The sequence below is a fragment of the Aquisalinus luteolus genome, from assembly GCF_009712425.2.
In the GTDB taxonomy this organism is placed as follows: domain Bacteria; phylum Pseudomonadota; class Alphaproteobacteria; order Caulobacterales; family Parvularculaceae; genus Aquisalinus; species Aquisalinus luteolus.
This window is the reverse complement of the sequence record NZ_VCJR02000003.1, coordinates 115,344-229,884: the sequence shown is the minus strand read 5'-3', so window position 1 is coordinate 229,884 and position 114,541 is coordinate 115,344. Positions and strand designations below refer to the sequence as shown.

Here is a 114,541-nt window from a genome sequence, read left to right as displayed (position 1 = left end):
GGGAGTCGCCGATAAACTCGATCTGCGGCCCGCGCGTTTTAAGCGGCGTGTACGATCCCGTCGTGTAGACACTGCCAATGGCCGTCGCGCCGGCCTGGCTTTCGCTGATCACCTGGACTTTCAGGGAGTGGGTACCGTCTGCCAATCCGCTGATCCGATACAGGCCGGCCTCGGGCTTGATCAACCTCACAGGCTGGCCAGCATCAACGATGACGTTCAGCATGACATCGCCATCACCGATTTCGATGTAAGCCTCACGCCCCTCGAAGGCTGTCTCAAAATATGTCCCCGGCCATTGCCGCTTCCAGTGCGCCCCGGCATCGACGACGCGCCCGCCGATATAGACGGGCAGCGGCGTTGCCATCTCCGGCACAGCGTCGACCTGTTCTATAGACTGCGCAAATGCACCGGCTGGTGCCAACACAAGGCCTGACATCGCCATACAGGCGAGCATCGGCAGTCGGGCAAAAGGCTTGGTCATTTTTCATCCCTCGCGTTAATTTCTCCGCCGGGACCATGACCGATCCGGCGCCAGTTGGCTATGTCAGAAATTCATGAAGTTTCTCATATAAAAAGATTTCCTCTCATGAAACAAAATTGACGCAGCATGTGCTTGGCCTTAGGGTCTCGCCCAAAAGAACTACCGCGCAAGTCGAGAGGAAACGATCGTGAAATTCATCCGCCTTCTGATGGCCGCCATGCTGGCCGCATATAGCTTTTCGTGGGGCGCTGCCGCCGGTGAGACCCTGCCAGATTACAACACAAGTCCGATCGAGGCAGACCGAAGCGGCATGGAAAAGAACGCCATGCAGATCGCGGCCGATATGGGCCTCGGCTGGAATTTGGGCAATACGCTGGAAGCGAGCGGAGGGGAGACCGGCTGGGGCAACCCGATGGTCACTAAGGAATTCATCAGTCTTGTCAGTGACAGCGGCTTTAACACGATCCGCCTGCCCGTGGCGTGGGACCAGTATGCAGATACGCAGACCGGCAAGATCGATGACGCCTGGCTCGACCGGGTGACAGAGGTTGTCGACTATGCAATTGCGGAGGACATGTATGTCGTCATCAACATCCACTGGGATGGCGGCTGGCTTGAAAACAACGTCACCCGCGAGGCCAGAGACGACGTCGCGCCCAGGCAACGAGCCTATTGGCAGCAGATCGCCACGCATTTCCGCGACCATGACGAGCGCCTCGTCTTTGCTGGTGCCAACGAGCCCAATGTCGATAACCAGAGCCAGATGGCGGTTCTTGCCGACTATCACCAGATCTTCGTCGATGCCGTGCGCGAAACCGGCGGGCGCAATGCCTATCGTACACTGATCCTTCAGGGACCGCGAACCGATATCGAAAAAACCCGCGACCTTTGGCCTGGCATGCCGGAAGACACTGTCGCTGACCGGATGATGGCGGAAGTCCATTTCTATACACCCTGGAATTTTGCAGGGATGGAAAAGGACGAAAACTGGGGCAAGATGTTCTTCTTCTGGGGAGAGGACTATCACTATAGCAAAATGCGTGACCGCAATGCCAACTGGGGTGAGGAAGACATGGTCGACGATCTGTTCGCCATGATGCAGCACCAGTTCACAGACAAGGGTGTACCTGTCCTTCTGGGCGAATATGGCGCAATTTCCCGCCGCAATCTAAAGGGTGAAGCGCTGGAACGTCACCTCGCCTCGCGTGCTTGGTATCTGGAATATGTCACCCGCTCGGCGCTGGAGCACGGCCTCGTGCCTGTCTATTGGGACAATGGCCATACCGGTAATTTCGGGTTCGGGCTGTTCGATCGCAACCGTAACGAGATTGCAGACGAGCAGGCCCTTGAGGCTCTCCTGAGAGGTGCCAGCCAGTAGGTTGGCACTATATCATCAGCTCACGGATAGAGTATCCTTGCGTCAGAAGAACCGCTCATAGGGTGCCTGACCTCGCCCGCGCGGCACATGGATCATGGCCGATCTGTAGCGGTCATTGCCATCGAACTCGACCCAGATACTGGGCCCATCACCATATCCGCTGCCATAATAAAGCGTTGAGCCGACCTTGCGGAAGAAACGAACATCCTCCTGATATTCCGCAGCCGCCCCATATTCAGAGCGGAAGTCCGCAACGGTAGCCCCTGTCTCGCCAAATGCCGCCATTTCAGCGGCGAGGTCATCATCAATGTCATCAGGCCCGATAACCCCATCGGCGAGGGCCACTGCGCTGGCATCGACTTCTTCAGGCCCGTCACCCTCACCTTCCGGAGGTGTCTGCGCTGCCGCGGACGGCGAAGCCTGTGCAGCCGGCCGCGCTTTCGCAACGCTACCGCCGGTATCGCGCTGTGTCTTGCGTGCGCCCTCGCTGTTATAGACAGCGAGAACCGGCGAGGCATCGCTCCACTCCTGATAATAGCCGGGAATGACCACCGCCGCCCAGGGCTGGTCGAAACCGGTCTTTCCATACCAGACCAGTTCAGCCGTGATCTCACTCCCGTCCGCATCATTGCTGTAAGCCATGGCAGGGCCGTACCGTGCCGTCACTTCCCCCAGGGTCGTCTCACCCGGCGTGATGCTGTCTACAAAGTCCGCTCGTTCAGGCGCTGTCCAGACTGGTGAATTGTCCGCCGTCAGCCAGTTCGGCGCGTCGACATAAGGTGAACTGCCACATCCGGCAACGAGTGCTGCCACAGCCGTGCAGGCGATGATGGTTGAACGCATGGACATGAAATCCCCTCTTTCCGCCTTTCAAACAGGCCCTTCATCTTCTCTCTCTGACGCGTGCAGGGTTCCACAGTGCCGTTGCTCGGGTCAAGGGCAAGACCACCCTGCCGCGCCTTGAGAAAAGTTACCACACGGATTTTAAAACAGGATAAAACCTTCGCCAATAAATGGCTGCCCGGCCAGTGCCTGCATGAAGGTTGCGATAGCGATCACCGAGCCTGCTATCGCCGCGATCCAGACGATTACCCTTGCCCTTTTCCCTGCCAGTTTGTCGGCGAAATACCCGACAAGCGGCAGAGCCTGCATCAGATGCGTGGCAAAGAAGTGCGGCACGCGCAGGTCACCGCCCTGGCGCGACCAGCCGACGATCGGCACGCCGCCAAGATCCGTGCGCGGCGCATCCACCCAGTGGCCGGTCGGCTGCATCGACATGTACCCGGCAATGACCAGCGTCAGGATAAAGCCGAGGATCAGCCCCAGGCCGGTCCCGAGCTTAAGGCCGCCCCCAAGCCGGTCCGTCGTCTTTGCCGCCAGAAACCTGCCGCCGATGATCGGCGTTGGCAGGATGACCAGCATCACCCCGATACCCATAAGCCCGTAAATCACCGAATCGATCATCGTGTCGTTGTTGAAGTGCGAAGCGACACCACGGGCTGCCTGCACCGTGATCACCAGGATCTCCAATATCGCGGCACCGGCGGAGACAAGGGCGAGGCCGCTGAGCCAGGCTGCGCCCCGCGTGCGATCCGGCAGAAAGCGCACGAGAATACCCAGCGTGAGCAGGTGGATCGCTGTGGAGACATGAAACTTCATCGGCTTCACCCAGACGGAAATGTCGTTCAGCAACCGGTCATCCAGGGCACCGGCGACGAGCGTGACGGGCACAAGGGCGAGCAGGAAGAGAGCGGCCTGCAGCCAGGCCCGTTCAGCAAGGGTAAAGCGGGTCATGCTGCCACCTCGCCCTTGCGCGTTTCCAGTGCCCGCCATGCGGTGCCGGTCAGCACGTGCAGCAGGAAGCCGAGCGGCCCGAACAGGAATGTCGCGATCAGGATCGGCGTCTGTACCAGCCGTGACAGGCCCTGTTCATCCGACCGCCGGGCGATCCATGTACCGATGGCGAGATCGAAGGCCAGATAGTGAACCCAGCCGGCGAGCAGGCCGGCATCGGAGGTGAACAGCGCCCGGACCTGATCGATCGAACCGAAGCCGCCACCATCGATCGTCGCGAAACTCGCCATTGCAAGGCCGCCATAGAAGACGCTCAACAGGGCGGGAATGATAATGCCGGTGGTCGTGGTCAGCCAGGTCCAGCGCGGCAGCAGGATGAGCAAGAGCCATCCGATAAGGGCGAGATTATTGCTCCAGCCAAAGAGCGTATCGAAGTCGGCAAACATGATTTTCAGGTCCTTTCATCTGCGGATGAGCGGACCTTGTCGGGCAACGACCAAGGGCGCGAGCGTGTTTACGCGAAACATCTGGAATCATGCGCCAATTGCTGTAATTTCATTTCGCGAAGCGTGAAATGCAGGGCGTAAGATGCAGTTATCACAGCGAAATTTCATTCTGGGGGCCGTTGCCTTCTCCCTGGTGATGGGCCTCCTGTTTTCGTTCTGGAGCGTTTACAACACCGACTACATGCCCTTTCAGGAGCGTGTGTTTTTCTGGACCAGCACCTTCGTCGTCGGCAATCTGGCGACCGCGCTGGTGACGCCCTGGGTGATCGACGATGCACTGCGTGACCGCCACCCGGCCCTGCACATCCTGCTCATCGCCGCCATCGTTTCCGCACCGGTGACCCTGGTGCTCGCCGCCTTCCAGTATGGCTTCAACCCGCTATGGTCACCCGTGACATGGGTTGTGCGCTATGGCTATGTCATCGTCATCTCGCTGACCAACATCACTCTCGGCTATATCGCCTTCAAGGCGTTCGGGCTGATCGGGCCCGCCCCGGGCGAGGATGCGCCGGAAAGCACTGGGCCAGCGAAGACAGCGACTGAGCGCCCCTCTCCCGCGGCACGGTTCATGGACCGCCTGCCGGTGAAATATCGCGGCGCGACGCTCCATGCCGTCTCGTCGGAGGACCATTACCTGCGCGTCCACACGGACCGGGGCGAAGAGCTGATCCTGATGCGCCTGTCCGATGCCCTGCGTGAGCTAGAAGATGCCGACGGGGTACAGACCCATCGCGGCTGGTGGGTGTCACGGGACGGCGTCGCGGACACGGCGCGGGAAAACGGCAAGCTTTGCCTCATCCTGAAATCGGGCAGGCAAGCGCCGGTTTCGCGGTCCTTTGCCAAGACAGTGAGTGAAGAATTGCTGGCCTAATCCTCTTTTTGGCTCAGCACATCGAGATAACGAGCCATCACCGGCTCTCTTTCAGTTGCCAGCGCCGACAGTTCCTCGGCAAACTCATCAAGAAGCGTGCGGCCAGCACAGCCATGTCGTCTGCCGGTGGTTACACCTGCTTTGGTCTTGATTGTGATGTTGAGCGTAGACCCGTCGATGCAAATGATTTCGTAGGCGTCGTCCTCGCTCACGGGATAAGGGGCAACATCGGGAATTCCGTCATAAGATCCACTGCCCACGGCCTCAAGGAAAGGAGCAACAGCTTCCGATGACAGATCGGCTCGATAGCCGTGCCGGGAAACGATCCAGCTTGCGATTTCATCCTCCCCCACCCAATCGGCATCATAGCCATAGGCCGACAGCCGCCAGCCTTGTTCAGGCAGCTTCAGCAGAATGACATAAGGGAATGGTTCGCCTGCAACAGTCCCGACCATAAGGGCCAGGTAGACTTCCTCGGCTTCAGCAATTGCGTAACAGTCGAAGCCGGGCGCAGAGGAAGAATACTGCAACCATTCCATATTCTGGCAAGGCCCATCCCAACGGGTAAAACCATCACCTTCAGGTTTGGTGCCTGGTTGGAGTTGCAGGATGACGGCGATAGCAGCAAGGAAGGTCGTGAACATGATGTTTCCCTCGGTTTGTCAGATGCTACCCCGTCTGGACCGTGAGACAAGACCGGAACAGGATTCCAGGCTAGCATACGTTCCTTGAGAATAGCCGCATTAATGCGAGAGAGGACAAGCCATGGCTGATACGAAGAAACCGCATCGCATCTATTCGATGAGCTTTGCCAGTGTCTATCCGCTCTATGTCAACAAGGTCGAGAAAAAGGGCAGGACGAAAGAGCAGCTCGATGAAATCATCCGCTGGCTGACGGGCTATGAAGGCGCAAGCCTGGCGCAAGCGCTGGAGGACGGGCGCGACTTCGAGACGTTCTTTGCGCAGGCCCCTGTCCTTAATCCCAAGCGGGAGCTGATCACAGGCGTCGTGTGTGGCGTGCGGGTCGAGGAGGTCGAGGAAGAGCTGATGCGCGAGATCCGCTACATGGACAAGCTGGTCGATGAACTGGCGCGCGGCAAGAAGATGGAGAGCATCCTGCGCACCTGACCTCCCCCAAACAAGGTATTGAACGATTGCCGGTCGCCTTTAAGAAAAATCTGAAGAGGAGAGACTGATGATGATTACCGCCATACTCGCCAACACTTTTGCCGCCCCGCTGGCCGCCGCTGCCATGCTGCAGATGACACCGGCCCTGCAGCAGAAATGGGACACGCAGTCTGCCTTCGTCGACCGCGTCATCGAATGGTCCTGCTCGGCGGTGCCGCGCGGCGAGGGCAACCGCAAGGGCGTGCAGGTGATCATGAGGATCAACCGCCGCGACCAGTACAATGCGGTCATCTATGAAACCAACGGCCTCGCCCTGCCCTCCGGCAATTATCAGGCGAAGATCAAATATGACGCCGATATCAGGATCGACCCGAATGGCGAGATGTTCTTCCTGACGACATCCTCCTCGGTCGCCGAGATGGACGAGCTGCCCTATGGCTATAGCTGGGGCGATACCAGCAATGTGCAAATGATGCTGGCGATGAAGCCGGCCCGCTTCGGCGAAGGACGATACGACCTGAAAGGCTGGAGCCAGGCCCCCGGCGTGATCATGGACGTCTCGTGCGCCTCCGGCGGGTTACGGCTGGTCAAACCGGACTGACCCCGCCCAAGGCACCCTTCCCGGCATATTCCGGCCCCAATTGGGGGTAGGATATTTTTCGGGCCATGAGAGAGGCCCGCTCAAGGGAAGGAGAGAACCCCATGATCAAGCCCACATCTGCCTATATCAAAAGCCTTGCAGCTGGCGCCCTTATGGCCGCATCCCTTACCCTGCCCGGCTTCGCGGCCGCGCAGGAGGCCCAGATCATGCAGCGCTCGGCCCAGCCGGTCGACCCGCGCCCCGGCCAGCTGGCGGGCGAGGAAGTGCTGATGCAGGACGAGGCCCGATGCGAAGAGGTTTATGTCGTTATCGTCGCGCTGGGGGTCGGCCTGCGCTGCCGCGACTACACCACCAAGGAATACGACACCTATGTGATCGACACGAGTGCCTATCCGGAAATGGGCGACCGCGTCGTCGCCCTGCTCGCCAGCAACAAGGTCGTCCAGCAGCTGGAAGAAGACATCGGCATGGAGCAATGGCTGACCTATCTGCGCCACCGCGCGCTGAAACCCGGCCTGAAGGATCTGTGCGACATGGTCGTCCGCCGCCCGGGCCAGGAAACCTGCCGCGAAGTGGTGCGCGTGCAGTTCTAGCGCCGCCGGGTTGCCCCGCGAGCGTATGGGAAGATCGAGGGGGCCCGTGGAAGCGGGAAACCGTCCGTCAGAATATCTAGTGGTATGGGCGGTGCCCACTTCCACGGCGGTGATCTGGTGCCGGGCCGATACGCGGCTCTCCGGTCCATACTGTCAAGGTACGGAACACCGCCCGGATCGACGATGCGAGACTTGCGCACACCCTCTCATGCAATCCGGAACCTGATGCGCCCGCCCTCATCCGCAGGTTACGGGAGGATGAAGCGCCGCCGCCGGGTCCTCACCCGGCTTGAAGGTGGTTATAGCGGGGGCTGAGGCTGCGGGGATAACAATCTGGACGTCGCGGGCCATTTACTCACCTGAACAGGGGGTGGACGGTGTGGATCGGCCCCCTCTACGGTCAGGCTTTCCAAGAGGGGGACAACATCAATGACAATGACCACACTCATCGCCGCCATGGCGGCTGCTTCCATGGCAACGCAGGCGACCGCGACCCAGCAGCAATGGACCGAGCAGGCCGAGTATCTCGACAGGGTCGTGGAATGGGAGTGCGGGGCGACGCCGCAAGGCGGCGACTACGAACCGGTGCGTGCCGTCATGAATATCATCAGGACCGGCCAAACGGTCGAAATCTATGAAGTCACCAAACTGACGATGCTGAACGGGAAAAATTACGTTGCGCGGATCAAGTATGACGCGGACCTGAAAATGAACACGGACGGTCAGGTTTACATGGAGACCACATCAACGGAGACGGTGAGCCTGGATCAGTTGCCCGACAATTTCAGCTGGGGCGATACCAACAGCACCACCATGATGCTGATGATGTTTCCGTCGAAATTCGGCGAGAACCGCTATGAGTTGAAAGGCTGGAGCAAGAGCCCCGGCGTGATCATGGATGTTGCCTGCGCAACCAGCGGACTGAGGCAGGTCGCGCCGGAGTAAGACATCTGGCTTCGACCGTGCCGGTCAGCTGCAGCGCTCGAATGCCTCGACCAGTTTTTGGCCGAGGTCCGGCACCTCGAGGGGCACGGTGATGGCCTGATCGGGCAGGCTGGTGCCGCCCTGTTTCTCGTAGTCACGGCCCGGTGTCATGGTCACGATCCCGTCCGTACACTGCAGGCCGACGGCCATGGCGCCCTTGGCCAGCCCTGACCAGCTTCTGGCGCCGACGGCGTCGAGCATCGGCTTCTGGACGTTTTTCCATTCATCCTGCCGGGGATGCGGCACGCCATGGATCGAGGCGTCGATGACGGCCCGGATGGCGTCGGTGAGCGCCTACGGCTCGCCGATGGGCGTCGCATACACCCGGCCATGACCGATCCACAGCCCCGTGGTCGTCGTCTGCGCAAAGGCCCGCAGGAAGACGGTACCCTTCTTGAGGATGGCGGAAGCGGATTTCATGGATCACCTGTTGGCGGAGTTGAGGACTATCGCAATCTGGTGTTTCGCAGCCCTGATTTTGTCAAGGCAATATCGGCTTTGGTGCCTGACTTTGGTAGGGGCAACGCGCCCTTCCCGCCGCTTGTCATCCCGGACGAGCGAAGCGAGATCCGGGACCCAGCTCTGACGTCATGGCCACTTGGGGAGAGTTTGGGCCGACCGACAACGCGCCGCAAGCCAGCATAGCACCAGAGATGGGTCCCGGGTTGATGCTGCGCATCCCCCGGGATGACAAGAGGAGAGATCGGACGGGTGTTTCGCAGCCCTGATTTAGTCAAGGGCGCAGCCGCTTCGCGGTCGCCAGAGGCGACCCTTGACTAAATCAGGGCTGCAAAACGATTGGCCGCCATGGCCTTTTCCTGAGGGAAGAAACAGGCCGGCCTGTTTCTTCCCTCAGGAAAAGCGCCGCTGGCTATAGGATTGCAGGGTGCATCCATGATTTGGCGATTCAGTTGCAATTAGTTTTTTGAATCATTCTCTAAAGCTTGGGATCTCTTGTTGGGTCGATCATGGAGGCGATGTAGAACCATGTCCAAAACAAAGTGTAGTTCATCGACCATCATGTAAGCGTCTTTATTATTCCCGATCATTTCCCGGCCTAAATTCCCATAGGTCAGGGCCTTGAGCGATCCGCGTAGACGGTTTAATACCCGATCTGTTGCCTCATGTCCGCCATCTCGTATTTCGCGATAAGATTCGTTTAGAATCTCGGCCAACCAAGGGAAGTCTTCACGGACATAACCTGCCATCAACACCAAAACTATGGGAGCATCATCATAATCTCTACTCATTTCATTGAATTCATCAAATATAGCGGGATGAAGACGTTTTCTTTTCTTCCGTGAGGGTTCACCTCGTTCAACAAAAGCTGTTTCAAAATCTCTTATTCGGGAGTTAAGACCTCTCACACCAGTCACAAGCTCTTCTAAAATTTCGTGCTGGGACCTTACTTGCTTATCCGTAGGCTGAGCATTGGGTATTTTAGCCAATTCTGTTTGCAAACTAGGCCACAGCTGGGGCACTAGCCGAGCCACAATATCGGCGCTTGTTTTCTCTTCAGCGATTTTATTAATTGATTTGACGACTTCCAGAATTCCAGATTGGTCAACTTTCTGGGCTTGAAACTGTGACAACGGCCCACTCAAATCACTTAGTTCCAGACCGAACAATAACGGAATAACTTTCGCATCAAGCATAGATTTAGAAAGCGCACCCGCTTCAAACAATATCCATTCCGATTGCAAATTTTCAGGGGTAACGCAGATGATGCCAAAGTTTGCAGACTCCAATTCTCCAGCTATCGATTGCGCCCACCGATCGCCAGCACTGATATCCTTATCAGAAACCCAAGGTTCAACATATTGTAGAACCAAAGGTAGCCAGTCTCGTAGCGCATTCGCTAGGGCCTTACTTCTGGCTCCACTCCAACTGATGAAAACTTTCATCTCGATCTCCCTCAAACGTAGCAGGAAAAGTTGCACTATTGACTATATTTGTCGAATTTTATTTCAACTATAATTGTTGAATTTGACATGCTATCGGTTTGAAGATTCAGATAAAAAAACCCCGCCAGAAGCGGGGATTTCTCATAACTAATAATGTCAGACTGAAAACCAGTACCCAGCCCTAATCAAACATCTTCGCGAAGCGGCGCTCCTTGCGGCCTTTCCACTTTTCACGGTGCCAGGCGTCGCTCGCCAGCAGTGGGACCACCGTCGAGGCTTCGGCGAAGACCATCTGTTCGTAGGTGGTGGAGACCTTGCCCCAGCTGCAGGCTTCCTTCAGCGTGGAGGACGAGCAGGCGCCGTCGCGGGTGTCGGCGACGGTGATCTGGATCGCGTATTTGTGCATCTCGCAATCGTCATAGCCGAGGATTTCGGCGCAGACGACCGTGTCCTGCACGAAGTTCTTCGGCACGCCGCCACCGACCATCAGGAGGCCGGAGGCACCGGCCTCGATCTTGATCATCGTCAGTTCACGGAAGTCGGCAACGCTGTCGATCGACACATAACCCTTGCCGGCTTTCATCCGCTCGACCTGGTGCTTGACGAGGCCGAAACCGGCCGAGGAATCCGAGAAGGCCGGGCAGAAGATCGGCACGTCTTTCTCGTACGCGATGCGGACGAGCGAATGCTCCTTCTTGCCGTGCTCGACGAGATATTTGCCCATCTCCTTGATGAAGGCGCGGGACGACATGACGCCCTCGCCGATCTGTTCGGCGATCTCGTAGATCGTGTGGTCGACGGCCTGCAGCTCTTCCTCGTCGATGAAGGTGTCGTAAATGCGGTCGATATAGAGGTCGCGCAGCTCGTTATCGTCCGCCGCGCCGCCGGACTGCTCCGCAGGCGCACGATAATGCTTGAAGCCGAGCCCTTCGAAGAAGTCCATGTCGACGATGGACGCGCCGGTGGCGACGACGGCATCGACCATGTTGTTCTTGACCATGTCGGCATAGACATCCATGCAGCCGCCGGCGCTGGTCGAGCCTGCCAGCACCAGGAACACGGCGCACTCGTCTTCCAGCATCATGTTGTAGATCTTTGCGGCGCGGCCGAGATCGCGCGAGGAGAAGGACATCTTCTCCATCGCCTCGATGATGGGGCGGGCGTCGAAACTCTTCATGTCGATATGCTCGACGACGTTGGCGAGCAGTTCGGCCTTGCGATTGGAACGGTCTGGTGAGTTGGCTGTCATTGGGTCATTTCTCCCGTCATGTCGTTGGCGGCTTGCGGCAGGTCTGCCCCATACATAGTCAGCATCGGCGCGTCGGCGACCTCGATCTCCTGATAGGCGCCGAAACCGTTGAAGCCGGTGCGCATGGCAGAACCATAGGCGCCGAGCATGCCGATCTCGATATGGTCGCCTTCCTGGATGTCCTCGGGCAGGTAATACGGGCCCTTCATGTGGTCGTGGTCGTCGCAGGTCGGGCCGTAGAACTCGAACGCCGCCAGCTTGGTGGAGCGGCCTTCGGCGAGGCACTCCATCGGATAGGTCCAGTTCAGCGTGCCGGCATCGAACAGCGCGCCATAGGTGCCGTCATTGATGTAGAGGACGCCGTCCTTGCGGCTCTCAACGCGCACGATGAGCGAGGCGGACTCAGCGGAGAGCGCCCGGCCCGGCTCGCACCACAGCTCGCAGTTTTCCGCGACGAGATATTGCTCGAAGCGGGTCGCGATCTCGTTGACGTAAGTCTGCAGCGCCGGGGCTTCCATGCCCGGATAGGCGGACGGGAAACCGCCGCCCACGTCCAGCACGTCGACGACGACGCCGGCCTTGACGATGGCGCGTTGTGTGCGCTGCATCGCGGCGGCATAGGCGGTCGGCGACATGGACTGCGAACCCACATGGAAGCAGACGCCGAGGCGCTCTGCGACCTGGCGGGTCTTCTGCAACAGCTCGCCGTCGATTTCTTCATTCACGCCGAATTTCGACGCCAGCGAGATCTTCGACAGGGCGGAGGACACGGCCATGCGCACGCACAGCGTCAGGTCCGTGGCGTAGCCCGTTGCTTTCATGATCTTTTCCAGCTCGCGCTCAGAGTCCAGCGAGAAGATGCGCACGCCATGCTCGAAATAGGCCTCGGTGATCGCCTCCGGCGCCTTGACCGGGTGCATGAAGGCGAGCGTGCCTTCCGGGAAGACATCGCGGATCAGGCGCACCTCGGCGATGGAGGCGACGTCGAAATGGCGGATGCCGCCTTCGACCAGGGCCTCGATCAGCCATGGCGACGGGTTCGCCTTGACGGCGTAGAACGACTTGCCCGGGAAATGCTCAACGAACCAGCGCGCGGCGGCCCTGGCAGCATGGGGGCGAAGACAAAAGACGGGTGAAGACGGGGTGATATCCCGAGCTAAGTCGACGGCAGTACTGTATTTATCCACCTCATGGGACCTCCTTGACGACGATAGCTAATTCCGTCTCCCCCTCCCTCGGGCTTGCCGGCGCTGACTATCAAAGCACAAAGACGCCAGCCCCACGAGAGAAGTACCCGGACTTGGCGAGGCACGGGAAATAAAACCTGTCGAGGCCGCTGTAAAGGGGGATAAGGTGTGGAGAAACAAAAATTTATGTTTCCCGGGTGCGGGACCCTTTTCCCGCGCCTTTCCGGATGGCAGCTGCAGCTTTTCATAAAACTGCCAACAAGACCGGGCTATAAGGGGCAAGATACGAGGACAGTCCGAGGAGTTGCCGCCATGACCGATGTTACACGCCGTAAAGCCCTGCTGGGCACGCTTGCAGGCTCCGTTGCCGTGGGGGCTGCCGGTTGCGCCAGCCAGCCGAAAATGGGCGCGTTCTCGTCTGCTCGTGGCGTCGCCAATGCGCAGTTCGCGCAGGGCGTGGCGTCCGGCGACCCGATGGCTGACAGGGTGATCATCTGGACACGCGCCGCGCCGGTCGGGCCTGAAGGCACGTCGATGGTGCCGGTCGAGTGGCAGGTGGCGACGGACCGGGACTTCACAGACGCCTCCATCGTAAAGCGCGGGTCGATCACCACCGGCCCGGCGCAGGACTGGACGGTGAAGGTCGATGTGGCAGAGCTCACGCCCGGCGCGACCTATTACTATCGCTTTGCGACCGGCAACGGCACCTCGCCGGTGGGCCGGACGAAGACCCTGCCCCGCGGCGCGGTCGAGGCGGCGCGCTTCGCCGTCGTCTCCTGTTCCAACTATCCGTTCGGCTATTTCAACGCCTATGACCACATCGCCCGGCGCGAGGAAATCGACGCGGTCATCCATCTCGGCGACTATCTCTATGAATACGGGCCCGATGGCTATGGCGCGGAGGTCGGCGAGGCGCTCGGCCGCCAGCACCAGCCGGCCCGCGAGATCGTCTCGCTGCAGGATTACCGCGTGCGCCATCGCCAGTACAAATCCGACATGGCCTCCCAGGCGATGCATGCCGCCCATCCGCTGATCGCCGTGTGGGACGACCACGAGACAGCGAACAATTCGTGGGAAGGCGGGGCGCAGAACCACCAGCCGGAAACCGAAGGCGACTGGGAGGCGCGCCGCCGCGCCGCCATGCAGGCCTATTACGAATACATGCCCGTGCGCGAGCCGGAGGGCCGCGCCCTGCACCAGCTCTATCGCGCCTATGAATGGGGCGACCTGTTAACGATCACCGCAATCGAGACGCGCCTGACCGCGCGGGTGGAGGAAATCCACCTGGAAGATGTGATGAAGACCGTCACCACGCGCGAGGACGCGCAGGCCTGGTATGAGGGCGTGAAGGCGGATGAGAGCCGCTACCTGATGGGTGATGCGCAGCTGGGGTTCGTCGCCGACGCCATGGGCCAGTCCAAGAGCAAGGGCCAGCCATGGCGCCTCGTCGCCAACCAGGTGATCATGGCCAATGTCACCGCACCGGACCTGACCCCATACGAGGACAGCCCGGCGGTCGCAGAACTCGCCGAACAATGGCCGGGCATCTATGCCTATATCGCCGCATCGAAGCTGGGCCTGCCCCAGAACCTCGACGCGTGGGACGGCTATCCGGCGGCACGCGAGCGGCTGTACGAGACGCTGCAGGCTCGCGGCGTCTCGGACCTGATCGTGCTGACCGGCGACACCCATGAATGGTGGGCCAACGATCTGTACCGGGACAATGGCACGAAGATGGGCGTGGAGCTCGGCACCTCCGCCGTCACCTCCCCCGGCGGCGCAGCCTATCTCGGCGATGTCGCCGAGGACATGTCCCTGCTGATCAACCAGACCAACCCGTCGATCCGCTATCACTCCAACATGACACGCGGCTATATCGACCTGTCCCTGACGCCGGATGGCGGCCACGCCGATTTCGTCAGTGTCTCGACGATTACCGAGCCGGACTATGAGGCTGTGGTAACAGCCGGGTTCGACCTGGAGAAATCAGGCGAGAGTGTGGAGTTCGGCAAGGGCTCGGGCATGGGGCTGAAGCAGACAGCGCTGTATCGCGGGATCGGGGATTGACGTGAGAGAGCTCCAACTGAGTATGGTGCTCTTCACGCTATGATCGGTAGTAATATTGGAGCTGGAATTGATCTCTGTCATCGCATTACTGGCCTTAATGGCAGTGGACGATCCTGCAACGGAGATCGATGGTTGTGAAATAGATATTCTCGCCTCGTTTGACGAAACAGACCGGGGTGCAATGAAAGAATATTACGAATTAATCCAAGAAAAATCAGAAGCCTTGAGGTCATCTGACAAGGGGTTTGGTTGGGAGATTGGATACACGACTGCCAGCACTGAAATGACATTTACATATTATGCAAACTATCCATGCGCCGAAGCAACGCGTGATATTCTTTCCGCTTTTCTTGAAACCAATAATAGTCTGAACCAGAATCCAAAACTGAGCATCAATGCTGAACAGAAACCATGGCCAATAGATTAAGTTCATATTCATGATAACCGAACCCCAATCCCTCTCTGAAAAATTCGCCAGTTTCTCCGAGCACTGGCGGCCGAAGGTCATTGCCGAGTTGAACGGGCAGACCGTGCGGGCGGTGAAGACGCCCTTTTAGTTTTTTTGGGGGGCGTGTTTCCGTGGCATTCCCACCAGCAAGCCGAGGAGATGTTCCTGGTGGTCAAGGGCGCGTTCCGGGTCGAGTTTCGCGATCATGTTGCGGAACTGGGACCGGGGGATTTCATCGTCGTTCCCCGAGGTGTGGAGCATCGCACCGCCAGCGACGAGGAGGCCGAGGTGCTGATCTTCGAGCCTGCCGATGTGGTCAATACCGGTGATGCGGCGGTGTCGGAGTTTACCGCGCCTTTGGGGGAGAAAATCTGACGGCGAGGTGCACCGCCGAATTCTTCCTGTCAAGGAGCGAAGCCCGCTACGCGGCGCGCCTTTGGCGCGTCCTTGACAGGAAGAATTCGGCAGTACAATTGCTCACCAAGCCTGTAAGGCGGAATCCGCCTTACAGGCCTTGGCTGACAAGATACCTCAAACTCCGTATCGGGAGCAGTTTCATGGATACTCTCTGAAACATCGGCCTCTATCGCTCCCTGCCCCCCGAGCTGTTGCATTCCCCGGTGAGCTTTCCTAGCCTTCCCGCAAGGGGAGCAAGAACGGAGGGGAACGACCTCATGAGGAAAGCAACCACCATGACCGCGCTGCTGCTTGGCTGCGCCGCGCTGACGAGCCCGGCTCACGCGCTGGAAAGCTGCAGCAGGGAAGAATACAGCGACGATCTCGACGTCTCCGTCAGCTATTACGGCGACAGCGCCGAGGCGCTGTCCCTGCAACGGGTGGCGCCGTCAGCGGTCGAGGCCGGCGACACTATCACCGGGGCTGACGACATTGCCGCCCTGATGGTGTCGATCGACATCGACCCTGACAGCGACATGGAGGAAAGGCGGGAATACATGTCCGCCGGTATCCGCTTCGCGCGGGAGATCCCGGCCTTCACGGGGCAGGACATAGAAGTCGGCTTCATCTTCGACGGCGTGCCGTGGGAGAAGCGCTATGCGGCGCAGATGAGTGCGGCCGATGCGGTCTATGCATGGGACACAGTCATCATCAAGGACAGGGACCCGGTGGGGCTGGTCCACGCCGCCGACAAGATCGCCATGTCCTTCCACCTGCCCGACGGGAGTGTGGTGACCTCGGGTGATCTGTCCGGCATGATGACCGGGCACAGCATCTCCATGCTGTGGCTGGATGACCTGATCGAGCAGGCCGAAAATGGCGAGTGCGAAGCAGGCCCGGCAGCACCGCCACCGCCTCCCCCGCCGTTGTAAAAGGAAATCATACCGAGGGGGCAGCGGGCTCGCGTAAATCCGCTTTACCGGTGCGTGGAACGGCGCATAATCCGGCCCCAGCGCATCACCTCATCCCGGGTTCCGGCGATGCCGTCGGGGAGATGGGCGCGCCGGCGGCACGGGGCTGCCGGGCTGTACCCGGAGTGACCCTGCCGATGAAGATCCGTCCTGCCTGCGCCGCGCTTGCTGCCGGCCTGTTCCTGCCATCCCTTTCTGCCGCCGCCCAGGAGGGCTGCAGCGATGCCGTATGGGCCAGCGGCTTCCGCGTGGAAGCGGCGCTGATGGCGAGCTATGCGACCGCGTCGGCGGCGAGCTCCGTCGGCTTTCCCCTGACCCCTGCGGGCGATAACTTTACGGCAGCATACAGCCCTGCTCTCAGCATCTCCGTCCTGTCGATCCATCAGGAGAGCAGTGCTCTCGGCGTCCGGGTGACTATCGTGCTGCCGGAAGCGCCGCAGTCCTTCGAGGGGAAGGCGGTGTCGCTGGCCTGGGTGGATGGCGAGCTCGCACCGCTCGGTCCCCTGCCCGATGCCATCCTCCAGCCACATCCGGGCAGTACGGACGGTCTTGTCGCCGATATCCTCATCGAAGGGCAGACGGCGCATGACATGTATGAGCAGGACTATTTCCGGATCGATGCCACCTTCCCGGACGGGAAGACCGCGCGCAGCAACACGCTGGCCGCTCTGGGCAACCCCCATCGCAAGGCGCTGACCCTGCTGGAGGGACTCCTCGGCAAGGCACAGGCGGGCGAGTGCACACCGGCGGAAGGATAAAAAAACCCGCCGCGGGGCAGCGGCGGGTTTCTTTACTCCAGTGTACTGAACGCGGGTACTTTTTACCTGGTACGCAACAGGTTCCCGATGAAGGCAACTAGAAGTCTTTCTTCACCACGATACCGTAGGTCTGCGGCGCGCCGGCGATGAAGGTGGCGATGCCGAAGCCGTCGCCGGTATTGCCCGCATCGATGATATATTCCTCATCCAGAGCATTTTCGACGAACAGCTCGACCTCGAACGCGCTGTGCGGTGCGGTGTAGTTGAGGCGCAGGTCCAAGAGGCCATAGGCGTCCTGGAACTCGTCCTGGACGAAGTCGGTCAGGTCGTTGTCGTTGTCGAAGAACACTTCCGACTTCCATGACCAGACCGGCGTGAACTCGAACAGGCCGAAGGACGGCTCGTAAGTGAACGTCGCGCCGAGGGAATAGGCATTTTCCGGCTGCAGGCGGAAGACGTTACCGCCGAAGGCCTGCGGATTGCCGTCATCGTCGGTCTCATCAAACGTCGCGTCGGAATAGGCATAGACCGCGAACAGGTTGACCCAGTTGGAGGCCTGCCAGTAGGCCGTCGCCTCAAAACCGGTCGCAGACGCATTGCCCGCATTGATCGGCTGGATGACACCGTTTTCGTCGATGATCGAGGTCTGGAAGTTGGTGTAGTCGTAGGAATAGATGCTGGCATCGCCGTAGAAGACGCCGAGATTGGCCTTCACGCCCAGTTCGTAGGCATCGACTTCCTCCGCGTCGATGGTTACGAAATTGTCCGGATTGATGCCGATGTCGGAAGTGTCGTTCTGATAGATCAGGACTTCCGGGCGGCGGCCACGGGCGACATTGCCAAAGACAGTGACGGCATCGGTCAGATCGTAGTTTGCGGCGGCACGCCAGGTGACGCCGTCAAACTCGTCCTCGACGTTGACGCGCTGGCCGTTGTTGAAGACCGCCCCGCCGACGAACAGGCCGGCGCCGGTCAGCGCGCTGGTGCCGTCTGAGTCGGCCGAATAGCCGGTGGTCTTCTCGTCTTTCGTCCAGCGGGCACCGGCGGTCAGCTCCAGACGATCCGTAACCTGATAGCTGGCGTCTGCGAAGAGGTCGTAGGAGACGGTCTCGCCATAATTGGTGAATTCCTCGTTGAAAATGCCGAGCGGCGTGCCCAAGAGCGGGCTCGTCGGGTCGGCATTGACGGTCGGCAGGAAGGCTTCCGGCAGCGGGTTCTGCGGCGTTTCCGGCGTGTCGGTGAAGAGGAAGCCGCCGAGCAGCGCCTGGACGTAGCGCTCGTCAAAATAAAGCGGCACGTTCTGGAAGCCGTCTTCGGAGAAATACGAGCCGCCGACAAAGCCGGTCAGCGGGCCATTGGCGAAGTTGAGACGGACCTCCTGGCTCCACTGGTCGCTTTCAGCGTTCTCGGCAAAGGCGAAGAGATTGCCCGCGAACCCGTCCGGATCGAACACTTCGGAGGAATCGAAGGTGCGCCAGTTGGTGATTGAGGAGACCGAGAAGATGTCGTTGATCTCGTAATCGACGAGGCCGGTGATGGAAGTGACAGTGCGCTCCAGACCGAGATCGCGACCGCCTTCGATGCCGCCAAACGCAGACAGGGCTGCCGGCTCCCACGGGTCGATGGACGCACCCGGTGCGGGGAAGAAAGTGCCGGACTTGAAGGACGTACCCGGATTGTCGTCGATCTGGTGGTCGGCGATGATGTTGATGTCGAGAACGTCACTCGGCATGAAACGGGCGGCGAAGCGGAAGGCGGCTGTCTCGTAGCCGTTCAGGTCCTCGCCGATCAGGTTCTCGATATAGCCTTCGCGTTTCTTGTAGCGGGCGGCACCGCGCAGGGCGACCGTGTCGGAGACCGGCAGGTTGACCATGCCTTCGACCAGGCGATAGTCGAGATTGCCGACACCGGCGCGCAGGGAGCCGGTGATCGTGTCATCGAATTGCGGCTTGTTGGAGATGACATTGATCGCGCCGATCAGGGCCGAACGGCCGAACAGGGTCGGCTGCGGGCCGCGAATGACCTCCACGGACGAGTCCAGTAGTTCCACGAACGAGCCACGCGACCGGGCGATAGAGACCCCGTCCTTGTAGATTGAAATCCGCGGTTCGATATTGGCCTCGCCTGAATCCGACGTGATGCCGCGGATGACGAAACCGGGGTTGTTGGCGGACTGTTCCTGCACCTCGAGGCCCGGCACGAAATCGGCGAGGTCATCGAATTGCTGGATGCCGAGATCGTCCATCGCTTCCTGGTCATAGGTGGTGACAGCGATCGGCACATCCTGGATCGCCTGCTCGCGCTTCTGTGTCGTGACAGTGATGACATCATCTTGCGAATAGGCGGCACTAGCGAAAACCAGCGCACCGAGTGCGGCGGAGGTGAACAGAACTTTTTTCATGGTGGGTACCCCGGTTTGAAGAAGCATGAAAAAAGCTGTTAGCGTTGCCATATGTCAGTGTGACGACTGTTTTCTTGCAGTTTTGCGACGCAGCATTTCGGACACAGATTTGTGAACTCAGCCCGTCTGCAGGCGTTATCCTGTCGCAATACTGCCGCAAACGAAGTCCAGATATGTTTCATCAACACGGGAGGAACCCATGACACCGACCAAGAAGATACTGATTGCCGCCACTGCCCTCGTTTCGGCGGGCGGCCTGACCGCTGCCGGCGCGATTGCGCAGCAGGCGGACGATAAACCGATGATGAAGATGCATGCCCAGCATCGCACGATAGCTGTTACCGGTAATGGCGAAGCCTCTGCCAAGCCGGACATGGCAACGGTCAATTTCTCCGTCGAGGCGCGCGGTGATACCGCCGCCGAGGCACTCGCCGAGAACAACCGCCAGATGAATGCCGCGATGACGGCGATCCGCCGGGCTGGCGTAGCCGAGAAGGACATGCAGACGACCGGCCTCTACATGAACACCCAGAATGTGCGCGGGCCGGATGGCAGCTGGACAAATGAGATCGACTATTACGAGGCTCGCAACACGCTGACCGTGAAAGTGCGCGATATCGATGACACCGGTGCGGTGATCGATGCTGCCGTGAAGGCCGGTATCAACGGGCTTGGCGGCATCTCTTACGGCTTTGGCGACGATGCGGCCCTGCTGGAACAGGCACGCAAGGATGCCGTCGCCGATGCCCGCGAGAAAGCCGCGCTCTATGCAGCCGAAGCAGGCGTGAGCCTGGGCGAGGTGCTTTACATAGCAGAGCCGGGCGCCAATGCCGGTCCGCCCTCCCCCATGGTCCGCATGGAAGCGGCGAGTATGGACATGGCCACGAAGGTCGCCCCGGGCGAAAGCAGCGTGTCGGCCAGCGTGAGCGTCGTCTTCGCAATCAACTAGGCCCGGCCCACAAGATTGAACGCAAGCCGTCCGTTTCGTCAGGAAACGGACGGCTTTTTCGTGACTGCCAGACCGGCGATGCGATCATGGATCGTACGGCCTGATGGCGTGAAGAGGCTGGCAAGCCAGATCAGCGCCAACGCCTCTCCAGCGATGATGATAGCCCAGCTGCTCGCTGTCGGTTCGCTGACGAAGATCGGCCCCGGGATAAGCCAGATGCCGATATGGCAAACTTCCCACGGCAGGAACTTCAGCAGATTGCGGATGAATGCGCGGGCGAAAGATGGCGTGCCCGGATAATCGAGCCTTAGTCCCAGCAACAGCTTGCCCGGTGTCGCCCGCCATGGTGCTGCCTCGTTGAAAGCGAACAGGGTGACGACCGGAAGGGTCAGGGTGGAGAGCGCAATGATATAGCCGATACGCTTGTCGGCGATGATGGTGTCAGCGCCGAGAGAGAAGCTGACCACCGCCAGAACGCAGGCCCAGGAGAGGATGACGGTATTATCGATCAGACCCGCCAGCATCCGCCTGAAAGGCAGACGCTGACTGGTATTTCCCTCCCCCGACACAAGGCTAGTCCCGGCCGAATTTGTCGCCGAAGAAGTCGCCCTCGTTCCAGGTCGGGCGCTCGTCGGCATCGGCGATTTCCCGCGCGATGCGGTAGTTCAGCGTGGCGAACTTGGCACCGACGTCATAATCGAGCGGCTGGGAGATATCGTCACTCGGCCGGTGATAATGGGTCGACATGAACTTGCCGAACTCCTCTTCGCCGCCATTGCCGAAGCCGAGGAACAGGAAGACCGACGGGACGCCCTGCTGCACGAAACGGTAATGGTCGGACCGGGTAAAGATCGACATTTGCGGGACCGGATCGGGGATCAGCTCGACATCCATGGACGAAGCTGCACGACGCACAGTCTCGCCGAGCGATGAATGGTCGGCGCCAAAGGCGATCACGTCGATGAAGTCATAGGTGATGATCGGCATGTCGAGATTGACGTTGGCGACAATGTCATCGAGCGGCACGGTCGGATTGAAGGCGTAATATTCAGAGCCCAGAAGGCCTTTTTCCTCCGCTGTCACGGCGAGGAAGATGACCGAGCGGCGCGGTGAATTACCATTTGCCTCTGCCTGTTTGAACAGGCGTGCCTCCTCCAGCATTACGGCGATGCCGGTGGCATTGTCGAGGGCGCCATTGTTGATCACGTCTTCTTCCGGATCATCGCTTTCGCGAACGCCGGTGTGGTCGAGGTGAGCGGTGAGGATGACATATTCGTCCGCAAGCGTCGGGTCGGAACCACGGATCATGCCGGCGACATTCGGGCTCGTCACGGTTTCATAGGTACTGGCCCCTGCCATGGTGATGGTGCCGGGCAGAGCAAAGGAAGCAACATTCTCCCCGGCTTCTTCAGCGGCGCTTATCTCGGCGAATGACATCTCGGCGCCTTCGAACAGTTTCTCCGCGCCCTGAACACTCAGGCGACCAGTAACGACAAGGCCTGGCGTGTCGGTGAAACCCTCGCCGGATTTTTCGACCCAGGTCATGGCCGGTGATCCGGCGGCGGCGATGGTGCGGTCCCACGGGCGGCGTGCTTCATAGGAGGCTGTCGACAGGGTGATGTAGCCGACGGCGCCGAGCTCCTCGGCGATCACCTGCTTGCTGCTGGAATAGTGTGCGGCTTCCTCGCTTGGCAGGCCGGTGGGAATCGCGCCAAAGGCGACGACGATCTTGCCTTCCACGTCCACGCCCTCGAAATCATTGATGCCGAATTCCGGTGCGACGAGACCGTAGCCGACGAAGACGGCCTCGGCAGTCACTTCGGCTTCGGCACGCTTGGCGGAGGCGCCGATGAGGAAATCTTCCATAGGATCGAGCGCCATCGTCTCGCCATCACGGGTGATCGACATCGCCTGCGCGTCCAGATCGCGGGTGACGGACAGGAGCGGTACCTGCTGGTACCAGCTGCCATCCTCGCCGGCTGGCTCAAGGCCCAGCTCTTCCATCTCGGCAGCGACATATTCCGCAGCGGCCTGATAGCCCGGTGTGCCGGCCTCCCGGCCCTGGCGGGCGTCATCGGAGAGCCAGGCAATATGGTCCTGAAGGATGTCAGCGCTAGCGGCGGGTTCTTCGGCTGCCGTCGAAATGGCGGATGTACCAGCCTCATCGATCTGACAGGCGACGAGAAGCAGGCCCGTCGCGGTAAGCGCCGCAGCGCGGGAAAGGAAATCAGAGAAAGCCATAAGTACCCCGGATCACAACATATTTTGATAACTGGCGGCAGTAAGCCCCAAGTCTGCGCAACAATCAACCAGCGCCGCGCAGGCGATAAAGTCTCAATGGGTTCAAGCCGGCTTTCGCGCCGTGTTTTGCCGGTTTGTGCCGAAAAAGCGGCTTTTCTTAACCAATAATATCCTCACGTGAGGATATAGAAGAGCCGGAAAGGACCGCCGGAAAAATCTATGCGTGACGTATTGCTGCTCGCCTTCATCGTCGCTTCGCTGCTGGCGACCCTGCGCTACCCCTATATCGGGTTGCTGCTGTGGGGCTGGTTCACGCTCGCGACGCCGCAGCAGTCTGTCTATTATGCCAGCCAGATCCCGCTGAACGTCCTAATCGCCGGGGTGACCTTTGCGAGTTTCTTTTTCAATGGCGAGATAAAGCGGGCGCGTCTGGAAACGGTCAGTGTCTTCCTCCTCTTGTTCATGACCTGGCTCGGCGTGTCGCACATCATGTCGCTCGACCAGTCGCTATCGGCCGAACCGACGGAACGCTTCATCAAGGTGCTGATCTTCGTCTTTGCCTGCATGATGGTGACGACCGACAGGCTGCGCCTGCATGCCATGCTGTGGCTGCTGGCGCTGGTCATGGGGTTCTATGGTGCCAAGGGCGCGGTCTATACCATCGTGAAACTGGGCGGCGGGCTCTACATGGGCCAGGCGGAAACGATCCTCGAGGATAACAACCATATCGGTATAGCCTTGGCCGCGACTCTGCCGCTGTTCCTCTATCTGCAGGGTCAGGCGAAAAATATCCTGATCAGGCGCGGCGTACAGGCCGTATTCGTGATGTCGATCATCGCCATCCTCGGGACGCACTCGCGCGGCGCGTTTGTTTCTCTGGTCGTGTTCGGCGGGGTCATGTGGCTCTATTCCAGGCACAAGCTGAAGATCGCCATCGCCGTGGCGATCCTGTCGATTCCCACCGTAATGTTGCTGCCGCAGGAATGGACCGACCGGATGGAGACGATCGCCGATGCCGGTGAGGACCAGTCGTTCCAGGGTCGGGTCGATGCATGGGTGATCAACTGGAAGCTGGCGCTGGAACACCCGATCACCGGGGCCGGGTTGCGGACCCCCTATGAGGAACATATCGCCCGGCAGGTGGAGATGTTCCGCGAGCCGAGGGCAGCCCACTCGATCTATTTCGAGGTGCTGGGCGGCGCGGGGTTTGTCGGGCTGTTCTTCTATCTCGGCATGATCGGCACGGCCTGGCTGAAAGCCTTTGGCGCGCAGATGAAATATCGCCATGCCGAGCGGGACCGATGGCGGTCTTCTTTCGGCAAGCACGCGCAGATATCGCTGGTCACCTTCTGTTTCGGCGCGCTGTCGGTATCGATGGAGATGTGGGAGGGTTATCTGATCGTCATTGCCCTGATCAGCGTTCTAGGCAAGATCAGCCCGGTACCGGTCCGGGAAAAACATCCGCTTCTACGCGCCCGACAGGGCAAGGAAAGAACCGCTTTCCGGGCACGCTATGTCCGCAAGGAGGACAAGGCCGCCGCTTCAAGATAACACCGGAAGTGAATTTCTAGCCGACACCACGCATGACGGGTGCGTGGGCAGCGGGCGACCCGTCATCGCCGGCATCAGCAGCACCGGCACCGCCCTTGATCCTGCCAGTCATCGTGTCGTCGCCATCGAGCAGCAATTGATCGGGACACTCGTCGCATTCCACCTGAATGGTCGAATGTTCAATCCCATAGCGCTCTTTCAGCAGGCGTTTGACATCGGTCAGCACACTCTGGGCAACGGCAGGACCGGTGACGCCCAGATGCATGGCAAGCTGAGGCTCTTCCGGTGTCAGCATCCAGACCTTCAACTGGTGTACGCCGGTGACGCCATCGATTTCCTGAGTCAGCCTATCGGCGATATCGTCGGTATCGATATTGGCCGGGGCACCCTGCAACAGGATGTGGGACGCCTCCGACAGCAATGGCCACGCAACGCGCATAATGAGTAGGCTGACCGCCAGGGTCAGGATGGCATCGATGCGCACAAAGCCTGTCCAGCCAATGATCAGGGCCGACGCAATGGCAGCGACAGAGCCGAGAATATCACCGATGACATGCAGCAGGGCACCGCGCAGGTTCAGGTCCTGCTGGTTGCCGCCATGAAGAACGGCAAAGGCTGCGATATTGGCGATGAGACCTGCAATTGCGACGAGCAGCATGGGGCCGGACATGATCGGCTGCGGGTCCATAAAGCGCTGGATCGCTTCCCACAGCAACCACAGGGTCAGCGCGATCAGGGCAAGGGCGTTGATGAAGCCGGCCAGTACCTGCGCACGCCGCAGGCCAAACGGAAAGACGGATGACCTCGCAGTACGGTCGGCGAGCCAACGGGCCGACAATGCCAGCAGCAGCGCCCCGGCATCCGTCGCCATGTGACCGGCATCGGCCAGCAGTGCCAGCGACCCCGAGACGATACCGCCAATAATCTCGACGATCATGAAGACGAATATTATTCCAAAGGCGATCGCCAGCCGGCTGCCATCCGACCCTTCGGGCACATGGTGATGGTGGTGATGATCATCACCACAGGAACCATGATGGGTATGGACCTGGTGTTCGGACATATCTCCTGTCGCGATTGTCTGGCGGGTCAGGTGGTCTTTTGCTGTGGCGAGAGAGTAGTGCGTCTTTGCTCGTGACCGCAAGAGACTTGTCAGGATTTATCCAATAAAATCCGCGACATAAGTGATATTATATCACCCACTACCACACCTTGCGCACTCTTTGCCGCACCTGTCAGGCACGGCATCCGGCAAGACCGGCAACAGGAGTTACGCGCTCCCACCCGAAAAAGTTGCGCAATGTTATAACACCTTGCTCAACATAAACGCCGCCCTCGAAGGGTGTACCGAAGCTGGCCGAGACCTTCACACGGGTCTCCCCCGGGGTTCCTGCCTCGAGGGTATAGGACTGCTCGGTCGAGGCACCGTAGCGTCGCTCGCCTTGTTCCTCGACCAGTTCCAGCCGTGCCGGCGAACCATCGATGATCATCTCCGCCTGGCGGCCTTCGACGTTGCGAAAGACCATGACCGGCTCTCCCTTGTCGAGCGTCCACAGCAGCATCCCGCACTGACCGGGATCGAGATTCTTGTTTCTCAACTCGGCGATCCGGGGGGCGTCATTCTTGACCTGATATTTTGCTGCATTCAGTTCCGCGATAGCGCTTTGTGTTGCGGTGTCGGGACTTGAAGCGCAAGCCGACGCGACCAGAAGCATTGGCAGGATATATCGGGTGCGGATCATGAGAGCCATCCTTTACGGGTTCACCAGCAGATTGCCGCGCTGGATCAATAGGAGATCATTGCCGCTTTGCTCGAAGCCGTAAAGCATCAGACCGGTTGCGATATCTTCTTCAAGCCCGCCTGCCCGCACCTCGGCCAGATAATCGAGCGTGGGGTCGAGCGTGCCGGTGATCGCGACGGTCTGGCCACTGCCCTCGCCGCTCAGGGCAAGGCGCAGGACGCCATCATCGCCACAGGTTGCGGTGCCCGCCAGCGGAAACCCTTCCCCGCCCCAGGCACGCGCCGAATAGGCAAGAGAGTCAGTCCATATCGAGACGACGCCGGACCGGCATTGATCGCCGCGCAACTGCAGATTGTCCGTCTCCAGGCGCACGGCACCGCGAAGAGGCGCGCCAAAGGCATCGACCACGTCATAGGACGCGAGGTCGATCAGGAAGGCTGCATCGTTCAGGGTGATGCCTTGTCCGGCAAGGCTGACCTGCCCCTCGCCATTGACCGGCCTGCCGGTGATGTCGACATCACTGACAACACGGCCCGTCAGCAAGGGCAGGAAACGGGTGCGCTGGTTGATGGTGCCGACAGGATAGCCGTCGAGATAGACGCCCGCGATCGTGCCGTTCCAGACCGTGCCGCTTGCCGCCGACCAGTCGACCCCTTGCGCCCTGACGCCAGAGACATCGAGAGCGAGCGATAACGGCAGACGCACGAGGGCGAGGAAGATAAAGAGGGCAAGGCCGGCAAGCGGCAGATAGACAGTGCGACGGAGCATGAGAGGTCAGTTCCCCTGGCTGAGGGTCAACCGTGCCTGCACGGTGCTCTCGCCAAAGCGCGCTCGGGAAATACGTGCCTCGCTGACGCGTATGTTGCGCTCGGTCTCAAGCTGGCCCAGCCAGCCATAAAGGCGGCTGGCGGGAATGTTCTCTATAGAGATGATCACGCTGGCACCGCTCTGGCTTAACTGGAAGGCAGAGACTGGAATGTCGTTTGCCGAGGCAGAGGCAGTGATGATACCGCGCAGGGCCGACCCGGTGGCCGCTGCCCCCTGCCCGCCAGAACCAGTCCGCGCATTTGCCGTCGCGCGATCGACGAGGATCGCTGTCGACTGGGCGTTTTGCAACGCAAGCTCACCCGAGGTACGCCAGGCAAAGAGCGGTCGCATCAGGGCAAAATAGACAAGGAACAAGACGAGCAGTATGGCCATCGCCATAAGCATGGTGCGTTCGCGGCGCGATAATGTCTGCCACCAGTTACTCATCACGACGTCCTCAGATACAGCTTGCCGATATAGGCATTGTCGCTGTCGCGCGACAGGTTGCGTCCCTCTTCCACGACGATGCCATAGGCGGACAAGGACTGTTTCAGCCGGTCGAGTTCCTCTGTATCGAGGAAACGGATATCCGCTACGAGCCCTTCCGTCGCGTCATAGGTGACGGCAGCCAGCTGGACGCCGCTGCGCTCTTCCATCGCATTGGCGAGCACGCTGGACAGCTCGAGGAACCACGTTTCGGAGGCACCGCCTTCAGCGGCAAGCTGTCGGGCCTGGTTGGCAATGTTTCTTTGTGGCAGGTCGGGCCAGGTGGCGGCGAACTCCGCCTGCGCCTGACGTTGCAGGTCTTGGGCGCTGTCGTGCAGCTGCATGGCTTCGATACCGACGGTGACAAGCCACAGGGCAAGGCAGGCCGCCGCCAGGCCAGCCGCATAGCGCCATGGCTTCAGAGCCGCGCGCCAGTCCAGCCCGCGCTCCAACGTTCCCTGCAACAGGTTGACCGGTTGATTATCGACCATGTGGCCGACCATGAATGCCGGCAGGTGACGGGCATCGGGCAAGGTGATTTCCTGCACGGCGATATCTTCCGGCAGTTTCACCGGCACCGCGTCGCCAAGGCGGATGACGCCCAGCTTCTGGATGCCAGAGGACGACAGGATTTCCGTCGCAAGCTCGTCCGCCAACGGACGGTCGGTGACGAAGCCCTCGCCATCCATGTTGAGTCTCAGCCGGTCTTTCTCGACCAGCATGATGGACTGGCCGGACACGCCAAGCGCCAGAATGTCTGCCGTCAGAATATCCGGCGGGAAACCGGCCTCTCGCAAGGCCTCGAGCCAGCCCGCAACCCATGCCTCGTCCACAGCGATGATCGGACGCCCCATGGCGCTGTCAGCGGCGTCCGCCCCCAGCGAAATATGCAGGCTCTCGACCGGCCCTGCCAGTTCGTCTTCCAGGAGAAACCGTGCGGCCTGCAGCAACTGGCGCTGGTTGCGTGCGGGTGTGGTGAGCCGCCGGATGGCGAAACGCTCGCCCGGCAGGATGACGACAATCTCGTCGGCGTCGCCCTCAACCGCCTCGGCAAGGCCAGCCAGAGAGGCAACGACACCGCCGGCAACGGGCTTGTCGCCAGCCGTTTCGACCCAGCTCAGCGGGTCGTCGATCGTGTCTCCGGTGATAAGGATCAACCGCATCTGGTCACTCGGGTCCCATTTTGCGCGCCACTACGCTGACTTCGCCTTCATTGCTCACTTCTAACAGGCTTTCCTGCAGGATAAATGCCTGATTGTAATTAACATTCGCCTTAAGGCGCAGCCATGAGCTGTATAGCCTGAAGCTGCTTTCAGCGCTTTCCGGCATCGTGCGACCGGAAAAGACGGGCAAGCCCCAGAACTGGTCGATCGTTGCGAAGCCCTCGGCCGGGATGTCATTGATCAACCCCTCGACCTCGTGCGGCTCCAACGCGCCACCTAGCATCGCATAGACAAGGGGGGCATCCTTCGGGGTAACCAGATTGACATTGATCGGCGATGGCTCCGTCTCCGGATGGACGCAGACATAGGGCTTCACCGCGTTGTACAGTTCCGGTGACATCCACATGAGCGCCCGCAATTCGGACATGTCGGCAAGCAGCGTGTTGCCGGTGCGATAGGGCGTTGAAAGCCGTCCGTAATCAGAATCCTCCGACCCGTTGATGCCGGGCATGGAGTCCGTATCGATCCAGTCGATGACCCCTTGCGCGACGGCGCCCTGCGCGACCTGGTCGAAGCCGACCTGTGCCAGCATCAGCTTGAACCGTTCCAGCGCCTCGGGGTTTTCGAGGAATTCATCCTCCTCGCGCATAACAAGGCTGTTCAGGTTGAAGCAGCGCGTATCATCGACAATCGACGCCTCGATCAGGCCGTTGTCTATGGGGAACCGGACCGGCGCGGCGAGCCAGTCTTCCTCGCGCGTGTCGCGGGCGGGCTCGGCCTGCCATTGCGTCTCGATCACGCTTTTGGCCAGTGTCTCGGCGCCCAGCGCATACCAGCGAATCTGGTCGAGCGACTCGGCAGACCGCGCCCTCGCCGTCGATGTGCGCATCGTCTGCGTCATCGCCAGCGCGATGACCGACAGGCTGGCCAGCAGAACAAGCACGATCAGGAGGGCGACACCCTTTTGCCGCTTTATTTTATCGGCCGGGACCATCATGTCTCGCCGCCCCCTTCCAGCTGCCCCGCGTAAAACAGCTGGCGCATCTCGCCAAAGACCGGGTGAATGAAACTGAGCTCGACTGCGCCCGGCAGGGGCACTGTCCCGCGCGAGACGAAATAGTCTTCCCATAGCGGCCCGACGAGAAAGCGGATCTCGATATCCTCAAGACCGGCAAACAGCACACGATCAGTGCCTGGTGTACCGCGCTGGCGATCCGGATAATTCCACGTCCGCCGGATGAGCGCATCGTCAATGACGAGATATTCGATATATTGAAGCCGCGACCGAGGGTAGCGATTGCCCGGATTGATATTCCCGCTGCTGACGATACCGAACAGCAGCCGCTCGCCGTCGCGCTCTACGGCATTGCCGAAGGCGGTCAGCTCACCACCATACATGGGGCCTGGCAAGATATAGCCGAATTCGTCGCGCACCTTTCTGCGCGCGATCTGGGCGAGGTCGGACTTGATGAGACTGCGCGCGATCTGGAAATCGCCTGCCATGTCGGTGGACCGCTGAAGCTGTTCGTTGGAATTGATGGACAGCCGCATGATGACAATGCCGGAGACGGCGATGACCGAAAAGATCATCATGGCGATGACCATCTCGACCAGCGTGAAGCCCTTCTGATTGCTATCGTTGCTAGGGTGCATCATCCGGACACCGACCTGAAGGCGCTCAACGAGCGGATGACCTGTTCGCCGCCTTCCTCGCGCACATCGACACTGATTATGATCATGCCGGAGACAGGCGTCTCGGCGATGACGCGGGTCCATGCCCAGGAGGTACCGGCCATTTCCTCAACGCCGGTTTGCGTACCGAGATCAGGGATGGCCGGGCTCGCCATCGCCTCGATGAGAGTGTTCTCTGCGACGATACCGGCCACCAGCCGACGCTCGATATCGCCAGCGGCGCTGACCTGGTTGGACATCAGCACAAGACTACCGGCAATCGCCGTCGAGAGGATCGCCATGGCGATGAGAACTTCCGTCAGGGTGAAACCGCGCTGTAGCCTAGTCATCGGCGCCCTCCACCATCACGGTACCGTCATCGCCAGCGACGACCTGCCAGTCGCCCATTTCACCGGTGAACAGGACGGTGAAGGATGGCGTGAGCCCTGTTGGCAGGAAGACGAGATCAGGGTCAGGCGGCGCTTCGCTTTCGTCCTCGCGGGACAGGGAAAAGGGTCGTGCACCACCGGCGGTACCGGTAACCGGCTCGTTATCGAGGCTGAGACTGAGCACGTTGCCGGTTTGCAGTGTGCGATCAGCACTCTCCGCGCCAGGCAGGACGAGGGGCACCCAGCCAGCTGTGCGATAGGCAAGAAAACTGTAGCGGCTCTCCTCCATCCGCAGGCCGACAATCTCGCCCCGCGTCACCGCAAGTTCCTGCGCCACCTTGATCTGGCCGGCGAAATGGAAGGCTTCGATACGGGCAGTATCCTCTTCCGATGGCAGCGTCATGACGACAACACCAGCCATAAGGCCGAGGATCAGGACCACGACCAGCACCTCGACAAGGGTCAGGCCGCGCTGGCGGAGCAGAGGCGAAGGCTTACCAGTTGCCGATATCCGCATCGGTGCCCTCGCCGCCTTCCCGGCCATCGGCGCCATAGGAGAAGATATCATATTCGCTGTTGGTGCCGGGCCGCTGATACACATATTCATTGCCCCACGGATCAGTCGGCAGGTTCTTGATATAGCCGCCGGGGCGATACATTTCCGGCCGGGCGACGCCGTTCGGCAGCTCGACGAGGGCTTCCAGCCCCTGTTCCGTCGTCGGATAGCTCATCATGTTGAGGCGATACTGCTCCAGCGCATTTTCCAGAACGCTGATATCGGTACGGGCCTTCTGCACCGCCGCCTGGTCGCCAGCCGGGATGACATTGATGACGATGATCGTGGTCAGGAGACCGAGGATGACGATCACGACCATCAGCTCGACCAGCGTAAGGCCGCGCTGGCGGCGTTTTGCATTTATCTTTTTCCGTACAAGGTTCATTTCCTACCTACCTTTCAGGCTGCAGCCAGCGTGTTGAGCTGCAGGATGGGCACGAGAATCGCCAGCACGATGGCAAGGACGATCAGCCCCATGAATACGATGATGACCGGCTCCAGCAGGCGCAGGGCCAGCGTCGTCGAATTGTCGAACTGCGCTTCCATATGCGATGCCGTACGGTCCAGCATGGCAGGCAGCGTGCCGGAGCGTTCGCCAGCGGCCACCATATACACCATCATCGGGTCGAATGCACCCGCCTTGCGCAAACCGGCGGATAGCGACGCGCCTTCGGATACGGCTGTCAGCGTCTCGCCGAGGCGGGCGCGCAGCTCTGTATTGACGACCGTCTTGCGGGCTGCCTGAAGACATTCCAGCAGTGGTGCGCCGGATGCAAAGAGCGTCGAGAGTGTGCGCCCGAAACGAGCCGCATCGAGGCCGCGCGACAGCTTGCCGATGATGGGCAGGCGCAGGACCAGCCTGTCGAAGGCGAGCCGGAAGGCCGCCAGCCGCAGCCCCTGCCACAGGCCGAGCGAGGCAAGCACGATGAGCCCGAGCAGGACCAGCCCCCAGCTTTCAAGGAAGGCCGACAGGCCGATAACGATGCGGGTGATCAGCGGCAGCTGGGCGCCGAGCGTATCGAACTGTTCCACGATCTTCGGCACGACAAAAATCATCAGCCCCGTGACGACCCCGATGGCAACCAGCATGAGCACCGCCGGATAGATCAGCGCTGTCAGCGCCTTCATCGCCATGGCACGGTTCTTTTCCAGCATGTCGGCAAGGCGCGACATGACCCGGCCGAGATCGCCGGAGGTTTCCCCCGCCGCGATGATGGCGCGATAGAGCGGTGAGAAGGATTTCGGGTGTTCGCCCAAGGCATCGGAAAGGCGCCAGCCCTCCATCACGCGGGAGCGGATGGCGAGCAGTGTCGCGCGCGGCTTGTCCATCTGCGCGGCGACAGCGTTCAGGGCTTCTTCCACTGGCGTCGCGGTCTCGATCAGGGTCGCGGCCTGGCGGGTCAGCATGACGACATCGCTGCTGGACAAGGGTCGTTGGCGCTGGCCGGAAGTGGTGTCCGCAGCGCTCGTCTCGATCTTCAGCGGTGTCAGGCCGGCATCGCGTAACTCACGTCGTGCAACGCGCAGGCTGTCCGCCGAGAGGATGCCTTTCTTCTTGCGGCCCGACTGGTCGAGCGCCTCATACTGGAAAGCCGCCATCAGAGCGTCTCCGCTACTGGATCATCTTCTGCCTGCTGAACGACACGCAAGACCTCCTCGATCGAGGTGCGACCGGCGCGGACATGGGACCAGCCGCTTTCGGCCAGCGTCTCGGCAGATTTGAAGGCATGGGCGGCAAGCGCCTGTTCACTGGCATCGTCGTGGATCAGCTTTTTCAGCGTCTCGTCGGATACGACCAGCTCGTAAAGGCCGAGGCGCCCTTCATAACCGGTGTGGTTGCAGCGCCCGCAGCCGACCGGCGTGTACAGAGTGATGGCCTCGTCCGGCGCGGTGCCGATGAGTTTCTTTTCGGCGGCGTCAGCCTCATGGGGCCTGGCGCAGGCAGGACACAGGCGGCGGACGAGGCGCTGGGCCATGACACCGGCAATCGTGGAGGACAACAGGAACGGTTCCACGCCCATGTCGCGCAGGCGGGTCACCGCGCCAACGGCGGAATTGGTGTGGACGGTCGACAGGACGAGGTGACCGGTGAGCGAGGCCTGTACCGCGATCTGCGCCGTCTCGACATCGCGGATCTCGCCAACCATGACGACATCAGGGTCCTGCCGAAGGATTGCGCGAAGTCCTGCAGCAAAGGTCATGCCGACCTTTGAATTCACCTGGGTCTGGCCTATGCCATCGAGAGCATACTCGACCGGGTCCTCGACGGTAAGGATGTTCCTGGACGGATCATTGAGCAGGGTCAGACCGCCATAGAGGGTCGTGGTCTTGCCGGAGCCGGTCGGGCCGGTGACGAGGATGACGCCGTTCGGACGCTTCAGCAGCTTCTTGAACCGGGCAAGCGTCGTCTCGCCCATGCCCAGCATGTCGAGATCGAGCTGGGCCTGTTCCTTGTCCAAGAGGCGCATGACGACCCGTTCGCCAAAGCGCGACGGCAACGTCGATATGCGCACATCGACGGTCTTGCCGCCCATGGCAAGGGAGATACGCCCATCCTGCGGCACGCGCTTCTCGGCGATATCGAGCCGGGCCATGACCTTGACGCGGGAGGTGAGCACCGGCGTCATGCGCGCTGGCAGGTTCAGCACCTCGCGCAATACACCATCGATCCGCAAGCGGACGGAGACTTCCTTCTCATAAGGCTCGATATGGATGTCGGATGCCTTGGTCTTTACGGCTTCCGCGATGAGCGCATTGATGAGCCGTATGACCGGGGCGTCGTCCTCGCTCTCCAGAAGGTCGGCGGTCTTTGGCAGGCCTTCGGCGAGGCTGGTCAGGTCATCCTCGCTGCCGCCCTGAAATTCCTCTGTGGAGATACCCTCCACGGAATAGATCTCGGACAGGCGCCGCTCGAACACGGCGGCGGGCACATCCTCCACCCTGACAGGCATGCCGAGGAAACGCCGCGCCTCGATCAGCGCCCACGGGTCAATTGCCGTGCCCGGCTTGCGGTGGCGGCCGATGACGGCCACACCCTCCTCGGCGCCGAACACCACAAGCCCGCGCTCCTTGGCAAAGGCATAGGAAAAGCGCGGCAGGGCCGGAACCGTTTCTGCTGGCTGTTCGTCGGTGGCTGACATACGCGTCTTTCCGGGGCCGTTTCGGCCTGTACTCTACTCTTCGATCACTGGCGACGAAACCCCGGCCGGGGCGGCACCGAGGAAGTCCTCTATCAATATGTCAATCGGCGGGACCTCGCCATCCATCTTCAGCAATTGCTGTTGGCGGGCGTAATTGTATTTGCGGGCGGTCACCGCCTCCGACGTGCGCCTGTCGCGCAAGATCGTTGGCTTGATGAACACCATCAGGGTCGATTTGCGGTTCGTGCGCGACGTGCCCTTGAAAAGGTTGCCGGCGACCGGGATATCGCCGAGCAGCGGCACCTTGCTTTCGGAAAGCTGGCTGTTGTCGTCGATTAGGCCGCCGAGTATCAGCACCTCGCCGTCTTCGGCGACGGCCGTCGTCTCGACCACGGACTTGTTGGTGACGAAGTCGCGATTGGCCTGCGTCAGCGCGCCATTGACGGAGGAGACCTCCTGGATGATCTGCATGCGCACCGTGTTGCCTTCATTGATCTGGGGCGTGACCTCGAGGATCACCCCGATTTCCTGGCGTTCGACCTGTCGGAAGGCGTTTTCCAGATCATTGCCGACGGCCTCGCCGGTGGTGACCGGGATTTCCTGCCCCACCGACAGCCGCGCTGTCTGGTTGTCGAGGGTGACGGCGAAGGGCGTGGAGAGGATATTGGACTGGGTATCGTTCTGGACGGCGGTCAGTATCGCCGCGAACAGCGTGCCGTCGTCGGAAACGCCGCCGCCGCCGAGGGAAAAGCCATTCACACCCAGCAGCGAGCCGATGGCGGCATCGATCAGCTCTTCCGTGCCCGGAATCAGTTCTGTCGTTGTCGTCGTGGTATTGTTGTCCGCATCGGTAACCGTCTGTGTCTCACGATTGTTGTAGAGATACGCCGCGCCGACACCGGCGAGCAGGTTCGGCGAGTTCTGGTTGAACCGCGTCGAGGAGAACGGCATGTCCTCCCCGCCGACGACGTATTGCAGCCCGAGGTCACGGGCGAGCGTGTCGGAAATCTCCACGATGATCGCCTCGATCATCACCTGCGGACGGCGGATATCGAGCTGGGCGACAACCTGCTGGATGATGCGGCGGGTTTCCGGGTCGGCGCTGATGATCAGGGCGTTGGTTTCCTTGTGCGCGGCAATCGATGGCTTGCGCGTTACGCTTTCAACGCCATAGCTCGTCTCGATCATGGTCGTCAGAAGGGGAACGATCTCTTCGGCATTGGCATGGTTGAGATAGACAACGGACAGGTCCACCTGTGAGGCGCCATTGCGGTCCAGCTCTTCGACCAGTGGCACGAGGCGCGACACATCGGCGGGTGTGCCCCGGATGATGACGGTGTTGGAGGCCGGCACGGCAACGACGCTGGTCGCATTGCCGCGACGTGTCTCTGTCGCTGCCCCGGCGAGCAGCTCACGCAGCGTGCTGGCGACTTCGGTGGCGATGGCGCTTTCAAGGCGGATGGACCGGACAATGGACGTGTCGCGATCGAAATCGCGGGCAACCTCGACCAGCCTGTCGACATTGGACGCGGTGTCGACGATGACGACCGAATTGCTCTCCGGCACCGGTGTGACGAGGCCGCGTTCGGAATGCAGGCCACGCAGGGTCGTCGCTGCCGTGCGCGCATCGACATTGTCGAGGCGCAGGATGCGCGTGACGATGGCGCCGCCGGCATCCGCCGTACCGATACCGCCGGCCCGGGTCGTCTGTTCGCCAGGCACGATCTTGTACTCGCCCTCAGTGATCGGCAGCACGACATAGCCATTGACCTGCATGGTCGCGAGGAACAGTTCCCAGATCTCGTCGCTGGTCAGCGTAGCGTCCGGCGGGGAGAAAATGGTCACCTGTCCCTGCAGGCGGGGATCGATGACGAAGCTGCGCCCTGTGCGCAGGGAAACGCTCTCGACGAAGTCGCGAATATCAGCGCCATCATAATTGATCGAGGCACCCGCCTGCTGTGATCCGGCCTGCTGGGCAAAGGCAGGGGTCAGGCCAAGGGAGAGGCCGGAAATCATGCCGAGGGAGGCCAGAGCGATCAGTCTCGATACGAACATTCAGAACTCACTTGCATTGACGGTCAGGTTCAACCGCTCGCCGCCGCGATCGACGACAATCATGACAGATGTTGCAGATTGAAAGGTTTCAATCATTTCCAGCAGGCGCTCGGAATCATTGGGCGCGGGCTGTCCATTGACGGAGAGGATGCGATCTCCGTCGACAAAGCCGAGCCGTGAGAACACCGTCCCGTCTCCGCGCGGAAACAGCTCATAGCCGACGGTCTGGTTACCCTGCCGGACCGGCCGGACGGAAATGATGGTCGTCAGGTCGCTGATCGAGGCACCTGCCCTGTCCGGATAGCCCGGCGCGGCTAGTGGCTGGCCTGTCGGTGCAGTAGAAACAGGACGGCCCGCCGACCCGGAGGATGACCCGTTAGAAGGCCCCGCATTCAGACGATTTGCCAGAAACACGCTTTCACGAACACCACCACGCAGGATGATGGCACGATCCGAGTAAAGACGATCGAGCGTGACACCGCTCATGATTTCCTCACCCACCTGCACCATGCGCTGGTCGGAATTACTGGTCTGGATAATGGCAATGCCACTTCCGTCAGCTTCTGCCCAGATGCCGTTCAGAGTAATGTCGAGACTGGTCGCCCTCGCCTCGATGACGGGGTCCGCCTCAGCGGTAACTGCAGAGGCTGCGAATGGATCGAAACGGGAAAACACGGCCATGTCGGCAGCAGGCGCGGCTGGGCCGCGGTCGGATCCACCTTCACCGGCAACAGGCGTGGTGGGGGTAACAAAGGCATAGACCAGCCTGACGGCAAGCCAGGCGATGAGGAGAACGATGGCAAGTTCGACAATCCGGGGCAGCCAGCCGGCACCCTGCCCCCCTCGGCGCGCGCCACCGGCACGGACCATGCGACTGCCGCGTCGCAATCGCGAGATCATGCCGTGCTGTAATGTCTGGATCGACATAAGCTGTGCCCTTGCCTTCATCCACGCATGTGCGGACGAACTCGTCGAATTCTTATACCCGCGTTCGCGGGCCCCTGCCAATCAGCTATAGCTTAAATAAAATCAATATCTTAGCAACATATTACCGGAAATGAAAACGGGGCGGCCATGGGAATGCCGCCCCGCTTGTTCGGATCATCCGGCTGATCCTAGAAAGCCTTTTTCAGGCTGACCGAGAAGGACCGGCCGAGATCATAGGATTCAAAGGCCAGATCCTGCACATCATCGGACACAGTCGCCTCGTATTTCGAGTTGGCGATGTTCTGGACCTTGATGCCGAGGGTCATGCCACCACCGAGCAGGTCAAGTTCCTGGTTGATAACCAGATCGACTGTTGTCGGCGGGTTTTCGATGACCGGCGGCTCGGAGCCTTCGCCACGATACAGGATGCGGTCGCTGGCATAGTTGACCAGGAACGTGCCCTGGAAACCCATATCCACATCTTCATAACCAAGCTGCAGGTTGAAGAGGTGCTCGGACTGGCCGACCAGGCGGCTGCCATCGGCGATAAAGGCGTTTGCCGGTACATCCTGCGAAGTCGTGCCCTGGCTGGAATAGAGCGCGCGGGTGACGGTGCCGGTGTTGTCGACCTCGGAGTCAGACCAGGTGTAGTTGGTCTTGAACACGAAGTCCTTGCCGTACCATTCAGACCCGAACATCTCGTCGAGCGGGAAGTTTTTCTCGAACTCGATTTCCGTGCCCCACAGCTCCGCAGACGGTGCGTTGAAGAAGGACAGGACCGATGCCTCGCCTTGGGTGGAGAAGAAGTCCTCGATCGGGTTCTCGATCTCCTTGAAGAATACACCGAGCGTCGCGAACTCGCCGCGGCCGAAATACCACTCCGCCCGGGCGTCGTAGTTTTTCAGCGAGGAGTTTTCCAGGAACGGGTTGCCGGAATAGGCAACGTCCGTTTCCGGATCGGTGAAGCGGACGGAAGTCAGCTCACGGAACTGCGGACGGGTGATCGTTTCCGAATAACCGGCACGCAGCTGGAAGTTACCGGCCGGGATCCAGGTCAGCGTGGCTGCCGGCAGGAAGAAATCCTCCTGCAGCGTCGGGAAGACCTGGCGGCCATTTTCCTGAACACTGACGTCGGTTTCAGTCTTCTGCTTGGATTCCTCATAGCGGCCACCGACGGAGAGGCGGAAGAATTCGCCAAGCTCGGCATCGACGGCACCATAGGCACCGGTGACCTGCAGCAGGCCCTCGAACAGGTCCGGCTGGTTGGAGGTCGACTGCAGACGCACGATCGGGCTCGGCAGGGACAGGATCTCGTCAGAGAAGATCAGGTCCGCACGGCTGCCCAGGATCTCGCTCGGATAGATGCCAGTGAAGGCAAAGTCCGTGCGCGATGCTTCGCGGGAATTGACCGCATAAGCGGCACCGAAGCTGACATCGACATTGTTGTCGGCGACGGTCAGTGGCAGGACAAAGTCTACGCCCGTGCTGCCATTGGCATCGTCGATCTTGCCGAAGTTGATGTAGTTGAGGCTGGAGTTGTCCCGGAACTGATAGGGGTTGTCCTGGCTCGGCGGCGTGCCGATCGGAACCGTCTCGAAAGAGGTCTGGCGATCATATGGCGCGTCGCGCTCACCTTCACCATAGGCAACACGCCAATCGACCTGCAGGTCAGCAAGCGACGGGAAGTCATGTTCGCCGTTCAGCTGGGTCTGCCAGATCTGACGTTCGACGAAGTTCGTCGATTCATCAAGGAAATAGTCATTGCCCTGGTCGCGGATACCACTGGCGATCTGGGCTTCCTTGGAGGTCTTGCGAACGAGAAGTGCCGTGAAGTCGATGGCGTTTGAGTCCCACTCGATACCAGTGGAGCTCAAGGCACTGACGGTGATTTCCTGCGTCGTGGAAAGGTAGTTCGTAACATTCTCTTCCGGAGCGATGTAATTGGTGCCATCGTATGTCTCAGGACGATTGCGGAAGCCACGGCGGGTTACCCAGTCATTGTCATAACCGGCATAGAAAGTCGTACCGATCGTATAGTTCGGGTTGCTCTCGAAAACCTTACCGAAAGCGATGGACCCGCCGCCATTGGCCGGCGTGTCATCGGTGTTGATCAGCAGCGTGTCGAATTGTTCGAAGCTCGTGCGAGCCTCGACAGTCAGGTCGCGGCTTGTCGGGTTGGCTTCGCGGAATGCCTTCACTTCGGACGGCAGGTCGCGCATGCCATCGTCGAAACCGAACACATCCGTCTCCGAGCCTTCGTAGAAAAGACCGTCACGCAGTGTCGTCTCGGTGTTGAAGCCGAAGTCCACGCTGACTTCGAGGAAGTCCTCGTTCGGCACAGACTTGGAGCGCAGCTCAACCACACCACCACCGAATTCACCGGAGAATTGCGGCGAGAAGGTCTTCTGGACCAGCGTGCCTTCCAGAACGGAAGTCGGGAACAGGTCGAGCGGTGCAGTCCGTTTCAGCGGCTCCGGGCTCGGCAGAGGCGAGCCGTTCAGCGTGGCGTTGTTGTAGCGCGAGTTCAGGCCGCGGACGATGACGAACTTGCCGCCTTCGATCGACAGGCCGGTAACGCGGCGAAGGGCATCGGCGATGTCCGTATCGCCCTGGCGAACCAGGTCTTCTGCGTCAAGAACGTTGGAAATTTCGGCAGTTGCCTTTTTCTCGTCCGGAATGTTGGCGCCGCGAATGACGATGACATCGCCCTCGTCTTCGTCCTGCGCCATTGCAGCACCGGATACGGTAAGCATCGCTGATGCGAGCAGTACCGACGGTGCGATAAGTTCATACTTTTTCATGGCTAACCTCTGTTTGCCCCCCATCGGGCATAAAACTGTCTTTGCTATGCAAGTGACAGGACCGGCGGGGTTGCCGCCGGTCCCGTTTTCCCCTTAGAGGCCGAAGGTCCAGCCAACGTACCAGTCGTCACTGTCATCTTCGACAGCGCCGACATAGGTCGTGTCATCGAAGAAGTCGTCGCCCGTAGACGTCGGGGCAACGGCGAGTTCGTTCGCACCCGGAGAGAGTGGCGTTGTCGTGCCAACCGCTGTCAGCGTGCTGGACTGGCCGGCAGAGTCACCGCCAACGTTGCCGTTGACACCATTCGCCCAGACACCTGCGCCAATCGCTTCGCTGTCAGCTTCGCGAACGACATCGACGATGTAAGTCGAGTAGAAGGTCGGCGCGACGCCCAGCGTGGATTGCTGGTCGAAATCGACACCGTCATTCGTGCTGGTGATGATGCCGTTATAGTAGGCACCATTTGCACCGGCGCGGATCTTGGCACCGTCAGAGTTGGTTGCACCACCAACCAGCGTGAAGTTGGAGATCGTCGGATTGGAGCGCGGCTCGATATCCGTGTCGTTCTCGCGGTTGTCGTTTTCGAAGGCACGGTCGCCAGCATCGTCAGACTGAACGACGATGATGTATTGCGCCTTGCCGACCCAACCATCGGTCCAATCCATGGAGTCGTCGCCATTGCCGGTCAGCACGACGTGCTTGGCATTGACGGTACCACCGAAGAACTCGACGCCATCGTCGAAGTTGTTGTGGACCTGGATGTAATCGACTTCGGTTTCCGAACCGACGCCCTGGAAGGCGATGCCGTTCAGCTGGTCTTCGCCGTTGAACTCGAAGCCTGCATACATGACGCGGACATAGTTCAGCGTACCGCTGTCGTCAGCTGCATCGTTACCGCCGAACAGGCCGGAGCCGCCCTCACCGGTCTTTTCGCAAAGCTCCGGATTGGCGACCGGGTCAACCGTGGTGACGTCGCAATCGTTGATCGGGGCGCGGCCGTTGATGACCAGGCCACCCCATTCGCCGCGAGCCGTTGCCGGATCGGGCTGGGTGCCGAACACGTCAGCCTGCGAGGTCATGACGATCGGCGCAGCAGCCGTCCCGAGGGCATCTATCCTGGAGCCGCGGGTGACGACGATCGCGTCTTCACCGGAACGGCCATAGAGCGTTACGCCCGGCTCGATCGTCAGTGTCGCGCGGAAACCGTCTTCCGGGTTGCCGGCATCGGCGCCAGCATCGGTACCGACGAAGACTGAACCTTCGAATGTGTAGAGGTTGCCATTGGTCAGGGTCAGGTTCTGGTTGACGGCGTTCGGCAGGATACAGATGAACGCTTCCGTACGACCGGCCGGCACGGCATCACCGGAAACGGCGGTGCCGGACGGACAGCCGGCGGCATCGCCAGCCGGGAAATAGTTGTCGAGGGTCCAGCCCGTCGTCCAGTTGCTGGCGTTGGTTTCCGTAAGCGGATTGAAGGCACCGATGAAGGACGGCGTTTCCAGGTCGTTGCCAACGGAGTTGTTGGTGACCGGAACGGCGCGCTCGGCAGCACCCGGGATGATGCCGTTCATCGTGTTGCCGCTGGCCTCGATGCTGTCAGTCGCAGTGATGTCGACGATGCCGTTATTGCCGGCGGTATAGATGGAGGAGATGGTCGGCTCGACACCGGCAGTGGATTGCTGGTCGAAGTCGACGCCGTCACCGAAGCCGATGACGATGGCATTGGCGATGTTGCCAGCCGTACCGGCACGCAGCTTCATGCCGTCGGAACCGGTTGCACCACCGAAGAAGGTCAGGTTCGACAGGTTCGGCATGGAGCGCGGCTCGATGTCGGTGTCGTTCTCGCGGTTGTCACCCTCGATGGCGCGGTCGCCATCGGTGTCGTCCTGAACAACGAGAGCGTATTGCAGGTCACCCTGCCAGCCGTCGGTCCAGTCGATGGAGTCGTCACCGGCACCCGTTACGACGATATGGTCTGCGTCGACCGTACCGCCGAAGAACTCGACACCGTCGTCGAAGTTGTTGTGGATCTGCAGGTAAGAAGCGGTCGTGCCCTCACCGACGCCCTGGAAGGCGATACCGTTCAGCTGGTCTTCGCCGTTGAACTCGAAGCCTGCATACTGGACGCGGACATATGACAGCGTACCGGAGCTGTCTGCCGGGTTTGCGCCACCGAAGAGGCCAGAGCCACCTTCACCTGTCTTGTTACATGTCGCCGTGCCCGGGGTTTGCGTAGTCACGTCGCAATCGTTGATCGGTGCAAGACCGGAGATGACAAGACCGCCCCACTCGCCGCGAGCGGAAACGTTACCGGAGGAAGAGCCGTCATTGACGGAACCGTCGGCGACATCCTGGATCGACGTCATGACGATCGGCAGGGCTGCCGTACCGGTGGCGTTCAGCTGGGAACCCGGGTTGACGAACACGGCGTCTTCACCGGCCTGACCGAAGATGATGGCGCCAGCGCCGATGTTCAGCGTCGCTGTCGAACCGGCCGGGTTGGAAATAAGGTTCTCACCAACGAACAGGCTGCCTTCGATGCCGTAACCGACGCGCTGGCTGCCGGACGTGCCCGGCAGGGTCAGGTCGGCGGTCAGGGTACCGGCGGAGATGAGGCAGGCGATGATGTCGGTGCCGCCTTGCGTCAGCGTGCCCTGGGCCGTGCCGGCCGGGCAGGTGAAACCAGCGGGGACAAGGTTGACGGCATTGGTGCTGCCACCGCCTGAACCGCCACCTGGATTGACGGTGACCGGGCCTGCATTGCCATTGTTGGAATTGCTGCCACCACCCGAACAGGCTGCGAGAACGGCGCACGCACTGCCGAGAAGAAGACCACCACGAAGATTGGAAAGAACGTTCATATATGCCCCCAAGGCTCATGAATGAATAAACGGTACGAGTCCCCGTACATCTGTTACGAGGTCACAGCGCTCTTAGCCGGGGAGCGCTACAGTTTTGTGACGGGTATGTTTCAAGTATGTGTCACAACAATTTGCATGAAGATGCTCTGTGTGCACACATTGCGCATGCGTTTTTCATGACGCTGGTTTTTGTTGGAAAATCAGCCTAGTAGAGGGTTAAGAACCATGTTTCGATCATTGTTTTAGGCGGCAAGAATACTGTGCCTTTTGTGCTCTACTTTCTGATTTTCTCGTTCGGACTGTGCATCGGCAGCTTCCTGAATGTCGTCATATCGCGCGGACCGGTACTATGGGGTCTCGCACACAGTGCGCATACGGAGCGGTTGGGATTCGCAACGCCGCGCTCTCAGTGCGCTTCGTGCCATACACCGCTGAAAAGCTGGCACCTGATTCCCGTTTTCAGCTGGCTCGTGCTTCGCGGCCGGTGCGCGTATTGCCGGGAGAGGATCAGTATCCGCTATCCGCTGGTCGAGCTGGCTGTGGGCGTTCTCGCTGTCGCATTGGTGCGGATGAATGGCTGGTATCCGGAAACACTCTTCCTTTTTGTTGCCGCCTGCCTGATCGTGGCACTTGGGGTGATCGACCTTGAGACAGGATATTTGCCCGACATGCTGACCCTGCCACTGATCGCGCTCGGTCTTATCGGGGGGCTGATCAGCGAATGGTTCTGGGGCTTTGTGCCTTTCTTCGATGCGCTGATCGGGGCCATCGTTGGCTATGGGGTCTTCTGGCTGATCCGCTTCATCTATCTGAAGATGCGCGGCATCGAAGGACTGGGCCTTGGCGATGCGAAGATGCTGGCCGGGCTCGGCGCCGTTGCGGGCTGGATGTCCCTGCCACTTGTTGTGCTGGCCGCATCGCTCGCCGGGCTTGTCTTTGTCGGCATCATGCACCTGCGGGGCAAGGTCGTCGGCGCGCAGACGGCGATCCGGTTCGGGCCATTCCTCGCCATCGGGGGTCTGCTGATACTATTGTCGCTGACAGCGTACCGCTTCCCGTGGGAGCCTGTTGAGCGGTTCATGGTAGTGCCCGGCACGATACAATAGCTCAACTGCATCGCAGCATTGCCGGTCTGTCGGGCCCTGCCCTAGGGTGTGGGCCAGTTTGCAGGAGACATAACCATGAGCCAGAGCGCCCGCGCGAAATTCACCGAGATCAGGAAGTCCATGAGCGTACCGGTAGTCGGCTCGCCAATGTTCATCGTCTCCAACCCGAAGCTGGTCATCGCCCAGTGCACGGCCGGGATCGTCGGCTCCTTCCCGGCGCTCAATGCCCGGCCAGCCGAGGCGCTCAACACCTGGCTGACGGAGATCGAGGAAGCGCTCGACGCCCATAACCAGTCAAACCCGGACAGCCCGGCTGCACCTTTCGCCGTCAACCAGATCGTCCACCGCTCCAACGACCGGCTGCAGCACGACATGGAAGTCTGCGTGAAGCGTGAAGTGCCGATCGTGATCACGTCGCTGGGCGCGCGTGAGGAAGTGAACGAGGCGGTTCACTCCTATGGCGGGCTGGTCTTCCACGATGTGATCAACAATACGTTTGCGAAGAAGGCGATCTCCAAGGGCGCGGACGGGCTGATCGCCGTTGCCGCCGGGGCCGGTGGCCATGCGGGCACGCTGTCGCCCTTCGCGCTCGTCTCGGAAATCCGTGAGTGGTTCGACGGCCCCCTCCTCCTGTCCGGCTCAATCGCCACCGGCGAAGGGGTGCTGGCCGCCGAAGCGATGGGCGCGGATGCCGCCTATATCGGTTCGGCTTTCATCGCGACGGAGGAAGCCAACGCCATCGACGAGTACAAGCAAGGCATCGTCGACGGTCACATGGAAGATATTGTGTACACGAACTATTTCTCAGGCGTGCATGGTAATTATCTCGGCGCGTCGATCAAGCGGGCTGGGATGGACCCGTTGAACCTGCCCGTCGCCGACCCGTCAAAAATGAACTTCGGCACCTCGACAGACAAGGAGAGCAGCGCCAAGGCATGGAAGGATATCTGGGGCTCCGGCCAGGGCATCGGCGCGGTCGAGAAGGTCCAGCCCGCAGGCGCCTACGTTGCCGAACTCGCCGCCGAATATAAGTCAGCCAAAGAAAGACTGTTAAAAAGCTGACCGGAGGACAAGAATGGCCCTGAAAACCGACCTCATTGAATACACCCATAATGGCGACACGCTGGAAGCCTTCGTCGCGTGGGACGACACGCAAGAGGGCGAGCGCCCGGCCGTGCTCGTCTGCCACGCCTGGGGCGGACGCGACGAGCATTCCGAAGAGACCGCGAAGAAGATGGCGGCGATGGGCTATGTCGGTTTCGCCGTCGATGTCTATGGCAAGGGCGTGCGCGGCAGCTCCAAGGAAGAGAACCAGAAGCTGATGACGCCTTTCGTCGAGGACCGAGACATGCTCGCCGACCGGCTGAAGGCCGGGATGGAGGCGGCAGCGGGGCTCGATACGGTGAACCCGGCCAAGATCGCTGTCTGCGGCTATTGCTTCGGGGGCTTGTGTGCGCTGGACATGGCGCGGGCCAATACCGGCGTCATCGGCGCGGCGGCCTTCCACGCCATTCTCGGCAAGCCGGAGAAGCCCGGCAGCGGCGATATCTCCGCCAAGGTGCTGGCAATGCAGGGCTTCGATGATCCGATGGCGACGCCGGAAGACGAGACAGCCTTCGGCAAGGAAATGACCGAGCGCAAGGCCGACTGGCAGCTGCATGTCTATGGTGGCGTCATGCACGCCTTCACCAACAAGCAGGCGAATGACCCGGATTTCGGCACGGTCTACGATGCGACAGCAGACCGGCGCTCCTGGACGACCTTCACGGATTTCCTGGAAGAAGTTTTGGACTGATCGTCTTCATCAATCGTGTACGTATTAAAAAGCCCCGCCGGAGCGGGGCTTTTTTCGTTCAGACCAGTTCGGCCAGCGCCGATGGCTCGAAATTCTTCAGCGGTTCGCCAGCACGGACCTTGGCGACCCAATCCGGATCGCTGAGCAGCGCACGGCCGACGGCGATGAGGTCGAATTCGTCGCGCTCCATCCGCTCCAGCAGGTTTTCAAGACCGGCGGCCTCGGCCCCCTGCCCGGCAAAGGCCGAGAAGAAATCGCCATTGAGGCCGACGGAGCCAACGCTGATGGTGACCGCACCGGTCAGCTTCTTCGCCCAGCCGGCAAAGTTCAGGCCCTTCTCGCCATCGATCTCCGGGAATTCCGGTTCCCAGAAACGGCGCTGGGAGCAGTGTAGGATATTCGCCCCGGCATCGACCAAGGGCTGCAGCCAGTCGGTCATTTCGTCCGGCGTCATCGCCAACCGAGCGGTATATTCCTGTTGCTTCCACTGGCTGAGACGGATGGCGAGCGGATAATCAGGCCCGACCGCCTCACGCACAGCGGTGATGATCTCACCGGCAAAACGCGAGCGCTCCTTGATGGTCGGCCCGCCATAGCGATCATCCCGCTCATTCGTGCCCGGCCAGAAAAACTCGTCGATCAGGTAGCCATGGGCACCATGCAGCTCGACCATATCGAAGCCAAGGCGTTTGGCATCGGCGGCGGCGCTGGCGAAGGCGGCAACCGTGTCGGCAATGTCTTCCTCGCTCATCGCCTTGCCGCGCGGCGTGCCAGGCGCCAGCAGGCCGGACGGGCTTTCGACCTTAGCCTTCGGTTCCCAGCCGCTCTGGCCGCGGGTCGCGCCGGTATGCCACAGCTGCGGGCCCATGCGGCCGCCAGCCGCGTGCACGGCGTCGATGACGCCCTTCCAGCCGCCGAGAGCCTCTTCGCCGTGGAAGAAAGGTATATGCTTTTCGTTGCGGGAGGCCGGGCGGTCGATGACTGTGCCTTCCGACAGGATCAGCCCGACATCGCCCGCAGCGCGGCGGCGATAATACTCGGCATTGGGCTGCCCCGGCACACCGTTCGGCGCCTTGTTGCGCGTCATCGGCGCCATGACGAAGCGGTTCTTCAGCTCCAGCGGGCCAATGGAAAGCGGGCGAAACAGGACATCAAGACTGTCGGACATGAAATACTCCTTTGAAAGCAGCTCCCCACGTAAAGGCGTTCTGGCACCGATCAATTGCGGGGGTCATCACAAACAAGTGTTCCGCTGCTCTTTGCGGCGATGAAACACAGATGACAAGCGGCTCTCGCTGTCCTAAAAGCGCCAGACCATGAGACGACTGTTATTGTTCATCCCCATCCTGTTCTTCGCCGGGTTAGGTATCTTCGCCCTGTTCGGGCTGAAGATCGACAAGGACGTGCTGCCCTCCGTCATGATCGACAAGCCGGCGCCGGAGTTCGACCTGCCGCCGGTTTCTGCCGATATTCCGGCGTTTTCCAGCGAGGACCTGAAGGGCCAGGTTTCGCTGGTCAATATCTTCGGCTCGTGGTGCATCGCCTGCCGCTATGAGCACCCGTTCCTGATGGAGCTGGCCGAAAGCGGCGAGATCGCGATCTATGGCATCGACTGGAAAGATACCCCGGAAGATGGCGCGGCATGGCTGGAGCGCTTCGGCAATCCGTACACGGCGGTCGGCAATGATTACGAAGGCCGCACGGCGATCGATTTCGGCGTGTCCGGCGCACCCGAAACTTTCGTGATCGACCATGAAGGTCGCATCCGCTGGCGTTTCGCCGGGGCGCTGAACGAAGAAATCTGGAACCGGCAATTCGCACCGCTGATCAGTCAATTGAGAAAGGACGCCGACAATGCCGAGCTATAAACTGATCTGGCAGGGCACCCGCGAGGCACTGGAACAGGTGTCGATGATTGTTGCCGAACTGTTCGACCCGATGGCCGACGCGGTAAGCCTGACGAAGAAAGACGCGATCGAGGAAGATGGCGACACGCCGTGGACGCTGGAAGCCTATTATGCCGATGCTCCCGATACGGACAGCCTTGTCGCTTTCCTCCGCCAGCATGATGTGGACAATTCGCCGGAGATTGAGGAGCTGCCCGATATCGACTGGGTCGCCCATGCGCTGGAAGGACTCGGCATCGTCACCTGCGGGCGGTTCGTGCTCTATGGCATTCACGACGCCGACAAGCTGCCCAGGGACGAGAGCATCATTCCGGTCCGCATCGATGCCAACCAGGCATTCGGCACCGGCCATCACCCGACGACGGCAGGCTGCCTCGAAGTACTCGACAGGATCGAGGGCCTCAAGCCGCGCAACATTCTCGACCTCGGCACCGGCTCCGCCGTGCTCGCCATCGCCGCGCGCAAGATCTGGGACGGCAAGATCATGGCAACGGATATCGACGCCAAGTCGGTCGAGATCGCGGCGGAGAACGCGGCCCTCAACCAGGTCAGCGATATCCGCTTCGTCACCGCCGCCGGGTTCGACCATGAGGAGATCGCTGAGGCCGCGCCCTTCGATTTCATTTTCGCCAATATCCTCGCCGGGCCGCTGGCCGAGTTGGCCCCGGACATGGCGAAGCATACGGAGCAAGGCGCGACCGTCGTCCTCGCCGGGCTTTTGGCGCGGCAGGAAAGCGACGTGATGGCCGCCTATGAGGCGAACGGCTTCACCCTGAAGGACCGCCATGCCCATGAGACATGGCCGGTGCTGATTTTCGAAAAGGCCTGAGTAGCCCGATACCGACCGACTTAAAACTTGCCGCAGGCTTCGAGCACGAGTTCGGAAATGCCGCCCAGCATGTCCTCGTCAAAATAGATTGTGTCAGTCGCACCGCCAGCCGAGACGGTCAGGTCGCCTTCCCAGGCTTCCCAGATCGCGGCGACGATGTCGTAAGCTTCGCCATCGCGTCCGGTCCATGCATATTCGTTGCGATCATTCGGCACCAGATTGCCGTCGAGTACAGTGACGTCATCAATCGTGATGGTGACTGGAACGAATGCCCCGCCGGTGACCGGCACGTCCGGCTTCCAGACCACATCGAAGGCGTAACCCCGGGTGCACCCAAACGAGAATTCCGGGCCATATCCCTCATAGACACCTTTTACGGAATACTCCGCAGGGGTTGATGGATCACCTTTCTCATAGAGGCTCCACCCGAAAGCGAGCCCCTCGATCTCCCAGTCATCGCTCGCCAAAACGGGCGCAGCCATGGATGCTGCGAGGGCCGTGAGGCCAGTCGCCAGCAATAAAACTCTCATCATCGTCTCTCCCTGAAAAGCCGGTCCCCTGACCGGCAGCGCAGGATAAGCCGGCGCGGACGGCGCCGAAATCCCCGATTCGAGGGAGTGGCGGGCCTTGTGACCGCATACTGAACTGGCATTCGGCGGGCCAAAGGCCTATGTTCTGACCAGATTTCACCTTCCCGATTTTCAGGAGGACTTTCATGTTCCAGACCTTCGATCCCGCATCGGACCGCAGCTTTGCCGAGAAACATCTCCCGGCTATGCGCGAGGAGATGCAGAAACAAAATCTCGACGGCTTTCTCGTGCCCCATGATGACGAGTACCTGAACGAGTATCTGCCCGACAATGCCGAGCGCCTGATGTGGGCGTCCGGCTTTTCCGGTTCCGCCGGGTCGGCCATCGTGTTCACCGACAGTGCCGTCATCTTCACCGATGGCCGCTACACCGTGCAGGTGCGCGAGCAGGTCGATGACCAGTTCTTTGCCTATGAAGACCTGACCTCGATGCCGCCGGAGGCTTGGCTGACGAAACACGGCCAGGAAGGCCAACGCATCGGCTTCGATCCGCACCTGCATTCTGCCAACCATGTGAAAGCGTTGAAGGCCGCCGCCAAGCATGCCGGGTTCGAGCTGGTCGCCGTCGACGACAACCCGATCGATGTAGCGTGGCAGGGGCGTCCCGCGTCCCCCATGACGCCGGTCGAGGTGCACCCGGACGAATTCGCCGGCAAGTCGAGCGCCGAGAAACGCGCCGAGGTCGCCGCCGTGCTGAAGGACAAGAAAGCCGATGCCGTCGTATTGACCGCGCCGCATTCGCTTGCCTGGCTGTTCAATATCCGCGGCAAGGATGTGCATGCGACGCCGCTGCCGCTCGGCCGCGCGATCCTGTTCGCCGATGGCACAGCGTCCCTCTTCATCCATCCTGACAAGATGAGCGACGAGGTCGAGGCGCATCTGGGCGACGATGTTTCAGTCTATCCCGAAGAAAAAGTCGGCAAGCATCTCGACAAGCTCGAAGACAAGACCGTGCTGATCGACCCGGCGATTGCGCCCTACTGGTTCTTCCGCAGGCTGAAAAAGGCGGATGCGAAAGTGCTGGAAGGGGCCGACCCCTGCGCCCTGCCGCGTGCTTGCAAGACACCGGCTGAAATCGAAGGCTCACGCCAGGCGCATATTCGCGACGGGCGGGCGGTAACGCGCTTCCTGCACTGGATCGCGACCGAAGCGCAGGACGGTACGGTCACGGAAATTCAGGCTGCCCAAAAGCTGGAGGAATTCCGCCGCCAGTCGAACCTGCTAAAGGATATCTCCTTTGATACCATCTCAGCCGCTGTCGGGCACGGCGCCCTGCCCCATTACCGGGTGACGACCAATAGCGACCGCACGCTGGACCAGGATTCGCTTTATCTCGTCGACTCCGGCGGTCAGTACCCTGACGGCACCACCGACATCACCCGCACTGTCGCCATCGGCACACCGACGGCTGAGATGAAAGAACGCTATACGCTGGTCCTGAAGGGCCATATCGCGCTGGCGCTTGCCCGCTTCCCCAAGGGCACGCCGGGCATCCAGCTTGACACGCTCGCCCGTATGCATCTGTGGAATGCCGGGCTCGATTATGACCATGGCACCGGCCATGGCGTCGGCAGCTATCTTGGCGTGCATGAAGGCCCGCAGAACATCTCCAAAAAGCCGATCACCCAGCCGCTGATGCCGGGCATGATCTGTTCAAACGAGCCCGGCTATTACAAGGTCGGCGAGTATGGCATCCGCATCGAGAACCTGATCGTTGTCAACAATCCGGAACCCGTCGAAGGCGGCGACCGCGAGATGATGAGCTTTGAAACGGTTACGATGGCGCCGCTCGACAGGCATCTGATCGACACCAGCCTGCTGACGGAAATCGAGCGCGACTGGGTCAACGCCTATCACGCCGTCGTCTATGAGAAGCTGGCCGATGAGCTGGAAGACGATGTCCGCGACTGGCTGACCTCGGCAACCGCGCCGCTCTAGACCGACCTGACCGGGCGCTTCAGACGGGGCGCCCGGCATGGCTCATACCCGCCCTCGAACAGGCGGCCGAGCCTGATCGGTGTGTGTTTCGGAATATCGTAGAGATCGAAACAGTCCCACACCTCGCCCGCTGCGCAGGCGATATGGGCGCAGGCGCGGGCATCGTCATGGGCGTCGTGGTGCTTCAGTGAGATGCCGAGAAACTCCGACACGACATTGAGCTTGTGGGAATACAGCTCCGGCCATGTATGGCGGGACAGGTTGACCGTGCACAGATAATCGCAGACCGGCGCCGGGATGCCATAGTCGGCGCAGACATGGCGGATGACACTCATGTCGAACGACGCGTTATGGGCGAGCACCAGCCCGCCATGAAGATCGTCCATGAACTCCGCCATGACATCCGGGAATTCCGGCGCGTCGCGCACATCGTCCCAGGTGATACCGTGCAGCCAGCTATTGGTGAAGCGGGGCGATGCGGGCCGGATGAAGCGGGCCTCGGTGCGTGTGACCGCGCCGTCCTCGATCCAGGCAAGGCCGATGGCGCATGCACTGCTGCGGGATTCGTTCGCAGTCTCGAAATCGATCGCGACGATTGCCACTCGATGCCCTGCCCTTCTTCTTTAGCCGCCGATCAGCGCCAGCCATTCCTCTTCCGTCATGGTACGGACTTTCAGATCCTCGGCCTTTTTAAGCTTGGAGCCAGCGCCCGGCCCGGCGACGAGGATATCTGTCTTGGCGGAAACCGAGCCCGCCACCTTGGCACCCAGAGACGTCGCACGCGCCTTGGCCTCGTCCCGCGTCATCCGTTCCAGCTTGCCGGTGAAGACGACGGTCTTGCCAGCAACAGGCGAGTCCGATGACGGGGCTTCGGCCTCGGTCGTCGTGACATGTTCCAGCAAGCGGTCAAGCGCATCAATATTGTGCTGTTCGCCGAAGAAGTCCGCCAGCGCCTCGATGACCGTGGGGCCGACACCGTCGATCGACGCCATTTCCTCCTTCGCGGCTTCATCGCCTGCAGCGACCTTTTCGGCAACCGCTCGGAATTTGTCGAACGTGAGGAAAGTACGCGCGAAAAGCCCCGCCGTCGTGCCGCCAATGTGACGGATACCGAGGGCGAAGATGAAGCGGTCTAGATCCGCCGTCCGGCGCTGGTCGATTCCCGCATAAAGATTGCGCAGGCTCGTTTCTCCGTAGCCTTCCTTTTTCAGCAGCGCGTCGCGGTGCTGGTTCAGGGTGAAGATATCGGCCGGTTCCTTGATCAGCCCGTCATGATAGAACGCCTCGACCTGTTTCGCGCCAAGGCCGTCAATATCGAGGGCGGCGCGGGAGACGAAATGCTTCAGGCGCTCGACGGCCTGCGCCGGGCAGATCAGCCCGCCTGTACAGCGGCGCACCACATCGGCGCGGCCCTTCTCGTCGGTCTCGCGCACAGCATCACTGCCGCAGGCCGGGCATGTGGTGGGGTACACGTATGGCTTTGAATCCTTGGGCCGCTTCTCCGTCACCACCTCGACGACCTGCGGGATGACATCGCCGGCACGCTGGATAACAACCGTGTCGCCTTCGCGGATATCCTTGCGTTCGATCTCGTCTTCATTGTGCAGCGTGGCGTTGGAGACGACGACACCGCCTACGGTAACCGGCTCCAGCTTGGCGACGGGCGTCAGGGCACCGGTGCGCCCGACCTGGATATCGATCTCGCGCAGCACAGTCGTTGCCTGCTCTGCCGGAAATTTGTGAGCAATCGCCCAGCGGGGGTCTTTGGCAGTAAAACCTAACCTCTCTTGCCAATCGAGGCGATTGACCTTGTATACCACTCCATCAATATCATAGGGCAACTCAGATCTATTATTTTCAATTTTGTGATAATGCTTGATTAGCTCATGAACACTCGCGCATTGCTTCATCTGTTCATTAACTACAAAACCCCAATCTTCAAACCTTTTTAAAACTCCCCATTGCGTTTGCCCCAGAGCCTCACTGCAATATCCCCAAGAATATGGGAAAAATCTTAGTGGTCTGCTCCGTGTGACCGATACGTCAAGTTGTCTGAGCGAACCAGCTGCTGCGTTTCGTGGGTTTGCAAATACATCCTCTCCTTTAGCTACTCTAGATTCATTTAAAGCAAGAAAGGAGCTTTTCGACATATAGACTTCACCACGGATCTCTACGACATCAGGTGCATTCTTAATGCTTTTGGGAATATCATCTAGCGTCTCTAGATTCCGAGTAACGTCTTCGCCTTCGTTGCCGTCACCTCTGGTAGCGCCGAGTACGAATCTTCCTTTTTCATATCGCAAGGTTGCAGAAAGGCCATCTATTTTTGGTTCTGCCACATACGAGACAGTGTCGTTCTTATCTAGTCCAAGAAACTTTCTAACTCTCTTATCAAAGTCATATACAGTCTTGTCATCGAATGCATTATCCAACGAAAACATTTTTGTTGCATGTCGAACCTTTCTGAACCTATTCGAAGGAGGCGCTCCAACTTTTTGGGATGGAGAGTCTTTTCTTATAAGATTGGGATAACGCTCTTCTATCAATCGCACACGGCGACGCAGGCGATCATACTCCGCATCGGTAATGGTGGGCGCGTCTTTCTGGTGATAGGCAATGTCGTGCTGCGCGATTTCATCACTGAGGCGGGCGAGTTCGGCAGTCGCTTCCTCGGCGGTCAGGTTCTTGACCGCTTTTTCCGCGTGATCGGGCTCTGACATGTTTTACGCGGCCTTCGCTTTTTTCTTGTCGCGGGTTTCCTTGCTGGCCTTCAACAGGCTGGTCGCAGCGGCGCGGGCCTCTGCAGTGACGCTGGCACCGGAGAGCATGCGGGCGATCTCTTCGACGCGCTCGTCTTCTTCCAGCGCGAAGACCTTGGTGACCATCTTCTTCTTGCCGGACTTGGCGACCATGAAGTGGGCCCCGGCTCTCGCGGCGACCTGCGGCGAGTGGGTGACGACCATGACCTGCGCGTCGGCGGCGAGTTTCGACAGGCGCTCACCAACGGCATCGGCGACGGCACCGCCGATACCGGCATCGACCTCGTCAAAAATGATCACGGTACGGTTTTCCTGCGCCATCAGCGCGGCTTTCAGCGCCAGCACGAAGCGCGACAACTCACCGCCGGACGCAATCTGTTTCAGCGGGCCCATGGGCGCGCCGGGATTGGTGGAAATCATGAACTGCACCCGGTCGATGCCGTGGACGCCGGGGGTTTCTTCCTCCGTCGTCACCGCGGCCTGAAAGGTGGCGCGGCCAAGTTTCAGTGGTTCCAGTTCACAGGCGACGGCCTTGTCCAGCTTCTTCGCCGTCTTGTGCCGGGCTTCGGACAGCTTTAGCGCCTGCGCCATGAATTCGGATTTCGCGACACTGGCCGTCTTCTGCAGCGTGGCGAAATCAGCCTCGCCCTCCTCTATCATGGCGAGGGAGTGGCGCACATCGTCGAGCAGCGAATCGAGCTTGTCCGGTGTCGTATTATGCTTGCGGGCAGCGGCGCGCAGGGCGAACAGGCGTTCCTCCGTCTGGTCGAGCTCGTCCTGATCGAACTCGAATTCGGCCACAGCCTCGCTCACGGCGCTGCGCGCCTCCTGCAGCTCGGTCAGCACCGTGTCGATACGCTCGGCGACAGACTGAAGATTTGTCGTCGCCTCGCCCTGCAGCCGCTCCAGCGTCCGCTCGACCCGTCCGAGGACGGAGGAAAGCCGGTCCTCGAGGCTGGTCTCGTTCAACAGGCCGACGGCTTCGGACAGGTCGCCAGCGATCTTCTCGGCATTCATGAGGACGATGCGACGATTGGCGAGGAAGGATTCCTCGCCCGGCTGCGGCGCGAGCTTTTCCAGTTCGTCGGCGACATGGCGCAGATAATCCGCCTCGCGGATCGCGCGGGCCTTGTCTTCTTCGTGTTCTGCGAGTTTTTCCTCGGCCTCTTTCCAGATGCGCCAGGCAATGGCGACACTGTCGGCCTGCTTCGTCAGCCCGCCAAACTCATCAAGCAGGCCGCGATGGGCCCCGGCATGGAGGAAACCCTGCCCGGCATGCTGGCCATGCACCTCGATCAGGCTTTCGCCTACCTGGCGCAACAGCGTCACCGAAACAGGCTGATCATTGATGAAGGCGCGGGCACGGCCATCGGCGTCCTGCACCCGGCGCAGGATGACATGACCGCCCTGCTCGTCCTCATGGGCGATGCCATTGTCGGCGAGCAGATGCCAGACCTCGTGATCGTCGGAGACATCGAAAGTGGCGGACACTACGCCCTGTCGGGCACCCTGGCGCACCAGCCCCTTTTCCGCCCGGCCGCCGGTAGCAAGGCCGAGACTGTCGAGCATGATCGACTTGCCGGCGCCCGTCTCACCCGTCAGGGCGGTCAGCCCGGTATCGAGTGAGAGACTCAGCCGTTCGATGAGAACGATGTCCTGAATGAATAGCTCTGTCAGCATAGCGGGCAAATTATCCCAATCCGTGCTGCGGGTATAGACGGGTCATGCGCCAGATGTACTGCCACAAGCGTTCGTCGCTGAAAGCTTGTTACTCAGCCGCAGCAGCAGCCGTGCGTTGGCCCTGATCCGTCATCTCCAGATCGTAGCGCTGGAACAGGCGGTAAGTATCTTCGTACCATTCGCTGCCCGGATAATTATAACCGAGAACGGCAGCATGGCGGCGCGCCTCCGGCACGATGCCCATCTCCAGATAGGCCTCGACCATGCGGTGCAGGGCTTCCGGTGCGTGACTGGTCGTCTGGTACTGTTCCAGAACCTTGTTGAAGCGGTTGATGGCGGCAACATGCTGGTTGCGGCGCAGATACCAGCGGCCGATATCCATTTCCTTGCCGGCGATGTGGTCATAGGTCAGGTCAAGCTTCAGGCGGGCGTCACGGGCATATTCCGTCTCCGGATAGCGGCGCACCACTTCCTGCAGGCTGTCCAGCGCCTGACGAGTGATAGACTGGTCCCGACCCACGTCGCGGATGCGCTCGTAATAGCACATCGATTTCAGATAATAGGCGTAGGGTGCATCCTTGTTGCCGGGGTGGATGGAGATGAAGCGGTCGAGATCGTCGATCGCGGCCTGATAGTCATTGGTTTCGTATTTGATATAGGCCGACATCAGCATGGCGCGGCGAGCCCAGGACGAATAGGGATGCTGGCGCTCGACCTCGTCGAAATACGCAATCGCCTCTTCGTAGCGCTTGCGGTTCATCGCATTGGTCGCTTCTTCATAGAGCTGTTCGACCGGGCGCTCGACATAGGCGAACTTGTCGTCCTTGTCGTTGCTGCCACAGGCTGACACGCCCAGCGACAGCGCCAAGAGAGCAGCCATAGCGCCCGTGCGGAAAACAGACCGGTTCATCATAATCAACTCCTGCCCCTGCATCCCGGGCTTTCTTAACCCTCTTTTATGGGCAAACGGCGGCGGGGTCAAACAATGCTGACGCTCCGCCGCAGCGCAGACGGCTTAAAGTTTAGAGAGACTTGAAAAGCCGGAAAGCCAGACAGATCAGGCTTCTGCCAGCATGCTTTCACCGGCCGGCTCAGGCAGGGAAACGATAGCGAAGGCCTGCGGGTTGCGGGCGATGGCACGGGCCAGCTGCGTGTTCAGGTCGTGACCCGGCTTATAGGCCGAGATGCGACCGATGAGCGGGCAGCCGAGCAGATACAGGTCGCCGATCAGGTCGAGCGCCTTGTGATAGACGAATTCCTCGTCAAAGCGAAGACCGCCTTCATTCTCGACCTTGCCCTCGTTGACGACGATGGCGTTGTCATAGGACCCGCCGAGAGCAAGTCCGCGGGCGCGCATGGCTTCCACGTCCTTCAGGTTACAGAAGGTGCGGGCCGCAGCGACATCGTCGCGGAAGGTTGCCGGATCGGAGAGAAACCGGGCGCGCTGGCGACCGATGGCCGGGTCGGCATAGTCGACCAGGATGTCGATTTCACAGCTATTGTCGGTCGGCGACTTGTTCGGCACGATCATCGCCCAGCGATCGCCATCCTCGACAGCAACGCGTTCGATGATGCGCAGGGCGCGGCGCGGGGTCGACAGCTGGCGCAGGCCGGCCTCGTCGATCAGGCGCAGGAACGGTTCTGAGGAGCCATCCATGATCGGGATTTCCGGGCCTTCGACCTCGACAAACACGTTGTCGAGACCGATACCGGCAAAAGCCGCCATCAGGTGCTCTGTCGTGGAAATTGAAATGCCATGGGCATTGGCAAGGGTCGTGCCCAGCTGGGTCTCGCGCACGGCATCGGGATGCGCCTTGATCGAGATCTGGACGAGCGAAGCCGGCTGAGCCGACAGGCTGTCACAGGTCAGAAGGTCAATACGGCGAAAAACGATGCCCGTGCCGGCAGGGGCCGGTGCCAGACGCATCTTGACCACGCGGCCCGTGTGCAGGCCGATCCCCTCGCAGCTGACAGAAGCGCGCAGGGTTGTCTCCTTGATGGAAGACGCAGAATGGTCAAGTTGGTCAAACACTGAAACGGTCACCCCTTGCTTACAGGGAAAATTACTATTGAAATTTACCCCTACCCACGCAGGGAATATGACCAGTCTGGGTGCAATGCACAAATAAAGGTATGTTTCGTAATCTTACAACGACGCGCCGGTTTCGCGCCAATGATGTGCTTCTACAGGCAATTTCAACTGAAAAAGGCGTCCGGAGGGTGCCGGACGCCCTTTCACAGTACTCTACTTACAGGAGATCGTAACCTGCGGTTCCGCCTGTCAGCAGCCTATTCGCTACCGTTGCGGCGCAGGAATGCCGGAATTTCCAGATCGCTGTCGTCTTCGTCCTGGAACAGGTCCTTGGCCTCGCGTTCGCGGCGCGGCGGCTGGGCACGTTCAGGCAGTGAGCGTTCGGACTGAGCGCGGCGGCTGCGCGGCGGTTGCTCTGGCTGACCGCCGAAGGTTTCCTTCAGCAGGTTCAGGGCACCGTGGATAGGGCGCTTGGCCTGCTCATGGAAAGGATTCGATTTCTGGCGCTGGCGCGAGGCACCCTGACCGGAATGGGACTTGCCCTCATCTTCGGTCAGCATCTCGATGATGCGGGAATGCACATCGCGAACGCGGTTGCCCTCAGGCGCCTTCAGGATTTCTTTTGGCTCGGCTCTGGGCGCAGTGCGGGCCGCCGGGCGCTGGATCGGCGCGGCAGGCTTGCGGATTTGCGGCGCCTGAACGGAAGTGGGGGCCTGTACCGGTGTCTGCTCGATTTCTTCCTCAGCGGATGAGCTGGCAAACAGGCTGTCTTCTTCGTCGGCTTCAACTTCAGCAGCAGGCGCTTCAGCGGCCGGTTTGACCGGCGCGATATTGCCGAGCCATGGCTTGGCCTCTGTCTTTACCTCCTGAGCGGCAGCAGCTTCCTGGGCTTTCAGCTTTTCTGCAGCGTCGATGCCGGTCGCAACGACGGAGACGCGCATCTTGCCTTCCAGCTCCGACGAGAAGGTCGAGCCGACAATGATATTGGCGTCCGGATCAACTTCGGAGCGGATACGGTTCGCGGCCTCATCGACCTCGAACAGTTTCATGTCGAGGCCGCCGGTGATGTTGATGAGGACGCCCTTGGCCCCTTTCATCGATACTTCGTCTAGCAGCGGGTTAGAGATAGCGGCTTCGGCGGCATCGGCGGCGCGCTTGTCGCCTTCGGCCTCGCCCGTGCCCATCATAGCCTTGCCCATCTCAGACATGACGGTGCGAACGTCAGCAAAGTCGAGGTTGATCAGGCCAGGCACGATCATCAGGTCGGTAATGCCGCGCACACCGGAATGCAGCACTTCGTCAGCCATGGCGAAGGCATCGGCAAAAGTCGTGTTGTCGTCGGCAACGCGGAAAAGGTTCTGGTTCGGAATGATCAGCAGCGTGTCGACATGCTTTTGCAGTTCGGCAATCCCCTCCTCCGCGATGCGCATGCGGCGCGCACCTTCGAAGTGGAACGGCTTGGTGATGACACCGACGGTCAGGATGCCTTTTTCGCGGGCCGCTTGCGCGATGACTGGTGCTGCACCCGTGCCTGTCCCACCGCCCATGCCGGCGGTGATGAACAGCATGTTGGCACCTTCGATCAGCGCCATCACATCGGCGAGGCTTTCCTCTGCCGCTGCCTTGCCGATCTGCGGCTGGGAGCCGGCACCGAGTCCCTTGGTCACGCCCGTGCCCAGCTGGATCTTGTGTTCTGCGAGCGCGAGGCCGACTGCCTGAGCGTCTGTATTGGCAACGACGAATTCAACGCCCTCGAGCTGGCTTTCGATCATGTTGTTGACCGCGTTGCCACCTGCACCGCCTACGCCGATCACGCAGATGCGCGGCTTCAGCTCGGTCACTGTCGGTACACTGAGATTCAATGGCATTACATTAGCTCCGCTGCCTGGCTCGACTTAATGGTTAAACAATCGGTTATATCTGTTACCAAAGGGTTAACAGACCGTTTACCATTATGAAAAGTTAAGCAGATTCGCGGGCAGGTTGCCGCCCGCAAAACTGTAAACGGAGCAAATTCCGGGGGTGGACTTTTGCGTCAAACCTCCAACTCGACCTTGACCCAGCCCGACTTGCGCTGATCGAACTGTTTATAGGCCGTGATCGCATCGACGATCTCTTCTTCCTGAGTGATGATTTTCGCCGGATCTACATTGCCGCGCTCGACCATCTCGATGAGATGCGGGATGTAGCTGCGGTGATTGCAGTTGCCCATATTGACCGACAGGCTCTTGTTCATCGCCTGCCCAATGGGGAAGAAATTGTCGTTGGGCGGATAGACGCCGATGATCGACAATGTACCGGCCTTGGCCAGTGCATCGACGGCCCATTTGGTCGCCATCATCGGTCCGTCGCCCGGCTTCCACAGCTTTCCGTCCTGGCCGGACTCGTCGACGATCTGTGCGACCATGTCATGCTGCGGTTCCTGTTTGGCAGGACCGGATTTGGGCACTTCCGCATCGACACCTACGGCATCGATGGCGCGGTCGACGCCGATGCCGTTTGTCAGTTCGACGATCGCCTCGACCGGATCTTCCTTGTTGAAGTTGATCGTTTCGGCGCCTTGGAACCGGGCGCGCTCCAGCCGGTCTTCATGACCATCCACCGCGATGACCCGGCCCGCGCCGAGCTGGTAGGCGCTGATGATGGCGAATTGGCCGACCGGACCGCAGCCGAACACGGCGACGGTGTCGCCCTGGCTGATCTCTGCCATGTCCGCGCCGAAATAACCGGTGGGATAGATGTCAGACAGCATGATCGCCTGATCGTCGGTCACTGAAGACGGCAGGCGGACCAGAGATGTGTTGGCATAGGGCACGCGGGCATATTCCGCCTGCAGGCCGTCGAAACCGCCGGCGGCTTCCGGCCCGCCATAAAAGGCAGTACCGGCACGCTTGCCATTGGGGTTCGCCTCGTCGCACTGGCCGGTATAGCCGGAGCGGCAATAGGAACAGCCGCCGCAGGAAACAGTCGAGGGGATGACGACGCGGTCGCCCGGTTTGAAATTGCGCACGCCCTTGCCGATTTCCTCGATGATGCCGATGGCTTCATGCCCAAGGATCTGGCCTTCCTTCAGCCCGCCCATCGTGCCGCGCACGAAGTGAAGGTCGGTACCGCAAATGGCGCTGTTGGTAATACGCACGATCGCATCGCGGCTGTCGGAAATCTCTGGATCGGAAACGGTGTCGAGGCGGATATCGCCGACACCGTGAAAGACGACGGCTTTCATGGGGCTGCTCCTCTAGGCTGTTGGCGTTTCACAACGCTAACGGGCCAGTGGCAGTGTCGTTCCCCCTGCAACCAAGGGCAATGATTAGAACTCTGTCAGAAATTCACGCGCAGCCAGTTGACTGCACGCCCCATGATACCACCGGGCAGCGTGGGTATTTCCGCCTCATGGCCATTGAGATGGCCTGTCATCAGCGGTGTCTTAGGTGCCGTGCGCGTGTCGGGCTGTGTCGCCAGATGCCCGACCATACCGGAGCAGACAGCGAAGGCGGAACCGCTCGCCGCCTCCGGTGCGCCATAATGGTTGATCGCCCGGCCGGTGCGGACGCGGACCTTGAACAGGGCTTCCATCATCTCTGCCGCACCACTGAGCTGGCTGCCGCCGCCAGTCAGGACAGTACGGTGAATGCGGCGCATGTCGATGCCAGCCTTGCCGATCCGCTCGAAGACCAGCTTCAGTGTTTCTTCGAAGCGCGGTCCGATGATGCCTGCAAGTTCCGTGACCGGAATATGCGCGTCGCGCGCACCGGCATCCTGCGGCAGGTCGATAAGGCGGCCCTCGTCACCCGGCACGCACCAGGCTGTGCCGTGGACGGTCTTCAGCCGCTCAGCCGCGTCGCGAGAGATGCCGAGCCCAAGGGCGATGTCGCGGGTGATGTGATCGCTGCCGACGGGTACGGCACCGGCAAAGACGAGCGCGCCATCCCGAAAGATCGAAAAGCCGGTCAGGTTCGCGCCCATGTCGAGGCAGAGGACGCCCATGTCGAGCTCTTCCTCATGCAGCACGGCAAGGGCCGAGGCATAGGGCGCGGCGATGAAGCTGGCCGGTTTCAGATTGCAGCGGTCGAGGCAGGCTTTCACCGCCTTAATCGCGGTCGCCGAGGCGGATAGCGAAACCATTTCGACGGACAGGTTTTCGCACTCGATGCCGCGAGGGTCGCGCACGCCGCCGACGCCGTCGATGGTAAAGCGCGACGGCCAGATATGCAGCGGCACCATGTTGCTGGCTGCGGCAAGGCGCGAGCCTTCCTTGAAGCAGGCATCGATATCCTCCTGCGCGACGCCGACACCATCGAGGTCGAGATCGACCGCAACGCGGCGGCAGGCGATGTGCCGCGAACAGATGGCGATGTGATAGGCCTCGAGCCGTTCACCGGCCATGCGCTCTGCCTTGTCGACGGCGGCGCGGATGGCGCTGTCGGCGGCAAGCTCGACGAGGCCGCCCTCGCCCACACCGGCAGCTGCCTGGTGGCCGACACCGATGACTTCCATTTCCGGGCCGTCGACCGAGCCGAGGCCATTGCGGATGATGAAGCAGGAAACCTTGGAGGTACCGATATCGATGACGCCGGTGATGCCGTTGTCGAGGCTGATACCGGAAAAGGCTTTCGCCCGCGATGTGTTCAGGGTGCGCAACATGAGGGGATCGTGTCCTGTTCTAGGTCTCGTTCTTGGGCACGTAGTAGACGGCGTTGGGCAGGCGCAGGTCGAGCTTTTCCATGGTGGCCGACAGCTTGCCCTCTGATTCCAGCACGCTGATCTTCTCGATCGCGGCAGCGTAATTGTCTTCCGGCAGCATCACGACGAAGCCGTTACGGAAGCCGAGATCCCAGCGCCGCCCGCCGCGATGGCGCAGCGTCGCAATCCGGGCTGCCAGCTGCGGATGGGAGCCGAGAACGGCGAGAATTTCGTTTGCCTTTGACGGGTCGGGGGTGTCGGTGATCAGGGGAAGCCCAGTATACTGATGACCACCGACCTGGGTGATGACGACACCGTCACGGTCGATGAGGTGCAACAGCCCCTCACCTTCCCACAGAGCAGCGGGGATACGCTCTGAAATCGAAACGTGGATCGTGTTCGGATAGAGCCGCGTGACGGCGGCATCGCGCACCCAGCCGAGGCTTTCGACCTTTGCCCTCGCGCGAGAGGGAGAGAAGTGTACGATCGACTGATTGAGGATCGCGGCTTCTGAATCGTTCAGCAGCGCATCCATCACTTCATAGTCGGCTGTCTGGGTCGCCCCGGCCCAGGTGATCTTGGTCACCTTCAGCCCGGCAGCCACGGTCATGTCCTTGGTCAGGTCGACGACACGTCCACCGAAATTAACGAAATAGCCGCCGGCGAACAGCATCAGGGCGACGATGATAATCAGGCCCACGGCGCAGACCGCCGTGTAAGTCACGACGACATGCATCAGCCGGCTGAAAAAGCCGCTGATCCGTTCGGACAGGCTCGGTGGCGCCGCCTTGCGGCCCCTACCCGTTCTGCCTTTCCCCGATTTTGAAGTCTTCTTGCCACTTACCTTCGGCACGACGCATCTCCGATCATCCAGTCCACCATCTCCTCGAAGGAAATCCCGACGGAAGCCGCCTGTTCGGGCGCGAGGGAGGTGGGTGTCAGACCGGGCTGAGTATTAAGCTCCAAGATGAACAGACCGTTAATGCCTAATGATTCATTAAACCTGAAATCGGTGCGCGAGACGCCGCGGCAGCCAAGGACCTGATGGGCCTTCAGCGCCATGTCGAGGCAGGCCTGCGTGATCTCCGGCGGCAGGTCGGCGGGCACGATATGGGACGAGCCGCCATCGGCGTATTTCGCCTCGTAATCGTAAAAATCCGTATGCGCGATAATTTCGGTGACGGCGAGCGGGCGGTCGCCCATGACGGCAACGGTCAGCTCCCGCCCCGGGATATACGGCTCGACCAGGATACCCTCGGCAAAGGCCGCAGGATCCTTGATCAGGTCGGTGATCTTGCGGTTGTCGCCCTCGCGGATGATGAAGATGTTGACCGAGGAGCCGGAGGCGTTCGGCTTGACCACATAGGGCGGCTCGATGTCGATCGCCGCAAACTCCTCCGGCGAGGTGATCAGATGACCGCCCGGCACTGGCAGGCCTGCGGCGGCGAGCGCCTGTTTGGCGCGTTCCTTGTCCATGGCGAGCGCGGAGGCGAGGACGCCGGAATGAGTGTAAGGAATACCCATGACTTCCAGCAGGCCCTGAACACAGCCATCCTCGCCCCACTCGCCATGCAGGGCATTGAAAACGATGTCCGGCACTTCGCTGGGGAAGATGTTCAGCAGCTGGTCGCAGAGATTGCGTTTCGCATCGATAGTCTTGACCTTGTGGCCCAGATTTTCCAGCGCCTTGCAGGCGGCGCGACCGGAGACGAGGGAGACGTCGCGCTCCGGCGACCAGCCCCCCATGATGACGGCAACTCTCTTGGCTCTCATGCTCGCTCTCCGATGCGTTTGATTTCCCAGTGCAGGTCGACGCCGTGATGTGCCTTCACATCGGCGCGCACGCTCTCGCCGAGGTCTTCCAGATCAGCCGCCGTGGCGCTGCCGCGATTGATGAGGAAGTTGCAGTGCAGCTCGGAGAACTGCGCATCGCCGACGACGCGCCCGCGCCCGCCGACGCTGTCGATCAGCTGCCAGCTCTTGTGGCCGTCAGGGTTCTTGAAAGTAGAGCCGCCGGTACGCTCCTTGATCGGCTGGGTCTGCTCGCGCTTTGCCATGATGTCGTCCATGGCAGCGGCGATTTCGTCCGGGTCACCGGGGCGGCCCTCGAACGTCGCCTCGATGAAGATCATCTCGTCGGGCGCGGTCGAATTGCGATAGGTGAAGCCCATATCAACGTTGGAGAAGACGTGGCGATTGCCCTGCCGGTCGAGCGCGACGGCTTCGACCAGCACGTCCTTGGTCTCGCCTCCATAGGCACCGGCATTCATGCGCAGTGCCCCGCCGATCGTGCCGGGCACGCCGCGATAGAATTCGAGGCCCGCAATGCCTGCCGCGCCAGCCTTCTTGGCGACAGTAGCGTCCAAAGCTGCAGCCCCCGCGGTGACGCGCAGGCCGTCGGTCTCGACCTTGGCGAACGGGCCGCCGAGGCGGATGACGACGCCCTTCAGCCCGCCATCGCGCACCAGCAGGTTGGAGCCGACGCCGATGGGCATGACCGGAATGTCCGTATCGAGATCTTTGAGAAAATGCGAGAGGTCATCTTCATCGGCGGGCATGAACATCACCTCCGCCGGGCCACCGACGCGGAACCACGTCACCTTGGCCATGGCCGTGCCGAACATGTAGCGCCCGCGAACTTCTGGCAGGTCGTTTTCGCTCAGCATCATGCCGTCTCCAGCGCTTCTAGGCGGCCTTGCAGGCCTGCGGCATGTTTGGTCACGTCCCCGGCGCCGAGGCAGACGACATAGTCGCCCGCTTCTGCCTTGCCCTGAACGAGCGCGGCGAGATCGTCCCAGTTCTCCATGGCGATGACATCGCGGTGGCCGCGCCCGGTGATCCCGGCGACAAGCGTATCGCGGTCGAAGCCTTCGATGGGGTTCTCGCCGGCGGGATAGACGTCGGAGACGATGACCGTATCGGCATCGTTCACGCAGGCGCAGAAATCGTTGAACAGGTCACGCAGGCGGGTATAGCGGTGCGGCTGGAGGACGGCGATGACCTTGCCCTCACACACCGTGCGGGCGGCGGCGAGAACGGCAGAAATCTCCACAGGGTGGTGGCCGTAATCGTCGATGATGGTGATGCCGTTCCAGGTACCGGCCAGCGAGAAGCGGCGCTTGACGCCATTGAAATTGGCAAAGCCCTTGCGGATCGCGTCGTCGTCGGCACCAACCTCCCGCGCGACGATGGCGGCGGCGAGCGCGTTCAGCACGTTGTGACGGCCCGGCATAGGCAGCTGCACGTCTTCGATGCGGCTTTCGACCGAGCCGCGCTTGCGGAAGACGATATCGAAATGCGCCTTCCCTTCCGTGAACGACATATTCTCCGCCCGCACATCGGCCTGCGGGTTCATACCGTATGTGATCAGGCGGCGGTCGGTGATGCGCCCGACCAGCGCCTGCACTTCCGGGTGGTCGAGGCAGACGACGCCGAAGCCATAGAAAGGCGTGTTCTCGATGAACTGGTCGAAGGCGGCGCGCAGCTTGTCGAAGCCGCCATAGTGGTCGAGATGCTCCGGATCGATATTGGTGATGACACCGACGGTCGTCGGCAGGCGGATGAAGGTGCCGTCGCTCTCATCGGCCTCGACCACCATCCAGTCGCCCTCGCCGAGGCGCGCATTGGTGCCATAGGCATTGATGACGCCGCCATTGATGACGGTCGGGTCGAGCCCTGCCGAATCCAAAAGTGCCGCGATCATCGAGGTCGTGGTCGTCTTGCCATGGGTGCCGGCAACGCAGATGTTCCATTTCAGGCGCATCAGCTCGGCCAGCATGTTGGCGCGGCGCACGACCGGAATATGGCGGGCGCGGGCGGCGGCGACCTCCGGGTTGGACGGCCTGATCGCGGTCGAGACAACGACCGCGTCAGCGCCCTCAATATTCTCCGGCTTATGGCCGATCAGGACCGTCATGCCCTTTTCACGCAGGCGCTCGATATTAGGCGACTCCGCAATGTCAGATCCCTGAACCTCATAGCCGAGATTGTGCATCACCTCTGCCATGCCGCTCATGCCGATGCCGCCAATGCCGACGAAATGCACCACCCCCGCTGAGAATGGCAGCCTGATCTTGATCTTGCGGGAGTCACTCATGAAAAGGTCTTCTCTTTATCTATCGGGTACAGTGTACAGGATTTCGTCTAGCGGGCGAGCCGGGTGACGATATCGGCGAGGCGCGAAACCGCCTGTTCCGGCGCGATTGTCGAGGCGGCAGCAGCCATTTGCGCCAGTCGGCCCGGATCGGTCAAGAGTTCGGCGAGCCTTGTGGAAAGCGTTTCAGCCTTGAACTTGCCCTCTGGGATCATGTCAGCACCGCCTGCCCCGACGAGAACCGAAGCATTGCCGGTCTGGTGATCGTCCATGGCGATGCCGAGCGGCACGAGGATGGACGGGCGCCCGACGGTGGCCAGCTCCGTCACCGACGATGCGCCGGAGCGGGCGATGACGAGATGGGCAGCCGTCAGCCGGTCCGGAATATCCTTGAAGAAGGGTGCGAGGTCAGCCTCGATCCCCGCTCCCTGATAGGTCGCGGCCACTTGCTCCTTCTCCTCGTCGCGCACCTGCTGGGTAACGCTTAGGCGTTGGCGCAGCTCCTCCGGCAGGGCGGCAAGCGCGTCGGGCACGATGCGAGAGAAGAGACTCGCCCCTTGGCTGCCGCCGAAGACGAGCAGGTTCAGCCTGCCCGTCGCGTCGGGATAGGGACTGCTGGCGACGGCGCGGATCGCGTCACGCACCGGGTTACCGGTCTCGATCACCTCGCCCTTCATGCCGATTGGCAAGCGCTCCAGCATAGGGAAGGCATGGGCGACGAAGCTTGCCTGCGGCGCGACCAGCCGGTTGACCCGGCCGATGACGGCGTTCTGTTCATGGACCCCGTAAGGCACTTTCATGATGCGCGCGCCGACCATGGCCGGTGCTGACGGATAACCGCCGAAGCCGACAGCGATGCTGGGCTTGTGCTTGCGATAGGCCTGCAGCGCGGTGATCATGCCGCCGGTCATGGCGAGAGCGGCACTGGCTTTGGCAATGGCGCCGGGCACATTCGGATTGGCGGCTTGCAGGGTCACGATCTCGTCTGCGGGAAAGCTCTCGCCGAAGCGCATGCCGCGTTCATCCGTGAACAGAAGGACGCGCCAGCCGCGGCGCTTCATCTCCTCTGCCAGCGACTCGGCCGGGAACATGTGTCCGCCGGTGCCGCCCGCCGCTAGGGCGATCAGTGCCCGCCTGCCCTCGATATCGACCATGCATTTCTCCTTTAATGGCCAGAATACCCCGTTAAAGGGCAGTTTCTTGGCAGCATCAAGGTTTCAGCATGAAGAGTCAGAATTAAGCCAGCGTTTCCCGGCGACTCATATGGCCGGGCTGCTTGCGGGTCAGCGCGAGGATCAAGCCGATGGCGAGACCGGTCGCCAGCATGGACGAGCCGCCATAGGAGATGAACGGCAGCGTCATGCCCTTGGCAGGCAGGACGCGCAGGTTCACGCCGATATTCACGATCGCCTGCAGGCCGATCGTCGCGGCGAGGCCACAGACCGCTGTCTGGATGAAGACCGACTGTTTGCGCGCGGCAAGCATAAAGGCGCGGCAGACGAAGAACGCGTAAAGCGCGAGGATGACAAGACAGAGGAAGAAGCCGAACTCCTCCCCCGCAACGGCAAAGATGAAATCCGTATGGGAATCCGGCAGCTGGTATTTGACCGCATCGGCGGCCGCGCCCGGCTCCTGCCCGAAATCATGGCCGAAGGCCCCGCCATTGCGGATCGCTTCGACCGCCTTGTCGACCTGGTAGGTGTCGCCGGAGGCGGGATTGAGGAAGGTGTCGATGCGCGAGGCGATATGGGGCGCGTAGAGATAACCCATATAGAGCGCACCGACGGCGGTGCAGCCCAGCGCAATGATCCAGAACCAGCTCCACCCGGCGATGAAGAACATGATCGCCCAGACAGCGGTGACGAGCGCCCACTGGCCGTAATCCGGCTGGGCGATGAGCAGCCCTGCAAACATCGCATAGCAGCCGAGCGCCAACAGCCCGCCGGGGAATTTCTTCGCGTTCGCGCCTTCGGCCATCAGCCATGCTGCGGCGATGACGAAGCCCGCCTTGGCGAATTCCGATGGCTGGATACCGATGGGCCCCAGCGGCAGCCAGCGATTGGCGCCCTTGATGGTCGGCCCGAACAGGAGCGCGGCAATGATCATCGCCAGCATCACGGCAAAGACAATGACACCGACCCGGCGCGCCTGTAGCGGCGTCAAGAAAGAGACCATGATCATCAACCCGATGGCGGGGACGATGAACATCATGTGCTTGATGATGAAATGATTGGTGTTCTCGATGCCGATGCGCATGGCAGAGGCAGGCCCCGCCGCAAAGGACAGGACGATGCCCATCAGGATCAGTGCGCCAGTCGCATAGAGCAGCCAGTGATCGATCGACCACCACCAGCGCCCGAGCGCCGACATGGAATCGCGCGAGGTCAGGCGCAGGTCTGAGATATAGGCGGTGAGCGTGTTCATGCGGCGTCACTCTCGATCAGGGACTGGACGATCCGGGTAAAGAGCGCCTGGTTCGCGCCCTGCCCCGTACCCGGGCAGCCGGGCGAGAACAGGACCATGGGCATGGCAATATCTTCTTCCTCGGCAAGGCGCTTGGCTTCTTTCACCGCCGCACGGATTGCCTCTTCGGGGCTGGCGCAGATGACGCTGTCGAAGGTGCGGGCGGTTGCCTTGGCGATCGGCTGCGCCGCCTCGCCATAGAGAAAGGCTTTGAGCACGCCATCGCCAGCCTCGCGCAGGCGGGCATAGTCGCGCTGGCGGTGTTCCCCGCCGCCGATCCAGATGATGTCCTCACCGGCATTGAGCGCGGCGATGGTCGAGAGCAGCCAGCTCGAAGCCCCGTCGTCGAAGAAGACGGTCTCCTCATGGTCGCCCATGCAGAACAGCCGCCCCGGCAGGCCGGGCCATGAAGTGACGGCACGGGTGATCAGCGGCGCGGTCAGGCCGAGATGCAGGCAGACGGCGTAGGCTGCCGCTGCTGCCTGATTGAAGTGGGAGCCGAAAATGCCGGGGGCCCGGGTGATGGTGCCGAGGCTAGCGGTCTTGTCGGAGCGGGCATCGAAGACGCGGCCATCAAGGGAAAAGACGCCGAGACCCAGCGTCGCCTCGCCCGACACGGCGATGATATTGTCTCCGGTGTTGAAGCTCGCCGTGATGGCGGTGCAGATCTTCTGGCTCAGTGCATCGTCGACGCCGATCACCATGGCGTCGTCATCTCTCTGGTTGCGGAAGATGCGGGTCGCAGCACGCACCGCCTTGTCCGGTGTCTTGAAGTAGCGCACATCGAGGGCGGTGAGGTTCAGGAGGACCCCGGCATCGCAGCGCAGCTGGCGGGTGAAGGCGAGCGTCTGCGGCAGGATCTCCAGCACATAGGTCGTCGTCGCGCCGCCTTCCGGCAGGTTCAGCACGCTGTCGCCCGCCGTACCGCCCAGCCAGGCGTCATGACCGGAAGCGTTGAGCACATGGGTGATCAGCGCGGCAGTGACGGATTTGCCATGGGTGCCGGTGACGCCGACGACGCGCGGGCGCTCGGCTTCCGGCCGTGCCGCCATCGCCTCGGCGAAAAGATCGACATCGCTTTTGACCGGCACCTTGTGCTCGGCGGCAAGGCCGAGAATGCGGGTGGCCCGCACAAAACCGGAGCGTGTCGAGAAGCCCGGCACGATGACGGCGAGCTCTTCCCACGGCCAGTCCTTTGGCGGGGTGCACTTGATACCGGCAGCGCTGACGCGCTCGCGCACCTGCTCGTTCTCGTCCCAGAAGAACGGGTGCGCACCCGCTGCGGCAAAGGCCGCATGGGCAGACAGGCCGGCAGACCCGGCACCATAGATGCCGACAGCCTTGTCAGTATACGCACGCAACGAAATCATCTGGACTTACTACTCCCGGTACTAACGCAGCTTGAGGGTGGACAGGCCAATGAGCGCGAGGATGACCGCGATGATCCAGAAACGGATCACGATAGTCGGCTCCTTCCAGCCCATCTGCTCGAAATGGTGGTGGATCGGCGCCATGCGGAAGACCCGCTTGCCGAACAGCTTGAACGAGGCAACCTGGATCATGACGGACAACCCCTCGACCACGAACAGTCCACCGATGATGGCGAGAACGATCTCGTGCTTGGCCGCGACCGCCGTCGCGCCGATGGCCCCGCCCAGCGACAGAGAACCCGTGTCGCCCATGAAGATCATCGCAGGCGGGGCGTTGAACCAGAGGAAGCCGAGCCCTGCGCCGATGATAGCGCCGCAAACGATGGCAAGCTCGCCAACGCCCGGCACGAAGATGATCTGCAGGTAATCCGCATAGATCGCGTTACCGGTCAGGTAGACGATGAACATGTAGCTGGCTGACGCGATCATCACGGGCACGATGGCAAGGCCGTCGAGGCCGTCGGTAAGGTTCACCGTGTTCGATGCGCCAACGATAACGAAGGCGGCGAACGGCACGAACATGAAGCCGAGCGGGATCAGCAGATCCTTGAAGAAGGGCAGCGGCACGGAGCTGGCCGTCGAAGGGTCGACTTCCGGCGAGGAGCCCAGCACCTTCATGCAGATGTAACCGGCGATCAGCGCGACCGCGAACTGGACGACCAGCTTGCCCTGGCTGAGTACCCCAGCCGTGTTCTGTTTCTTCACCTTCAGATAGTCATCGACGAAACCGAGCAGGCCATAGGCGGCGGTGACACCAAGCACGACCCAGACATAGGGGTTGTCGAGCCGCGCCCAGAGCAGCACGGAGACTATCAGGGAGATCAGGATAAGGACGCCCCCCATGGTCGGTGTGCCTGCTTTCTCCACGATATGGGTCTGCGGGCCGTCGGCGCGGATCGGCTGGCCCTTGCCCTGGCGGGCACGCATCCAGCGGATCAGCGACGGGCCGATGATGAAGCAGATGATCAGCGCGGTCATGATCGCGCCGCCCATGCGGAACGTCAGGTAACGGAAGACGTTGAAGATCGGGATCGCGTCTGCGAGGGGGAAGAAGATGTGATAAAGCATGATTATTCCTGATGCGCTCCCCCTGCCCGCTCGGTCAGCGCCTCGACGAAGGCGGAAACGCGGGAGGCATTGGAGCCCTTGGCCATGATGACAGCGCCGTCTTCGGCGTCGCTGGCGACATTGTCAACGAGGGCGGCGGCGGTTTGTGCCCATTTGCCTTTCATGGCCTCGGGCAGAGCGTCGAACATCGGCTTCATCAGCGTGCCGGCGGCATAGACGCGGGAGACGCCCGCCTTTTCCAGCAAGGGGCCAAGACCAGCATGCAGCGTCGGGCCGTTGTCGCCGAGTTCTCGCATTTCGCCCAGCACGGCGATCTTCTGCGCACCTTTCCACGAGGCAAGCACATGGATAGCCGCGGCCATGGAGGCCGGATTGGCATTGTAGCTTTCATCGAGAAGGGTAACTGACTTGCCGTCGAGATTGAGGTCGACCGGCTTGCCACGGCCGCCGACTGGGCGGTGACCCGCGAGTGCTTCCATGGCGAGGCCGAGATCGCCACCGACGGCCCTGACTGCAGCGAGCGCGGCGAGCGCGTTCATCGCCTGATGCTCCCCGGCGAGACCGATGGTGAAACTCTTCCGTTCGCCGAAGATTTCGGCGGCGATGGTGCCACGCCCCTCTGTGGTGGCGGTATAGTCCAGCATGCGCAGGTCGGCCCCCTCGGCCCTACCGAATGTTATCGTTTTTATCTCCCGCCCATACTGATTAATATCGCTAACCTGCTTCGCGAGGATTGCAAAATGTTCATTGTCGATGGGCAGCACAGCCGTACCGCCCTTGCGCAGGCCAAGGATGATTTCCGCTTTCGCCTCTGCGATGGCGGCAACTGAATCGAAGAACTCCAGATGGGCTGCGGCAACGGTGGTGACGATGGCCACGTGGGGACGGACGAGTTTCGTCAGCGGCGTGATCTCGCCGGCATGGTTCATGCCGATCTCGAAGACACCATAATCCGTGTCCGGCTGCAGCGCCGCGAGGGTCAGCGGCACGCCCCAGTGATTGTTGAAGCTCTTCTCGGCGGCGTGCACCTTGCCCTGCCCCATCAGCATGGTGCGGAGCATTTCCTTGGTCGATGTCTTGCCGGCTGAGCCGGTGACGCCGATCAGCTTGCCGAAGCAGCGGTCGCGGGCGGCGGCGGCGAGCGCCTCCAGCCCTTTCTGGGTGTCCTGAACCAGCAGGAGAGGCGCGCCATCCGGCGTGTCTTCCGGCGCGCGGGAGACGAGCGCGGCGGAGGCACCGGCCTTGAACGCATTGCGCACGAAGTCGTGGCCGTCGCGGGCAGCTTTCAGGGCGACGAAGATATCGCCCTTGCGGATGGTGCGGGTGTCGATCGACAGGCCCGACGCGATCCAGCTTTCCTCCGGCAGGACCTCGTCATTGTCACCGAGATCGCCGCGGGCGCATAACGCACCCCCGGTCGCGGCGGCGGCCTCATAGGCATTCCATAAAGTACTCATCTCCCAAGCTCCTTTGTGCATCAGGCCCCATCCTGATCGGTTGCAGATTTTAGCTGTCCCACCAGCCTTTGCGCGACCTCGCGGTCGTTGAACGGGTGCGTGACCGTCCCCACGGTCTGACCCGACTCGTGCCCCTTGCCTGCGATCAGCAGGACATCGCCTGCCTGAAGGTCTTTCAGGCCCGCCATGATGGCGGCCTCGCGACCGCCAATCTCTTCTGCGTCCGGGCAACCTTCCATGACCTGACGGCGGATTTCCGCCGGGTCTTCCGTGCGCGGATTGTCATCCGTGACAATAACCTTGTCGGCACCGGCGGCAGCGGCCTTGCCCATCAGCGGGCGCTTGCGGTTGTCGCGGTCGCCACCAGCGCCGATGATAATGATGATGCGGTTCTCCGCATGGGGGCGGATCGCCTTCAGCGCCGTCTCGATCGCATCCGGCGTATGGGCGAAGTCGACATAGACGCCGGCTTTGCCGTCTTTAAACTCCAGCTCGTCGGCCAGCTGCATGCGGCCCGGTGCGCCTTCGAGTTTTTCCAGCAGCGGCATGACTTGGTCGACCTCGTGACCGGACGCGATGACGAGCCCGGCGGCAACCAGCGCGTTTTCCGCCTGGAAATAGCCAATCAGCGGCAGGTGCAGGTCATAGCGCGTACCGCCAGCTTCCAGCGACAGCGACGTGCCGTCCGGCAGAGGCGAGGTCTCGATCAGGCGGATGTCAGCCCCCTTGCGCCCGACGGAGAAGAGCCTACGCCCTGCCCCGGTGATTGCGCGGCCCATTTCCTCTGCCCCGGCACCATCGACATTGACGACCGCCACGCCGCCTTCCGGCAGAAGCTCGGTGAACAGACGTTTCTTGGCGTTGAAGTAATCGTCGAAATCAGGGTGATAATCGAGATGGTCCTGAGTGATGTTGGTGAAGGCCGCGAGCGAGAATTTCACCCCGTCGGCGCGGTATTGCGACAGGCCGTGGCTGGAGACCTCCATCGCCAGATGGGTGGTGCCGAGCGTCGCCATGGTCGACAGGACCTGATGGATTTCGACAGGGTCCGGCGTCGTGTGGCGCAGCGTGTATTCATAGCCCGCCGCATAGGCGCCGAGCGTGCCGAGCGACCCGGCCTTGTGACCGAGCATGCCCCAGAGCTGCTGGCAGAAGCGCGCAATGGATGTCTTGCCGTTTGTGCCGGTGACGCCTGCGACCAGTTCCGGCTGGCCAGGATGGAGCTTCGCGGCGTATTGCGCCAGCGCGAGGCGTGGATTGTCGCTCTCGATGACCGGCACATTGGCCTTGGTGCCCGGCAGGGCGAGCACGGCGAAGGCGCCCGCCTCCTCCGCCTGCGGAATGAAGTCGGCACCGTCCATCTTCGTGCCCGGCAGAGCAGCGAAGAGAAAGCCCGGCTGCACGGCACGGCTGTCGGCGGTCATGCCAGTGATTTCAGGGTCCTTGCCAAGATCGGCACGGCCGGTCAGGGCGGAGAGTTTCATCGGTGTCGTTGTCATGGGCCAAGCTCCTTTGCCAGCAGCCTTGCCACATCATCCATCTCTTCGCCAACCTCCAGCGAGGCCGTAGCGCTCACATCAATCTGATCGTTCAGGGCAAGGGTGACTTCCTCGCTAGAGCGCAAACCCGCCATGAATTGGGCAAAAGCAAGATCGTCATGGGCGGGCGCGATGCCCAGCACCGGCCCCATGCGGGCGACGATATTGCCGAAGACCGGCGCGGCGACCCAGCCTGCAGTCGCATAGCCATAGGTTGCCTCGATGCCGTGAGGCTCGTCGAAGGAGACGAGGATGACATATTCCGGGTCATAGCCGGGGAACGCCCCGACGAAAGACGAGAGGCGGGCGTTGTCGCGATAGCCGCCAATGCCGGGCTTGTCGGCCGTCGCCGTCTTGCCGATGGGGTAGTAGCCCGGCGCCTCGGCCCTCGACGCAGAACCATCGGTGATGACCTGGCGCATGATCAGCCGCATCTTGGCAGAGGTTTCGGGGGAGAAGACCTGGCGGCCCTCGCGGCTGGCGCCGGTCTGGTCCTCGACCTTCAGGAAGGTCGGCGTGCGATAGATGCCGCCATTGATGACGGCGCTGATCGCGGCAGTCAGCTGCAGCGGCGTGACGGCGATGCCGTGGCCATAGGAGATTGTCGCCGTCTCGACCGGCCCCCAGCGCAGTGGCAGGTCAGGGTCGCGGCTTTCCGGCAGTTCGGTCTTCACCGCTTCGGTCAGGCCGAGCTGGGCGAAATATTCCCTCTGCCTCTCGCGGCCAAGGTCGAGCGCTGCGCGGGCGATACCGATATTGGATGAGTGCTGAACGACTTTCGACAGGCTCATGATCTCCCGGCGCGGGTGGAAGTCATAGATCGTGCGGTCATAGACCTTCAGCGGTTTACGGGCGTCATAGAGCGTTTCGGGGGACGCAATCCCCTCCTCGATAACGCTGGCCGCCGTGATGACCTTGAAGGCGGAACCGAGTTCATACCGGTCCTGCATCGCGCGATTGCGCCAGTGATCGGCGGGAGAGTCATTGACCTCGTTCGGATTGAAGGACGGCATGGAGGCGAGCGCGACGACCTCGCCCGTCTTGGCCTTCATGATCACGCCCCAAGCGCTGTCGACCTTGAAGCGGTCCATCCCGGCACGGATTTCTTCTTCCAGGATCTGCTGGGCGCGGACATCGATGGAGGAGGCAAGCTTGCCCTCACCCGCATGTTCGTCGGCAACAAATTCCAGCCCTGCGACACCGCCGCGCCCTGCAATGGTATAGCCTGCGGCATGTGCGGCGAGCGCGCCTTGCGGATAGACGCGCTTGGTGGTCTCCGGGAAGGTCACGCCCGGCAGGCCGAGGGTCAGGAGCGCGCGCTGTTCCTCTGCGGTCAGCTCGTTACGCAGGATGATGTATTTCTTGTCCTCGATACGGCGGGCGAGCGCAGAGGGATCATATTGCGGGAAGACGCTCGCGATGCCTTGCGCCGTTTCCATCGCGTCCCAGACCATCTTGGTGTCGATGGCGAGGCCGGTGACGGTACGGTTCAGCGCGAGGGAGACGCCGTTGCGGTCGGTAATCTCCGGGCGCTCGCCCGGCTCGGCAATCGCACGGCTCGCGACCATGACCTTCTCAGGCTCCGGACTGACCAGTGTGATATTGGCAAGGCGCAGGGCGAGGCCTGAAAAGATCAGGACAAAGACCGACAGGCACAGCCAGATTCGCCCCTGCAGCTGACGGGCGCGACCAGCCTCCCGGCCGACGAGCGTCGTGCGGCCGGAGATCGGCAGGCATGGCTCCGCAGGCATCTCCGGCAGGGAGCCGTCAAAGATGATCTCGGCTTTCGCCGACTTGCTACGCCGTCCTGTCAGCCACGCCAGCACTCACAAGCCCCTTACTGTTTCTGCTCAGGCTGGCCAAAATCGGCCATCGCGATTGCGTTGATGATGAAGTCCCCATTGTCGCGGCGGCGCGGGGCGATGGTCGCGGCATCGCCCGCCTCGATCAGCATGGCGAACTTGCGTGCATCGGCGAGCTGGGCCGAGCGGGCCGGCACAAGGTCAAGCCGATGAGAGGCAAGCTGCGCGAGGCGCGGGCCGGATTCCAGAACCTCGACCTCCAGCTTCAGCTCACTGATCTTTTGCTCTTCGGCTGCAATCTGGCTTTCGATCGACCTGATCTCGGCCTTGTCAGCCCTGACATTGGCCTCGGCCTTGTAGCGACCGACGGCTGCGGCGGCGAGCAAGAGACAGAAGAAAAGAGTGGAAATACGCAGCATGTCTTAACTCCAGGATTTCAGGGCAGGTGAAAATGTCGGGCGCGGCAGCCCGATACGCGACAGGAATTCTTCATCGGCGGGTTGCGCCGGGGCGGTGGTGCGGATGCCGGCGCGCAGGCGTGCTGACCGGGCCCGCGGGTTGGCAGAAACCTCTTCGTCATCGGCATCGACGGCCTTACCATAGAGCAGCGTGAAGGTCGGTGCGTCGCCTTCGTCCGGCAGCGGCATGTGGCGCGAACCACCACCCTGCTTGCCCGCCCGCATGGTCAGGAAGCGCTTGACGATGCGGTCCTCCAGCGAATGGAAAGTGACGACGACAAGGCGTGCTGCGGGCTTCAGCATCGCCTCGGCAGCGATCAGCCCGCGCACCAGCTGGCCGAGTTCGTCATTGATGAAGATGCGGATCGCCTGGAAGGCGCGGGTCGCGGGGTGGATCTTTTCCTTGCCGCGCGGGCCGACGGCACCGGCGATGATCTCCGCCAGTTGCAGCGTGCGGGTGATCGGGGCCTTCTCGCGCTCGCGCACAATGGCCCGGGCGATGGCGCGGGATTTCTTCTCCTCGCCGTAAATATAGAGAATGTCGGCGAGGTCTTTCTCGCTGGCATGATTGACCAGATCCTCCGCCGACTGATCGGTCGAGGAATCCATACGCATGTTCAGCGGGCCATCCTTGGCGAAGGAAAAGCCGCGCTCTGCTTCGTCGAGCTGGACGGAGGAAACACCAAGATCGAAGACGATACCGTCGACAGCCTCGACACCAAGCTCGCGCAGCACCTCTTCCAGCCGGTCGAACGGATGAGGAGCCAGCACCATGCGCCCGGCATAGGCACCTGACCAGGCCTGCGCCCGCTCGATCGCGACGGGATCGCGGTCGAAACCATAGACCGTGCAGCCTGCACGCCCGAGGATCATGCGCGAATAGCCGCCGCCGCCCATGGTCGCGTCGACATAGACACCGCCATCGACCGGCGCGAGCGCGTCGACCGCCTGACGGCCCATGACCGGGACGTGACCGAAGGAACGGGAGTGATCGTCCTGCAACTTGTCAGTCACGGCGCGCCCCCTTCTCCATGCTGGGGAGAGTGCGGGCACGCATGGTCTCGCCATGGCGGGCGATGATGCCGCCGAGCTTATCCATCCGCTCCTTGTACGTATCGGGATGCCAGATCTGGAAGATGCCGCGGCGGCCGACCAGCGTCGCATGGGTGGTCAGCCCGCAATGCTCTCGCATTTCCGCCGGCATCGACACGCGGCCTGTCTCGTCAAAGAACAGGCGCTGGGAACTGGCAAGGAACGCCTCCTCCAGCAATTCGCGGTCCTCGTCGAACTCATCGATGGAGGAAACCTGACGCATGAAATGGTCGAGCAGCGCAGGGCCACCGCATTCCAGCACCGGCCGGGTCAGCGAGCGTGCACAGATGAAGCCGTCGAAATCAGGATTGGCGCCGATCAGCATCTTGCGGAAGTCGGCAGGCACGGACAGGCGGCCCTTGGAGTCGAGCTTGTTGGTGAAGGCGCCGAGGAACTGGATGTCCCCTGCGCTCCTTACCTCGCCAGCAATCTCCGTGGCCGATGCCATAGATGCGAAACCCTTCTATCCCAGCCCGGTTCGCAAACCGGCAGCCCCGAACGGGCTTTCCGCGCATTGTGAAAGTTATGGGATATCATGGGAATTAATGGTTAGCAATATCCTCCCCGCCTCAGAACCCACGTTTGTCAAGAACAAAAAAAGAACACGCTTATGTTTTTTCCATGTGCGCATTTCAGGCACCAGTTGAGGGTGACCAAGCGTTCCGCCGACAAGCAGTCAGGTCGCCTCAACCGGAGCAAGAGACAGCGTCCCGATGCAGCCCTGCATCAAAAACTTCATGAAGTCGGGCGGGGCAGCCAAGGCCGTACAAATGTTTACAGAATGATGCTCCTTATACGATCTGTCACATAAGTGCAGCGACACTGTCATGTGACCTACATCCCCCTGTCACACTCCCTTTCTAGGTGCCGGAACATTCCATTCACTCACACGCACCTTGAGGGGTATTAAGATGCGATCACCTTCCTTTTCCGGCTCCTTTCTGAAATCACTGCTCGTCAGCACTATTTCCGTTGGCACACTGACAACCTCCCTTGCCATGGCGCAGGAGGAGGTCGAGGCAGTAGACGGCGACACCATCGTCGTTACGGGCCAGGCCCTGTCCCTGAAACGCTCGCTTGACGTCAAGCGCGATGCGGAGAACATCGTGGATGCCAGCGTCCAGGACGATATCGGCCGCCTTCCTGACCTCAACACCGCCGCCGTCATCCGCCGCATCAGCGGTGTCGCCGTGCAGAACGACCAGGCCGAAGCCCGCTTCCCGGTCATTCGCGGCCTGAACCCGACCTATAACCGCACCACGATCGATGGCGGTATCGTGTCGTCACCAGAACGCGGCGGTGCCGGCCGGTCCGTCCCGCTCGACGTCATCCCCGCCTCCCTGCTGTCGCGGCTCGAAGTCGTCAAATCCGTGACGCCGGAAATGGACGCAAACGCTATCGGCGGTACGATCAATGTCATTACCCGCTCGGCCTTTAACGAGGACTCGCCCTTCTTCTATGGCTCGGCTTTCGTTGGCTGGCACGAGCAGTCCGGCGATGGCGGCACGCTGGATGGGGACGAGCGCAAGCAGCCCTGGCGACTGAACTTTGCAACCGGCAAGCGTTTTGGTGCCGACGAACAGTTCGGCCTCGTCCTTGGCTTCGATTACTCGATCCGCAATTTCGAGATCCCGCAGATCGAGGTCGATGACGCCGACTACACCGAGTTCGACGACGCCGGAAACAATGTCGGCATCGGAAATGGCAACGGCATCATCGTGCCGACCAACAACCGCCTGTTCTTCTACAACAACACCCGCGAACGCATCGGCGGCACGGCCAAGTTGGAATGGCAACCGACCGAGGCGCTCGATTTCGCCCTGTCCGGCCTCTACACGAAGTTCAATGACGATGAGCGCCGGGACGAGTTCACCTATGAGCTCGGCACCAGCGGCGCCTCCTCCCAGCCGGACACGATCACCGACCAGACGCCGGTGTCTGGCGTGACCGAGGACGGCTACGGCTTTGTCGGCATCGGCCGTTTCACGCTGAACCGGGAAATCTCCAACATTCAGTCAACGGTCGAATGGCGCGCCAGCGACATGACGACGTTCGATGGCCGCCTCACCTACTCGACCGCCAGCCTCGAAAACCCGGAATCGACCGAAGGCTTCCGGACGGATAACAGCTTCGGCGCGCGCTACGATACGAGCGATTTCTTCAACCGCTATTCACCGCTCGATCCGCAGGGCTTCTATGATCCCGAGAGCTATGCATTCACCAATCGCGGCGAACTCGATCGCTTCGCCGAGGATGAAATCTTCGAAGCTGCCGGTAATGCGAAGTTCGATCTGAGTGAAGCCTTTACAGTAAAGACCGGCGGTGTCTTTCGTGACCGGCAGAAAGAAGAGGGTTTCGACTTTGCCCGCTTCGTCGCCAATGACGGTTTCAGCTACACGCTCGCCGACGTGGTCGACCGTACGCTCGCTGACACCGAATTCCAGGGCAACCAGCAATTCACTTTCCGCATCGACAGCGAAGGCGCGAACGATTTCTTCCGCACCAATAATGGCTCGTTCACCCAGTCGGCGTCGTCAACCTCCGGCTCCACGGCCGAAGAGCAGGTCTATGCCGGTTACCTGCAGGGCACGTATCGTTTCCCGCAGGGCTTCGTGACCGGTGGCCTGCGCTATGAGCGGACCGAATGGGAAGGCGGTCCGGCCGGTGCCGATACCGTTTCCGGCGAGTATGACAACTGGCTGCCGTCCGTTGTAGCGAAGTACAACATCTCCGACGATATCGTCCTGCGGGCGGCAGCGTCCCAGGCCATTGGCCGCCCGGACATCAGTACGCTGACCCGCGGGCAGTCGCTGAACCTTACCGACCTGAGCGTGTCCCGCTCCAATCCGGACCTGCAACCACGCAAGTCGACCAATTTCGACGTATCGGCTGAATGGTACATTCCGGATGGCATCCTCGCCGTCGGTGTCTTCGCCAAGGATATCGAGGATGAAATCTTCACCCGGACGAGCCAGACAAGCCTGACCATTGACGGGCAGCTGTTCGACACTGTCACCCAGCCGGAAAATGCGTCCTCTGCAGAGATTCTCGGCTTCGAGGCACAGTACAGCCAGGTCTTGTCTTTCCTGCCCGCCCCTTGGGACGGGCTGGGCGTCGGGGCCAACATGACCATCCTTGATACGGACTTCGAAATTCCGCTGGCAGACGGTTCCACCCGCTCGACCGGCCTGTTCCAGCAGCCGGACACGATCTACAACCTCGTTGCCTTCTACGAGAACGATCATTTCGAGGTGCGCGGTTCCTATAACTGGACCGGCGAGTTCCTCGACACGATCAATGCCGAAAATCCGAACCTGGATGAATACTGGGATGATCGCGGACAATTCGACATGCAGGTCCGGGTCAATATCAGCGAGAAGCTGAGCCTCGTTGCCGAGGGCGTGAACCTGACAGATGAAGGCCGCACGGAGCTTACCGGTCCCGGTGCCCGCTTCCTGCAGGAAGATGCCAGGTTCGGCCGCACTTTCTGGCTCGGCGCCAACTTCGCCATGTAATCCCTGTCGGCGGCGATGCACGCGCATCGCCGCCTTCTCTTTTCAAAGGACATATCAATGCGCTTTTTCCTATCTGCCACCGCCATCGCCCTGCTAGCAACAGCGACCGCCGCTCAGGCACAGGACCTGACACGGGAACAACGCCGTGCCCAATGGGAAGCCATGGGCATTGAAGACTACCAGCCGCCCGCAATCGCAGACTATGAAGCGGAGCTGGTCGAAGGCTTCCCCGCCATCGAGGCCGGTCAGGGCGCTGCGGCGGACGCGGAGCATTTCTATGCCATCGTCAATTACGTCATCGGCAAATATGACCGCGACACCGGCGAACTGGTTGCCCGATGGAAAGGCACACGCGGCGGGCCGATCGGTCATCTCAACAGCTGCTATACGGAATCCGGCAAGCTGTACTGCGCCAACTCCAACCACCCTGACCTGCCGATGGGCAGCTCCATCGAGATCTTCGACACAGAGACCATGACTCATGAGGCGAGCAAGAGCCTCGGCATGATGGATGAAGGCTCGCTTGTATGGTTCGATCGTTACAAGGATGGATGGATTGCCGGCTTCGCCCATTATGATGACGAGACCGGCCTGCCGTTCAAGGATCACACCTATGCGTCGATCGTGCTGTTTGACAAGCAATGGCGCCGCACCGGCGGATACATGCTGCCGAACTCGATCCTGGAGAAGATGGCACCGCAAGCCGCCTCTGGCGGTGCGATGGGCGATGATGGATACCTCTATGTCATGGGCCATGACCTGCCGGAGATGTATGTCCTGCAGTTTCCGAAGATGGGCCCGACGATGGAGCATGTCGCCACCATCAGCGTTCCTGCTGAAGGTCAGGCCTTCTCTTTCGATCCGCTGGAGCGCAGGCATATATGGGCGATCAGCCGGCCAGCGCGGCAGGTCCGCCACTTCGTCATACCCGAGATCGACTGACGCCAGCTACGCTGGTTGCGCTGCCCGACAGGGAAATTGGCGTCAGATGACCTGTAAGCCGGGTTCTGTATCCCGCCGACGGATCGGCAGGCGATGACCATTCCTCTCGGGCGGCGCTTGCGCGACGCCTCCAGCAACCAACCCGGACAGCGGGGCCGGAACGGGCCTGGTTAGTAACCATGCTGTCCCTATTCGGTCTTGCTCCGGACGGGGCTTGCCATGCCCGGACCGTTGCCGGCCCGGCGGTGCGCTCTTACCGCACCCTTTCACCCTTACCTCCTTTTGGGAGGCGGTCTGCTCTCTGTGGCGCTATCCCTTGGTTCGCACCAGCCGGGCGTTACCCGGCGTCCTCGTTCCGTGGAGCCCGGACTTTCCTCGGCCTGCCGTGAAAGCAGGACGCGGCCATCCGGTCATCTGACGCGCGCCTCACATGGGCCCATAAAAAATTTCCGTCAAGAAGTCCGTCCATGCCAGTTCTCGCGTTAACCCTGTACCGTTTGGGGAAAGCGTGCCGTAACGGCACAGAAAACGTGCCTGAAAATCAATTGTAATCAATAGCTTAGTGAAATATTTACCAACCAGTTTAGACGTTTTTTTACAAGCCCGTCGTATAGTGCCCTCACTGAAACAATACCCTCCAGAGTTGAGTACATGGGAGCACGAACATGGCTAGTCTAGCATCCAACAGGTCCGAAGGGCTGACAGGCAAGGACCCTTACGTCATCGGACCGGACGGATCGGCCCTGACCCTGAAGGACCTTCCTTCACCCAAGACCAAGCGCTGGGTCATCCGGCGCAAGGCCGAAGTGGTCGCCGCCGTGCGTGGCGGGCTGATGAGCCTTGAACAGGCCTGCCAGCGCTATTCGCTGACCGACGAGGAATACGCCTCCTGGGAAGTTGCGATCGACAAGCATGGCCTGCCGGGGCTGCGAACCACACGGTTGCAGCAATACCGTAAATAAGACCTCAACAAGATCGACCCTCAACCGATCCTCAATGACGCCCGGAGAGAAATCTCCGGGCGTCTTGCGTTCCTGTCACAAATATTGCGTTGCAGTAGATGACCGCTGGCAGCATGATACCGGTGGAGACAAAAGACCATTTGGGAAGAACGCAATCTGATATGAGTTTTGAGACCTTTTCCGCCCCCACGCTGAACGAGGCAAAGGCTGCCATGCGCGCCAGGCTTGGCGAAGGGGCTGTCATTCTCGCGACGCGCAAACGGCAGGACGGGATGGTCGAATTGCGCGCCATCCGCAAGGGCATGCCGCTGTTCGATGGCGAAGGCCCCGCCTCTCCCGCACCAAGGAAAGAAGCGCCAAGAGAACCGGAGAAGAGCCGCCCTGTGTCGGGCCTGGCCGCGCGTACGGCGAAAAAACCTGATGAAGACAGGAAAGCGACACCGCGCGAAGGCACCGGTATCCACAACAAGATCGAACGCTCAGCCGGCGAGTCCGCCCTGTCGGCCCTGAAAGGCGACTTCTCGTTGAAACTCGGCGGGCGCGGCGGCAATCCCGATGATCCTTTTCAGCGCGAGATCGCGCAGGCGCTGCAGCCCCATGGCATCTCCGAGAAACTGATCAAGGCGCTGGCGAACGAGGCCCGCTCTGCCAAGGCCCGCGACCTGACCGGCATGCTGGAACATGCCTTCTCCCGCGTCCTCAATTATGCGCCGCTGACCCTGACGGCTGGCGCACCGATCATGCTGGTCGGCCAGACAGGCGCGGGCAAGACATCTTCCGCCGCCAAGCTCGCGGCGCGGGCAGCTGCCGAGGGAGACAAGGCAGCCTTTCTGTGTGCGGATGTCGGGCGCGCCGGAGCGCTCGACCAGATGACGACTTATGCCCACGCCCTCGACACGCGCTACTGGCCGATCGAAGACCCACAGGATGTCGAGAACGTACTGCGTGAGGAAAATCCGCGCGAGATCCTGATCCTCGACACGCCAGGTGTCTCGCCATTTGCGCCGGCCGACATTGCCGCGATGCGCGCCTTCCGGGATTCGCTCGACGCCGAGCCGGTGCTGGTGCTGCCTGCCTCCGGCGACATGTATGAGCATATCGACTGGGCCAATGCCTTCCGCGAGATCGGCGTGCGCCGCTGCATCATTACCAAGTTCGACACGTCCCGGCGCGTCGGTGCGGCCCTGTCTGCGGCCTATGAGGGCAATCTGGCTCTCGCCCACTTCTCGGAAGCGCCGTTCATCGCCGATGGGCTCATCGATGCGAGCCCGGCCTATCTGGCGCGGCGACTTGTCATCGAGAACCCGGCCCGCATCGCCGATACGATCTGACAAGACGAAAAAGCGGGCCCCGAGGGGCCCGCAGTTGTTTCAACCGTTTCACGCAACTAAAATCTGTAGGCGGATCAGAACTTGACTGCTCTTGCATTGCTGCCGTCCAGCGCCGCGATGGGGTCTGTCGGCTTCAGCTCATGGCGCAGCTCGAAATGCAGCTGCGGCTGGTCGACGCTGCCCGTGGTGCCGACCTTGGCGATGATCTGGCCCTTGCGGATCTTGTCGCCCTTGTTGACGAGAATCGCATCGGTGTGGGCATAGGCGCTGACCCAGCCATCGGTGTGCTTGACCAGCAGCAGATTGCCATAGCCTTCCAGCTCGGAACCGCGATAGACAACCTCGCCATCATCGACGGAGCGGATCGGTGTGCCGACCGGGGCGGCGATGTTTATGCCATCATTGCGCCGGCCGTCATCCGACATGCCATAGCTCATGATCACGCGGCCCTGCAGTGGCCAGTCGAAGCGGGATTTCTCGCTCGATTTCGGCAGCGAATAGGACGCTTCGGTCTGTTCGCTCTGCGTTTGCGCCTCGGCAACCTGTTCCGGTTCATAGACCGGATTGATTGCGCGGCTTGCCGGCTCCGGCGTTTCGGTAGCTACGGGGCGTGGTGACAGCGACGCCGTTGCGCCAGATGCCGTGGACGGAATAACCAGTTCCTGCCCGATCGAGAGCGCGTAAGGCGCCGCGATATTGTTCGCCTCGGCAACTGCCGAAACATCCAGCCCGTATGATTTCGCGATGGAATAGAGCGTATTGCCCGCCTCCACCGTGTGAGTGGTCATGCCCATGGCCTGATCGGCGTAAGCAACATCGATGCTGCGCACCGGTTGTTCGGCTGGCTGTTGTGCCGGTATGGCTTCAGCCATGGCCGGGGTCGTTTCCTGTGGTGTTTCCTGCAGGGAGACATTGACCGGGCGGACCGGCGCCTCCTCATTTGTTTCTGGTTCTTCCGTATAGGCCGCGTTAGTGGCAAGCGCTGCAGGCGCAGCATCAGCCAGCCCGGGGATCAGCAGTTCCTGACCGATATCGAGGGCATAAGGCGCGGCGAGGTCATTGGCATCAATAATTTCTGCCGGCTTGGCGCCATAGCGGCGCGACAGGGCGAAGACAGTGTCGCCCGGCTGGACGGTGATGTAACCAGCAGCCTGCTTTTCCTGTGCATAGGCGACCTGCGTCGCTTCAGCCCTGGCTTCCGCTTCGGACGCCTGCGCCATTCGATAGATCGGGTCCTGACCATACAAGGCACTCGCTTGAGAAGCAGGTTGGGCACCCTCTTGCGCGAACTCTGCTTTCAGCGGCGTCGGTGCACCGGTCGCCGTTGCGATCAGCATGGAATCGATACCGTCGCCTGCGCCATAGTCGAACGCGCCGCCATCGGCATTTGCAGCCGCCTCGCCCGCGAGATCGGCCTCGACATTGCGCGGATGCGCATCGCCGGGGTCAGTCGCGAAAACGACAGGCGCTTTCTTCTCATCGGATTTGTCTGTGGCGCTGTCATCCGCACCGAGCCCAACGGGGATCAGGCAGGCAGCGCCGCTCATCAGCAAAATTTTGAAACGCATGATAAGGCCCTCCCGGGTCACCTTTGGTTAACCTTGATTAGGACACTCATACACCTTGGTTAACAAAGGTTTACCCTGCCGCGATTCTACCGGTCAAACGAAGCCGATAAGCGGGCCGGATCAGTCGAAAAGCTTCGAGATTTCCTGGCGTGACTTTTCATGGGTCAGATCCAGATGCACCGGGGTGATCGAGATACGGCCTTCATAGATCGCCTTCAGGTCGGTGCCGTCCGCTGGGTCAGACAAGGTGCCATCGAACCCGAACCAGTAATAGCGCCGGCCGCGCAGGTCTGTGCGCTCCTCTGCAAACAGGTTGACCTTGTCGCGGGAGCCCTGCGCCGTCAATTCGATGCCGGTGACCTCTTCCGGCGTGCGATCGGGAAAATTGATGTTCAGCACCACATCATCATCCCAGCCCTTGTCGAGCAGCTTTCTGAGGATCGCAGGCGCGTGCTGTTCCGGCGTTTCCCAGTGGCAATGCTCGCGCCGAAAGCGGGCGAGCGACAGGGCGACTGAGGGCACGCCCAGCGCCATGCCCTGAAAGGCCACCGCGACCGTGCCCGAGAAGGTGATATCCTCGGCGACGTTCTGGCCATTGTTGACACCGGACAGGATCAGGTCCGGCCGCTTGCCGTCATCATGCAGGATCGTGCCGACGCCCATCTGCACGCAGTCGGTCGGCGTGCCAGCAATCGCAAATTTGCGCTCGGCGACCTTACGTACGCGCAAGGGGTTCGACAGCGTCAGGGAGCGGGCAGCGCCGGACTGGTCTGTTTCCGGCGCCACGACCCAGACATCGTCGGACAGTTCGCGGGCGATCTTTTCCAGCGTCGCCAGCCCCTCGGCGTGGATGCCGTCATCGTTCGAACAGAGAATGCGCAGGCTCATGCAGCACCGCCGATCTTATCCTTGCCGCCCATATAGGGTTTGAGAACGTCAGGAATGGCGATGGACCCATCCGCCTGCTGATAGTTTTCCAACACGGCAACGAGGGTACGCCCGACGGCCAGGCCCGAACCGTTCAGCGTGTGCACGAACAAAGGCTTCTTGTCGCCTTCCTTTCGATAGCGCGCCATCATCCGGCGGGCCTGGAAGTCACCGCAGTTCGAGCAGGATGAAATCTCGCGATACTTGCCCTGCCCCGGCAACCAGACTTCAAGGTCGAAGGTCTTCTGCGCACCAAAACCCATATCGCCGGTGCATAGCAGCATGGTGCGAAACGGCAGGTCGAGGCGCTTGAGCACCTCCTCAGCCGCGCCGGTCATCCGGTCATGCTCATCATTCGAGGCTTCCGGCGTGGTGATCGAGACCAGTTCGACTTTCGAGAACTGGTGCAGGCGGATCATTCCGCGCGTGTCGCGCCCGGCCGAGCCTGCCTCCGAGCGGAAGCACTGAGTCCAGGCGGTGAAGCGCTTGGGCAGCTCTTCCTCGGCCATGATGCTCTCGCGCACGAGATTGGTCAGCGTCACCTCGGCCGTCGGGGTGAGATACATGTCGTTCGTGGTCTTGAAGAGGTCTTCCTCAAATTTCGGTAGCTGGCTGGTGCCCTCCAGCGCAGGCGCATTGACCAGCACTGGCGGCTGGACTTCTTCATAGCTGAACTGATCCGTGTGGAGATCGAGCATGAAGGAAGCGAGCGCGCGTTCCAGCTTCGCCAGATCCTTTTTCAGCACGACGAAGCGCGCGCCGGAGAGTTTCGCGGCGATCTCGAAATCCATCTGGCTGCCGCCCGTCGCGGCGGGCAGTGCCTCGCCCAGCTCGTAATGCTCCTTGGCACCGTCGATCGTCTTCGGCTCGCCCCATGTGCGCACTTCCACATTGTCGCTCTCGTCGGCGCCTTCGGGCACTTCATGGAACGGCATATTGGGGATCGCCATAAGCTCGGCGTTCAGCGCATCCTGCAGCTGCTTCTGCTTCTCCTCAGCGGCGGCGAGGTCGTCTTTCATCGCGGCGACCTGCGCCTTCAGCCGCTCTGCCTCTTCCTTGTCGCCCTTGCCCATGGCCGCGCCGATCTGCTTCGAAGCGGCGTTACGGGCGGACTGCAGCTCGTTCATCTTCTGCGTTTCGGCGGCGACAGCCTCGTATTTCTCAGCCAGCGCATCGGCCATGGGAGCGAGCCCCCGGCGGGCCATCGCGTTGTCGAACTCTTCGCGGTTGTCTTTGATGTAACGGATATCGTGCATGGGACGTGAACTCTCTGCTGTTGCCCGTGGCTATAGGCAATATCGCCGGGAGGGTCCAGTAGGCCGGCTAATGGCGTGCGCGCCCTGACATTCTTGCCCGAAACGCAATGGACCCTGCCTGAAAGCGCCGATTGTATCGCGCAGGGAGGAGGCAGATATTCTGTTCAGCAGACGAACCACGGGAAAGGACGCCCCCATGACCGCAAAGACGATATTCATTCCCCATGGCGGCGGCCCGCTGCCCCTTCTGGGCGATCCGCAGCACGCCGGACTGACCGCTTTCCTGCGCACCCTGCCAGACCGCCTGCCGAGGCCGGATGCCATCGTCCTCATCTCCGCCCACCATGAAGGGCCGGAGATCATCATCGGCGGTGCTGAAAAACCGGACATGATTTACGACTATAACGGTTTCCCGGCGGAGACCTATGAGTACCGCTATGATGCGCCGGGCGCGCCGGCACTGGCCGCCGAGGTGGCCGACCATCTGGCGCAGGCAGGCGTCGCCGCCCGGATCGATCCTGATGCAGGGTTTGATCACGGCGTCTTCGTGCCGCTGATGCTGATGTATCCGAAAGCGGATATCCCGGTGCTGACGGTCTCCCTGTCTTCAAGCCTCGATGCAGGCCTGCATCTGGCCGAAGGCAAGGCGCTGTCCTTCCTGAAAGAGCGCAATGTGCTGATCCTCGGGTCGGGCCTGTCTTTTCACAACATGCGATCCTTTTTCAGACCGACGCGGGAAAGCATGGTGGCCAGCGAGAATTTCCATGACTGGCTGGTCGAGATACTGACCTCTACCGGTCTCACCCCAGCGGCCCGTGAACAGGCGCTTGCCGCCTGGGACGAAGCGCCGGATGCGAGGGTGTGCCAGCCGCGGGAGGAACATTTGCTGCCCTTGCATGTCTGCGCCGGGTTTGCGAGCGCGGCAGGCCAGACAGCGGAAATCATTTTTGACGAGCCGCTCATCCGCCACCGCGCCATCGCTGTTCTCTGGCAATGACGAAGGGCAATAGACCGACGGTCTTTTTATGATACCCTTACCATAAGCCGGAAAACACGGCGTTTGCTCAGGGAGAATTATCATGAAAAGGCTTTCTCGCCGCAGCCTGCTGGCGCAACTGTCTGCCTTGTCTGCCGCTGGACTGACCTCCGCCTGTGGCGGCGGTGGCAGCAGCTCCGGTGGTTCGACGACGCCAACCCCGACACCGCCTCCTCCACCTCCGCCGCCACCAGCCGGGATCGATCCTATCCGCGCGGCCGCAGCGGCGAAGAACATGACCTTTGGCACGGCCATGGACACCAATACGTCTGGCGATGCCAATTACAGGGCACTGGTCACCGAGCATTGCAATAATCTGGTCGCGGAATATTCCCACAAATGGGAATCGATCCGCCCGACGCCGGACATCTTCAATTTCGGCGATGGCGACCGGTTGACGGATTTTGCGGCGAGCGAAAACATTGAAATCCGCTTCCATACGCTGCTCTGGGAAGATCAGGAACGCTATCCTGACTGGTTCGACACCTATGATTTCGGCGCGGACCCGGCACGAGAGGCGGAGCGCCTGCTGACCGACCATATCCAGACAGTCGCCAGACGCTATGGCGGGCAGATCACCTCCTGGGATGTGGTCAACGAGGCGGTCGATCCGGGTACGGGCGCGTATCGCTCCTCGCCGTTCTCGCGCACTCTCGGCTCCATGGAGACGGTACTCGACATCGCGTTCAACACGGCGCGGGCCGAGTTGCCCAATGCCCAGCTGGTCTACAATGACTTCATGAGTTGGGGTAACGGCGTCAACCACCGCGACGGTGTGCTGCGCCTGCTGGAGGGGATGGTCGCCCGAGGAACGCCGATCGATGCGCTGGGCGTGCAGAGCCATGTCTGGGGCGGAAACGCCAGCGGCTTCGGTGCCGACGAGACAGCATGGCGTACCTTCCTCGACGAGGTCACCGGGATGGGGCTCGACCTCGTCATCACCGAATTCGATATCAATGATGCCCAGCTGCCCGCAAACATTGCCACACGGGACGAACGCGTCGCGGAGGTCACGACCGCCTATCTCGACCTGATGTTCGATTATCCGCAGGTCAGGGATTGCGTGGTCTGGGGCCTCGTCCATCAGTATTCATGGCTGCAGAGCTTTGCCCCGCGCAGCGATGGCCTCGCCAATCGCCCGACGCCGTTCGACGACAATTACGACCCGACGCCGATGGCAGAAGCGATCCTCGCATCGTTTGAAGCGACGAGTGTGAGGACGTAAACAAAACCGATAACAGTTGACTTCATTTTGTCGTTTTGCTAAATAACAAAACATGAGCACTGTTTTCAAGGCCCTGTCCGACCCGACCCGCCGCAAGGTGCTGGAGCTGCTCAAGGGCGGTCCGCGCAATGCCGGCGATCTGGCTGAACATTTCAACATTTCCAAGCCGACCATGTCCGGCCATTTCGCCGTGCTGCGCGAGGCAGGCCTCGTCACCAGCGAGCGCGAGGGCAAGCAGGTCGTGTACGAGTTACAGCTGTCAGTGCTGGAAGACGCGTTGCTGGCTTTTGCCCAGGCCTTTGGCTGGGAACTGAAAACCGGTGACAGCAAGGATAGTCCTACAGCCGAAAAGGGAGAAACCGCATGACCACGGATAATGACACACGAGCCTTCCTGCCCCTCGCCCTTGGCGCCGGCCTGATCATCGCTGTCATCATGGCGGTAGCCATTGCCAAGGAAACCGGCTGGCTCGATGGCGGGGTGGCGAAACGGCTAATCGGGGTCAGCATCGCGGCCATGCTCGTGCTGATGGGCAATTACATGCCCAAGGCAGGGTTCCTGCATCTGTTCATGGATGCGCCGCGAAAGTCCCTTGCCAGAGCGGACCTGATGGTCGGCCGCATTTTGTGCCTTGCCGGTGTCGTCATCATGGGCGTGTGGGCATTCGCCGCCATCGAGAATGCCCCGCTGGGCGCCGCGCTGATCGGGCTTGCCGCCTTCTTTCTCGCCCTTGCCAGCTGGCTGATGCTGAAACCGACACACTCAGGAGAGAAACCATGAACCAGAAACAGGGCATTCGCCTCGCCATGCTGCATATCCTTCATGCCATCCTGTGGGTCATGCTGATGATGCTGGCCGACACGATCTGGGGCGACAAGAGCATTCCGTGGACAGTGACGGGCTTCATTCTTACCAGCGGCCTGATGACCACATGGTTCACGATCATCGCCAGGCAGAAATCCTGACGCCTATTCGGCGTTGGCTTCCTCTGCCTCGACCCGCTTCTGCACGATGCGCACCGCGATGATGGAGAACTCGTAGAGCCCCCACAGCGTGGCGCCGAGGATGATCTGGCTGATCGGGTCCGGCGGCGTCAGGAAAGCAGCGGCAAGGAATATCCCCACGATCGCGTAGCGCCGTGCACTGACCAGCGACTTGTCGGTGATGATGCCGGCGATGGCGAGCAGCGTCAGGACAACCGGCAGCTGGAAGGCAAAGCCGAATGCGATGCAAAGCGCCATGATCAGCGACAGGTAATCCCCGACAAAGACGAACAGGTTATAGGTAACCTCCGCCCCGGTATCCGGCGCGGTCTGCATCGACAGCGCGAACTGGATGACGAAGGGCATGATCAGGTAATAGACGAGTGCCAGACCGGCCATGAACAGGAACGGAATCGCAATCAGGAATGGATAGATCGCCTTTTTCTCATTCGAGTACAGCCCCGGCGCGACAAACAGGTAAAGCTCACGCGCGATGACCGGGAACGCGACCATGATGCCGGCGATCAGGGACAGCTTGATCCGGGCAAAGAACAACTCCAGCGGCTTGTAGTTCAGCACCGCCGTCTCGCCCGCATTACGTGCCTTGACCGCGTCGATGTAGGGCACAGTCAACAGGTCATAGAGCTGCTGGGAGAATATGAAGCAGACGATGAAGGCGATGAAGATCGCCGCGATTGACACGATCACCCGGCGGCGCAGCTCGATCAGATGGGAGAGAAGCGGCGCACGACTCGACTCTACCTCATCTTCATAGTCATGCGGGTCGTCGCGAATGATGTCAGGCGGCTGGTCGGCCGACTGGCTCTTCTTGTCGTCATCATTGCCCGTCATGCGCCGCCTTCGGCTTTCTTCTCATCAGGCTCGGAAGTCGCGACCGGCGCATCGCTCTGCTCGGCGGCCTGCTCGGCTTTGGTATCGGCACCTGACTTGGGCGACGTGCCCTTGACCTGCTGGTAGCGGTCGGCGTCAGCCTGTTTCGCCGTGTCCTCGACAGCCTTTTTCACTTCATTGACAGGATTGTTCTTCTTGAGGCTTTCGATCTCGTTGCGCAGCTCGGCCATTTCGCTCTCGCGCGCCATCTCGTCGAACCCGGCTCGAAACTCGTCGGCCATGGAGCGGGCCTGGCGCAGGAACTTGCCGATCCCGCGCATGAGTTTGGGCAGGTCCTTTGGGCCGACGACGACAAGCGCCAGCACGGCCAGTACCATTAGCTCGAGAAAACCGATCTGCGGCAGCAGGCTCATCGCTTGCGCGCCTTTCGCCTTGGGTGAAGATTATTCGGAGGTACCGGCCTTCTTGGCGGGCTCCTGCTCGTGGACCTTGTCGTCGGCATAGACCGTCGACTTGTCTTCCTTGAGGCGCTGCTTGTCCTCATCATCGTCATCATCGGCAAGGCCCTTGCGGAAGGATTTGATGCCTTTCGCAAAGTCACCCATGATCGAGGAAATCTTGCCGCGACCGCCAAAAAGCAGCAGTGCGATCACTGCAACGAGAATTAATTGCCAGGCGCTCGGTGCCATAACAGCCTCTTTTCAGTTAGTTGTCCTGATATGTAGCGATCCTGCGGCGCTGGCGCAAATGCCAATATGCCGCTAGCGATCTTCTTCGGACTCTTCTTCGTCGCTGATTTCATCTTCCTCGATGTCGTCACCGGCAATCATTGCCGGCTCCTCGACGATTTCAGCCGCTTCCGGGTCGTCTTCTTCAAAGCCGTCCTCGAAATCATCAGCCAGTTCGGCGTCAATTTCGCCATCCTCGTCAAGATCGGCATTATCGCCGACCTCTTCATCGGCTTCGTGGAAATTCTCCACGAAATCGGTCTCAGGCGGCTCGTTTTCATCGGTCTCGATCTCGTCGCCATCCTTCGGCGTCGGGATGACAAAATCGGGCGGCAGGCGCGCATCGAGCAGCCCTGCAGCCTTCAGGTCGGCCATGCCCGGCAGGTGAGACACGGACTCAAGGCCGAAATTTTCCAAGAATTCCTGGCTCGTCCCGTAAAGCAGCGGACGGCCCGGCGTGTCTTCCTTGCGCCCGCGCAGGCGGATCCAGCCGATCTCCAGCAGTTTGTCCAGAGATCCGGCGGACACGGCAACGCCGCGTACTTCCTCGATTTCGGCGCGGGTGCAGGGCTGGTGATAGGCGATGATCGCCAAAGTCTCGAGCGCAGCGCGGGAAAGTTTCTTCGGCTGCACCTGCTCGATCTGCAACACGTGAGCCACATCCGGCGCCGTAACGAACTGCCATTTCCGGCCTGTTTTGGAGAGGGTTACGCCGCGATTCTCATACTGCTTCTGAAGAGCTTCCAGGATGTCCTTGATCGCCGCGTTCTCCGGTAGGCGCTTGGCAATCGTCGGCTCGTCCAGCGGCTCGACGGCGGCAAACAGCAGCGCCTCGGTCATGCGTACATGCTCGGCGAACTCCGCCGCAGCAGCGAACGGGTTTTCCTGGTCGCCGAACAGCTCTTTCAGCTCGTTATCCTCATCGTCTTCGTCGCGGGTCATGGAGACGACACGGTGCTCCTCTTCCTCTGCCTCGACGCCATCCTCAGCGAGATCTGTATCCTTGGCCTCGATCTCCGCCTCAATCTCTGCATTGAGGGCCTCAGCGAGCGCTGCCTGGACTTGCTGTGCGTCCATTTCCTGCATGGTCTTTGCCGGGGCGTTCTTGCCAGACATAACTCTCAACTCTCCGAATTAAATGTTTGTGCCGATTCTGCGGCTGGCGCTTCGCCGGCGCGCTTGCGCAGATAGAGCGGCTGGAAGGCGCCACCCTGGCGGATATCGATCTGGCCGGCCTTGGCATATTCAAGGGTGGCGTTGAAGGCGCTGGCGATGATCGACGAGCGCGGCGCATCGACCTCCTGGTCCATCCACAAGCTGGTCAGGTCCGTCCAGTCGGGGATATCGCCGAGAATGCGGCCGAGACGTTCGCGCGCCGCCTCGATCTGGAAAACCTTTGGCGGGGTGTATTTGATCGTCGCGTCGACGGCCTTCACCCGCTGGCTGGTATAGGCCTTCAAGAGGTCATAGATGTCCGCGTTCCACTCGGTCGTGCGCACAACGCGCACGCCCTCCGGATTGCCGCGGGGGAAGAAATTGATGCCGCGCTGGGGCAGTTCGAGGATCTTGTCCGCTGCCTCGCGCATGGCTTCGAGCCGTTGCAACTGGAAGGCAAGCCGGGCTGCCATCTCGTCCGCCGTCGGCTCCTCGCCATCCTCTTCCTGCTTGGGCAGGAGAAGTCGCGATTTAAGGTAAGTCAGCCACGCTGCCATGACGAGATAGTCTGCGGCCAGCTCCAGCTTGCGCTGACGCGCTTCCTCGACGAACAGCAAGTATTGCTCGACAAGGGTAAGGACGGAAATCTGGCGCAAATCGACCTTCTGGCGACGAGCCAGGTCGAGCAGCATGTCGAGCGGGCCTTCATAGGCCTCAAGCCGCACAATCAGCGCATCGGGATCGAGTTCTTCGGCCTCCGGCTTCACTCGCACCGGCGCATCGAAGTCCTCGCCCTGCTCGCCCTCGGCCGCAGGGTCAGAAGCAGCCTCTGCCTCTTCAGGCGCGGCTGATACCTCTTTGCCTTCGACAGCCTTGTCTTCGACAGCTTCATCAATGGATTGGTGCTCATCACTCATACGATGAAACCTTAAGACCGATTCCGGTCTCAGGCCATGACAGGTTTTAGCAATTGGGCAAAACGAGCCTCTTCTTTTTCCCGATCGAAGCCCGATTGGGATATCAGAAGCGCCATTGCAGCTTCCGCGCGTTCCAGCGCCCTGCCCTCCAGCACCGGCGCGACGGACGCAATCGCCTGCATTTCGGCCATATCGCCATTGCAGTGCAGAAGCATATCGCAACCCGCAGCGAGCGCAGCGCGGGCTCGATCCTCGAAAGAGCCTGTCAACGCCTTCATCGACAGGTCATCGGTCATGAGGAGGCCATCGAACCCGACATGGTGGCGGATAACATCGCCGACGACCTTCGGCGACAGGGTCGCGCAATTGTCGGCGTCCCAGGCGGTGTAGATGACATGGGCAGTCATCGCCATCGGCGCGTCTGACAGCGCCTTGAACGGGACTAGGTCGACATTTTCCAGGTCTTCGAGCGGCGCGGTGACGACCGGCAGCTCCAGATGGCTGTCGGCCATGGCGCGGCCGTGCCCCGGAATATGCTTGATGATCGGCAGGACGCCGCCGGCGATGGAGCCGTTGATGACGTCGCGGCCAAGACTGGCGATAACGTCAGGGTGGTTCGCCAGAGCGCGGTCACCGATAATTTCGTGGGCATCGGGCTGGGGCACGTCCAGCACTGGCACGCAGTTCACGTTGACGCCGACCTCCGTCAGGTCCTCGGCGATGAGCCGCGCACCGAGAAACGCCGCCTCGGCCCCCTTCTCGTGCTTCAGCTTGTAGAGGTCGCCGAAGTGGGCCATGGGCGGGCGTTTCGGCCATCCCGGTTCTTTCAGCCGGGCAACGCGGCCGCCTTCCTGGTCGATCAGGATTGGCGCATTGTCGATGCCGATGGTCGCGCGCAGCTCGGCGCAGAGTTTGCGGATCTGGTCCTTGTCCTGACAATTCCGCGCAAAGAGGATGAAGCCCCAAGGCCTCGATTTCTCGAAGAAGGCCTTTTCCTCGTCGCTCAGGGACAGGCCGGCGCAACCGGCAATGAAGGCGCGTTGGGGTTTACTCATGCAAGCCTCCCGACCCTCACGGCCGGTGTTGAGGGTGATCCGTCGTCAGCTCAGTCTACAGCCCGAACGAGGCAGTCCTGGCCTGCCGCCTTCAACTGGCCGCACCAGTTGGACGCCGCATCATAGGACGTGAACGGCCCGATACGCAGGCGGTGGAAGACACCGCGGTCGCCAAGGTCAGCCACCTGGATGTCCGGACGCTTGCCGCTCATCAGCGTGGTATAACGGTCGTTCAGACGGTCATAGAAGGTGTTGGCCTCTGCATCGCTGCCAAACGCGCCGACCTGCACGACATGAGTGCCGGAAACCGGGGCGGTTGTCGTAGATGGCGTACTTGCAGGCGTCTGGGCCGGGGTCGTGGAAGCTGTCTGGGCAGGCGTCGTCGCAGGCTGCTCGACCGGCTGTGTCGTGATCGGCTCAGGGTCGCTGCGCACCGGTGTCGTCGCTGTGGACTGGGATGGCGCAGGCTCTGTCGTTGCCTGAGCGGGCGGAGTTTCTGTGCCGGTAACCTGCTGGGAAGCGGAGACTGTATCGCCGTAATTCTCCAGCGGGTCGCCCTCGGCACCGGCATCGACCAGCACCTCTGCCGGCGGATTGCCGGACAACGTGTCCTCGACCTCGGGCCGAGTGCCCGCAGGCAGGTCCAGCTCGCGTTCAGTCTTGACCGGCCCGGCCTCGGCAGTCACCAGCGGCACCTCGCCGGAGCGCTGTTCGCCCACGGCCATCCCGCGCTTATAGGCAAAAACGACGATCAGGCAGAAAACGAGAACGATCAGCAGGCCGACAACCAGGATCAACAGGCCGGATGGGCCCTCGCCTTCCTCGTCATCATAATACTCGTCGTATTCTTCGCTGTAATCTTCGCTCATCGCTGCCATGAAGCTGGTTTTCCTGAAAATGGGCCCCAAAATTAAGGGTATGGATGGTTTGCCGTAACGCGACTCGGACGCGAACCGCAAGTTACCTCTTATAGAGAGTGGTTAACGCGCAAACCCTGGCAACAATATGACGCCACCTCCGCTTAAACCCACCCACCGGCGTCGAACAGCTTGTGATGCTCGCGGATTGCGAAGCGGTCGGTCATTCCGGCGATATAATCGCAAATCGCGCGGGCTTTTTTCTGCTCGTCGCCATCCGCCCAGGCGTGGCGCCATTCAGGCGGCAGGGTCTCCGGCTCCTCCATGAAGACGCCGAACAGGTCACGCACAATGCGCTTGGCGTGGGAGCGGGCCCGCATCACTTTCCAGTGGCGATACATCCGCGCGAACAGGAAGGTGCGCAGCTCCGTCACTTTCGCGAACATCTCGTCGGAGAAGGCGACCATCGCCCGCTCGGCATGGCGGATATCCTCCGGCGTTTCGGGCTTCAGCGCCGACAATCGACGGTTGGTCTCGTCGAAGACATCGGCAACCATTTCGCCGATCATATCGGAGACGGCCTCGGCCACGAGAAGCGTCTCGGAGCAGTCAGGGTATTTCTCGCGCGTCGCGCGGATCGCGTCACCGATCAGCGGCACGTCCATCGCCTCATCGAGCGTGAACAGCCCGGCGCGCAGGCCGTCGTCTACGTCGTGATTGTTGTAGGCGATGTCATCGGCCAGTGCGGCGCATTGCGCCTCAAGCCCGGGCCATGTGTGAAGCTGCAAATCATGAAGCTCGGCATATTCGGCAAGAGCTGCTGGCAGCGGCGGTGCCTTGTCGCCCTTCCTGCGCTCGCGCGCGATCTCGTCTGCCCCGGGTCCGACCAGCGGGCCGTTATGCTTGACCACGCCCTCAAGCGTTTCCCAGGTCAAGTTCAGGCCGGGGAAGCCCGCATGGCGCTGTTCGAGTTTCGTCAGGATGCGCAACGTCTGGGCGTTATGATCGAACCCGCCATAGGGGGCCATCACCTCTTCCAGCACATCCTCGCCGGTATGCCCGAACGGCGAATGGCCGAGATCGTGGGCGAGCGCGAGACACTCCGCGAGGTCCTCGTCCAGCTGCAATAGCCGTGCGAGCGAGCGGCCGACCTGCGCGACTTCCAGCGAATGGGTCAGCCGCGTGCGATAATGATCGCCCTCGTGATAGAAAAAGACCTGCGTCTTGTGCTTCAGCCGGCGGAAGGCGATGGAGTGCACCACCCGGTCGCGATCGCGCTGGAAGGGTGAGCGCGTCTGGCTCTCCAGTTCATCGTAGAGGCGGCCACGGGTCTGCGCGGCATCGCAGGCATAGGATTTGATCGGGGCCGGGAACGGGACTGCCATGATGCTGGCCTTTGGGGTTGTGCAAATGGAACAAAGCATGTACATTAGTGCCGGATTGCATCCGGCGTATGGGTCGCTTAGCCCAATTCGCGGGAGCTGCCAAAGGATCAGTGCGAAAGAACGTTCATGGTCGTGTTTGAGTTATCTGCCTTCCAAGGCTTTGAAAGCACAGCCTATGCCCTTATATCTAGGCGAGTGCCTGATGGAGTAGATTGAATATGGTTCTTGCTGTTTTCGCCCTCGCCGCCGCCGCTGCGTTCGTTTTCGTTGCCACACGCCCGAAACCGCAGCCAAAGCGCGTTCGCATCCGGGCGGACCGCAGGGATCACCGCTAGTCTCATGAGCGAATCCATCACCCTTTCTGACCGCGCCGCAAAGCGCATTGCCGCGATCCTGGCCAAGGAACCGGACGGTGCCATGCTGCGCATTGCCGTCGCCGGCGGCGGCTGTTCGGGCTTTCAGTACACGTTCGACATCGTTTCCGAGCAGGAGGAGGATGATCTTGTCCTGCAAAAGGATGGCGCGACGGTACTCGTCGATAGTGTTTCGCAAGGCTACATGCCCGGCGCGGAAATCGATTTCGCTGACGAACTGATTGGCGCGGCCTTCAAGATCAACAACCCGATTGCCAGCGCCAATTGCGGCTGCGGCACCTCTTTCGCGATCTGATAACGGCGCGATCCGATCAGTCAGGCGTTGTCAGCCAAGCATGCAGCATGACGGCAAGCTGATCCGTGATCTCTCTGTCCGTCAGGCGCTTTGTGCCTGCATATTTCGCGAAGTCTTCATCCAGACAATAAGCCAGAAAAAAGCTGTTGATTGTCTGCATGAAGAAGCGGATCGCCAGATCGCGGTTCCGATGCTTTATTTCTTCCTTGTACAAATCGAACAGGATCGAAAGGCCTTCGCTGCCCTGCCGCTCCAGCGCTACCCACTGCTTCTTGCGTTCGCCGCCATGCAGGGCGCTGTAATTATGCGTGGCCCTGATCAACGGGGCATCGGCACGAACCTGCTCGAACGCCGTTTCCACGACCATGTCGATTGCCGCCCGAAGGCTGCCTAATTCTGCCAGCACTTGACGGCTCTGCACTGGATCAACCTGGACCAGCCGCTCTTTCAGCCTCACCTCCCGCTCATCAAGCAGCGCCTCCATGAAGGCTTCCTTGTTCCTGAAATGTGAATAGACCGAGCCGACTGCAACTCCGGCTTCCGCCGCGATTTCGCTGACGGCGATACCGTCGAAATTCCGTTCACGGAGCAGTGTTTCCAGCGCCTTTACCAGTTTTTCGCGCGTCCGGACTGCCCTTGCCTGCTTGACCATTTAATCCTCAAAAGAAAACATTGAATTTGAATTCATGTTCAATCATATGATGGTTATTCCGAAGTCGCAAGGCCGAAACACGGCAGCCAACGAGAAAGAATGATCATGGGCACCAGCTTCTCAAACCCGCTCACTGCGCTGTCGACCGGCGACCTGTTCGCCATCGGCTATATCCTCATCGTCCTGTTTTTCGTTGGTCTGGTTCTGGAGAGATTTGAGAATCGCCGCATCCGCGGCCAAAAGCCGGGTGCCCGCAAGCAGAGCTATGCGCTTGCCATGGCGCAGCTATGGGGCACGACGATCCTCGTTCTCTCCGTCTGGTTCATCGCCGAACGCGGGCCGGTGCCTTGGGGTTTCAATGCGCCTGTCAGCTGGCAGGCGCTGACAGTCCTTGGCCTCATCGCCCTGACCATTCTCTATTTCGGTTCGCAGCTAGGCCAGATCCTGTTCAGCCCGAGCGCACGAACAGTATGGCAAAAAGCCATGGCCGACATGCGGGACCGAGTACCCCTGTTGCCGAAAACGCGCAGCGACGCGGCGCTCTTCGCCCTGCTTGGCATAACAGCCGGCATCACGGAGGAGATCATTTTCCGCTTCTACCTGATCGGTACGCTACAGCTGGCAATGCCGCTGTGGGCCGCCGCCCTCGCCTCCCTGACGATCTTTGTTCTTCTGCATTCCTACCAGGGGACGCAGGGCATGGCGCAGGTTGCCATTATCGGCACAGTAATCACTGTTCTCTACGTTCTCGGCGCGCCGCTCTGGCTGCTGATCGTGCTCCACATCCTTGTCGACCTGTTTGCCGCCCTGCTGTTTTTCCTGACGGCACAGGGCAAGGCTCCACCGGCAGGGGAAGCCATCGGCTCCGCTTAAGAAATTCATACCGGATACTGGAAAAACACCTCGACAGAAGGCTTGGTCAGCGACACAAAACAGGGCATTGTAGGGAGAACAGGAGAAGAACGCCCATGATGTCCCTCGTCCTACCGCTGCTTGTCCAGGTCGCCCTGACCTTCTTCCTTTTGTTCTGGGTCGCCATCTCGCGCAGCAAGGCTGCCGGGTCGGACAAGGAGATGATCCAGCGCTCGGCCACGGATTCCTCCATCTGGCCGGATCGGCCGAAGCAGGTCGCCAATTGCTATTCCAACCAGTTCGAACTGCCGATCCTCTTCTATCTCGTCATCCTGCTCTATATGACAACCGGCGGGTCGAGCGTACTGATGACCGGCCTGGCATGGGTCTTCGTCGCTTTCCGCATTATCCACATGATCATCCACACCGGCACCAACCGCGTTATGCACCGCTTCATGGCCTTTGTCGGCAGCCTGCTTGCCGCGATCGCCATGTGGGTGCTCTTCATCTTCCACTATTTCTGATAGTCAGCCTGCCTCATGAAAATTGCTTCCTGGAACGTCAATTCCATCAATGCCCGCCTGCCCCGCATCCTCGAATGGTTCGATGCGGCTAACCCCGATGTCTGCGTGTTGCAGGAAATCAAATGCTTGGACGAGAAATTTCCCGTCGCAGAGTTCGAGGATCGGGGTTATCATTGCGAGGTACACGGACAGAAGACCTATAATGGCGTCGCTCTCCTGTCGAAATTCCCGGTCGAGGATGTGATCCGCGGCTTGCCGGGCAATGAGGATGACGACCAGTCGCGCTATATCGAGGCGATGGTGTTCCCGGACAATGCCGAGCCGTTTCGCGTCGGCGGGCTGTACCTGCCTAATGGCAACCCGGCACCGGGCCCGAAATACGACTACAAGCTCGGCTGGATGGGGCATCTGAAGGCCCGCGCCGAGGCGCTGCTGGAGACTGAGGAAGCCTTCATCCTGACCGGCGATTACAATGTCATCCCGCAGGCTGAGGATGTGCATAACCCGGCTGCGTGGGCCGAGGACGCGCTGTTCCTGCCGACAACCCGCGCCGCTTTCCGCGAGATCGAGAATCTGGGGCTGACCGACGCGCTGCGCCATCTCTATCCCCATGACGTGTTCTATACTTTCTGGGACTATCAGCGCGGCGCGTGGCAGAAGGATCATGGCATCCGCATCGATCATGTCATGCTGTCGCCTCAGGCCGCCGACCGGCTGACCAGGGGCGGTGTCGACCGCACGACGCGCGACCCGGGCTTCGGCAGTCAGGACGCCAAACCGTCCGACCACGTCCCTGTCTGGGTGGAACTGGACTGAAGTCATGAGCTGGTCACCGCAACAGGATGCTGCGCTGAAAGCCGTTTCGCGCTGGTATGAAGGCAAACGTGAAAGTCAGGTTTTTCGCCTTTTCGGCTACGCCGGAACCGGCAAGACCACCCTCGCCCGCCATATCGCCGAGCATATCGATGGCGAGGTCGTGTTCGGTGCCTTCACCGGCAAGGCCGCCCATGTGCTGCGCCAGAAGGGCTGCGCCGACGCGGGCACGATCCACTCCCTGATCTATCGCCCGGCAATGAGCGAGGACGAGGAGGAGGATGGCGCGCCGATGTTCACAATCCGCCGCGACGCCCCCGCTGGCGAGGCCGACCTGATCATCATCGATGAATGCTCCATGGTCGATGAGGAGCTGGGCCGCGACCTGCTCTCCTTCGGCGTGCCGGTGCTGGTGCTGGGCGACCCGGCGCAGTTGCCGCCGGTCAAGGGCGGCGGCTTCTTCACCGAGGCCGACCCCGACGTGATGTTGACGGAAGTCCACCGTCAGGCCGCGGACAATCCCATCATCCGCCTGTCGATGGATATCCGCGAGGGCGGCATGCCGGAGCACGGTACCTATGGCGAGAGCCGGGTCATCGGCCGCCGCGATATCGATGCCGATGCGATCCTCGCCGCAAACCAGGTGCTGGTCGGGCGCAACATCACCCGGCAGAAATATAATGGTCGCATCCGCACGCTCCTGGACTTCGATGGAGACACGCCGTGTGTCGGCGAACGGCTTGTCTGCCTGCGGAACAACAAGCAGAAGGGATTGCTGAACGGCGGTATGTGGGAGGTGAAGGCACGGGCGGGGAAAAAGCGAGGACTCCTGCGGATGGACCTGATCCCGGAAGACGGCGGTCGCACCACCCGCATCGGCGTATTGCCGGAGTTCTTTTCGGAAAACGCCGAGCAAATCCCGTGGCAGAAGCGCCGCCGCTCCGACGAATTCGACTATGGCTATGCCCTGACCGTGCACAAGGCACAGGGCTCGCAATGGGATGATGTCGTGCTGTTCGACGAAAGCTTCGCCTTTCGCGAGCATCGCGACCGCTGGCTCTATACCGCCGTCACGCGTGCAGCGGAAAAGATCACCATCGTCAGATAGGCTACCCTGTCAGTACGGCGATCAAGTGCTCGTATTTCTCGGCGACTTCCTTTTGATGTCTGACGACGCTTTCGGTGATCTCCTCGACTGAACCGTCCGGCATTTCCAGCTTCGCCTTGACGCCGCCATTGCCGAACAGTTCGATCTGGCGCAGCGCCTCTTCGCGTTCTGCACGGCACCAGTCAGCCAATTCCTCTTTAGTCATTCGCTCTCCTCCTCTTGTGTTCAGTCAAGAAACCGCTCTCTGACACCCGGCGACGGGATCATGCATGTGTCCCGCTTGCCAAACAGGCGATAGCGATTGCGGGCCACGAGCCTGTAGCCAGGGTCTCGGATGAAGCGCGGCACGACAGACATGGCCTTGCTGATGAGCGGCCACGGATGGTTCAGCCGGGACAGGATACGAATGACGGCATCGCTTTTCTCGTAAGCCCGTCCGCTCTCAACCAGCAGGAAGGTCGACGGATCCTGCGGGTCGTACCCTGCCTCGCGAACCATCCGGCTGCCAGTCATACTCTGTACACTGGCAAAACGGAATAGCCCCGCATCATCCCGCTTCAGCACGAATTGCACCGAGCCATTGCACAAATTACAGACACCATCGAAAACGATGACGGGATGATCCGAATGCACCGGCAACTCCCCTCCCCTAAGCCTGTTTTCCAGCCTTCTCTCTCAAGGCGTAGCTGCCCTCGATCCGTCCTTCGACCGGCTTCACGATGACATCGATCAGGTCATATATGATCGCGAATTCCTTCAACAGGCTGGCAACGCGCTCGCGCGAAGCGATGGACGCAAAGCTGGAGCCCTTCTGCATGACATTGCCGGTCTCCACAGCCAGGTAAAGTGCGCCATCGGCAAACGCTGCACGTGGTTTCTTGCCGTCGAACAGGTTTTCAAGCTCAAGAAAACGCTCCAGCACGACAGGGTCGAGCAGCTCGCGCGCCTCGACCTGGTCGGTCGACCACGCCTCGAACAGTTTCTCGAACCGCGGACTGGCAATCCCGACCTTTGAATAGTCCTTACCAGGCTTTGACATGCCGTTGAACCAGCCAGCATCGCGCGCGACCACTGTCTTGCCGAGGAATTTCTTCGGATAGCCAATCTTCAGCAGCTGCCCCCGGAACACGGTGTGCCATGTCTCATCGCCATCCTTGTCACGGGTCACGGTTTCAAGGTGTGCTTCGTAGACAAAGAAATCTGCGCCGTGGCGCGTACCGGTAACAAGGTCCTCGAACGACCGCCGATCATCCGACGGCAACAGTTTCATCGAACGAAATGTAGAAAACTCCGGCGGCGTGAAGCCCTTCTCCGTATACGCCATGTCCAGTGCGGATATGACCGTCTCCATCAGGAAGTCATGGGCTTGCTTGTTGACCTTCCCAAGCGGCATATAGGCAATGGCGATACCGACCCCGGCGACAACGAGGCCGCCAATGCCCGCCACGACGGCATGCCCGAAAAGGAAAAAAAGCAAGCCACCGATTGCCGCGCCAACAGCGACAGCTATCGCAAGCCCGCGCCAGAAGCCCTTGAGCTTTTGCTGGCGCTCCTGCTCCATTGTCTGCAGCTTCGGCTCTATCTCATCTGTGTAGAGAGTTTCAAACGAGGAGAAATCGGCATGTATAGTACTAAAGTCTGTCACACTAAGCCCACTCAGTCTGCCGCAAGTTCAGTAACAAGGCCTGCCGCTTCGACACCAGCCATGATGCAGGCAACGTCATCGGCACTGGCTGCACCCGAAACGCCGACACCGCCAAGCGGTGAGCCATCCGCCATGAAGATGGGCAGGCCACCTTCCCACACGGCAATCTCCGGTGCATCTCCGCCCCAGTCGGCAGTGACGGAGGTCGCATAGCGATATTTCGCTGCAGAGCGGCCCTTCCACATCGCGACATCCGGGATCGCAGCGGCGATGCCATCCATCGCCGCATAGGTCACCATCATGCCGCGATTGTCGAACACGGCGATCGCAATGACCATGTCATTCTCCGCTGCATGGGCAAGGCATGCATCGCGGATGGTTGCCGCGCTTTCCAGCGTCAACTGGGCCTGCATGTCCTGCGCTGACGCTTGTGTAGACGCCAGCCCTGCGAACAGGACCGATGCTGCAAACATATACTTCATGAGTGTCTCTCCCGATTCCTTTTCAGTGAACCTAGCCATACCAGGCGGAAAACGGAAGCTCGCCATTTATACAAAAGCGCGACGCCGCCACTGATCGAACAGACCTGGCCATCCGGCGGCTGTCTGTTTCTGACTGATCCGGAAGCCATAGCCGTGCCCACCCGTCGGAAAAACATGCAGGTCGACCGGTACGCCTTCGCGCCGAGCACCCTCATATAGTGCGAGTGCATTTTCTACCGGCACAGAGGCATCGTCCGAAGAATGAAATACAAAGAGCGGCGGGGTGTCCGGTCTGATCGCCTGCTCGACGGAATAAGTCTCTATTGCCTCCGGAGATGGCGACGGCCCCAGAAGGTTGTCGCGCGACCCGCCATGCACATGCGGCCCGGCCATCGTCACGACCGGATAGGCCAGTCCCGATAGGTCCGGCCTGGCAGATTGCGCATCGGCTGCATCGACCGGCTCGTAGACTGGAATATCGAACCGGGTCGCAAGCGAGCCTGACAAATGCCCGCCAGCGGAAAAGCCGAGTGCCGCGATCCTGTCAGGCGCAATCCCGAAATCCGAACTGCGATGACGGATAATCCGCATTGCCCGCTGGGCATCCTGCAACGGCGCGTCGGCCCCAGCTGCCCAGCCTGCCCCGCCATTCTGCCCCGGCAGGCGATAAAACAGCACAAAGACGGTCATGCCCCTGCGGGAAAACCACCGTGCGCCTTCATATCCCTCCTTGTCAATGACCACGCGTGCATAGCCGCCGCCCGGCATGATCATCAGGGCGGACCCGTCTGGTTGAGACGCCCGGAAAACGGCAAGGTGGGGCTCGGCGATATCGAAATAGGCCCGGTTCGGCATCTCGCCGGGTCCTGCACGCTCAACCAGCTGGTTTTGGTGTGCCTCCTCACCGACACCCGGCACACCGTCCGGCCAAAGAGGAATGATTTCATCCGGTTCGCGGTCCGGATCGACCAAGAGATCGTCCGTATCAGGCCGCCGTACCGTTGCGGATTGTGGCACGGCACTGGCGCAGCCAGCAAGAGACCCGGCGGCTCCGACCGCAAGACCACCCAAGAGCTGGCGGCGATCAACAGACATTGGCAAACCTCCGGGTCTCCTGATGTTTCTAGATATCGGCGTAGACGTGCTTTTCATCCTTCGCACCGGGCTGGGTGCAGGCACCCAGATAGGCCGGGCCGACGGTCTGGGTATATTTCCACAAGGCACCGGTCGCGTACATGTTCTGCTTTGGCGAGAAAGCCTTGCGCCGTTCGGCCAGTTCATCTTCGCTCAGCTCGACATCGATCGTGCCCTCTGCGGCATCGATGACGATCATGTCGCCATCCTGCAGAAGACCGATGGGACCGCCGTCGAATGCTTCCGGTCCGACATGGCCGATACAGAAGCCACGCGTCGCACCGGAGAAGCGGCCATCGGTGATCAGTGCAACCTTGTCCCCCATCCCCTGGCCATAGATGGCAGAGGTCGTCGACAGCATTTCGCGCATGCCGGGCCCGCCTTTCGGCCCTTCATAGCGGATGACAAGGACATCGCCCTCCTCATACTGACGGTTCTCTACCGCCTTGAAACAATCTTCCTCGCAGTTGAAAACGCGAGCCGGGCCGCGGAATTTCAGGTTCTTCATACCGGCGACCTTGACGATCGCTCCCTCGGGCGCCAGCGAGCCCTTCAGCCCGACGACGCCGCCGGTCGGCGACAGTGGATTGCTCACCGGGCGGATGACCTTCTGGGTATCATCGAAGACGACGTCTTCGAGGTTCTCGGCCAGCGTCTTGCCCGTCACAGTCAGGCAGTCGCCATGCAGGTAGCCGCCATCGAGCATGGTGCGCATCAGCATCGGCATGCCACCCGCCTCGCCCATATCCTTGGCGACATATTGCCCGCCGGGCTTCAGGTCGGCCAGATAAGGCGTCTTGCGGAAGATCGCGGCGACATCGTCGAGGGTGAACTCGATGCCTGCCTCGTTGGCGATCGCCGGCAGGTGCAGGGCCGCATTGGTCGATCCGCCGGTCGCGGCGACGACGGCAGCTGCGTTTTCCAGTGCCTTCAGCGTCACGATATCGCGCGGGCGGATATTCTTCTCGATCAGCATCATGACCGTTTCGCCGGAGGCGCGGGCATATTCGTCCCGGCTCTCGTAAGGCGCAGGAAGGGCCGAGGACAGAGGCAGGGCGAGGCCCATCGCCTCGGACACGCAGGCCATGGTGTTCGCCGTGAACTGGCCGCCGCAAGCACCGGCGGAGGGACAGGCGACCTTTTCCAGCAGGCGCAGCTTGTCGGAGGTCATGTCGTTCTTGCCGGCGGCATGGGCACCGACTGCCTCGAACACGTCGAGTACGGTCACATCCCTGCCCTCGAACTTGCCCGGCAGGATCGATCCGCCATAGATGAACACGCTCGGCACGTTCAGGCGCAGCATCGCCATCATCATCCCCGGCAGGGACTTGTCGCAGCCGGCAAGACCGACCAGCGCGTCATAGCAATGGCCGCGCATCGTCAGCTCGACGCTATCGGCGATGACTTCTCGCGAGACGAGTGAAGAGCGCATCCCCTCATGACCCATGGCGATGCCGTCGGTGACGGTGATGGTACAGAACTCGCGCGGCGTGCCATTGGCTTCCTTTACGCCCTGCTTGACCGCCTGTGCCTGGCGCATCAGCGCGATGTTGCACGGTGCGGCCTCGTTCCAGCAGCTGGCGACGCCGACGAATGGCTGCTCGATTTCCTTCGTCGACAGGCCCATTGCGTAATAATATGACCGGTGCGGAGCCCGTGAAGGACCTTCCGTAACATGGCGGGATGGCAGGCGGGATTTGTCGATAGTCATTTTTCACTCTTTTTTGCGAAGTTTGAGAGATTGTCTGCTAAAAATTGGTCCGCAAAGCAAGCCGGAAGCGGTTCAAAAACGTCCCCAAGCGCCCGGAAACCCGAAATTAACACCCTTCCCTTATGCATGACGGCTTAGGTGAGGGACAAATGCCATTCCAGATAGAAGCGTTATTCAGACGGCAGCCTGATGCGACAGTGTCTTCTTCGACAAGCGACCTGCGGAAGGTCGTCGTGTTCAAAGAGCTGTCACCGATGCTGTTTGCCTGCCTCGGCATCTCGGGGCTGATGGGCGCAACGCTAAACTTGTATCTGGGCTATTATTTTCTGGCTGTCCTGATGATTGCGGGTACCATGTTTTCCGGCATGCGCTTTGTCTACTGGCAAAAGGCCGTGCCGAGCGCTTTTTCCGAAGAAAAAGTCCAGAAGACCATAAAGTATATTCGCCGATCCGCAGCGCTGAACGTACCGTTCATGTCGGCCTGTTCAATCCTGTTTATCACCAGCAGCAGCGAAATAGGTGTAATGGTCGCCGGCTGGATGTCCCTGATGGCCCTGATAACAGGCATCTCGATGTGCTCGCTACCTGTAACGGGACGCCTGACAATGCTGGGTCTATTGCTACCATCCAACATTGTACTGCTTGGGTCTCCCCAAATCACCACCCAGATTTTTGGCCTGTCCATGATCGTCCTGTCGCTTCTTTGTATGGGCACGTTCTCTACTGTCCTGAAGCTGATCAGGACCATCACCGACGAGGCCGACCAGAACGCGTTGCAACGCGGCTGGATGGCCGCGGCGATGCGCGATTTCATGGAAATGTCACGTGATACGGCATGGGAAATTGACGAACGCCTTCGCCTCACGCAACTGGCGGAAACCGCACACGAAATTCTCGGTCGTGAACCGTCGCGCCTGATCGGCACAAAATTTGCGGCACTTATCGATCAGGATGATCCGTACTCGCGCAAGTCACTCGAGATGTCCGGCGACTTACTGAAAAAGCGCGCTGCGTTCAGGGATCTTGTCTTTGCGATAACACACCCGGACGGCGCCAAGCGTTATATCAGCCTCTCCGGTGTGCCCCTGCGGAATCACGCAGATGAATTCGCGGGATATCGAGGCTTGTTGTCTGATGTCACCCAGAAGATCGAGAGCCAGCGTGCACTGGAAGAGAGCGAAGCCAGGTTCCGTGATTTCGCAGAATATGCTGCTGAGCGCCTCTGGGAGACCGATGCGAATGACTGTTTCACCTATATCTCGGAATCCAGCGTCCGCAAACTGAGCAAGTCGGTGAAATCATTCATTGGCAAGCAAGCCGGGTCGGCGTTCAAGGAGGTCAACACACAGACAGAAGAAGAACGCCAGCGCTGGGACGACCATTTCGCCCTGAAAGCACGGCACGAACCATTCCGTGACTTTGTCATGAAGGATGGCAAGGGCGGCTTCCTGAGCCTGAGCGGCAAACCCATGTTCGATGCCAATGGCGAGTTTTGCGGCTATCGCGGCTACACACGCGAGATAACCTCCGAATACGAGGCACGCGAAGCAGCACGAAGGGCCGAGGAAAAACTGACGATCGCCAATCGCGAACTGGAAAAGCGCATCGACCAGCGCACGAGCGAACTTCAGGAAAAGAGTAACCTGCTGCAGGAGATATTCGACACGATGGGCGAAAGCCTCGTTGTACTCGACAGCGATCTGACGATCGCAATGGTCAACGAGAAGAAGGGTATCGCCCTGCCACCGGGGAAATGGGCGCTGGGCAGTGATGCCAAAGAGATCTATATGCGGGCGCATTCCCTCGGGCTCTATCGCGACCGCCCGACAGAGAATAGTAAAGCCAACTCTATAGCTGACAAGATGGAGCGCGGAGAAGCGCTGCGGCTTAACCGCATCGACACATCCGGCCAGCATATCAGCGAGAACTTCTATCCTAGACAGGGTGGCGGGTACGTTATTCTTTACACGGATATCACAAAGGAAGCCAAGCGCGAGGAAGAACTGCGCGCGCTTTCCGTCGACTTGCGCCGGTCGAAGGAAGCCGCTGAGGCAGCCAGCCGTATCAAGTCTGAATTTCTCGCGAACATGTCCCACGAAATCCGCACACCGATGAACGGCATTCTCGGCATGACGGAAATCCTGATGGGAACCGGCCTTTCCGACGAACAGGAAGAGATGACCCGGGTCGTCATGCGGTCCGCCGACAGCCTGCTGACGATCATCAACGATATTCTCGACTTCTCCAAGCTCGAAGCCGGGAAAATGACTTTCGTCAAGGAAAGCTTTGACCTTAAAGCCGCCCTTGGCGATGTCGCCGACATTCTGGCGCCGAAGGCCGCCGGCAAGGACATCGACCTGAATCTCGAATTCGAGACAGACATTTCCAGCCGCTTCATCGGCGATGTCGGCCGTATCCGCCAGGTCGTCACGAACCTGGCCGGCAATGCCGTCAAGTTCACTGAGACAGGCACGGTCGAAGTGCGCGTCAGCCAGCAGGCACGCGATGACATGGCCACCCTTACCATTGCCGTCACGGACTCCGGCTGCGGCATCCCGGCGGACAAGCTCGACCGCATCTTCAACAAGTTCGAGCAGGTCGACGGATCATCGTCCCGCCAGCATGAGGGCACCGGGCTTGGGCTGTCGATCTCCAAGCTGATCGCTGAAAATCTGGGTGGTACCATCACGGTGGAAAGCGCCGTCGGTGTCGGCTCGACCTTCACCTTCACCATCACCCTGCCCGTCGACAAGAGCCAGGATAGCGCCCAGACCGGAGGCGCCGAGGCCAAGGTAAAGGCTGCCCTGAGCTTCACCGATTGCCACTTCCTGATTGCAGAAGACAATCTGGTCAACCAGATGGTGCTGCGCGCCATGCTCGAACCGATGGCCTGCACCCTGCATATCGCCAATAACGGTGCCGAAGCCGTCGAAATCTATCAGCAGCATGATTTCGATTTCGTGCTGATGGACGTCTCCATGCCGGTCATGGATGGCCTCGAGGCAACCCGCCAGATCAAGCAGATTCAGAAGCAACGCGGCGAACACGTTCCCGTGATTGGCATTACTGCCCATGCCATGCAGGAAGACCAGGCACGCTGCCGGGCTGCCGGCATGGACGACTATCTGCCAAAGCCAGTGCGCAAGGATGCCGTGATGGAAATGATTTCCTCGTGGATTGAGCAGAAAAAGGCGGACAAGAAGATCAACGCCGCCTGAATTCGTCACCGGGTGGCTTGACGCTGGCCACAGCCTTCCCCACAACCGTTCCCGTTTGACCTGCAACGGGAGCCCGCGATGACAACCAGCACGACAGACCTGGAAACCAGCCTGAAAAGCCGCCTTGAGGAATTGCGCACGCATATCCTGAAAGACCCCCTCGCCAACCCGGTGCGCCAGCTGGCCCACGAATTGTCCGTGCGGATCGAGAAGAACGAAATCTCCCTTGAGGACCTGTCAGGTCTCGTCAAGGCACTGAGCGACGATGCCTTCGCCTCGCGTGCCGATTATCTGTCCAACTATCTCGGCATGGACGAGCAGCGCGAAAGCGGTGTCGCCCTGAGGAAGACGGTCAAGACGATCTCCGACCGGTTCAAGACGGCAGACGAATTCTCCGCCTACTGGCAGCGGTGCCGCGACATCGCGGTCTTTACCGCGCACCCGACCTTCATCCTGTCGGCCAAGCAACGCGAGCTGCTGATCAAGGCTGCGACGGAGCCGGATTTCGACCTGCGCTCCTCCCTGACCGATGTGGTTCACCATCCGGATACGGATATCACCCTTGCCTATGAACACGGGGCTGTTCTCGACGCCATGAAGAATGGCACAAAGGCGCTGAATACCCTCACCCGCATCGTGCTTGAAGAAGCCCGCGAGCGCTTCCCCGACCAGTGGCAGACGATGTTGCCGACGCCGGTCAAGATCGCCAGCTGGGTCGGCTATGACATGGATGGCCGCAACGATATCGGCTGGAACGATGTCATCCGTCACCGCCTGATCGAGAAGAACTTCCGCCTCGACTGGTATGCCGATGAACTGGACGCCCTGGCCAAGGACGGCCTCGACGTTGCTGCCATCGCCGAGACGGTCGGCGCCGCCCGTAACCACACCGAGAAGGCCATCACCCTGATGGCGATGTATGACGAGACACCGAAAACGCTCGCAGCGGCGGCCGATCACCTGACAGAGGATGGCCCGGGCCGTCTGACCAGCATTGATCCGCTGCTCGCCCAGATGGATGACGCGATCAAGGCTGCCGGTGACAACTGCCTGCCGCTGCTCGCGCTGAAATCGTCGATGAAGAGCTTCGGCCTCGGCGCCGGGGAGATCCATTTCCGCCTCAACGCCTCGCAGATCCGCAACGCCGCGCGCAACATCCTGAACCTCGTTTCTGACGACGACCTGTTCGGCCGTCGGGCGCTGGAGCGCGTACAGGAAGAGATCGAAAAGACCGATCCGGTGGATGTCAACTTCGCCTCGCTCGCGATCGAGAAATCCTCTGCCTCGCGGCTGCTCATCGCCATGGCGCAAATAGTCAAGCATATCGATGCCGACCAGCCGATCCGCCTGCTGATTGCCGAATGCGAAAACCCGGTCACCGTCCTTGCCTGCGTCTATCTCGGCAAGCAGTTCGGCGTCGACAAGAAGATCGATATCTGCCCGCTGTTCGAGACGGCCAAGGCCCTCGACCGCTCCCGCCGCATCCTCGATGTGCTGCTGGGGCAGGAAATCTATCGCGACTATGCCAATGGTCGTGGCCGTGTGGCGATCCAGGCCGGCTTCTCCGACGCCGGGCGCTTCATGGGACAGATCCCCGCAACGCTTGCCATCGAGCGGCTGCAGGGCCATTTCGCCCAACTGATCGACAAGCACGGACTTGGCCATCTCGATGCCATCGTCTTCGACACCCACGGCGAGTCCATGGGCCGTGGCAACCACCAGAAGAGCTTCAGCGACCGCTCGCTGTATGCGCTCTCTCCCTGGGCGCGCAACGAGTTTGCCTCGCGCGGCATCCACCTGATCCAGGAATCGAGCTTCCAGGGCGGCGATGGCTACGTGTTGTTCGGGTCCGAGCCGCTGGCTGAAGCCGTCATCAACGGCCTTCTCAACGCACATCTGCAGGCCGAGAAGGCGATGAAGTCCGAAGACCTGTTCTATGAGGACACGGCAACCAGTCTCGACTTCTACCGCACGGTCAAAGGCCGCCAGGAGGACCTGTTCGCCGACAAGGCCTATCACACCACCCTCTCCGCCCTTGGTCTGTCACTGCTGCCCACTACCGGCTCACGCAAGGCCAAGCGCCAGTTCGAGCGCCGCTCGGACGAGGACGTGTCCCTGCGCAAGATCCGCGCGATCCCGCACAATGCGATCCTGCAGCAGATGGGCTTGCTGGCAAACCTGATCGGTGGTGTCGGCCAGGCTCTGTCGACCGAGCAGGACTATTTCGTCTCGCTCAATGACAGCTCCGACCGGTTCCACAGGCTGATGACGCTGGTTGCAAAGGCCAAGTCCCTCAGCGAAATCAAGACCATGATCGCCTATATGAAGCTGTTCGACGGCTCCTTCTGGGCGACCCGTCCACTGTCGGGCAATGAGCATGACCTTGAAAAGCCCTGCGCGGAGCTTGCCGCCCTGCTCGCCTCGGATGGCCGCTATTTCTCGGCCCTGCAGCTTGCAGCGCGCCTGCGCTCTGACTCCATCTCCCTCGGCCAGGCGCTGACGGAAATGGGCCTGCGCAGCGAAACGGCCGAAGTGCCCCTTTCCCTCGACGTGCTTCACGCCGTGCGTATTGCCCTGATCCAGCACCTGTTCATCATGGTCGCCAAACTGCCAACCTTCTCGCCGCAGACCGGCCACTCCAAGCAGGACGTGATCGAGATGATCTTCCATCTCGACGTGCCCGCCGCGACCGACCTGCTGCACGAGATCTTCCCGACGGATGCCCCGCGGATCGGGGATTTCAGCCTGAAGGAAAGCGCGACCTATCCTGACAATTCAGCCGAACCCAAATATACAAGGTTGCAGCGGGAAATGGTTGATCCGATGGAGGAAACCTACGGTCTCCTGATGCGGATCACCAACGGGATCAGCCATTATTTCGGGGCGATCGGTTAGCGCCGGTCTTCCCACGCCATCCCTCGCGTCAGCGACAAAATGCTGCCATGCACAAAAAGCATAACGCTGATGCATGATTAATGAGCTATGTTGAGCCGATCTTTACCATGTCTGCTGTAGTAATTTGCGGGAAAGAATACATATTCCCGCTTAGGCAGGACAAGGATAGTGGTGGAAAACATGGCAGGCTGGCGGTCACTCCCGGGCTCGGTCAAGACGGCGTTGCTGATTACGGCAGGCGTCGTGGCCTATTTTGCCCTTTCCATGCTACTGCGTTCCGGCGGTGAAGAGATAGTTGCCGAGGAGGAAACCCGCCTGTTCCGGGTGGTGACTGAGACGGTCGATCCCCAGACCATCACCGAAAAAGT

Annotated in this window: 107 protein-coding genes and 1 other RNA gene (2 of these 108 only partly in view); 36 read left to right on the top strand and 72 right to left on the bottom strand. The window is 60.8% G+C overall.

Going from position 1 to position 114,541, the window contains the following annotated elements; genetic code table 11:
• A protein-coding gene (locus tag FF098_RS14395) for an SGNH/GDSL hydrolase family protein (protein WP_155141803.1) crosses the window boundary here: on the bottom strand, positions 1–481 show its 5' portion. The gene continues 635 nt to the left of window position 1, outside the view; the window shows 481 of its 1,116 coding nt (coding positions 1–481); the start codon lies at positions 479–481; its stop codon lies off the left edge, out of view.
• A 187-nt stretch (positions 482–668) separates the two neighbouring features.
• Between FF098_RS14395 and FF098_RS14390 the strand changes: the two genes are divergently transcribed.
• On the top strand, positions 669–1,859 hold the full coding sequence (locus FF098_RS14390) for a glycoside hydrolase family 5 protein (RefSeq protein WP_205967528.1): 1,191 nt from the start codon (positions 669–671) through the stop codon (positions 1,857–1,859).
• A 42-nt stretch (positions 1,860–1,901) separates the two neighbouring features.
• On the opposite strand, the gene FF098_RS14385 is transcribed toward FF098_RS14390, so the two are convergent.
• The 3 genes from FF098_RS14385 to FF098_RS14375 form a co-directional block, all read right to left on the bottom strand.
• Positions 1,902–2,708: a hypothetical protein gene (locus tag FF098_RS14385; RefSeq protein ID WP_155141801.1), complete on the bottom strand. Its 807-nt coding sequence runs from the start codon at positions 2,706–2,708 to the stop codon at positions 1,902–1,904.
• A gap of 135 nt (positions 2,709–2,843) precedes the next feature.
• Entirely contained in the window at positions 2,844–3,653 is an 810-nt protein-coding gene (locus FF098_RS14380) for a hypothetical protein (protein WP_155141797.1), read from the bottom strand.
• On the bottom strand, positions 3,650–4,099 hold the full coding sequence (locus FF098_RS14375; protein ID WP_155141795.1) for an ABA4-like family protein: 450 nt from the start codon (positions 4,097–4,099) through the stop codon (positions 3,650–3,652). The genes FF098_RS14380 and FF098_RS14375 overlap by 4 nt, the downstream gene beginning before the upstream one ends.
• Positions 4,100–4,241: 142 nt before the next feature.
• Here FF098_RS14375 and FF098_RS14370 point away from each other — a divergent pair, with 142 nt between their 5' ends.
• Positions 4,242–5,030, top strand: a complete 789-nt coding sequence (locus FF098_RS14370; protein WP_155141793.1) for a LytTR family DNA-binding domain-containing protein — start codon at positions 4,242–4,244, stop codon at positions 5,028–5,030.
• Here the strand turns inward: FF098_RS14370 and FF098_RS14365 are convergent.
• Positions 5,027–5,674 (bottom strand): hypothetical protein, encoded by a 648-nt coding sequence (locus FF098_RS14365; RefSeq protein WP_155141791.1) that lies wholly within the window; start codon positions 5,672–5,674, stop codon positions 5,027–5,029. The genes FF098_RS14370 and FF098_RS14365 overlap by 4 nt on opposite strands.
• A gap of 121 nt (positions 5,675–5,795) precedes the next feature.
• Between FF098_RS14365 and FF098_RS14360 the strand changes: the two genes are divergently transcribed.
• The 4 genes from FF098_RS14360 (at position 5,796) to FF098_RS14345 (ending at position 8,297) form a co-directional block, all read left to right on the top strand.
• Positions 5,796–6,158, top strand: coding sequence for a DUF2200 domain-containing protein (locus tag FF098_RS14360; protein WP_155141789.1), 363 nt, complete (start codon positions 5,796–5,798; stop codon positions 6,156–6,158).
• Between the two features lie 67 nt (positions 6,159–6,225).
• Positions 6,226–6,759 carry a hypothetical protein gene (locus FF098_RS14355; protein WP_155141787.1) on the top strand — a complete coding sequence of 178 codons (534 nt, stop codon included), beginning with the start codon at positions 6,226–6,228 and terminating at the stop codon, positions 6,757–6,759.
• A gap of 101 nt (positions 6,760–6,860) precedes the next feature.
• Positions 6,861–7,352: a hypothetical protein gene (locus FF098_RS14350; RefSeq protein ID WP_155141786.1), complete on the top strand. Its 492-nt coding sequence runs from the start codon at positions 6,861–6,863 to the stop codon at positions 7,350–7,352.
• Positions 7,353–7,781: 429 nt separating this feature from the next.
• Positions 7,782–8,297 carry a hypothetical protein gene (locus FF098_RS14345; protein ID WP_155141783.1) on the top strand — a complete coding sequence of 172 codons (516 nt, stop codon included), beginning with the start codon at positions 7,782–7,784 and terminating at the stop codon, positions 8,295–8,297.
• Between the two features lie 24 nt (positions 8,298–8,321).
• Here the strand turns inward: FF098_RS14345 and FF098_RS14340 are convergent, their stop codons facing one another.
• The 5 genes from FF098_RS14340 to FF098_RS14325 all read right to left on the bottom strand — a co-directional run bounded on the left by FF098_RS14340 (position 8,322) and on the right by FF098_RS14325 (position 12,676).
• Positions 8,322–8,582, bottom strand: coding sequence for a hypothetical protein (locus tag FF098_RS14340; protein WP_166426560.1), 261 nt, complete (start codon positions 8,580–8,582; stop codon positions 8,322–8,324).
• A gap of 48 nt (positions 8,583–8,630) precedes the next feature.
• Entirely contained in the window at positions 8,631–8,756 is a 126-nt protein-coding gene (locus FF098_RS17875; RefSeq protein WP_268235288.1) for a hypothetical protein, read from the bottom strand.
• Positions 8,757–9,253: 497 nt separating this feature from the next.
• Entirely contained in the window at positions 9,254–10,240 is a 987-nt protein-coding gene (locus FF098_RS14335) for a toll/interleukin-1 receptor domain-containing protein (protein ID WP_155141779.1), read from the bottom strand.
• 181 nt (positions 10,241–10,421) lie between these two features.
• Positions 10,422–11,489, bottom strand: a complete 1,068-nt coding sequence (locus tag FF098_RS14330) for a 1,9-bis(guanidino)-5-aza-nonane synthase (protein ID WP_155141777.1) — start codon at positions 11,487–11,489, stop codon at positions 10,422–10,424.
• On the bottom strand, positions 11,486–12,676 hold the full coding sequence (locus tag FF098_RS14325; protein ID WP_166426559.1) for a type III PLP-dependent enzyme domain-containing protein: 1,191 nt from the start codon (positions 12,674–12,676) through the stop codon (positions 11,486–11,488). The genes FF098_RS14330 and FF098_RS14325 overlap by 4 nt, the downstream gene beginning before the upstream one ends.
• A 312-nt stretch (positions 12,677–12,988) precedes the next feature.
• Here FF098_RS14325 and FF098_RS14320 point away from each other — a divergent pair, with 312 nt between their 5' ends.
• The 5 genes from FF098_RS14320 to FF098_RS14300 all read left to right on the top strand — a co-directional run bounded on the left by FF098_RS14320 (position 12,989) and on the right by FF098_RS14300 (position 17,316).
• Complete coding sequence (locus FF098_RS14320) at positions 12,989–14,743, top strand: alkaline phosphatase D family protein (RefSeq protein WP_166426558.1); 1,755 nt, start codon at positions 12,989–12,991, stop codon at positions 14,741–14,743.
• 67 nt (positions 14,744–14,810) lie between these two features.
• Positions 14,811–15,170, top strand: coding sequence for a hypothetical protein (locus FF098_RS14315; protein WP_155141773.1), 360 nt, complete (start codon positions 14,811–14,813; stop codon positions 15,168–15,170).
• A 189-nt stretch (positions 15,171–15,359) separates the two neighbouring features.
• Positions 15,360–15,566: a cupin domain-containing protein gene (locus tag FF098_RS14310; protein ID WP_229714593.1), complete on the top strand. Its 207-nt coding sequence runs from the start codon at positions 15,360–15,362 to the stop codon at positions 15,564–15,566.
• Between the two features lie 299 nt (positions 15,567–15,865).
• Entirely contained in the window at positions 15,866–16,519 is a 654-nt protein-coding gene (locus tag FF098_RS14305) for a hypothetical protein (protein ID WP_155141771.1), read from the top strand.
• Positions 16,520–16,695: 176 nt separating this feature from the next.
• Positions 16,696–17,316, top strand: a complete 621-nt coding sequence (locus tag FF098_RS14300; RefSeq protein ID WP_155141769.1) for a hypothetical protein — start codon at positions 16,696–16,698, stop codon at positions 17,314–17,316.
• Positions 17,317–17,413: 97 nt separating this feature from the next.
• Here FF098_RS14300 and FF098_RS14295 read toward each other — a convergent pair whose 3' ends face one another.
• Positions 17,414–19,717, bottom strand: a complete 2,304-nt coding sequence (locus FF098_RS14295) for a TonB-dependent receptor (RefSeq protein ID WP_166426557.1) — start codon at positions 19,715–19,717, stop codon at positions 17,414–17,416.
• Positions 19,718–19,916: 199 nt separating this feature from the next.
• Here FF098_RS14295 and FF098_RS14290 point away from each other — a divergent pair, with 199 nt between their 5' ends.
• Complete coding sequence (locus tag FF098_RS14290) at positions 19,917–20,666, top strand: SIMPL domain-containing protein (protein ID WP_155141765.1); 750 nt, start codon at positions 19,917–19,919, stop codon at positions 20,664–20,666.
• A 38-nt stretch (positions 20,667–20,704) separates the two neighbouring features.
• On the opposite strand, the gene FF098_RS14285 is transcribed toward FF098_RS14290, so the two are convergent.
• On the bottom strand, positions 20,705–21,190 hold the full coding sequence (locus tag FF098_RS14285; RefSeq protein ID WP_166426556.1) for an RDD family protein: 486 nt from the start codon (positions 21,188–21,190) through the stop codon (positions 20,705–20,707).
• Between the two features lie 49 nt (positions 21,191–21,239).
• Positions 21,240–22,907 carry a M28 family metallopeptidase gene (locus FF098_RS14280; protein WP_155141760.1) on the bottom strand — a complete coding sequence of 556 codons (1,668 nt, stop codon included), beginning with the start codon at positions 22,905–22,907 and terminating at the stop codon, positions 21,240–21,242.
• A gap of 219 nt (positions 22,908–23,126) precedes the next feature.
• On the opposite strand from FF098_RS14280, the gene FF098_RS14275 reads away from it, so the two are divergent.
• Positions 23,127–24,458 (top strand): putative O-glycosylation ligase, exosortase A system-associated, encoded by a 1,332-nt coding sequence (locus tag FF098_RS14275; protein ID WP_155141758.1) that lies wholly within the window; start codon positions 23,127–23,129, stop codon positions 24,456–24,458.
• A 16-nt stretch (positions 24,459–24,474) separates the two neighbouring features.
• Here the strand turns inward: FF098_RS14275 and FF098_RS14270 are convergent, their stop codons facing one another.
• The 16 genes from FF098_RS14270 to FF098_RS14195 form a co-directional block, all read right to left on the bottom strand.
• Positions 24,475–25,521 carry a cation diffusion facilitator family transporter gene (locus tag FF098_RS14270; protein ID WP_155141756.1) on the bottom strand — a complete coding sequence of 349 codons (1,047 nt, stop codon included), beginning with the start codon at positions 25,519–25,521 and terminating at the stop codon, positions 24,475–24,477.
• Between the two features lie 172 nt (positions 25,522–25,693).
• Positions 25,694–26,200: a hypothetical protein gene (locus FF098_RS14265; protein ID WP_155141754.1), complete on the bottom strand. Its 507-nt coding sequence runs from the start codon at positions 26,198–26,200 to the stop codon at positions 25,694–25,696.
• Positions 26,201–26,212: 12 nt separating this feature from the next.
• Positions 26,213–26,968: a type II secretion system protein N gene (gene gspN, locus FF098_RS14260; RefSeq protein ID WP_155141752.1), complete on the bottom strand. Its 756-nt coding sequence runs from the start codon at positions 26,966–26,968 to the stop codon at positions 26,213–26,215.
• 6 nt (positions 26,969–26,974) lie between these two features.
• Positions 26,975–27,454, bottom strand: coding sequence for a type II secretion system protein GspM (gene gspM / locus FF098_RS14255; protein WP_155141750.1), 480 nt, complete (start codon positions 27,452–27,454; stop codon positions 26,975–26,977).
• Positions 27,454–28,656, bottom strand: a complete 1,203-nt coding sequence (gene gspL / locus FF098_RS14250; RefSeq protein ID WP_155141748.1) for a type II secretion system protein GspL — start codon at positions 28,654–28,656, stop codon at positions 27,454–27,456. Before gspL ends, gspM begins: the two co-directional genes overlap by 1 nt.
• A gap of 4 nt (positions 28,657–28,660) precedes the next feature.
• A complete protein-coding gene (gene gspK / locus FF098_RS14245; protein WP_166426555.1) occupies positions 28,661–29,653 on the bottom strand; it encodes a type II secretion system minor pseudopilin GspK in 993 nt (330 codons plus the stop codon).
• The gene (gene gspJ / locus FF098_RS14240; RefSeq protein ID WP_166426554.1) at positions 29,650–30,312 is read right to left on the bottom strand and encodes a type II secretion system minor pseudopilin GspJ; all 663 of its coding nucleotides are present in this window, start codon (positions 30,310–30,312) and stop codon (positions 29,650–29,652) included. Before gspJ ends, gspK begins: the two co-directional genes overlap by 4 nt.
• On the bottom strand, positions 30,309–30,677 hold the full coding sequence (gene gspI, locus FF098_RS14235; protein ID WP_155141741.1) for a type II secretion system minor pseudopilin GspI: 369 nt from the start codon (positions 30,675–30,677) through the stop codon (positions 30,309–30,311). Before gspI ends, gspJ begins: the two co-directional genes overlap by 4 nt.
• Complete coding sequence (locus FF098_RS14230; protein ID WP_166426571.1) at positions 30,670–31,233, bottom strand: GspH/FimT family pseudopilin; 564 nt, start codon at positions 31,231–31,233, stop codon at positions 30,670–30,672. The genes gspI and FF098_RS14230 overlap by 8 nt, the downstream gene beginning before the upstream one ends.
• On the bottom strand, positions 31,211–31,657 hold the full coding sequence (gene gspG, locus FF098_RS14225; protein ID WP_155141737.1) for a type II secretion system major pseudopilin GspG: 447 nt from the start codon (positions 31,655–31,657) through the stop codon (positions 31,211–31,213). The genes FF098_RS14230 and gspG overlap by 23 nt, the downstream gene beginning before the upstream one ends.
• A 14-nt stretch (positions 31,658–31,671) precedes the next feature.
• A complete protein-coding gene (gspF, locus tag FF098_RS14220) occupies positions 31,672–32,871 on the bottom strand; it encodes a type II secretion system inner membrane protein GspF (RefSeq protein ID WP_155141735.1) in 1,200 nt (399 codons plus the stop codon).
• Positions 32,871–34,412, bottom strand: a complete 1,542-nt coding sequence (gspE, locus tag FF098_RS14215; RefSeq protein ID WP_155141733.1) for a type II secretion system ATPase GspE — start codon at positions 34,410–34,412, stop codon at positions 32,871–32,873. Before gspE ends, gspF begins: the two co-directional genes overlap by 1 nt.
• Before the next feature lie 33 nt (positions 34,413–34,445).
• Positions 34,446–36,467, bottom strand: coding sequence for a type II secretion system secretin GspD (gene gspD / locus FF098_RS14210; RefSeq protein WP_155141731.1), 2,022 nt, complete (start codon positions 36,465–36,467; stop codon positions 34,446–34,448).
• Positions 36,468–37,394 (bottom strand): type II secretion system protein N, encoded by a 927-nt coding sequence (locus tag FF098_RS14205; protein ID WP_166426553.1) that lies wholly within the window; start codon positions 37,392–37,394, stop codon positions 36,468–36,470.
• 188 nt (positions 37,395–37,582) lie between these two features.
• Complete coding sequence (locus FF098_RS14200) at positions 37,583–40,195, bottom strand: TonB-dependent receptor domain-containing protein (RefSeq protein ID WP_166426552.1); 2,613 nt, start codon at positions 40,193–40,195, stop codon at positions 37,583–37,585.
• A 93-nt stretch (positions 40,196–40,288) separates the two neighbouring features.
• On the bottom strand, positions 40,289–43,057 hold the full coding sequence (locus tag FF098_RS14195; RefSeq protein ID WP_155141725.1) for a hypothetical protein: 2,769 nt from the start codon (positions 43,055–43,057) through the stop codon (positions 40,289–40,291).
• 269 nt (positions 43,058–43,326) lie between these two features.
• Between FF098_RS14195 and FF098_RS14190 the strand changes: the two genes are divergently transcribed.
• The 3 genes from FF098_RS14190 (at position 43,327) to FF098_RS14180 (ending at position 45,958) form a co-directional block, all read left to right on the top strand.
• Positions 43,327–44,163: a prepilin peptidase gene (locus tag FF098_RS14190; protein WP_155141723.1), complete on the top strand. Its 837-nt coding sequence runs from the start codon at positions 43,327–43,329 to the stop codon at positions 44,161–44,163.
• Between the two features lie 75 nt (positions 44,164–44,238).
• The gene (locus FF098_RS14185; RefSeq protein WP_155141721.1) at positions 44,239–45,225 is read left to right on the top strand and encodes an NAD(P)H-dependent flavin oxidoreductase; all 987 of its coding nucleotides are present in this window, start codon (positions 44,239–44,241) and stop codon (positions 45,223–45,225) included.
• Between the two features lie 13 nt (positions 45,226–45,238).
• Positions 45,239–45,958 (top strand): dienelactone hydrolase family protein, encoded by a 720-nt coding sequence (locus FF098_RS14180; protein ID WP_155141719.1) that lies wholly within the window; start codon positions 45,239–45,241, stop codon positions 45,956–45,958.
• 58 nt (positions 45,959–46,016) lie between these two features.
• Here FF098_RS14180 and FF098_RS14175 read toward each other — a convergent pair whose 3' ends face one another.
• A complete protein-coding gene (locus tag FF098_RS14175; RefSeq protein WP_155141718.1) occupies positions 46,017–47,126 on the bottom strand; it encodes an NADH:flavin oxidoreductase in 1,110 nt (369 codons plus the stop codon).
• Between the two features lie 148 nt (positions 47,127–47,274).
• Here FF098_RS14175 and FF098_RS14170 point away from each other — a divergent pair, with 148 nt between their 5' ends.
• Together FF098_RS14170 and FF098_RS14165 are read left to right on the top strand one after the other, a co-directional pair.
• Positions 47,275–47,826 carry a DsbE family thiol:disulfide interchange protein gene (locus FF098_RS14170; protein ID WP_155141716.1) on the top strand — a complete coding sequence of 184 codons (552 nt, stop codon included), beginning with the start codon at positions 47,275–47,277 and terminating at the stop codon, positions 47,824–47,826.
• A complete protein-coding gene (locus tag FF098_RS14165) occupies positions 47,813–48,694 on the top strand; it encodes a 50S ribosomal protein L11 methyltransferase (protein WP_155141714.1) in 882 nt (293 codons plus the stop codon). The genes FF098_RS14170 and FF098_RS14165 overlap by 14 nt, the downstream gene beginning before the upstream one ends.
• Before the next feature lie 20 nt (positions 48,695–48,714).
• On the opposite strand, the gene FF098_RS14160 is transcribed toward FF098_RS14165, so the two are convergent.
• Positions 48,715–49,227 (bottom strand): hypothetical protein, encoded by a 513-nt coding sequence (locus FF098_RS14160; RefSeq protein ID WP_155141712.1) that lies wholly within the window; start codon positions 49,225–49,227, stop codon positions 48,715–48,717.
• A gap of 182 nt (positions 49,228–49,409) precedes the next feature.
• Between FF098_RS14160 and FF098_RS14155 the strand changes: the two genes are divergently transcribed.
• Positions 49,410–51,221 (top strand): aminopeptidase P family protein, encoded by a 1,812-nt coding sequence (locus FF098_RS14155; protein WP_155141710.1) that lies wholly within the window; start codon positions 49,410–49,412, stop codon positions 51,219–51,221.
• Here FF098_RS14155 and FF098_RS14150 read toward each other — a convergent pair.
• From FF098_RS14150 to FF098_RS14045, 22 genes are all read right to left on the bottom strand, one after another.
• Positions 51,218–51,823: a 3'-5' exonuclease gene (locus FF098_RS14150; RefSeq protein ID WP_166426550.1), complete on the bottom strand. Its 606-nt coding sequence runs from the start codon at positions 51,821–51,823 to the stop codon at positions 51,218–51,220. The genes FF098_RS14155 and FF098_RS14150 overlap by 4 nt on opposite strands.
• A 21-nt stretch (positions 51,824–51,844) precedes the next feature.
• Positions 51,845–53,941, bottom strand: coding sequence for an NAD-dependent DNA ligase LigA (ligA, locus tag FF098_RS14145; protein WP_155141708.1), 2,097 nt, complete (start codon positions 53,939–53,941; stop codon positions 51,845–51,847).
• 3 nt (positions 53,942–53,944) lie between these two features.
• Positions 53,945–55,660: a DNA repair protein RecN gene (gene recN, locus FF098_RS14140; RefSeq protein ID WP_155141706.1), complete on the bottom strand. Its 1,716-nt coding sequence runs from the start codon at positions 55,658–55,660 to the stop codon at positions 53,945–53,947.
• Between the two features lie 88 nt (positions 55,661–55,748).
• Positions 55,749–56,573, bottom strand: coding sequence for an outer membrane protein assembly factor BamD (locus FF098_RS14135; protein WP_229714594.1), 825 nt, complete (start codon positions 56,571–56,573; stop codon positions 55,749–55,751).
• A gap of 144 nt (positions 56,574–56,717) precedes the next feature.
• Complete coding sequence (lpxC, locus tag FF098_RS14130; protein WP_205967526.1) at positions 56,718–57,692, bottom strand: UDP-3-O-acyl-N-acetylglucosamine deacetylase; 975 nt, start codon at positions 57,690–57,692, stop codon at positions 56,718–56,720.
• A gap of 257 nt (positions 57,693–57,949) precedes the next feature.
• Positions 57,950–59,560 carry a cell division protein FtsZ gene (ftsZ, locus tag FF098_RS17745; protein WP_155141704.1) on the bottom strand — a complete coding sequence of 537 codons (1,611 nt, stop codon included), beginning with the start codon at positions 59,558–59,560 and terminating at the stop codon, positions 57,950–57,952.
• Between the two features lie 167 nt (positions 59,561–59,727).
• Positions 59,728–60,918, bottom strand: coding sequence for a zinc-dependent alcohol dehydrogenase (locus FF098_RS14120; RefSeq protein WP_155141702.1), 1,191 nt, complete (start codon positions 60,916–60,918; stop codon positions 59,728–59,730).
• A gap of 95 nt (positions 60,919–61,013) precedes the next feature.
• Complete coding sequence (ftsA, locus tag FF098_RS14115; RefSeq protein ID WP_155141700.1) at positions 61,014–62,336, bottom strand: cell division protein FtsA; 1,323 nt, start codon at positions 62,334–62,336, stop codon at positions 61,014–61,016.
• 19 nt (positions 62,337–62,355) lie between these two features.
• Positions 62,356–63,228: a cell division protein FtsQ/DivIB gene (locus tag FF098_RS17740; RefSeq protein WP_155141698.1), complete on the bottom strand. Its 873-nt coding sequence runs from the start codon at positions 63,226–63,228 to the stop codon at positions 62,356–62,358.
• A complete protein-coding gene (locus FF098_RS14105) occupies positions 63,216–64,148 on the bottom strand; it encodes a D-alanine--D-alanine ligase (protein WP_155141696.1) in 933 nt (310 codons plus the stop codon). Before FF098_RS14105 ends, FF098_RS17740 begins: the two co-directional genes overlap by 13 nt.
• A complete protein-coding gene (gene murB / locus FF098_RS14100; protein WP_155142072.1) occupies positions 64,145–65,041 on the bottom strand; it encodes a UDP-N-acetylmuramate dehydrogenase in 897 nt (298 codons plus the stop codon). The genes FF098_RS14105 and murB overlap by 4 nt, the downstream gene beginning before the upstream one ends.
• The gene (gene murC / locus FF098_RS14095; protein ID WP_166426569.1) at positions 65,041–66,447 is read right to left on the bottom strand and encodes a UDP-N-acetylmuramate--L-alanine ligase; all 1,407 of its coding nucleotides are present in this window, start codon (positions 66,445–66,447) and stop codon (positions 65,041–65,043) included. The genes murB and murC overlap by 1 nt, the downstream gene beginning before the upstream one ends.
• A 71-nt stretch (positions 66,448–66,518) precedes the next feature.
• A complete protein-coding gene (gene murG, locus FF098_RS14090; RefSeq protein ID WP_155141691.1) occupies positions 66,519–67,622 on the bottom strand; it encodes an undecaprenyldiphospho-muramoylpentapeptide beta-N-acetylglucosaminyltransferase in 1,104 nt (367 codons plus the stop codon).
• An 82-nt stretch (positions 67,623–67,704) separates the two neighbouring features.
• Positions 67,705–68,892 carry an FtsW/RodA/SpoVE family cell cycle protein gene (locus tag FF098_RS14085; RefSeq protein ID WP_155141689.1) on the bottom strand — a complete coding sequence of 396 codons (1,188 nt, stop codon included), beginning with the start codon at positions 68,890–68,892 and terminating at the stop codon, positions 67,705–67,707.
• Complete coding sequence (locus FF098_RS14080; RefSeq protein ID WP_155141687.1) at positions 68,889–70,301, bottom strand: Mur ligase family protein; 1,413 nt, start codon at positions 70,299–70,301, stop codon at positions 68,889–68,891. The genes FF098_RS14085 and FF098_RS14080 overlap by 4 nt, the downstream gene beginning before the upstream one ends.
• Positions 70,302–70,322: 21 nt before the next feature.
• Entirely contained in the window at positions 70,323–71,429 is a 1,107-nt protein-coding gene (mraY, locus tag FF098_RS14075) for a phospho-N-acetylmuramoyl-pentapeptide-transferase (protein ID WP_155141685.1), read from the bottom strand.
• Between the two features lie 2 nt (positions 71,430–71,431).
• Positions 71,432–72,886, bottom strand: coding sequence for a UDP-N-acetylmuramoyl-tripeptide--D-alanyl-D-alanine ligase (locus FF098_RS14070; protein ID WP_155141683.1), 1,455 nt, complete (start codon positions 72,884–72,886; stop codon positions 71,432–71,434).
• A 20-nt stretch (positions 72,887–72,906) separates the two neighbouring features.
• Positions 72,907–74,385: a UDP-N-acetylmuramoyl-L-alanyl-D-glutamate--2,6-diaminopimelate ligase gene (locus tag FF098_RS14065; protein WP_205967525.1), complete on the bottom strand. Its 1,479-nt coding sequence runs from the start codon at positions 74,383–74,385 to the stop codon at positions 72,907–72,909.
• Complete coding sequence (locus FF098_RS14060; RefSeq protein WP_155141681.1) at positions 74,382–76,250, bottom strand: peptidoglycan D,D-transpeptidase FtsI family protein; 1,869 nt, start codon at positions 76,248–76,250, stop codon at positions 74,382–74,384. The genes FF098_RS14065 and FF098_RS14060 overlap by 4 nt, the downstream gene beginning before the upstream one ends.
• A gap of 11 nt (positions 76,251–76,261) precedes the next feature.
• Positions 76,262–76,645, bottom strand: a complete 384-nt coding sequence (locus FF098_RS14055; RefSeq protein WP_155141680.1) for a hypothetical protein — start codon at positions 76,643–76,645, stop codon at positions 76,262–76,264.
• A gap of 3 nt (positions 76,646–76,648) precedes the next feature.
• A complete protein-coding gene (gene rsmH, locus FF098_RS14050; RefSeq protein WP_229714596.1) occupies positions 76,649–77,698 on the bottom strand; it encodes a 16S rRNA (cytosine(1402)-N(4))-methyltransferase RsmH in 1,050 nt (349 codons plus the stop codon).
• Complete coding sequence (locus FF098_RS14045) at positions 77,691–78,224, bottom strand: division/cell wall cluster transcriptional repressor MraZ (RefSeq protein ID WP_155141676.1); 534 nt, start codon at positions 78,222–78,224, stop codon at positions 77,691–77,693. Before FF098_RS14045 ends, rsmH begins: the two co-directional genes overlap by 8 nt.
• A gap of 463 nt (positions 78,225–78,687) precedes the next feature.
• On the opposite strand from FF098_RS14045, the gene FF098_RS14040 reads away from it, so the two are divergent.
• Positions 78,688–81,291, top strand: a complete 2,604-nt coding sequence (locus tag FF098_RS14040; protein ID WP_155141675.1) for a TonB-dependent receptor — start codon at positions 78,688–78,690, stop codon at positions 81,289–81,291.
• 57 nt (positions 81,292–81,348) lie between these two features.
• Positions 81,349–82,233, top strand: a complete 885-nt coding sequence (locus FF098_RS14035) for a hypothetical protein (protein ID WP_155141672.1) — start codon at positions 81,349–81,351, stop codon at positions 82,231–82,233.
• A gap of 38 nt (positions 82,234–82,271) precedes the next feature.
• Here FF098_RS14035 and rnpB read toward each other — a convergent pair.
• Positions 82,272–82,651, bottom strand: an RNA gene (gene rnpB, locus FF098_RS14030) — RNase P RNA component class A.
• Between the two features lie 247 nt (positions 82,652–82,898).
• On the opposite strand from rnpB, the gene sciP reads away from it, so the two are divergent.
• Positions 82,899–83,195, top strand: a complete 297-nt coding sequence (sciP, locus tag FF098_RS14025; RefSeq protein WP_155141670.1) for a CtrA inhibitor SciP — start codon at positions 82,899–82,901, stop codon at positions 83,193–83,195.
• A gap of 161 nt (positions 83,196–83,356) precedes the next feature.
• Complete coding sequence (locus tag FF098_RS14020; RefSeq protein WP_166426549.1) at positions 83,357–84,526, top strand: flagellar biosynthesis protein FlhF; 1,170 nt, start codon at positions 83,357–83,359, stop codon at positions 84,524–84,526.
• Positions 84,527–84,600: 74 nt separating this feature from the next.
• On the opposite strand, the gene FF098_RS14015 is transcribed toward FF098_RS14020, so the two are convergent.
• The 3 genes from FF098_RS14015 to serS form a co-directional block, all read right to left on the bottom strand.
• Positions 84,601–86,094 carry a peptidoglycan DD-metalloendopeptidase family protein gene (locus tag FF098_RS14015; RefSeq protein ID WP_155141666.1) on the bottom strand — a complete coding sequence of 498 codons (1,494 nt, stop codon included), beginning with the start codon at positions 86,092–86,094 and terminating at the stop codon, positions 84,601–84,603.
• A 120-nt stretch (positions 86,095–86,214) separates the two neighbouring features.
• Positions 86,215–86,976, bottom strand: coding sequence for a 5'/3'-nucleotidase SurE (gene surE, locus FF098_RS14010; protein ID WP_155142068.1), 762 nt, complete (start codon positions 86,974–86,976; stop codon positions 86,215–86,217).
• Between the two features lie 2 nt (positions 86,977–86,978).
• Positions 86,979–88,277, bottom strand: a complete 1,299-nt coding sequence (gene serS, locus FF098_RS14005; protein WP_155141664.1) for a serine--tRNA ligase — start codon at positions 88,275–88,277, stop codon at positions 86,979–86,981.
• Between the two features lie 196 nt (positions 88,278–88,473).
• Here serS and FF098_RS14000 point away from each other — a divergent pair, with 196 nt between their 5' ends.
• The 5 genes from FF098_RS14000 to FF098_RS13980 all read left to right on the top strand — a co-directional run bounded on the left by FF098_RS14000 (position 88,474) and on the right by FF098_RS13980 (position 91,503).
• Positions 88,474–89,274 carry a DODA-type extradiol aromatic ring-opening family dioxygenase gene (locus tag FF098_RS14000; RefSeq protein ID WP_155141661.1) on the top strand — a complete coding sequence of 267 codons (801 nt, stop codon included), beginning with the start codon at positions 88,474–88,476 and terminating at the stop codon, positions 89,272–89,274.
• An 82-nt stretch (positions 89,275–89,356) separates the two neighbouring features.
• The gene (locus tag FF098_RS13995) at positions 89,357–90,538 is read left to right on the top strand and encodes an endo-1,4-beta-xylanase (RefSeq protein ID WP_155141659.1); all 1,182 of its coding nucleotides are present in this window, start codon (positions 89,357–89,359) and stop codon (positions 90,536–90,538) included.
• 52 nt (positions 90,539–90,590) lie between these two features.
• The gene (locus tag FF098_RS13990; RefSeq protein ID WP_155141657.1) at positions 90,591–90,905 is read left to right on the top strand and encodes an autorepressor SdpR family transcription factor; all 315 of its coding nucleotides are present in this window, start codon (positions 90,591–90,593) and stop codon (positions 90,903–90,905) included.
• A complete protein-coding gene (locus tag FF098_RS13985; protein WP_155141656.1) occupies positions 90,902–91,318 on the top strand; it encodes a hypothetical protein in 417 nt (138 codons plus the stop codon). Before FF098_RS13990 ends, FF098_RS13985 begins: the two co-directional genes overlap by 4 nt.
• Positions 91,315–91,503 carry a hypothetical protein gene (locus FF098_RS13980; RefSeq protein ID WP_155141654.1) on the top strand — a complete coding sequence of 63 codons (189 nt, stop codon included), beginning with the start codon at positions 91,315–91,317 and terminating at the stop codon, positions 91,501–91,503. The genes FF098_RS13985 and FF098_RS13980 overlap by 4 nt, the downstream gene beginning before the upstream one ends.
• 3 nt (positions 91,504–91,506) lie before the next feature.
• Here the strand turns inward: FF098_RS13980 and tatC are convergent, their stop codons facing one another.
• From tatC to FF098_RS13940, 8 genes are all read right to left on the bottom strand, one after another.
• Positions 91,507–92,373, bottom strand: a complete 867-nt coding sequence (gene tatC / locus FF098_RS13975; protein ID WP_155141652.1) for a twin-arginine translocase subunit TatC — start codon at positions 92,371–92,373, stop codon at positions 91,507–91,509.
• Positions 92,370–92,786: a Sec-independent protein translocase protein TatB gene (tatB, locus tag FF098_RS13970; protein WP_155141651.1), complete on the bottom strand. Its 417-nt coding sequence runs from the start codon at positions 92,784–92,786 to the stop codon at positions 92,370–92,372. The genes tatC and tatB overlap by 4 nt, the downstream gene beginning before the upstream one ends.
• Before the next feature lie 30 nt (positions 92,787–92,816).
• Entirely contained in the window at positions 92,817–93,062 is a 246-nt protein-coding gene (tatA, locus tag FF098_RS13965) for a twin-arginine translocase TatA/TatE family subunit (protein WP_155141649.1), read from the bottom strand.
• A 72-nt stretch (positions 93,063–93,134) separates the two neighbouring features.
• A complete protein-coding gene (scpB, locus tag FF098_RS13960) occupies positions 93,135–94,217 on the bottom strand; it encodes an SMC-Scp complex subunit ScpB (RefSeq protein WP_205967524.1) in 1,083 nt (360 codons plus the stop codon).
• A gap of 5 nt (positions 94,218–94,222) precedes the next feature.
• The gene (locus FF098_RS13955; RefSeq protein WP_155141647.1) at positions 94,223–95,173 is read right to left on the bottom strand and encodes a segregation and condensation protein A; all 951 of its coding nucleotides are present in this window, start codon (positions 95,171–95,173) and stop codon (positions 94,223–94,225) included.
• A gap of 29 nt (positions 95,174–95,202) precedes the next feature.
• Positions 95,203–96,228 (bottom strand): beta-N-acetylhexosaminidase, encoded by a 1,026-nt coding sequence (gene nagZ, locus FF098_RS13950; RefSeq protein ID WP_155141645.1) that lies wholly within the window; start codon positions 96,226–96,228, stop codon positions 95,203–95,205.
• 50 nt (positions 96,229–96,278) lie between these two features.
• A complete protein-coding gene (locus FF098_RS13945) occupies positions 96,279–97,106 on the bottom strand; it encodes an SPOR domain-containing protein (RefSeq protein WP_155141643.1) in 828 nt (275 codons plus the stop codon).
• Positions 97,107–97,249: 143 nt separating this feature from the next.
• Positions 97,250–98,470 (bottom strand): deoxyguanosinetriphosphate triphosphohydrolase, encoded by a 1,221-nt coding sequence (locus tag FF098_RS13940; protein WP_155141641.1) that lies wholly within the window; start codon positions 98,468–98,470, stop codon positions 97,250–97,252.
• 339 nt (positions 98,471–98,809) lie between these two features.
• Here FF098_RS13940 and FF098_RS13935 point away from each other — a divergent pair, with 339 nt between their 5' ends.
• A complete protein-coding gene (locus tag FF098_RS13935; RefSeq protein WP_155141639.1) occupies positions 98,810–99,139 on the top strand; it encodes a HesB/IscA family protein in 330 nt (109 codons plus the stop codon).
• 16 nt (positions 99,140–99,155) lie between these two features.
• Here the strand turns inward: FF098_RS13935 and FF098_RS13930 are convergent, their stop codons facing one another.
• Complete coding sequence (locus FF098_RS13930; protein WP_155141637.1) at positions 99,156–99,791, bottom strand: TetR/AcrR family transcriptional regulator; 636 nt, start codon at positions 99,789–99,791, stop codon at positions 99,156–99,158.
• A 105-nt stretch (positions 99,792–99,896) separates the two neighbouring features.
• On the opposite strand from FF098_RS13930, the gene FF098_RS13925 reads away from it, so the two are divergent.
• The 4 genes from FF098_RS13925 (at position 99,897) to FF098_RS13910 (ending at position 103,088) form a co-directional block, all read left to right on the top strand.
• On the top strand, positions 99,897–100,664 hold the full coding sequence (locus tag FF098_RS13925; RefSeq protein WP_188544134.1) for a CPBP family intramembrane glutamic endopeptidase: 768 nt from the start codon (positions 99,897–99,899) through the stop codon (positions 100,662–100,664).
• 95 nt (positions 100,665–100,759) lie between these two features.
• Positions 100,760–101,167, top strand: a complete 408-nt coding sequence (locus tag FF098_RS13920; RefSeq protein WP_155141633.1) for an MAPEG family protein — start codon at positions 100,760–100,762, stop codon at positions 101,165–101,167.
• A 15-nt stretch (positions 101,168–101,182) separates the two neighbouring features.
• On the top strand, positions 101,183–101,983 hold the full coding sequence (locus FF098_RS13915) for an exodeoxyribonuclease III (RefSeq protein WP_155141631.1): 801 nt from the start codon (positions 101,183–101,185) through the stop codon (positions 101,981–101,983).
• A gap of 4 nt (positions 101,984–101,987) precedes the next feature.
• On the top strand, positions 101,988–103,088 hold the full coding sequence (locus FF098_RS13910; RefSeq protein WP_155141629.1) for an ATP-dependent DNA helicase: 1,101 nt from the start codon (positions 101,988–101,990) through the stop codon (positions 103,086–103,088).
• 1 nt (position 103,089) lies between these two features.
• Here FF098_RS13910 and FF098_RS13905 read toward each other — a convergent pair whose 3' ends face one another.
• From FF098_RS13905 to ilvD, 6 genes are all read right to left on the bottom strand, one after another.
• The gene (locus tag FF098_RS13905; RefSeq protein WP_155141627.1) at positions 103,090–103,293 is read right to left on the bottom strand and encodes a hypothetical protein; all 204 of its coding nucleotides are present in this window, start codon (positions 103,291–103,293) and stop codon (positions 103,090–103,092) included.
• 20 nt (positions 103,294–103,313) lie between these two features.
• Entirely contained in the window at positions 103,314–103,721 is a 408-nt protein-coding gene (locus tag FF098_RS13900) for a thiol-disulfide oxidoreductase DCC family protein (RefSeq protein ID WP_205967523.1), read from the bottom strand.
• Between the two features lie 16 nt (positions 103,722–103,737).
• Positions 103,738–104,733 (bottom strand): DUF3137 domain-containing protein, encoded by a 996-nt coding sequence (locus FF098_RS17970; protein WP_155141622.1) that lies wholly within the window; start codon positions 104,731–104,733, stop codon positions 103,738–103,740.
• An 11-nt stretch (positions 104,734–104,744) separates the two neighbouring features.
• Positions 104,745–105,215, bottom strand: a complete 471-nt coding sequence (locus FF098_RS13890; protein WP_166426548.1) for a GlcG/HbpS family heme-binding protein — start codon at positions 105,213–105,215, stop codon at positions 104,745–104,747.
• A gap of 66 nt (positions 105,216–105,281) precedes the next feature.
• Entirely contained in the window at positions 105,282–106,310 is a 1,029-nt protein-coding gene (locus FF098_RS13885; protein WP_155141618.1) for an alpha/beta hydrolase, read from the bottom strand.
• Positions 106,311–106,338: 28 nt separating this feature from the next.
• A complete protein-coding gene (ilvD, locus tag FF098_RS13880) occupies positions 106,339–108,060 on the bottom strand; it encodes a dihydroxy-acid dehydratase (RefSeq protein WP_155141616.1) in 1,722 nt (573 codons plus the stop codon).
• Between the two features lie 233 nt (positions 108,061–108,293).
• On the opposite strand from ilvD, the gene FF098_RS13875 reads away from it, so the two are divergent.
• From FF098_RS13875 to FF098_RS13865, 3 genes are all read left to right on the top strand, one after another.
• On the top strand, positions 108,294–111,278 hold the full coding sequence (locus FF098_RS13875; protein WP_166426547.1) for an ATP-binding protein: 2,985 nt from the start codon (positions 108,294–108,296) through the stop codon (positions 111,276–111,278).
• A 78-nt stretch (positions 111,279–111,356) separates the two neighbouring features.
• Positions 111,357–114,173 carry a phosphoenolpyruvate carboxylase gene (locus tag FF098_RS13870; protein WP_155141612.1) on the top strand — a complete coding sequence of 939 codons (2,817 nt, stop codon included), beginning with the start codon at positions 111,357–111,359 and terminating at the stop codon, positions 114,171–114,173.
• Between the two features lie 180 nt (positions 114,174–114,353).
• Positions 114,354–114,541, top strand: the 5' portion of a protein-coding gene (locus FF098_RS13865) for an efflux RND transporter periplasmic adaptor subunit (RefSeq protein ID WP_155141610.1). The gene runs 925 nt beyond the window's last position; the window shows 188 of its 1,113 coding nt (coding positions 1–188); the start codon lies at positions 114,354–114,356; the stop codon falls past the right edge of the window.

What these genes read in the sequence shown, in the direction of transcription:
- FF098_RS14375 (WP_155141795.1), bottom strand. Translation starts at nt 4,099, where the DNA reads ATGTTTGCCGACTTCGATACGCTCTTTGGCTGGAGCAATAATCTCGCC.
- FF098_RS14370 (WP_155141793.1), top strand. Translation starts at nt 4,242, where the DNA reads ATGCAGTTATCACAGCGAAATTTCATTCTGGGGGCCGTTGCCTTCTCC.
- FF098_RS14230 (WP_166426571.1), bottom strand. Translation starts at nt 31,233, where the DNA reads ATGCGGATATCGGCAACTGGTAAGCCTTCGCCTCTGCTCCGCCAGCGC.
- FF098_RS14350 (WP_155141786.1), top strand. Translation starts at nt 6,861, where the DNA reads ATGATCAAGCCCACATCTGCCTATATCAAAAGCCTTGCAGCTGGCGCC.
- FF098_RS13920 (WP_155141633.1), top strand. Translation starts at nt 100,760, where the DNA reads ATGATGTCCCTCGTCCTACCGCTGCTTGTCCAGGTCGCCCTGACCTTC.
- serS (WP_155141664.1), bottom strand. Translation starts at nt 88,277, where the DNA reads ATGCACGATATCCGTTACATCAAAGACAACCGCGAAGAGTTCGACAAC.
- FF098_RS14280 (WP_155141760.1), bottom strand. Translation starts at nt 22,907, where the DNA reads ATGGCTTTCTCTGATTTCCTTTCCCGCGCTGCGGCGCTTACCGCGACG.
- FF098_RS13935 (WP_155141639.1), top strand. Translation starts at nt 98,810, where the DNA reads ATGAGCGAATCCATCACCCTTTCTGACCGCGCCGCAAAGCGCATTGCC.
- gspF (WP_155141735.1), bottom strand. Translation starts at nt 32,871, where the DNA reads ATGGCGGCTTTCCAGTATGAGGCGCTCGACCAGTCGGGCCGCAAGAAG.
- FF098_RS14365 (WP_155141791.1), bottom strand. Translation starts at nt 5,674, where the DNA reads ATGTTCACGACCTTCCTTGCTGCTATCGCCGTCATCCTGCAACTCCAA.
- FF098_RS14085 (WP_155141689.1), bottom strand. Translation starts at nt 68,892, where the DNA reads ATGAACACGCTCACCGCCTATATCTCAGACCTGCGCCTGACCTCGCGC.
- FF098_RS13955 (WP_155141647.1), bottom strand. Translation starts at nt 95,173, where the DNA reads ATGAGTGATGAGCACCAATCCATTGATGAAGCTGTCGAAGACAAGGCT.
- FF098_RS14195 (WP_155141725.1), bottom strand. Translation starts at nt 43,057, where the DNA reads ATGAACGTTCTTTCCAATCTTCGTGGTGGTCTTCTTCTCGGCAGTGCG.
- FF098_RS14305 (WP_155141771.1), top strand. Translation starts at nt 15,866, where the DNA reads ATGAGGAAAGCAACCACCATGACCGCGCTGCTGCTTGGCTGCGCCGCG.
- FF098_RS14265 (WP_155141754.1), bottom strand. Translation starts at nt 26,200, where the DNA reads ATGATCCGCACCCGATATATCCTGCCAATGCTTCTGGTCGCGTCGGCT.
- FF098_RS14290 (WP_155141765.1), top strand. Translation starts at nt 19,917, where the DNA reads ATGACACCGACCAAGAAGATACTGATTGCCGCCACTGCCCTCGTTTCG.
- FF098_RS14070 (WP_155141683.1), bottom strand. Translation starts at nt 72,886, where the DNA reads ATGAGTACTTTATGGAATGCCTATGAGGCCGCCGCCGCGACCGGGGGT.
- FF098_RS14275 (WP_155141758.1), top strand. Translation starts at nt 23,127, where the DNA reads ATGCGTGACGTATTGCTGCTCGCCTTCATCGTCGCTTCGCTGCTGGCG.
- FF098_RS14040 (WP_155141675.1), top strand. Translation starts at nt 78,688, where the DNA reads ATGCGATCACCTTCCTTTTCCGGCTCCTTTCTGAAATCACTGCTCGTC.
- FF098_RS14270 (WP_155141756.1), bottom strand. Translation starts at nt 25,521, where the DNA reads ATGTCCGAACACCAGGTCCATACCCATCATGGTTCCTGTGGTGATGAT.
- FF098_RS14385 (WP_155141801.1), bottom strand. Translation starts at nt 2,708, where the DNA reads ATGTCCATGCGTTCAACCATCATCGCCTGCACGGCTGTGGCAGCACTC.
- FF098_RS13980 (WP_155141654.1), top strand. Translation starts at nt 91,315, where the DNA reads ATGAACCAGAAACAGGGCATTCGCCTCGCCATGCTGCATATCCTTCAT.
- FF098_RS13885 (WP_155141618.1), bottom strand. Translation starts at nt 106,310, where the DNA reads ATGTCTGTTGATCGCCGCCAGCTCTTGGGTGGTCTTGCGGTCGGAGCC.
- FF098_RS14300 (WP_155141769.1), top strand. Translation starts at nt 16,696, where the DNA reads ATGAAGATCCGTCCTGCCTGCGCCGCGCTTGCTGCCGGCCTGTTCCTG.
- murG (WP_155141691.1), bottom strand. Translation starts at nt 67,622, where the DNA reads ATGGTCGATATCGAGGGCAGGCGGGCACTGATCGCCCTAGCGGCGGGC.
- tatC (WP_155141652.1), bottom strand. Translation starts at nt 92,373, where the DNA reads ATGACGGGCAATGATGACGACAAGAAGAGCCAGTCGGCCGACCAGCCG.
- FF098_RS14055 (WP_155141680.1), bottom strand. Translation starts at nt 76,645, where the DNA reads ATGCTGCGTATTTCCACTCTTTTCTTCTGTCTCTTGCTCGCCGCCGCA.
- ftsA (WP_155141700.1), bottom strand. Translation starts at nt 62,336, where the DNA reads ATGTTGCGCACCCTGAACACATCGCGGGCGAAAGCCTTTTCCGGTATC.
- sciP (WP_155141670.1), top strand. Translation starts at nt 82,899, where the DNA reads ATGGCTAGTCTAGCATCCAACAGGTCCGAAGGGCTGACAGGCAAGGAC.
- FF098_RS14380 (WP_155141797.1), bottom strand. Translation starts at nt 3,653, where the DNA reads ATGACCCGCTTTACCCTTGCTGAACGGGCCTGGCTGCAGGCCGCTCTC.
- FF098_RS13910 (WP_155141629.1), top strand. Translation starts at nt 101,988, where the DNA reads ATGAGCTGGTCACCGCAACAGGATGCTGCGCTGAAAGCCGTTTCGCGC.
- FF098_RS13940 (WP_155141641.1), bottom strand. Translation starts at nt 98,470, where the DNA reads ATGGCAGTCCCGTTCCCGGCCCCGATCAAATCCTATGCCTGCGATGCC.
- FF098_RS14200 (WP_166426552.1), bottom strand. Translation starts at nt 40,195, where the DNA reads ATGAAAAAGTATGAACTTATCGCACCGTCGGTACTGCTCGCATCAGCG.
- FF098_RS13930 (WP_155141637.1), bottom strand. Translation starts at nt 99,791, where the DNA reads ATGGTCAAGCAGGCAAGGGCAGTCCGGACGCGCGAAAAACTGGTAAAG.
- FF098_RS14015 (WP_155141666.1), bottom strand. Translation starts at nt 86,094, where the DNA reads ATGCGTTTCAAAATTTTGCTGATGAGCGGCGCTGCCTGCCTGATCCCC.
- FF098_RS14355 (WP_155141787.1), top strand. Translation starts at nt 6,226, where the DNA reads ATGATGATTACCGCCATACTCGCCAACACTTTTGCCGCCCCGCTGGCC.
- FF098_RS14335 (WP_155141779.1), bottom strand. Translation starts at nt 10,240, where the DNA reads ATGAAAGTTTTCATCAGTTGGAGTGGAGCCAGAAGTAAGGCCCTAGCG.
- FF098_RS14175 (WP_155141718.1), bottom strand. Translation starts at nt 47,126, where the DNA reads ATGTCCGACAGTCTTGATGTCCTGTTTCGCCCGCTTTCCATTGGCCCG.
- FF098_RS13945 (WP_155141643.1), bottom strand. Translation starts at nt 97,106, where the DNA reads ATGGCAGCGATGAGCGAAGATTACAGCGAAGAATACGACGAGTATTAT.
- FF098_RS13905 (WP_155141627.1), bottom strand. Translation starts at nt 103,293, where the DNA reads ATGACTAAAGAGGAATTGGCTGACTGGTGCCGTGCAGAACGCGAAGAG.
- FF098_RS14065 (WP_205967525.1), bottom strand. Translation starts at nt 74,385, where the DNA reads ATGACAACGACACCGATGAAACTCTCCGCCCTGACCGGCCGTGCCGAT.
- FF098_RS14135 (WP_229714594.1), bottom strand. Translation starts at nt 56,573, where the DNA reads ATGATGAACCGGTCTGTTTTCCGCACGGGCGCTATGGCTGCTCTCTTG.
- gspJ (WP_166426554.1), bottom strand. Translation starts at nt 30,312, where the DNA reads ATGATGCACCCTAGCAACGATAGCAATCAGAAGGGCTTCACGCTGGTC.
- FF098_RS14320 (WP_166426558.1), top strand. Translation starts at nt 12,989, where the DNA reads ATGACCGATGTTACACGCCGTAAAGCCCTGCTGGGCACGCTTGCAGGC.
- FF098_RS14185 (WP_155141721.1), top strand. Translation starts at nt 44,239, where the DNA reads ATGAGCCAGAGCGCCCGCGCGAAATTCACCGAGATCAGGAAGTCCATG.
- FF098_RS14165 (WP_155141714.1), top strand. Translation starts at nt 47,813, where the DNA reads ATGCCGAGCTATAAACTGATCTGGCAGGGCACCCGCGAGGCACTGGAA.
- FF098_RS13870 (WP_155141612.1), top strand. Translation starts at nt 111,357, where the DNA reads ATGACAACCAGCACGACAGACCTGGAAACCAGCCTGAAAAGCCGCCTT.
- FF098_RS14105 (WP_155141696.1), bottom strand. Translation starts at nt 64,148, where the DNA reads ATGAGAGCCAAGAGAGTTGCCGTCATCATGGGGGGCTGGTCGCCGGAG.
- ftsZ (WP_155141704.1), bottom strand. Translation starts at nt 59,560, where the DNA reads ATGCCATTGAATCTCAGTGTACCGACAGTGACCGAGCTGAAGCCGCGC.
- FF098_RS13915 (WP_155141631.1), top strand. Translation starts at nt 101,183, where the DNA reads ATGAAAATTGCTTCCTGGAACGTCAATTCCATCAATGCCCGCCTGCCC.
- gspE (WP_155141733.1), bottom strand. Translation starts at nt 34,412, where the DNA reads ATGTCAGCCACCGACGAACAGCCAGCAGAAACGGTTCCGGCCCTGCCG.
- mraY (WP_155141685.1), bottom strand. Translation starts at nt 71,429, where the DNA reads ATGCTTTATCACATCTTCTTCCCCCTCGCAGACGCGATCCCGATCTTC.
- FF098_RS14160 (WP_155141712.1), bottom strand. Translation starts at nt 49,227, where the DNA reads ATGATGAGAGTTTTATTGCTGGCGACTGGCCTCACGGCCCTCGCAGCA.
- FF098_RS14180 (WP_155141719.1), top strand. Translation starts at nt 45,239, where the DNA reads ATGGCCCTGAAAACCGACCTCATTGAATACACCCATAATGGCGACACG.
- tatA (WP_155141649.1), bottom strand. Translation starts at nt 93,062, where the DNA reads ATGGCACCGAGCGCCTGGCAATTAATTCTCGTTGCAGTGATCGCACTG.
- FF098_RS14035 (WP_155141672.1), top strand. Translation starts at nt 81,349, where the DNA reads ATGCGCTTTTTCCTATCTGCCACCGCCATCGCCCTGCTAGCAACAGCG.
- FF098_RS13890 (WP_166426548.1), bottom strand. Translation starts at nt 105,215, where the DNA reads ATGAAGTATATGTTTGCAGCATCGGTCCTGTTCGCAGGGCTGGCGTCT.
- FF098_RS14360 (WP_155141789.1), top strand. Translation starts at nt 5,796, where the DNA reads ATGGCTGATACGAAGAAACCGCATCGCATCTATTCGATGAGCTTTGCC.
- FF098_RS14170 (WP_155141716.1), top strand. Translation starts at nt 47,275, where the DNA reads ATGAGACGACTGTTATTGTTCATCCCCATCCTGTTCTTCGCCGGGTTA.
- recN (WP_155141706.1), bottom strand. Translation starts at nt 55,660, where the DNA reads ATGCTGACAGAGCTATTCATTCAGGACATCGTTCTCATCGAACGGCTG.
- ligA (WP_155141708.1), bottom strand. Translation starts at nt 53,941, where the DNA reads ATGTCAGAGCCCGATCACGCGGAAAAAGCGGTCAAGAACCTGACCGCC.
- nagZ (WP_155141645.1), bottom strand. Translation starts at nt 96,228, where the DNA reads ATGAGTAAACCCCAACGCGCCTTCATTGCCGGTTGCGCCGGCCTGTCC.
- FF098_RS14345 (WP_155141783.1), top strand. Translation starts at nt 7,782, where the DNA reads ATGACAATGACCACACTCATCGCCGCCATGGCGGCTGCTTCCATGGCA.
- gspL (WP_155141748.1), bottom strand. Translation starts at nt 28,656, where the DNA reads ATGCGGTTGATCCTTATCACCGGAGACACGATCGACGACCCGCTGAGC.
- FF098_RS14205 (WP_166426553.1), bottom strand. Translation starts at nt 37,394, where the DNA reads ATGTCGATCCAGACATTACAGCACGGCATGATCTCGCGATTGCGACGC.
- gspG (WP_155141737.1), bottom strand. Translation starts at nt 31,657, where the DNA reads ATGAACCTTGTACGGAAAAAGATAAATGCAAAACGCCGCCAGCGCGGC.
- murB (WP_155142072.1), bottom strand. Translation starts at nt 65,041, where the DNA reads ATGCTGAGCGAAAACGACCTGCCAGAAGTTCGCGGGCGCTACATGTTC.
- gspD (WP_155141731.1), bottom strand. Translation starts at nt 36,467, where the DNA reads ATGTTCGTATCGAGACTGATCGCTCTGGCCTCCCTCGGCATGATTTCC.
- scpB (WP_205967524.1), bottom strand. Translation starts at nt 94,217, where the DNA reads ATGTCTGGCAAGAACGCCCCGGCAAAGACCATGCAGGAAATGGACGCA.
- FF098_RS14000 (WP_155141661.1), top strand. Translation starts at nt 88,474, where the DNA reads ATGACCGCAAAGACGATATTCATTCCCCATGGCGGCGGCCCGCTGCCC.
- gspI (WP_155141741.1), bottom strand. Translation starts at nt 30,677, where the DNA reads ATGACTAGGCTACAGCGCGGTTTCACCCTGACGGAAGTTCTCATCGCC.
- FF098_RS14330 (WP_155141777.1), bottom strand. Translation starts at nt 11,489, where the DNA reads ATGACAGCCAACTCACCAGACCGTTCCAATCGCAAGGCCGAACTGCTC.
- FF098_RS17875 (WP_268235288.1), bottom strand. Translation starts at nt 8,756, where the DNA reads ATGAAATCCGCTTCCGCCATCCTCAAGAAGGGTACCGTCTTCCTGCGG.
- FF098_RS13925 (WP_188544134.1), top strand. Translation starts at nt 99,897, where the DNA reads ATGGGCACCAGCTTCTCAAACCCGCTCACTGCGCTGTCGACCGGCGAC.
- FF098_RS14020 (WP_166426549.1), top strand. Translation starts at nt 83,357, where the DNA reads ATGAGTTTTGAGACCTTTTCCGCCCCCACGCTGAACGAGGCAAAGGCT.
- FF098_RS14155 (WP_155141710.1), top strand. Translation starts at nt 49,410, where the DNA reads ATGTTCCAGACCTTCGATCCCGCATCGGACCGCAGCTTTGCCGAGAAA.
- tatB (WP_155141651.1), bottom strand. Translation starts at nt 92,786, where the DNA reads ATGAGCCTGCTGCCGCAGATCGGTTTTCTCGAGCTAATGGTACTGGCC.
- FF098_RS14120 (WP_155141702.1), bottom strand. Translation starts at nt 60,918, where the DNA reads ATGAAAGCCGTCGTCTTTCACGGTGTCGGCGATATCCGCCTCGACACC.
- gspK (WP_166426555.1), bottom strand. Translation starts at nt 29,653, where the DNA reads ATGATGGTCCCGGCCGATAAAATAAAGCGGCAAAAGGGTGTCGCCCTC.
- FF098_RS14285 (WP_166426556.1), bottom strand. Translation starts at nt 21,190, where the DNA reads ATGCTGGCGGGTCTGATCGATAATACCGTCATCCTCTCCTGGGCCTGC.
- ilvD (WP_155141616.1), bottom strand. Translation starts at nt 108,060, where the DNA reads ATGACTATCGACAAATCCCGCCTGCCATCCCGCCATGTTACGGAAGGT.
- FF098_RS13985 (WP_155141656.1), top strand. Translation starts at nt 90,902, where the DNA reads ATGACCACGGATAATGACACACGAGCCTTCCTGCCCCTCGCCCTTGGC.
- FF098_RS14080 (WP_155141687.1), bottom strand. Translation starts at nt 70,301, where the DNA reads ATGATTTCGTTGCGTGCGTATACTGACAAGGCTGTCGGCATCTATGGT.
- FF098_RS13990 (WP_155141657.1), top strand. Translation starts at nt 90,591, where the DNA reads ATGAGCACTGTTTTCAAGGCCCTGTCCGACCCGACCCGCCGCAAGGTG.
- gspM (WP_155141750.1), bottom strand. Translation starts at nt 27,454, where the DNA reads ATGAGTAACTGGTGGCAGACATTATCGCGCCGCGAACGCACCATGCTT.
- FF098_RS13995 (WP_155141659.1), top strand. Translation starts at nt 89,357, where the DNA reads ATGAAAAGGCTTTCTCGCCGCAGCCTGCTGGCGCAACTGTCTGCCTTG.
- FF098_RS14045 (WP_155141676.1), bottom strand. Translation starts at nt 78,224, where the DNA reads ATGGCATCGGCCACGGAGATTGCTGGCGAGGTAAGGAGCGCAGGGGAC.
- FF098_RS14295 (WP_166426557.1), bottom strand. Translation starts at nt 19,717, where the DNA reads ATGAAAAAAGTTCTGTTCACCTCCGCCGCACTCGGTGCGCTGGTTTTC.
- gspN (WP_155141752.1), bottom strand. Translation starts at nt 26,968, where the DNA reads ATGCTCCGTCGCACTGTCTATCTGCCGCTTGCCGGCCTTGCCCTCTTT.